General features: G+C 69.7%; 101 protein-coding genes, 2 tRNA genes and 1 other RNA gene (2 of these 104 only partly in view). 38 read left to right on the forward strand and 66 right to left on the reverse strand.

Annotation, left to right across the window (positions count from 1 at the left end; translation table 11 throughout):
* Both acs and BLT62_RS16145 read left to right on the forward strand, forming a co-directional pair.
* Positions 1-567: the final stretch of an acetate--CoA ligase gene (acs, locus tag BLT62_RS16140; RefSeq protein ID WP_083364978.1), read on the forward strand. 1,383 nt of this gene lie to the left of the window's left edge; 567 of the gene's 1,950 nt are visible here — the last part of the coding sequence; its start codon lies off the left edge, out of view; its stop codon occupies positions 565-567.
* Between the two features lie 135 nt (positions 568-702).
* On the forward strand, positions 703-3,483 hold the full coding sequence (locus tag BLT62_RS16145) for a cell wall-binding repeat-containing protein (RefSeq protein WP_156786399.1): 2,781 nt from the start codon (positions 703-705) through the stop codon (positions 3,481-3,483).
* 82 nt (positions 3,484-3,565) lie between these two features.
* Here BLT62_RS16145 and BLT62_RS16150 read toward each other — a convergent pair whose 3' ends face one another.
* Positions 3,566-4,036, reverse strand: a complete 471-nt coding sequence (locus BLT62_RS16150) for a RidA family protein (RefSeq protein WP_083364980.1) — start codon at positions 4,034-4,036, stop codon at positions 3,566-3,568.
* Positions 4,037-4,048: 12 nt separating this feature from the next.
* Entirely contained in the window at positions 4,049-4,276 is a 228-nt protein-coding gene (locus tag BLT62_RS16155) for a hypothetical protein (RefSeq protein WP_083364981.1), read from the reverse strand.
* A gap of 108 nt (positions 4,277-4,384) precedes the next feature.
* Between BLT62_RS16155 and BLT62_RS16160 the strand changes: the two genes are divergently transcribed.
* The 4 genes from BLT62_RS16160 (at position 4,385) to BLT62_RS16175 (ending at position 8,742) form a co-directional block, all read left to right on the forward strand.
* Entirely contained in the window at positions 4,385-7,003 is a 2,619-nt protein-coding gene (locus BLT62_RS16160; RefSeq protein WP_083364982.1) for a transglycosylase domain-containing protein, read from the forward strand.
* Entirely contained in the window at positions 7,003-7,983 is a 981-nt protein-coding gene (locus tag BLT62_RS16165; RefSeq protein WP_083364983.1) for a metallophosphoesterase, read from the forward strand. The genes BLT62_RS16160 and BLT62_RS16165 overlap by 1 nt, the downstream gene beginning before the upstream one ends.
* A 77-nt stretch (positions 7,984-8,060) precedes the next feature.
* A tRNA-Pro gene (locus BLT62_RS16170) sits at positions 8,061-8,134 on the forward strand.
* Between the two features lie 137 nt (positions 8,135-8,271).
* Positions 8,272-8,742 carry a VanZ family protein gene (locus BLT62_RS16175; protein WP_172829734.1) on the forward strand — a complete coding sequence of 157 codons (471 nt, stop codon included), beginning with the start codon at positions 8,272-8,274 and terminating at the stop codon, positions 8,740-8,742.
* Here BLT62_RS16175 and BLT62_RS16180 read toward each other — a convergent pair.
* The 8 genes from BLT62_RS16180 to BLT62_RS16215 form a co-directional block, all read right to left on the reverse strand.
* Complete coding sequence (locus BLT62_RS16180; protein ID WP_083364985.1) at positions 8,739-9,500, reverse strand: HAD-IIB family hydrolase; 762 nt, start codon at positions 9,498-9,500, stop codon at positions 8,739-8,741. The genes BLT62_RS16175 and BLT62_RS16180 overlap by 4 nt on opposite strands.
* 49 nt (positions 9,501-9,549) lie before the next feature.
* Entirely contained in the window at positions 9,550-10,623 is a 1,074-nt protein-coding gene (locus tag BLT62_RS16185) for a hypothetical protein (protein WP_156786400.1), read from the reverse strand.
* Positions 10,620-11,882, reverse strand: a complete 1,263-nt coding sequence (locus BLT62_RS16190; protein WP_156786401.1) for a sensor histidine kinase — start codon at positions 11,880-11,882, stop codon at positions 10,620-10,622. Before BLT62_RS16190 ends, BLT62_RS16185 begins: the two co-directional genes overlap by 4 nt.
* On the reverse strand, positions 11,875-12,567 hold the full coding sequence (locus BLT62_RS16195) for a response regulator transcription factor (protein ID WP_083364988.1): 693 nt from the start codon (positions 12,565-12,567) through the stop codon (positions 11,875-11,877). Before BLT62_RS16195 ends, BLT62_RS16190 begins: the two co-directional genes overlap by 8 nt.
* 65 nt (positions 12,568-12,632) lie before the next feature.
* Positions 12,633-13,277, reverse strand: a complete 645-nt coding sequence (locus BLT62_RS16200; RefSeq protein WP_083364989.1) for a thymidine kinase — start codon at positions 13,275-13,277, stop codon at positions 12,633-12,635.
* Positions 13,277-14,011, reverse strand: coding sequence for a helix-turn-helix transcriptional regulator (locus BLT62_RS16205; protein WP_083364990.1), 735 nt, complete (start codon positions 14,009-14,011; stop codon positions 13,277-13,279). The genes BLT62_RS16200 and BLT62_RS16205 overlap by 1 nt, the downstream gene beginning before the upstream one ends.
* Before the next feature lie 57 nt (positions 14,012-14,068).
* Positions 14,069-15,121, reverse strand: a complete 1,053-nt coding sequence (locus tag BLT62_RS16210) for an Rv2578c family radical SAM protein (RefSeq protein ID WP_083364991.1) — start codon at positions 15,119-15,121, stop codon at positions 14,069-14,071.
* An 86-nt stretch (positions 15,122-15,207) separates the two neighbouring features.
* On the reverse strand, positions 15,208-16,686 hold the full coding sequence (locus BLT62_RS16215; RefSeq protein ID WP_083364992.1) for a malate:quinone oxidoreductase: 1,479 nt from the start codon (positions 16,684-16,686) through the stop codon (positions 15,208-15,210).
* A 292-nt stretch (positions 16,687-16,978) separates the two neighbouring features.
* On the opposite strand from BLT62_RS16215, the gene BLT62_RS16220 reads away from it, so the two are divergent.
* The 5 genes from BLT62_RS16220 to BLT62_RS16240 all read left to right on the forward strand — a co-directional run bounded on the left by BLT62_RS16220 (position 16,979) and on the right by BLT62_RS16240 (position 20,240).
* Entirely contained in the window at positions 16,979-17,503 is a 525-nt protein-coding gene (locus BLT62_RS16220; RefSeq protein WP_083364993.1) for a hypothetical protein, read from the forward strand.
* A 93-nt stretch (positions 17,504-17,596) separates the two neighbouring features.
* Complete coding sequence (locus BLT62_RS16225; RefSeq protein WP_083364994.1) at positions 17,597-18,178, forward strand: signal peptidase I; 582 nt, start codon at positions 17,597-17,599, stop codon at positions 18,176-18,178.
* Positions 18,175-18,780: a hypothetical protein gene (locus BLT62_RS16230; protein WP_083364995.1), complete on the forward strand. Its 606-nt coding sequence runs from the start codon at positions 18,175-18,177 to the stop codon at positions 18,778-18,780. The genes BLT62_RS16225 and BLT62_RS16230 overlap by 4 nt, the downstream gene beginning before the upstream one ends.
* On the forward strand, positions 18,777-19,346 hold the full coding sequence (locus BLT62_RS16235) for a hypothetical protein (RefSeq protein ID WP_083364996.1): 570 nt from the start codon (positions 18,777-18,779) through the stop codon (positions 19,344-19,346). Before BLT62_RS16230 ends, BLT62_RS16235 begins: the two co-directional genes overlap by 4 nt.
* Before the next feature lie 87 nt (positions 19,347-19,433).
* Positions 19,434-20,240, forward strand: a complete 807-nt coding sequence (locus BLT62_RS16240) for a response regulator transcription factor (protein ID WP_083364997.1) — start codon at positions 19,434-19,436, stop codon at positions 20,238-20,240.
* Here BLT62_RS16240 and BLT62_RS16245 read toward each other — a convergent pair.
* Positions 20,237-22,522, reverse strand: coding sequence for a glycosyltransferase family 2 protein (locus tag BLT62_RS16245; RefSeq protein WP_083364998.1), 2,286 nt, complete (start codon positions 22,520-22,522; stop codon positions 20,237-20,239). The two genes, BLT62_RS16240 and BLT62_RS16245, sit on opposite strands and share 4 nt — an antisense overlap.
* 206 nt (positions 22,523-22,728) lie before the next feature.
* On the opposite strand from BLT62_RS16245, the gene BLT62_RS18375 reads away from it, so the two are divergent.
* Positions 22,729-24,261: a chitinase gene (locus BLT62_RS18375; protein ID WP_269457789.1), complete on the forward strand. Its 1,533-nt coding sequence runs from the start codon at positions 22,729-22,731 to the stop codon at positions 24,259-24,261.
* Between the two features lie 33 nt (positions 24,262-24,294).
* On the opposite strand, the gene BLT62_RS16255 is transcribed toward BLT62_RS18375, so the two are convergent.
* The 5 genes from BLT62_RS16255 to BLT62_RS16270 form a co-directional block, all read right to left on the reverse strand.
* The gene (locus BLT62_RS16255; protein WP_083365000.1) at positions 24,295-26,682 is read right to left on the reverse strand and encodes a putative bifunctional diguanylate cyclase/phosphodiesterase; all 2,388 of its coding nucleotides are present in this window, start codon (positions 26,680-26,682) and stop codon (positions 24,295-24,297) included.
* 326 nt (positions 26,683-27,008) lie between these two features.
* Positions 27,009-28,217, reverse strand: coding sequence for a diguanylate cyclase domain-containing protein (locus tag BLT62_RS16260; RefSeq protein WP_083365001.1), 1,209 nt, complete (start codon positions 28,215-28,217; stop codon positions 27,009-27,011).
* Positions 28,214-28,909, reverse strand: coding sequence for a sensor histidine kinase (locus tag BLT62_RS16265; RefSeq protein WP_231919453.1), 696 nt, complete (start codon positions 28,907-28,909; stop codon positions 28,214-28,216). The genes BLT62_RS16260 and BLT62_RS16265 overlap by 4 nt, the downstream gene beginning before the upstream one ends.
* Positions 28,909-29,883: a hypothetical protein gene (locus BLT62_RS18200; RefSeq protein WP_231919266.1), complete on the reverse strand. Its 975-nt coding sequence runs from the start codon at positions 29,881-29,883 to the stop codon at positions 28,909-28,911. The genes BLT62_RS16265 and BLT62_RS18200 overlap by 1 nt, the downstream gene beginning before the upstream one ends.
* A 44-nt stretch (positions 29,884-29,927) precedes the next feature.
* Entirely contained in the window at positions 29,928-30,686 is a 759-nt protein-coding gene (locus BLT62_RS16270) for an SDR family NAD(P)-dependent oxidoreductase (RefSeq protein WP_083365003.1), read from the reverse strand.
* Between the two features lie 104 nt (positions 30,687-30,790).
* Here BLT62_RS16270 and BLT62_RS16275 point away from each other — a divergent pair, with 104 nt between their 5' ends.
* Positions 30,791-31,447: a GntR family transcriptional regulator gene (locus BLT62_RS16275; protein WP_083365004.1), complete on the forward strand. Its 657-nt coding sequence runs from the start codon at positions 30,791-30,793 to the stop codon at positions 31,445-31,447.
* Between the two features lie 118 nt (positions 31,448-31,565).
* Here the strand turns inward: BLT62_RS16275 and BLT62_RS16280 are convergent, their stop codons facing one another.
* The 7 genes from BLT62_RS16280 to BLT62_RS16310 form a co-directional block, all read right to left on the reverse strand.
* Positions 31,566-32,615: an aspartate-semialdehyde dehydrogenase gene (locus BLT62_RS16280; protein ID WP_231919267.1), complete on the reverse strand. Its 1,050-nt coding sequence runs from the start codon at positions 32,613-32,615 to the stop codon at positions 31,566-31,568.
* A 73-nt stretch (positions 32,616-32,688) separates the two neighbouring features.
* The gene (locus tag BLT62_RS16285) at positions 32,689-33,969 is read right to left on the reverse strand and encodes an aspartate kinase (RefSeq protein ID WP_083365006.1); all 1,281 of its coding nucleotides are present in this window, start codon (positions 33,967-33,969) and stop codon (positions 32,689-32,691) included.
* A 117-nt stretch (positions 33,970-34,086) separates the two neighbouring features.
* A complete protein-coding gene (recR, locus tag BLT62_RS16290) occupies positions 34,087-34,683 on the reverse strand; it encodes a recombination mediator RecR (protein ID WP_083365007.1) in 597 nt (198 codons plus the stop codon).
* A 3-nt stretch (positions 34,684-34,686) separates the two neighbouring features.
* The gene (locus tag BLT62_RS16295) at positions 34,687-37,170 is read right to left on the reverse strand and encodes a DNA polymerase III subunit gamma and tau (protein WP_231919268.1); all 2,484 of its coding nucleotides are present in this window, start codon (positions 37,168-37,170) and stop codon (positions 34,687-34,689) included.
* Between the two features lie 57 nt (positions 37,171-37,227).
* On the reverse strand, positions 37,228-38,592 hold the full coding sequence (locus tag BLT62_RS16300; RefSeq protein ID WP_083365009.1) for a glycosyltransferase 87 family protein: 1,365 nt from the start codon (positions 38,590-38,592) through the stop codon (positions 37,228-37,230).
* 112 nt (positions 38,593-38,704) lie between these two features.
* Positions 38,705-40,009 carry an MFS transporter gene (locus BLT62_RS16305; protein WP_083365010.1) on the reverse strand — a complete coding sequence of 435 codons (1,305 nt, stop codon included), beginning with the start codon at positions 40,007-40,009 and terminating at the stop codon, positions 38,705-38,707.
* Positions 39,990-40,577, reverse strand: a complete 588-nt coding sequence (locus BLT62_RS16310) for an ArsR/SmtB family transcription factor (RefSeq protein WP_083365011.1) — start codon at positions 40,575-40,577, stop codon at positions 39,990-39,992. Before BLT62_RS16310 ends, BLT62_RS16305 begins: the two co-directional genes overlap by 20 nt.
* Before the next feature lie 150 nt (positions 40,578-40,727).
* On the opposite strand from BLT62_RS16310, the gene BLT62_RS16315 reads away from it, so the two are divergent.
* Positions 40,728-41,123: a MarR family winged helix-turn-helix transcriptional regulator gene (locus BLT62_RS16315; protein ID WP_197675147.1), complete on the forward strand. Its 396-nt coding sequence runs from the start codon at positions 40,728-40,730 to the stop codon at positions 41,121-41,123.
* A complete protein-coding gene (locus BLT62_RS16320; protein ID WP_197675148.1) occupies positions 41,120-41,560 on the forward strand; it encodes a hypothetical protein in 441 nt (146 codons plus the stop codon). The genes BLT62_RS16315 and BLT62_RS16320 overlap by 4 nt, the downstream gene beginning before the upstream one ends.
* Here the strand turns inward: BLT62_RS16320 and BLT62_RS16325 are convergent.
* Positions 41,557-42,360: a thioesterase family protein gene (locus tag BLT62_RS16325; protein WP_083365013.1), complete on the reverse strand. Its 804-nt coding sequence runs from the start codon at positions 42,358-42,360 to the stop codon at positions 41,557-41,559. The genes BLT62_RS16320 and BLT62_RS16325 overlap by 4 nt on opposite strands.
* A gap of 399 nt (positions 42,361-42,759) precedes the next feature.
* On the opposite strand from BLT62_RS16325, the gene BLT62_RS16330 reads away from it, so the two are divergent.
* From BLT62_RS16330 to BLT62_RS16340, 3 genes are all read left to right on the forward strand, one after another.
* Positions 42,760-44,205 carry an HNH endonuclease signature motif containing protein gene (locus BLT62_RS16330; RefSeq protein ID WP_083365014.1) on the forward strand — a complete coding sequence of 482 codons (1,446 nt, stop codon included), beginning with the start codon at positions 42,760-42,762 and terminating at the stop codon, positions 44,203-44,205.
* A 229-nt stretch (positions 44,206-44,434) separates the two neighbouring features.
* Entirely contained in the window at positions 44,435-44,842 is a 408-nt protein-coding gene (locus tag BLT62_RS16335) for a (R)-mandelonitrile lyase (protein WP_083365015.1), read from the forward strand.
* Entirely contained in the window at positions 44,842-45,828 is a 987-nt protein-coding gene (locus BLT62_RS16340; RefSeq protein WP_083365016.1) for an aldo/keto reductase, read from the forward strand. The genes BLT62_RS16335 and BLT62_RS16340 overlap by 1 nt, the downstream gene beginning before the upstream one ends.
* Positions 45,829-45,870: 42 nt before the next feature.
* On the opposite strand, the gene BLT62_RS16345 is transcribed toward BLT62_RS16340, so the two are convergent.
* From BLT62_RS16345 to BLT62_RS16355, 3 genes are read right to left on the reverse strand one after another with little or no spacing between them, the layout of a single operon-like run.
* A complete protein-coding gene (locus tag BLT62_RS16345) occupies positions 45,871-46,995 on the reverse strand; it encodes an acetate/propionate family kinase (protein WP_083365017.1) in 1,125 nt (374 codons plus the stop codon).
* Positions 46,992-49,097 carry a phosphate acetyltransferase gene (gene pta / locus BLT62_RS16350; protein ID WP_083365018.1) on the reverse strand — a complete coding sequence of 702 codons (2,106 nt, stop codon included), beginning with the start codon at positions 49,095-49,097 and terminating at the stop codon, positions 46,992-46,994. Before pta ends, BLT62_RS16345 begins: the two co-directional genes overlap by 4 nt.
* Before the next feature lie 4 nt (positions 49,098-49,101).
* Positions 49,102-49,602 carry an Lrp/AsnC family transcriptional regulator gene (locus tag BLT62_RS16355; RefSeq protein WP_083365019.1) on the reverse strand — a complete coding sequence of 167 codons (501 nt, stop codon included), beginning with the start codon at positions 49,600-49,602 and terminating at the stop codon, positions 49,102-49,104.
* 134 nt (positions 49,603-49,736) lie between these two features.
* On the opposite strand from BLT62_RS16355, the gene BLT62_RS16360 reads away from it, so the two are divergent.
* On the forward strand, positions 49,737-52,106 hold the full coding sequence (locus BLT62_RS16360) for a transketolase-like TK C-terminal-containing protein (RefSeq protein WP_083365020.1): 2,370 nt from the start codon (positions 49,737-49,739) through the stop codon (positions 52,104-52,106).
* Between the two features lie 66 nt (positions 52,107-52,172).
* On the opposite strand, the gene BLT62_RS16365 is transcribed toward BLT62_RS16360, so the two are convergent.
* The 4 genes from BLT62_RS16365 to BLT62_RS16380 form a co-directional block, all read right to left on the reverse strand.
* Complete coding sequence (locus BLT62_RS16365; protein WP_083365021.1) at positions 52,173-53,009, reverse strand: carbohydrate ABC transporter permease; 837 nt, start codon at positions 53,007-53,009, stop codon at positions 52,173-52,175.
* Positions 53,006-53,980 carry a carbohydrate ABC transporter permease gene (locus BLT62_RS16370; RefSeq protein WP_083365022.1) on the reverse strand — a complete coding sequence of 325 codons (975 nt, stop codon included), beginning with the start codon at positions 53,978-53,980 and terminating at the stop codon, positions 53,006-53,008. Before BLT62_RS16370 ends, BLT62_RS16365 begins: the two co-directional genes overlap by 4 nt.
* A gap of 8 nt (positions 53,981-53,988) precedes the next feature.
* Positions 53,989-55,284, reverse strand: a complete 1,296-nt coding sequence (locus BLT62_RS16375; RefSeq protein ID WP_083365023.1) for an ABC transporter substrate-binding protein — start codon at positions 55,282-55,284, stop codon at positions 53,989-53,991.
* A gap of 67 nt (positions 55,285-55,351) precedes the next feature.
* Positions 55,352-56,596 carry an aminotransferase class V-fold PLP-dependent enzyme gene (locus BLT62_RS16380; protein WP_083365024.1) on the reverse strand — a complete coding sequence of 415 codons (1,245 nt, stop codon included), beginning with the start codon at positions 56,594-56,596 and terminating at the stop codon, positions 55,352-55,354.
* A gap of 242 nt (positions 56,597-56,838) precedes the next feature.
* On the opposite strand from BLT62_RS16380, the gene BLT62_RS16385 reads away from it, so the two are divergent.
* Entirely contained in the window at positions 56,839-57,534 is a 696-nt protein-coding gene (locus tag BLT62_RS16385) for a FadR/GntR family transcriptional regulator (protein ID WP_269457807.1), read from the forward strand.
* Positions 57,535-57,545: 11 nt separating this feature from the next.
* Here BLT62_RS16385 and ffs read toward each other — a convergent pair.
* An RNA gene (gene ffs, locus BLT62_RS16390) (signal recognition particle sRNA small type) lies at positions 57,546-57,642 on the reverse strand.
* A 128-nt stretch (positions 57,643-57,770) separates the two neighbouring features.
* Here ffs and BLT62_RS16395 point away from each other — a divergent pair.
* The 3 genes from BLT62_RS16395 to BLT62_RS16405 all read left to right on the forward strand — a co-directional run bounded on the left by BLT62_RS16395 (position 57,771) and on the right by BLT62_RS16405 (position 59,658).
* Positions 57,771-57,858, forward strand: a tRNA-Ser gene (locus BLT62_RS16395).
* Between the two features lie 350 nt (positions 57,859-58,208).
* The gene (locus BLT62_RS16400) at positions 58,209-58,733 is read left to right on the forward strand and encodes a hypothetical protein (protein ID WP_156786402.1); all 525 of its coding nucleotides are present in this window, start codon (positions 58,209-58,211) and stop codon (positions 58,731-58,733) included.
* A 37-nt stretch (positions 58,734-58,770) separates the two neighbouring features.
* On the forward strand, positions 58,771-59,658 hold the full coding sequence (locus tag BLT62_RS16405) for an aminoglycoside phosphotransferase family protein (protein ID WP_083365027.1): 888 nt from the start codon (positions 58,771-58,773) through the stop codon (positions 59,656-59,658).
* 38 nt (positions 59,659-59,696) lie between these two features.
* On the opposite strand, the gene BLT62_RS16410 is transcribed toward BLT62_RS16405, so the two are convergent.
* The 6 genes from BLT62_RS16410 to BLT62_RS16435 form a co-directional block, all read right to left on the reverse strand.
* A complete protein-coding gene (locus BLT62_RS16410; RefSeq protein WP_083365028.1) occupies positions 59,697-60,296 on the reverse strand; it encodes a GNAT family N-acetyltransferase in 600 nt (199 codons plus the stop codon).
* 34 nt (positions 60,297-60,330) lie between these two features.
* A complete protein-coding gene (locus tag BLT62_RS16415) occupies positions 60,331-62,190 on the reverse strand; it encodes a helicase HerA-like domain-containing protein (protein ID WP_083365029.1) in 1,860 nt (619 codons plus the stop codon).
* A gap of 49 nt (positions 62,191-62,239) precedes the next feature.
* Positions 62,240-63,541: a saccharopine dehydrogenase family protein gene (locus tag BLT62_RS16420; protein ID WP_083365537.1), complete on the reverse strand. Its 1,302-nt coding sequence runs from the start codon at positions 63,539-63,541 to the stop codon at positions 62,240-62,242.
* A gap of 68 nt (positions 63,542-63,609) precedes the next feature.
* Positions 63,610-64,278, reverse strand: a complete 669-nt coding sequence (locus BLT62_RS16425; protein WP_083365030.1) for a phosphatase PAP2 family protein — start codon at positions 64,276-64,278, stop codon at positions 63,610-63,612.
* Positions 64,279-64,300: 22 nt separating this feature from the next.
* Positions 64,301-65,533: a multidrug effflux MFS transporter gene (locus tag BLT62_RS16430; protein ID WP_407937569.1), complete on the reverse strand. Its 1,233-nt coding sequence runs from the start codon at positions 65,531-65,533 to the stop codon at positions 64,301-64,303.
* Between the two features lie 241 nt (positions 65,534-65,774).
* Positions 65,775-67,007, reverse strand: coding sequence for an ROK family protein (locus tag BLT62_RS16435; RefSeq protein ID WP_083365031.1), 1,233 nt, complete (start codon positions 67,005-67,007; stop codon positions 65,775-65,777).
* Between the two features lie 206 nt (positions 67,008-67,213).
* Between BLT62_RS16435 and xylA the strand changes: the two genes are divergently transcribed.
* Positions 67,214-68,407 carry a xylose isomerase gene (gene xylA / locus BLT62_RS16440; RefSeq protein WP_083365032.1) on the forward strand — a complete coding sequence of 398 codons (1,194 nt, stop codon included), beginning with the start codon at positions 67,214-67,216 and terminating at the stop codon, positions 68,405-68,407.
* Between the two features lie 165 nt (positions 68,408-68,572).
* The gene (xylB, locus tag BLT62_RS16445; RefSeq protein ID WP_083365033.1) at positions 68,573-70,024 is read left to right on the forward strand and encodes a xylulokinase; all 1,452 of its coding nucleotides are present in this window, start codon (positions 68,573-68,575) and stop codon (positions 70,022-70,024) included.
* A gap of 134 nt (positions 70,025-70,158) precedes the next feature.
* Here xylB and BLT62_RS18205 read toward each other — a convergent pair whose 3' ends face one another.
* Positions 70,159-70,368, reverse strand: a complete 210-nt coding sequence (locus tag BLT62_RS18205) for a hypothetical protein (RefSeq protein WP_231919270.1) — start codon at positions 70,366-70,368, stop codon at positions 70,159-70,161.
* On the opposite strand from BLT62_RS18205, the gene BLT62_RS16450 reads away from it, so the two are divergent.
* The 3 genes from BLT62_RS16450 to BLT62_RS16460 all read left to right on the forward strand — a co-directional run bounded on the left by BLT62_RS16450 (position 70,367) and on the right by BLT62_RS16460 (position 73,403).
* Entirely contained in the window at positions 70,367-71,260 is an 894-nt protein-coding gene (locus BLT62_RS16450; RefSeq protein WP_231919271.1) for a sugar ABC transporter substrate-binding protein, read from the forward strand. The genes BLT62_RS18205 and BLT62_RS16450 overlap by 2 nt on opposite strands.
* 92 nt (positions 71,261-71,352) lie before the next feature.
* A complete protein-coding gene (locus BLT62_RS16455) occupies positions 71,353-72,108 on the forward strand; it encodes an ATP-binding cassette domain-containing protein (RefSeq protein ID WP_083365035.1) in 756 nt (251 codons plus the stop codon).
* Complete coding sequence (locus tag BLT62_RS16460; protein ID WP_197675149.1) at positions 72,105-73,403, forward strand: sugar ABC transporter permease; 1,299 nt, start codon at positions 72,105-72,107, stop codon at positions 73,401-73,403. The genes BLT62_RS16455 and BLT62_RS16460 overlap by 4 nt, the downstream gene beginning before the upstream one ends.
* Before the next feature lie 24 nt (positions 73,404-73,427).
* On the opposite strand, the gene BLT62_RS16465 is transcribed toward BLT62_RS16460, so the two are convergent.
* The 10 genes from BLT62_RS16465 to araB form a co-directional block, all read right to left on the reverse strand.
* Positions 73,428-74,579, reverse strand: coding sequence for an alcohol dehydrogenase catalytic domain-containing protein (locus tag BLT62_RS16465; protein ID WP_083365036.1), 1,152 nt, complete (start codon positions 74,577-74,579; stop codon positions 73,428-73,430).
* Positions 74,572-74,877, reverse strand: a complete 306-nt coding sequence (locus BLT62_RS16470; RefSeq protein ID WP_083365037.1) for a putative quinol monooxygenase — start codon at positions 74,875-74,877, stop codon at positions 74,572-74,574. The genes BLT62_RS16465 and BLT62_RS16470 overlap by 8 nt, the downstream gene beginning before the upstream one ends.
* A gap of 52 nt (positions 74,878-74,929) precedes the next feature.
* A complete protein-coding gene (locus BLT62_RS16475) occupies positions 74,930-75,511 on the reverse strand; it encodes a glycerol-3-phosphate responsive antiterminator (protein ID WP_083365038.1) in 582 nt (193 codons plus the stop codon).
* Positions 75,512-75,555: 44 nt separating this feature from the next.
* Complete coding sequence (locus BLT62_RS16480; protein ID WP_083365039.1) at positions 75,556-77,085, reverse strand: FAD-binding oxidoreductase; 1,530 nt, start codon at positions 77,083-77,085, stop codon at positions 75,556-75,558.
* A gap of 2 nt (positions 77,086-77,087) precedes the next feature.
* Complete coding sequence (locus tag BLT62_RS16485; RefSeq protein WP_083365040.1) at positions 77,088-78,755, reverse strand: glycerol-3-phosphate dehydrogenase/oxidase; 1,668 nt, start codon at positions 78,753-78,755, stop codon at positions 77,088-77,090.
* Between the two features lie 14 nt (positions 78,756-78,769).
* Complete coding sequence (locus BLT62_RS16490; protein WP_083365041.1) at positions 78,770-80,290, reverse strand: FGGY family carbohydrate kinase; 1,521 nt, start codon at positions 80,288-80,290, stop codon at positions 78,770-78,772.
* 20 nt (positions 80,291-80,310) lie between these two features.
* Positions 80,311-81,771 carry an MFS transporter gene (locus BLT62_RS16495; RefSeq protein WP_083365042.1) on the reverse strand — a complete coding sequence of 487 codons (1,461 nt, stop codon included), beginning with the start codon at positions 81,769-81,771 and terminating at the stop codon, positions 80,311-80,313.
* A 233-nt stretch (positions 81,772-82,004) separates the two neighbouring features.
* Positions 82,005-83,522 (reverse strand): L-arabinose isomerase, encoded by a 1,518-nt coding sequence (gene araA, locus BLT62_RS16500; protein ID WP_083365540.1) that lies wholly within the window; start codon positions 83,520-83,522, stop codon positions 82,005-82,007.
* Between the two features lie 14 nt (positions 83,523-83,536).
* A complete protein-coding gene (locus tag BLT62_RS16505; RefSeq protein ID WP_083365043.1) occupies positions 83,537-84,247 on the reverse strand; it encodes an L-ribulose-5-phosphate 4-epimerase in 711 nt (236 codons plus the stop codon).
* Positions 84,244-85,971 (reverse strand): ribulokinase, encoded by a 1,728-nt coding sequence (gene araB, locus BLT62_RS16510; RefSeq protein ID WP_083365044.1) that lies wholly within the window; start codon positions 85,969-85,971, stop codon positions 84,244-84,246. Before araB ends, BLT62_RS16505 begins: the two co-directional genes overlap by 4 nt.
* A gap of 128 nt (positions 85,972-86,099) precedes the next feature.
* Here araB and BLT62_RS16515 point away from each other — a divergent pair, with 128 nt between their 5' ends.
* Both BLT62_RS16515 and BLT62_RS16520 read left to right on the forward strand, forming a co-directional pair.
* Entirely contained in the window at positions 86,100-87,089 is a 990-nt protein-coding gene (locus tag BLT62_RS16515; protein WP_083365045.1) for a LacI family DNA-binding transcriptional regulator, read from the forward strand.
* Between the two features lie 258 nt (positions 87,090-87,347).
* The gene (locus BLT62_RS16520) at positions 87,348-88,385 is read left to right on the forward strand and encodes a serine hydrolase domain-containing protein (RefSeq protein ID WP_172829736.1); all 1,038 of its coding nucleotides are present in this window, start codon (positions 87,348-87,350) and stop codon (positions 88,383-88,385) included.
* Between the two features lie 29 nt (positions 88,386-88,414).
* Here BLT62_RS16520 and BLT62_RS16525 read toward each other — a convergent pair whose 3' ends face one another.
* Positions 88,415-89,161, reverse strand: a complete 747-nt coding sequence (locus BLT62_RS16525) for an NUDIX hydrolase (protein WP_083365047.1) — start codon at positions 89,159-89,161, stop codon at positions 88,415-88,417.
* Between the two features lie 105 nt (positions 89,162-89,266).
* On the opposite strand from BLT62_RS16525, the gene BLT62_RS16530 reads away from it, so the two are divergent.
* Complete coding sequence (locus BLT62_RS16530; RefSeq protein WP_083365048.1) at positions 89,267-90,127, forward strand: MBL fold metallo-hydrolase; 861 nt, start codon at positions 89,267-89,269, stop codon at positions 90,125-90,127.
* 8 nt (positions 90,128-90,135) lie between these two features.
* Here the strand turns inward: BLT62_RS16530 and BLT62_RS16535 are convergent, their stop codons facing one another.
* Both BLT62_RS16535 and BLT62_RS16540 read right to left on the reverse strand, forming a co-directional pair.
* Positions 90,136-90,672, reverse strand: coding sequence for a hypothetical protein (locus BLT62_RS16535; RefSeq protein ID WP_083365049.1), 537 nt, complete (start codon positions 90,670-90,672; stop codon positions 90,136-90,138).
* 118 nt (positions 90,673-90,790) lie between these two features.
* Entirely contained in the window at positions 90,791-91,366 is a 576-nt protein-coding gene (locus tag BLT62_RS16540; protein WP_083365050.1) for an NADPH-dependent F420 reductase, read from the reverse strand.
* Between the two features lie 112 nt (positions 91,367-91,478).
* Here BLT62_RS16540 and BLT62_RS16545 point away from each other — a divergent pair, with 112 nt between their 5' ends.
* Entirely contained in the window at positions 91,479-92,018 is a 540-nt protein-coding gene (locus BLT62_RS16545) for a MarR family winged helix-turn-helix transcriptional regulator (RefSeq protein ID WP_231919272.1), read from the forward strand.
* Between the two features lie 77 nt (positions 92,019-92,095).
* Here the strand turns inward: BLT62_RS16545 and mnhG are convergent, their stop codons facing one another.
* Genes mnhG through BLT62_RS16575 form a run of 6 tightly spaced genes read right to left on the reverse strand, consistent with a single transcriptional unit; the run spans position 92,096 to position 98,560 of the window.
* Positions 92,096-92,479, reverse strand: a complete 384-nt coding sequence (mnhG, locus tag BLT62_RS16550) for a monovalent cation/H(+) antiporter subunit G (RefSeq protein ID WP_156786403.1) — start codon at positions 92,477-92,479, stop codon at positions 92,096-92,098.
* Positions 92,476-92,748: a monovalent cation/H+ antiporter complex subunit F gene (locus tag BLT62_RS16555; protein WP_083365052.1), complete on the reverse strand. Its 273-nt coding sequence runs from the start codon at positions 92,746-92,748 to the stop codon at positions 92,476-92,478. Before BLT62_RS16555 ends, mnhG begins: the two co-directional genes overlap by 4 nt.
* A 1-nt stretch (position 92,749) precedes the next feature.
* A complete protein-coding gene (locus BLT62_RS16560; protein WP_156786404.1) occupies positions 92,750-93,442 on the reverse strand; it encodes a Na+/H+ antiporter subunit E in 693 nt (230 codons plus the stop codon).
* Positions 93,439-95,007, reverse strand: coding sequence for a Na+/H+ antiporter subunit D (locus BLT62_RS16565; protein WP_083365053.1), 1,569 nt, complete (start codon positions 95,005-95,007; stop codon positions 93,439-93,441). Before BLT62_RS16565 ends, BLT62_RS16560 begins: the two co-directional genes overlap by 4 nt.
* Complete coding sequence (locus tag BLT62_RS16570) at positions 95,007-95,630, reverse strand: sodium:proton antiporter (RefSeq protein WP_083365054.1); 624 nt, start codon at positions 95,628-95,630, stop codon at positions 95,007-95,009. The genes BLT62_RS16565 and BLT62_RS16570 overlap by 1 nt, the downstream gene beginning before the upstream one ends.
* Positions 95,627-98,560 (reverse strand): Na+/H+ antiporter subunit A, encoded by a 2,934-nt coding sequence (locus BLT62_RS16575; RefSeq protein WP_083365055.1) that lies wholly within the window; start codon positions 98,558-98,560, stop codon positions 95,627-95,629. Before BLT62_RS16575 ends, BLT62_RS16570 begins: the two co-directional genes overlap by 4 nt.
* A 174-nt stretch (positions 98,561-98,734) precedes the next feature.
* Between BLT62_RS16575 and BLT62_RS16580 the strand changes: the two genes are divergently transcribed.
* Positions 98,735-98,932, forward strand: coding sequence for a hypothetical protein (locus tag BLT62_RS16580; RefSeq protein ID WP_083365056.1), 198 nt, complete (start codon positions 98,735-98,737; stop codon positions 98,930-98,932).
* A gap of 92 nt (positions 98,933-99,024) precedes the next feature.
* Here the strand turns inward: BLT62_RS16580 and BLT62_RS16585 are convergent, their stop codons facing one another.
* From BLT62_RS16585 to BLT62_RS16595, 3 genes are all read right to left on the reverse strand, one after another.
* Positions 99,025-99,537: a Dps family protein gene (locus BLT62_RS16585; protein ID WP_083365057.1), complete on the reverse strand. Its 513-nt coding sequence runs from the start codon at positions 99,535-99,537 to the stop codon at positions 99,025-99,027.
* Between the two features lie 632 nt (positions 99,538-100,169).
* Complete coding sequence (gene argG / locus BLT62_RS16590; protein ID WP_083365058.1) at positions 100,170-101,600, reverse strand: argininosuccinate synthase; 1,431 nt, start codon at positions 101,598-101,600, stop codon at positions 100,170-100,172.
* An 81-nt stretch (positions 101,601-101,681) separates the two neighbouring features.
* On the reverse strand, positions 101,682-102,194 hold the full coding sequence (locus BLT62_RS16595; RefSeq protein WP_083365059.1) for a MarR family winged helix-turn-helix transcriptional regulator: 513 nt from the start codon (positions 102,192-102,194) through the stop codon (positions 101,682-101,684).
* A 39-nt stretch (positions 102,195-102,233) separates the two neighbouring features.
* Between BLT62_RS16595 and BLT62_RS16600 the strand changes: the two genes are divergently transcribed.
* Both BLT62_RS16600 and BLT62_RS16605 read left to right on the forward strand, forming a co-directional pair.
* Positions 102,234-103,139, forward strand: a complete 906-nt coding sequence (locus BLT62_RS16600; protein ID WP_083365060.1) for a DMT family transporter — start codon at positions 102,234-102,236, stop codon at positions 103,137-103,139.
* 101 nt (positions 103,140-103,240) lie between these two features.
* The gene (locus BLT62_RS16605; RefSeq protein WP_083365061.1) at positions 103,241-105,112 is read left to right on the forward strand and encodes an alkyl/aryl-sulfatase; all 1,872 of its coding nucleotides are present in this window, start codon (positions 103,241-103,243) and stop codon (positions 105,110-105,112) included.
* A gap of 46 nt (positions 105,113-105,158) precedes the next feature.
* Here the strand turns inward: BLT62_RS16605 and BLT62_RS16610 are convergent, their stop codons facing one another.
* Genes BLT62_RS16610 through BLT62_RS16620 form a run of 3 tightly spaced genes read right to left on the reverse strand, consistent with a single transcriptional unit; the run spans position 105,159 to position 108,513 of the window.
* Positions 105,159-106,256, reverse strand: coding sequence for a DUF998 domain-containing protein (locus BLT62_RS16610; protein WP_083365062.1), 1,098 nt, complete (start codon positions 106,254-106,256; stop codon positions 105,159-105,161).
* Positions 106,257-106,297: 41 nt separating this feature from the next.
* On the reverse strand, positions 106,298-106,858 hold the full coding sequence (locus BLT62_RS16615) for a hypothetical protein (protein WP_083365063.1): 561 nt from the start codon (positions 106,856-106,858) through the stop codon (positions 106,298-106,300).
* Entirely contained in the window at positions 106,855-108,513 is a 1,659-nt protein-coding gene (locus BLT62_RS16620; RefSeq protein ID WP_083365064.1) for an MFS transporter, read from the reverse strand. Before BLT62_RS16620 ends, BLT62_RS16615 begins: the two co-directional genes overlap by 4 nt.
* Positions 108,514-108,715: 202 nt before the next feature.
* On the opposite strand from BLT62_RS16620, the gene BLT62_RS16625 reads away from it, so the two are divergent.
* Both BLT62_RS16625 and BLT62_RS16630 read left to right on the forward strand, forming a co-directional pair.
* Positions 108,716-109,096: a PLDc N-terminal domain-containing protein gene (locus BLT62_RS16625; protein ID WP_083365065.1), complete on the forward strand. Its 381-nt coding sequence runs from the start codon at positions 108,716-108,718 to the stop codon at positions 109,094-109,096.
* Between the two features lie 19 nt (positions 109,097-109,115).
* Complete coding sequence (locus BLT62_RS16630; protein WP_083365066.1) at positions 109,116-110,540, forward strand: DUF2252 domain-containing protein; 1,425 nt, start codon at positions 109,116-109,118, stop codon at positions 110,538-110,540.
* Between the two features lie 33 nt (positions 110,541-110,573).
* Here the strand turns inward: BLT62_RS16630 and BLT62_RS16635 are convergent, their stop codons facing one another.
* The gene (locus tag BLT62_RS16635; protein ID WP_083365067.1) at positions 110,574-111,608 is read right to left on the reverse strand and encodes a GGDEF domain-containing protein; all 1,035 of its coding nucleotides are present in this window, start codon (positions 111,606-111,608) and stop codon (positions 110,574-110,576) included.
* A 47-nt stretch (positions 111,609-111,655) separates the two neighbouring features.
* Positions 111,656-112,063, reverse strand: coding sequence for a pyridoxamine 5'-phosphate oxidase family protein (locus BLT62_RS16640; protein ID WP_083365068.1), 408 nt, complete (start codon positions 112,061-112,063; stop codon positions 111,656-111,658).
* Between the two features lie 135 nt (positions 112,064-112,198).
* Here BLT62_RS16640 and BLT62_RS16645 point away from each other — a divergent pair, with 135 nt between their 5' ends.
* On the forward strand, positions 112,199-113,002 hold the start of the coding sequence (locus BLT62_RS16645; protein ID WP_083365069.1) for an MMPL family transporter. It continues 2,028 nt past the right edge of the window; only the first 804 of its 2,832 coding nucleotides appear in the window; the start codon lies at positions 112,199-112,201; its stop codon lies off the right edge, out of view.

The following is a 113,002-nucleotide window of genomic DNA, read 5'->3' on the forward strand; positions in this document are numbered from 1 at the left end:
GGCGGCCTGCTCGTCATCAACGAGCCGTGGCCGGCCATGCTGCGCGGCATCTGGGGCGACCCGGAGCGCTTCAAGGAGACCTACTGGGACAAGTTCCAGGGCAAGTACTTCGCCGGCGACGGCGCCCGCCTCGACGAGGACGGCGACATCTGGCTGCTCGGCCGGGTCGACGACGTGATGAACGTCTCGGGCCACCGACTCTCCACCGCCGAGATCGAGTCTTCGCTCGTCGCCCACCACCTCACCGCGGAGGCCGCCGTCGTCGGCGCCGCCGATGAGACCACCGGCCAGGCGGTCGTCGCCTTCGTCATCCTGAAGCAGAGCCACCAGGACGAGGTCACCGACCCCGACGAGATCTCGGCCATGCTGCGCGCGCACGTGGCCCAGCAGATCGGCGCGATCGCCCGCCCGCGCGAGGTGTTCATCGTCAACGAGCTGCCGAAGACGCGCTCCGGCAAGATCATGCGCCGCCTGCTGCGCGACGTCGCCGAGGGCCGAGAGATCGGCGACACAACCACGCTCGCTGACACCGCGGTGATGCAGATCATCACCTCCAAGGTGCGCTAGTTCTGTGACTGAAGAGGGGCGGATGCCGGCAGCTGCCGGCATCCGCCCCTTGCTTTCGCCGAATGGCGCGTGGTAATAACGACCCAGTGCGCAACGGCGCGCATGGTGGAATTCGAGTCCGTGAGAGGACCCCCAATGACCCAGACTCGTTTCCCCGCCGGGCCCCGGCGATGGCTCACCCTGGCCGTTGCCGTGGCGACCATCACCGTCGGCGCAACCGCACCGGCCGCGTTCGCCGAACCGGGCGGAGACGCGCCAACGCCGCCTGCGGCTGCCGGTGACGCGGGAACCGAGCTCGCCATCACGGGGTCGCTCGCCGTGGTCATCTCCGAGCAGCCGGATGTCGGCCCGGCCGTGCTGCTGCAGGCCCCAGACGGCGCGCTCGTCGAGCTGCAGGGCGTCGACCCCGCCGAGGTGCGCACCGGCGACCAGTTCACCGGGGTGATCGCGCTCGACGCCGCCCTCGACGATGTTCAGGCGGAGGAGTCGGAGGGGCTTCCGGCTCCGGCAGCCGACGAGCCGGTCGATGCCGAGTCCGTGCTCGGCCAGGAGCTGCTCGCCCAGAGCATGGCCGCCGAGCTGCCCGTTGCCGCCGTGACGGCGGAGATCACCCCGAGCGCCGACACCGACACGGGGCTTGACGTCGCTTCCCGCGAGCAGGTGGTGGCCGGAGCAGTCCCCGCTCGCGCGCACAGCGTCGACGTCGCCATCGTCGGCCCGAGCGTCGGCGCGACCGGGTACTTCACCGACGCCCAGGTGAATGCCCTCGTCGCCGAGCTGAGCGGCTACTGGGCCGGCCAGTCCCAGGGCGCCATCCCCCAGATCACGCGGTCGACGCCGATCAAGCGCATTGCCGTCGCCAACCCCTGCAACGCCGAGGGCGCCTGGGTCGCCGCGGCCCAGGCGTTCGGGCAGTCCGATCCGATCGGCTACTACGCGAGCGGTCAGGGACGGCACCTCGTCACGATCGCGACGCCCGGCACCGCGCCCGGCTGCGGGGCCGGCTTCGGCCTCGGCACCGTGGGCGGCGGCGTGCACACCGGCGGCTTCAGCTGGAACTCGGTCGCCGGCCCGGACGCCGCATCGATCGTCGGGCACGAGCTCGGCCACAACTTCGGCCTCGGCCACTCCAACAGCCACAGCTGCGCGGGCTCCACCATCGTCGAGGGCATCCCGGCCGGCAGCGGATACAGCAACGGCTGCGTCGACTATGAGTACAACGACTACTACGACATCATGGCCGGCGGGCTCGCCGTCTGCGGCGGCCAGTGCTACACGACCGACAAGATCACGGCCCTCAACGTCGCGCACAAGGCGAGCCTCGGGTTCCTCAACGCGGCGTCGCTGGCCAATCTGGTGCTGCCCTCGTCCGCCTGGTCGGAGAACCACAGCGTCACCCTGCAACCGGCCTCCGCCGGCTCGGGTGTGCGCGGCATCCGCCTGGTGAACCCGCGCGACGGCGGCGTCTACTACGTGGAGTTCCGCAACGGCACCGGCATCGACGCCGGCGGCTTCTACACGAGCCCCGCTGGCGACGGGCCCGGCGTGCGCATCTTGCGCCTGGGCACCGGGCTCGGGCCAGACAGCCGTGTGCTCGCGCCTCTTCCGACCGCGGGCGGGCAGCGCAACTACCTGCTGGACAGCGGCGAGAAGTTCGCGACGGCGAACAACGGGGTGTCCGTCTCGATCACGAGCGCCACGGCGGCCGCCGTGACCCTCAGCATCCAGCTGAACAAGGCAGACCCGTTCGGCAGCGTCGGCGACCCGCGGCTCTCCGCGGCGACCGCGCGCTTCGACACGGCCCTGACCGTGACGCCGGGTGCCGCGAGCCCGGCCGCGACGGGCACGAGCTACCAGTGGCGGCGCAATGGCACCGCCATCCCCGGGGCGACGGGCAACCGGTACACGCCGACACTGGGCGACGTCGGGGCGAAGCTCTCCGCGACGGTGACCCTCACCCGCGCCGGCTATGTGCCGACGGCACGCACCACCCCGGAGACCAGCGCCGTGACCGGCCCCGTCGTGCAGCGAGTCGCCGGCGCCGACCGCTACGCGACGGCCGTTGCGATCTCCAAGCAGGGCTATCCGGGCACTGCGGATGTCGTCTATGTCGCGACCGGCGAGAACTTCCCTGACGCGCTGGCTGCCGCACCCGCCGCCGCGACGTTCGGTGGGCCGCTGCTGCTCACCCCCGCCGGCGGCCTGACAGAACAGGTCAAGGCCGAGATCCAGCGGCTCAAGCCGGCCCGCATCGTCGTGGTCGGCGGCCCGAGTGTCCTGAGCGACGCCGTGGTCAAGCAGCTCAAGGCGCTGCAGAAGAACACGGTGCGGCTGGCCGGTGCCGACCGCTACGCGACGGCGCAGGCGATCATCGACGACGCGTTCCCCGGAACGGTGAGCGAGAGCTGGCTGGCGACCGGCGCGAACTTCCCCGACGCCCTCTCGGCGGCGGCCGTGGCGGGCAGCCGCGGCGTCCCAGTGGTTCTGCTGGACGGGGCGCGCCCCGGCGTTGACCGCGGAACCAGCGCGCTTCTGAACCGGCTGAAGCCGACGAAGCTCGCGATCGCGGGCGGCACCGCCGTGGTGAGCGTCGGAATCGAGGCGGCGCTCAAGCAGAGCAAGTTCGCGGTGACGCGTCACGCCGGGGCCGACCGGTACACGACCAGCCAAGCCGTGAACGCGTCGACGTTCAGCAACCCGAAGGTCGTCTACCTCGCGACCGGCGGCGGGTTCGCCGACGCCCTCGCCGGCGCCGCCATCGCCGGGGCGACCGCCGGACCGCTCTACGTGATCCCTGGCCACTGTGTGCCGGGCGAAGTCGTCGACAAGATCTCGGCCTGGGGAACCAGCCGCGTCGTCATCATCGGCGGGACGAGCGTGCTGACGCCCGCCGTGGAGAAGCTCACCCGCTGCTGAGCGCGGCCCCGACAGGCAGGCAGAGACAGCAGAGGGGCGGATGCCGGTTCACCCGGCATCCGCCCCTCGTGGCGTGTCTGGGTTACGCGAAGGCGACGATCAGCTCGACCTCGACGGGCGAGTCCAGCGGAAGCACCGCAACGCCGACGGCGGAGCGCGCGTGCACGCCGATGTCGCCGAACACCTCGCCGAGCAGCTCGCTGGCGCCGTTGATCACGCCGGGCTGGCCGGTGAACGACGGGTCGGATGCCACGAAGCCGACGACCTTGACGATGCGGGTCACCCGGTCGAGCGAGCCGATCTGCGCGCGCACGGCGGCGAGGGCGTTCAGCGCCGACAGCCGGGCGTACTCCTTGGCGTCGGCGGCGGGAACCAGCCCATGGCCGTCGCCGACCTTGCCGGTGGCCGGCAGCGCACCCGCGACGAACGGCAGCTGGCCGGAGGTGAAGACGAGGTCACCGTGCTCCACGGCGGGCACGTAGGCCGCGACGGGAGGGGCGACATCCGGAAGCACCAGGCCCAGCTCAGCCAGGCGGGACTCGATCTGTGACATGCGGTGCTCCTTTTAGTTGTTGTTCTCGAATGCCGCGGCAGCCGCGCTGGCGGCAGCGGCCCCTGCTGCCGCAGCGGCGGAGGCCTCGCCGCCGACGGGGCGCTTGAGGTAGGCAACGAGGCCGCCCTCTGGGCCGGTGACGACCTGCACCAACTCCCAGCCCTCCGAGCCCCAATTGTTGAGGATCGCGGCCGTATTGTGGATCATGAGCGGCGTCGTGATGTATTCCCAGCGAAGCATGGAGATGCCTTTCAGAACGGGGGTTTGCGGGGTCTCCGAGCGGCTCGAGCGTGTCACGCGCGGGCCCGCTACGGTGGTTTTTCAGCTTTTCGCCTTAGGCTCCACTATATGTCTGAGCAAAAACGTACGGCCGGTCGCGCCCTTGGTGGGTTCCTCGGCTTCATCGGTATGAGCGCCGTCGCCGGTGTCCTTGTTGCCGCAGCAGTGACCCCAGCCATCGCCCTCACCGGCGTCGCAGCAAACGGCACCATCGACATGTTCGAGAACCTGCCCGGCTACCTGGAGATCACCGACCTCGCCGAGAGTTCCAACATCTACGCCCTCAACGGAGAGGGTGAGCAGGTCCACCTTGCGACGTTCTACGACCAGAACCGCCAGTCCGTCGGCTGGGATCAAGTCTCCCAGTTCGCCAAGGACGCAGCCATATCCGGTGAGGACCCCCGGTTCTACGAGCACGGCGGCGTCGACCTGCAGGGAACCGTCGCAGCGACGATCGGCTACCTGGTTCCCGGCGGCAACGTGCGCGGTGGCTCATCGATCACGCAGCAGTACGTGAAGAACGTGCTCATCGAGACGAACATGAGCAAGGCCACGACCGAAGAGGACAAGCAGGCGGCCTACGAAGAGGCCACCAAGGAGTCCCCGGACCGCAAGCTCAAGGAGATGCGCTACGCGATCACCCTGGAGAAGACGTACTCCAAGGACGAGATCCTGCTCGGCTACCTGAACATCGCCCTCTTCGGAGGCCGTGTCTACGGCATCCAGGCCGCGGCGGAGTACTACTTCGGCGTGAGCGCCGCCGAGCTCAACATCGAGCAGTCGGCCGCTCTGCTCGCGATCGTCAACAACCCGGACAACCTGCGCCTCGACCGGCCCGACAGCGAGGAGAACGGCGCAGCCAACGGCTACGCGAAGACCCTCGAACGCCGCAACTACATCATCGACAAGATGCTCCAGCACGACAAGATCACTCAGGAGCAGTACGACGTCGCGTACAACACGCCCATCACGCCCAACATCGTCCAGCCGAGCACCGGATGCCAGACGGCCGGCGGCTCTGCCTACTTCTGTGACTACGTCACCAAGATCATCGAGAACGACCCGGCCTTCGGTGCGACAGAGGACGACCGCATGGCGCTGCTGCGCCAGGGTGGCATGGAGATCATCACGACGCTCGACCTCGACCTCCAGGTGGCATCCGAGAACGCCATCGCGAACTACGTGCCGTTCTCAGCCGACGGCATCGATGTCGGAGGCGTGATGGTGAGCGTTGAGCCCGGAACGGGCAAGGTCCTCGCCATGGCGCAGAACAAGATCTACAGCCAGGACAGTGAGGTTCTCGAGCAGAACCCCGACCACTCGGCCATCAACTACAACACCGACTTTGAGTACGGCGGATCCCTCGGATTCCAGCCGGGCTCGACCTACAAGGTCTTCACCGTCGGCGAATGGCTGAAGGAGGGCCACTCGCTCAACGAGAGCATCGACGGCCGCAAGCGCAGCGACTGGGGATCCTTCCGCGCCAGCTGCGCGCCCGGCGGCACCGAGAGCTACCCCGGATACGCCCCGGGTAACGACGAGGGCGGCAACGGCGGCACCTACACCGCGCTCAGCGCCACGACGAGCTCTGTCAACACCGGCTTCATCGCGATGGCCAAGCAGCTCGACCTCTGCGGCATCAAGTCCACCGCGGAATCGTTCGGCGTGCACCGCGCCAACGGCGACCCGCTCGGCTACAGCGCGAGCACCGTGCTGGGCACCGAGGAGATCGCCCCCCTGACGATGGCCAACGCCTTCGCGAGCATCGCCGCGAACGGCGTGGTCTGCAAGCCCAACGCGATCGCCAGCATCACGCACCGCGACGGCACCCCGGTCACGCTGAAGGACGGCTCCGAGCTGAAGATCCCCAACGGCGACTGCGCGCAGGCCGTCGCGCCGGAGGTCACCTCCGGCATGGCCTACGCCATGCAGAAGGTCATGAGCGGCGGAACCGGCTCGTCCTCGGCCAACCGCGTCGACACCTGGGTTCCGATGATCGGCAAGACGGGTACCACCGACGACAACGAGGCCACCTGGATGAGCGGCGCAAGCACCAAGGTTGCCACCGTCGCCGGCGTGTTCAACACCTCGGGCCACGTCAACCTGCGTCGCACCTACTTCAACGACACGCAGGCCGCCGTGCTCCGCCACTACATGTGGCCGGCCGTGATGTCCGTTGCCAACGCGAAGTACGGCGGAGACGCCTTCCCCGAGCCGCCGAGCTCGGCGCTGAAGACGGTCTATGCGGCGGTGCCCGATGTGCGCGGAAAGAGCTTGGACGAGGCACGGAAGCTCATCGAGGGCGCAGGCTTCGGCTTCGAGGATGGCGGCCCCGCCGACTCCGAGCTGCCCGCAGGCCAGGTCTCCGGCACCAACCCGGCCGGCGAGGCTCCCCGCGGCTCTGTCGTCACCGTGAACACCAGCAACGGCCAGATGGTGCTGCTGCCCAACGTCGTCGGAAAGAGCTTCGACGAAGCCCGCAACTCGCTCGGCGGATTCAGCGTCAGCAAGTCTGAGCAGACCGTGACCGACAAGAAGCAGGACGGCAAGGTCATCGCCAGCGACCCGGCGGCCGGCAGCCCGGTCAAGTCCGGCCAGAACGTGACCCTGACGGTCGGCAAGTTCGAGGACAAGGGCAACAACGGCAACAACGGCAACGGAAACGGCGCCGGAGAGGGCAACAACTAGTGCCCTCCGGCGCGCTCTCCCGGTCCGCTGCGGTGGCCACCTCGGTGGTCGCCGCAGCGGGACTCGCCGCCCTCGCATGGGGCTCGCTGGTGGAGCGCAAGCGGTACACCCTCCGTGAGGTCACCGTGCCCGTTCTGCCGGCCTGCTCGGAGCCGCTCAAGGTGTTGCACCTCTCCGACCTGCACATGGCGCCCTGGCAGCGCGACAAGCAGGATTGGGTGCGGGGCCTCGCCGATCTGGAGCCCGACCTCATCGTCGACACCGGCGACAACCTCGGCCACCCAGACGGCATCAGCGGCATCGCCCGCGCCTTCGAGCGGTTCCGCGGCATCCCCGGCGTGCACGTCAACGGCTCCAACGACTACTTCGGGCCCAGCCCGAAGAATCCGCTGCTCTACTTCGGCGGTCCCTCCGGCGTGCCCCGCAAGGTCGCGCACCTCGACATCGATGCCCTGCACCGCGTGTTCGACGAACTCGGCTGGGTCGATCTGAACAACAAGGCGGCTGCGCTCGACATCCGCGGGACTCACCTCGAGTTCTTCGGTGTCGACGACCCGCACCGCGGCTACGACAAGCTCGAGCTGATCACCGGGGCCATCGACGAGCTGCGCGCTGAAGACCCGCTGTTCGACGAGCAGTGGCCCGCTGGGCCGGATGCCGGGGCGTTCCGCCCGACCGTCACCATTGGCGTGATGCACGCGCCGTACCAGCGCGTGCTCAACTCCTTTGTGAACCACGGTGCCCAGCTAATCCTCGCTGGCCACACACACGGCGGTCAGGTCTGTGTTCCCGGCTTCGGCGCGCTGGTGACCAACTGCGATATTCCGCGCGACAAGGTCAAGGGCCTGAGCCTCTGGCAGCACGGTCTGCGCACCGCGTTCCTCAATGTTTCCGCGGGTCTTGGCACCTCCATCTACGCCCCGGTGCGCTTCGCCTGCCCGCCGGAGGCGACGTTGCTCACCCTCGTCGCCGCTCCCTGACCGGGCCAGTGGTCAGAGCACCCAGAAAAATCGGGTATTCTTATTGAGGTCGTTAGCGACTATGACTCTCGGGTCATCGGGGTATGGCGCAGCTTGGTAGCGCGCGTCGTTCGGGACGACGAGGTCGCAGGTTCAAATCCTGTTACCCCGACATACAAGAGGATCAGGGCTTCGGCCCTGGTCCTCTTTTTTGTGTGCCAGCCCTGTTTTTTGTGTGCCAGCCAGGCCGCCACCAGCGCTGAGCGCCCGGCCAGCGACCCTCCCGCCGGGATCGCGTATATTCGGATCGTGCGAGCAGCGGCGGTGAGATGGGGCGTGTTCGCCGTCTATCTGGCCGCGCTGGCCTGGATCGTCTTCGCCCCTGGCGACGACGCGGAACGGGCCACCGGCATCGTCGCGCTCGTCGCCCACACCATCGAGGCCTGGGGCGTGCCGTTCGAGCTCGGCTACGGCGTGCTCGAGTTCACGGCGAACATCGCCCTGTTCGTGCCGTTCGGGGTCTTGCTCAGCCTGAGCGCCCCGCACTGGCATCCGTGGCTCGTCATCGCAACCGGCTTGGCGTCCAGCTGCCTGATCGAACTCGTGCAGACCGGGCTGCCCACACGCGTGGCGAGCCCCACAGACCTCCTGGCGAACACGGTGGGCACCGCAGTCGGCGTGGGATTGTTCCTGGCCTGGGAGCGCCTCAGAAGGCGCCCCAGGGCCGCCTCCCGGCCGCGCAGCACGCGGCTCAGCGCAACCGGCGGCAGCAGCGGCTAGGCCGCGAAGCGCTGTTCGAGCAGGCCCGTGACGACGCCGACGGTGTCCTGCCAGCCGTGCACGGCAATGCAGCTCACTCCCATCGCCTTGACCGGGTAGTCGTTGCCGCCCTCGTCGAGGCGGTCGCCGATGAAGAGCATGTCCTCAAGCGGGATGCCGGTGGCCTCGACGAGCTTGTTCATGCCGTAGGCCTTGTCGACGCCGCGCTTGGTGATGTCGATGGAGGTGGAGCCGCCGGAGCGCACCTCGAGGTCGAGGAGCTCCAGGGCGACGGCGTCGCGCAGCGCGCCCTTCTTCACGCCGTCGGCGTCCCACGCGGCCTTGGCCTCGACGGGGGCCTGCTGGCCGAGGGCCGAGAAGGTGATCTGCGAGCCGCGGTCCTCCAGGATCGGGCCCCAGGTGTCGCTCTCCCAGTAGCCGAGCGCCTGCGCGTTGCGCTCCACCGATTCCAGCGCGCGCGCCTTCTGGTCATCGCTCAGGACCTCGGCGTAGCGCTGCGCCCAGGCACCCTGCTCGAAGCGCAGATACTGTGTGCCGCAGGTCGGCATCAGGTGCAGGCGCGCGAGGAGCTGCTCGTCGTCGATGTCGAGCACCTGGAGAACCTGGTTCTGGAACTGGGCATAGTTGCCGCCGGAGATGATGCACACCTCGGCCACCTCGAGCAGGCGCAGGAGCACGGCCGCCATCTCGGGTTCCAGCGGCGACTTCGATGCCGCCAGGGTGTCGTCAAGGTCAAAGGCTACGAGCTGAGTAGTCATGGTTCCCCCAGCTTAGCCGCGCCGGGCAGCGGCATCGCGCCCGCCCCACCTAGCGCACGCGCCCGTCGTGCTCGACGACGAGGATGCGCGCCGCGCCCTCGGCGGGGGCGATCACGATCGACGCCAACTCGCTGCGCCCCGGTGGCTGCAGACGCGCCGTCAGGCTGCCGGCCCGCAGCTCGCCCAGCTCCCGCGTGATCAGGGCCGCGACCGCCGTCGGGTCGCCCGTGCCGCCGGAATCGTCCAGCAGGGTCACCTCGACCCCGCGCGCCCGTGCCGCGTTGACCGCGGCGAGCACGTCGGGAACGGCCAGCGTGCGGCCACGTACCAGGTCGCGCAGGGATGCCTCGGTCAGCAGGCACTCGCGCTTCTCGGCTGCGCTCAGCGGGGCGCCGCTGGCCACCCGCTCCATGATGGGCCGCGCCAGCTGGTCCAGGCGGGCGACCTGCTCGAATCGTTCCTCCTCCGCGGCCTGGGCGGTGGCCACGGCGGCCGCCTCCAGCAGGCTGCGTCGGTTGAACTCCGCGATGCGCCGGGCGGTGCTGCGCAGCCCGAAGTAGATCGCCGTGCCGATGACGAGCGTCGCGGCATGGCGCACCAGCAGGTCGAGGCCGCCGCCGAGGCCGTGGCCGGTCGCGCTGGTCCACGCCAGCGTCGCGGCCGCCATGCCCAGGTATCCCACCCAGCCGACGAGCACCCTCCCGCGCAAGATCAGCATGAGGAGCACCGTGGTGACGGCCCCGAGGTGCCACGTCGCGTAGAGGGGCGCCCCTGGCGGCAGCGGCTGCACGCTCTGCACCACCACGGTTCCGATGCAGAGGGCGAGGATGCCGGCCCACCACGGCCTCGGAAACGGGTCGGCTGCCGGCTGCATCACCCAGATTGCGGCAACTGCGAGCGGCGCGAATGCGAGGGCGGACGCCCACGGCGCGTTCGACTCGCTGGCAAAAGCCAGCAGCGCCTGTGTGACGAGGAAGAGCACGAGGATGACGGACGCGTGCGCACCGTGCAGCATGAGCAGGCTGGAAACGTCTACGAAGCTGCGGGCAGCGGGTTCGCGCCGGGGATCGCCCGATGGTGCGGATGGTGTCGAGCCGGAGCGCAGACCCCGCAACGCCGTCATCGTCGGAGCCAACCGAGCGTGACCAGGGTGCCCCGCCCCGGTCGCGAGTCGACAACGGCATAGCCGCCCTGCACCTCGTTCATCCGCCCGACGATGCTGCGAGCGACGCCCATGCGCTCCGGGCGCACCCGCTCCGGGTCGAATCCGACGCCGTCATCACGGACGCCGAGGACCACGACATCCGCATGGAGCCAGAGCTCGGCGCGGCGTTCGACCCGGCGGGGCGGCTGCCGGAGTGCGGAGACGCCACTCTGGCGCCCCGCGGCGTGCGCGTTGGAGTTGCGCATCGCCTCACCACCGGCCGCGAGCAGCGCCTCGACGACCTCGGCCGGCAGCCGGAGGTCATCGATGGTGGTCTCCTCACCGACCTCGACGACGAAGTGCACAGAGTGCTGACTCGCAAGCCTGCGCATCTCGAAGATCACGCGCTCCGCCGACAGCACGCCGGTGGCGCTTGTGCCGCTCGCGATGCGTTCCATCTGCGCCAGCGTGTTCCTCGCCTGTCGCACGTGGTCACCGTGCAGCTGGTCTGCACGGCCGGCCATCAGCAGCGTCGACAGCACGCCGTCGTGGATGAGCCCGTCGAATCGTGCGCGCTCCCCCTCACGGGCCGCTCGGGCGGCGTTGCGGGCAGCGCCAACCCGTTCCCCCGCCTGCAGGAGGTCCAGCCGCTCGGCGCTCTGCAGCCCGACGAGCACGAGTCCGACGAAGATCGACGAGAAGGATGCCGCGTACAACCCGGTCTGGACGGCCAGCAGCAGCGCCTCCTCCGCCCCGTTGGAGACGAACATGACGTAGACCGTGAGCGCCCCGATCAGCCCGAGGTAGCCCCAGACGAACGCGCCCCGCGCGATCAGGGCCAGGCACACGATCGGCAGCGCAGAGATGCCAAGCGGCCACGGGATGCCGTCAGATTGGATGCTCGCGTCGCCGTGGGTGAGCGGCCAGGCGACAAGCACGAGGGGCAGCACAACGGATTCCAGCGCGGCCAGCGTCATGAGCACGGGCAGCGGCGCCCAGCTGCCCCACAGCCCGATAGCCACCGGAAGGCCGACGAGCACGGCGAAGCTCAGCACGGCCAGGGGCCGCATCTCGTGCTGGTGCTGTTCGACGAACGGCCCGATCGCGAGGATTCCGAAGACCAGGCCGGCCAGGCCGACCGCTCCGGCCGTCATCCGCATCAGGCGCAGGTGCGTCGGGCCCGGGTGCAGCCGCAGCCTGGACGGGCGGAACGCCCCCGGTGGACTGTACTCAGTCACCGTCTGCAACCGCGGGTCGCAGAGTGCTCCGACCACCGGGGACGGGCAGGATGCCGTCCTCCAGGGCACGCTTGTACAGGTCGACCTTGGTGCTCGCCGGCCGCCCGACACGCTCGTACTTGGAGCGAATGCGGCGGATGTAGTCGATCACCGTCGACTCGGTGACCCCCGCCGTCGCGGCGACGAGCGGGGCCTTCGCCCCGGCCGCGTAGAGCGAGAGCACCTGGCGCTCCCGCGCGCTCAGGCCGGCGTCGGAGAGCTCTGGATCACCGTCGAGGGCCGCCGCCCACTCGGTGGAGGCGACCGGCTCGCCCACCGTCGCCTGCCGCACGGCGTCGAGCAGCACCGTCGTCGGCTCAGACTTGCGGATGACGCCGAGCACGCCGCTGTGCGCGGCGGAGCGCACCAAGGAGGCGTCGTCGCCGCCCGTGAACGCCAGCACGGCGGAGCCGGCCTCGCGCAGGCGGCGCACGTTGAGTGCGGGGGTGGACCCGTCGGCCAGGCGCAGGTCGAGGATCACGAGGTCCGGGGCCGGCTGCGCAGTGCGCTGCAGCAGCTCGAGCAACTCATCGACGGTGCGCGCGAGGGCGATCACCGAGATTCCCGGGGTGCTGGCGAAGAGATCGGCAAAACCCCTGGCCACGATTTCGTGGTCGTCGACGAGTGCTACGCGGAAGGTGCTCATTTGTCCTCAGAGACAAGCTACCGCACGGGCGGAGGTTCCCCTCCCCCTCGTACGGGGCCACTCGCTCAGACGGCCGAGCTGATCGCCGCGCGCTGCGCGCGCCCGTTGAGCATGCCGTGGGACTCCTGGAGGTAGCACGAGCCGCAGAGCGATTCATAGCTGACGGCGTCCGTGGCGTCGATGGCCACCTGAGCGCCGTCGAAGACATAGCGGTCGCCGATCTTGCGGCCGTTGAAGACGGCCTTGCGCCCGCAGCGGCAGATCGTCTTGAGTTCCTCGAGGCTGTGCGCGACCTCGAGCAGGCGACGGCTCCCGGGGAAGGCGACGGTCTGGAAGTCGGTGCGGATGCCGTAGGCGAGCACCGGGATGCCCTCGAGCACGGCGATGCGCAGTAGGTCGTCGACCTGATCCTCGGTGAGGAACTGTGCCTCGTCGATGAGCAGGCAGCTCACATCGCGGTTCGTCGCCTCCAGCACCCGGCGGCGGTGTTCTTGCACGAGGCCGAGCGTGTCGGCGTCCGGGGCCAAGACGAAGTCGACGCTGCGGCTGAAGCCGAGCCGCGAGAGGATGCCGAGATCGCCTTTGGTGTCGACGGCCGGCTTGGCCAGCAGCACGGCGTGGCCGCGCTCCTCGTAGTTGTATGCGGCCTGCAAGAGCGCGGTGCTCTTGCCAGAATTCATGGCGCCGTAGCGAAAGTAGAGTTTGGCCATTACTGCAGATACCCGTCCTCAGCGGCTCGAATGATGAGTTCGGCGCGCCGACTCGCGGGCCGGTTTGCCCTGGCGTACTTCTCGCGCACGCGTCTCAAGTATGTCTTGGCCGTCTCGTATTTCACATTCATCAGCCGCGCAACGGCCGCCGTGGTGTTGCCGGCGGCGTAGAGGCGCAGCGATTCCAGCTCGCCCGGGCTGAGCTTGGGCCGGATGATCTCGGTTGCCTCCTCGGATGCCGCAGCACCCGCACCCGCTCCCGCAGCTGCCGCGACACGGCCGGTCGCCGGCGCGTCGGCCGGCACCGGCTCGCGCGGGTCGAGCCCCATGGCCTGCCGCGCGACGGCGTGGAACGTCTCCATCGAGTCGGCCTTGGAGAGGAAGGCGACCGCTCCGGCTGCCACGGCGCGCTCTGCGGCGCCCTCCGTGTCCTGGGCGCTCATCACGATCACCCGGGCCCCGGCTGCGCGGCAGGTGCGAATGCGCGCCTCCAACGACACCTGCTCCGTTGGCGCCTCCCCCATCAGCACCAGCGCTGTCGGGAAGTTCTCGTTCCGCACGAGATCGATCCACCTCTCGGCGCGCACGACGACGTCGAACTCCGGTGCTTTCTCGATGATCCACGCCGCGATGCTGTCCAACAGGAGCACGCGCTCGTCGCAGATGCCGATGCGGATCGGCCGAGTGGATGCGGCCGAGCGCCGCGTACCGCCCGGGGCGTCGATCCTGGTCATAACTGAATTTTAGTCGCAGTTTGGGGGCGTCCGGCACGACCGAGCAGCCCCGGGCGCTCAGAACAGCGTCGGCTCCGGCTCCGCCGGCGGTGCGGCGAAGGCGGGCTTCGCCCGGATGGCGCCGGGCAGGGCGACGCCGCCCGTCGCTGCCGAGGTCTCACCGCGCAGCAGGCCATGCGCGCGGATCAGCGGCTCGATGCGGTCGGCGAGCCACCGCCGGTACTCTTTCGGGGCGTAGGCGCCGCCCGCGTAGAGCTGCGTGTAGCGCGGAAGCAGCTCGGGGTGCTCCTCACCGAGCCAGTGCATGAACCACTCCCGCACGCCGGGCCGCAGGAACAGCGCGGTGTAGACGACGGAACTGGCTCCGGCCGCGTGCGCCCGGCGCAGCGCCTCGTCGAGGTGGGCCCTGGTGTCGGTGAGGAAGGGCAGAATCGGCATCAAGAACACCGAGCAGTTCAGGCCGGCCTCGCGCACCGCCGTCACCGTCGCCAGCCGCGCCGTCGTGCCAGGGGTGCCCGGCTCGATCGACTGCTGCAGGGCGTCATCATAGATGGCGATCGACATGGCGATGCTGACGGGCACGGTGCGCGCGGCATCCGCGATCTTCGCCAGGTCGCGGCGCAGCAGGGTTCCCTTGGTGAGGATGCTGAAGGGTGTGCCGCTGGCTGCCAGGGCGTCGATGATGCCCGGCATCAGGGCGTAGCGGCCCTCCGCCCGCTGGTACGGATCGGTGTTCGTGCCGAGGGCCACCGGGTGCCGCTGCCAGCTGGGCTTGCGGAGCTCGGCGCGCAGCACCTCGGCGATGTTCGTCTTGACGATCAGCTGGCGGTCGAAGTCTTCGCCGGTGTTCAGGTCGAGGTAGCTGTGCGTCGGCCGTGCGAAGCAGTACACGCAGGCGTGCGAGCAGCCGCGATAGGGGTTGATCGTCCACTCGAACGGCATCGCGCTCTGGCTCGGCACCTTGTTCAGCGCCGACTTGGCGAGCACCTCGTGGAAGGTCATGCCGGCGAACTCCGGCGTCTGCACGGAGCGCACCAGATTGCTCAGCCGGGCGAGCCCCGGCAGGGTCGAGGGCTGTTCAACGTCGAGTTCTTGCGCGCTCCACCTCATACGACAATTCGAACACACATTCGCATGAAATGCGAATATGTGTTCGAATCTGTCGAACGTGTTGAGCCGCGGCCGCGGCGCGAAGACTACGCCGGGATGTTCAAAACCTTCGCGGTTGCCGCGAGCGAGGCCGCCGCGGCCTCCGGGTTGTCGGAGAGCTTGGTGCCGTAGCTGGGGATCATCTCGCGGATCTTGGGCTCCCAGCCCTTCATCTGCGCGGGGAAGCAGCGGGCCAGGACGTCGAGCATGATCGGCGCGGCGGTCGAGGCGCCCGGCGAGGCACCGAGCAGGCCGGCGATGCTGCCGTCGGCGCCGGTGATGACCTCGGTGCCGAACTGCAGCACGCCGCCCTTCTTGGCATCCTTCTTCATCACCTGCACGCGCTGGCCGGCGGTGATGAGCTCCCAGTCCTCCATCTTGGCGGTGGGCATGAACTCCTGCAGCGCCTTGAGCTTCTTCTGGCGGCCGGCCGTCAGCTCGCCGGCGAGGTACTTGACGAGGTCGAAGTTGTGCCAGGCGACCGCGAGCATCGGGCCGATGTTGTGCCAGCGGATCGAGAACGGCAGGTCGAACCAGGTGCTCGTCTTGAGGAACTTGGGCGTGAAGCCGGCGTACGGGCCGAACAGCAGCGCCGACTCACCGTTGACGACCCGGGTGTCGAGGTGCGGAACCGACATCGGCGGGGCGCCGACGGCGGCCTTGCCGTACACCTTGGCCTGGTGCTGCGCGACGACCTTGGGGTTCGTGGTGCGCAGGAACTGGCCGGAAATCGGGAAGCCGCCGAAGCCGCGGATCTCGGGGATGCCGCTCTGCTGCAGCAGGGCGAGCGCGCCGCCGCCCGCGCCCACGAACACGAAGCGGGCCGTGACCTGGGAGGGAGTGTTGCCCACGAGGTGCTTGAGCTTGAGCTTCCAGAGGCCGTCCTTCTGGCGCTTGATGCCGGTCACCTGGTGGTTCACGTGCACCTCGCCGCCGCCCTTGACGACGTCGTCGAAGAGGTAGCGAGTCAGCGCGCCGAAGTCGACGTCGGTGCCCGCCTCGATGCGGGTGGCCGCGATCTTCTGCTTCGGATTGCGCTTCTTCGTGATGAGCGGGGTCCACTCGCCGATCTTCTCGGCGTCGGTGCTGAACTCCATGCCCTGGAACAGCGGCTGGTCTTTGAGTGCGTCAAAGCGCTTCTGCAGGTAGTCGATGTTCGACTGGCCGCGGACGAAGGTCATGTGCGGCGCGACGTTGATGAAGTTGTGCGGCTCCGGCAGCGCGCCGGTCTCCACGAGGTGCGCCCAGAGCTGACGGCTGATCTGGAACTGCTCATTGATGCTGACGGCCTTACTGGCGTCGACGCTGCCATCCGGCGCAGCCGGCATGTAGTTGAGCTCGCAGAGCGCGGCGTGGCCGGTTCCGGCGTTGTTCCACGGGTTGGAGCTCTCTTGGGCCACCTCGCCGAGTCGCTCATACGCCCGCACAGTCCAGTCGGGTTGCAGCTGCTTAATCAAGGCGCCGAGGGTGGCGCTCATAATGCCGCCACCGATGAGAACGACGTCGACAGGTGTCTCAGAATTCACGAATGTCAGTCTACCGGGGCAAAACTGTGCGATTGACCGGCGGTGCACCCGCCCCCAGTTCGCGGGTGAAACTTTGGGAAACGCCGCAGGAATCCGGCCTTCTGTCGATCCTCAAGTGCGCCGATTGCAGTCTTGAGGCGAACTTTGGGGCGCGCTGAGGAGGCTTCCCTAGCGTGGTGCCCACAGTCGGGGGGTGACGGTGGGAGGGCCCACCCCGCTCCTCGGCTCTAACCGACCTCTAGCGAGACACGGGCCCTCAGCCGCCCTCGCCGAACCCAGAAAGGCAAGCCGAATGACTGCCAGCACCTCCTCCAAGCGCACCAAGCGCAGCACCGCCATCCGCCTCTCCCTCGCCGGCCTCGCACTGGTGGGCATCGGCGCCGCGGCCACCACGGCCGCCTGGACCGACAACGTCTTCTTCTCCGCGTCTGCGTCCACGATGACGTTCAACCTGCAGGGCAAGTACGCCGGTGGCACATTCGTCGAGGGCGACACCTCCGGCACCGCCATCGCCATCCCCTCCACGGCATTCGCCAACCTGACCCCCGGCGACACCAAGACCGCGGTCATCACGGTCAAGAATGCCGGCACGCTCACGGCGTACCTGAGCCCGGCATCGCTGTCGGCAACGGGTGACCTCTTCGCCGGGGGCACCCCGGCAACGGCCTCGATCACGAGCATCACTGCTGCGACGCCGCTGGCACCGGGCGCTGAGCTCGACCTGACCGTCACGGTCACGGCGCCGTCGGTCTGGGCCAACAGCTACCAGGGCAAGAGCGGCGCCATCACCGTTCAGGTCACGGGCGCTTCGTCCTAGCCCACCGCTGGCTGAGCCTGCCGAGACTCCGCGAGTCTCCGCAGGCTCAGCCAGTCCCCCGATTTTGTCCACGCCGTTCGGAAGGAGCACTCCATGCGCGCATTGCGTTCACTCGGCAACATCGTGCTCTGGATCCTCGCGGCGCTCGGTGTCGCGGCCGGGGCCCTGTGGCTTGCCAACAGCGCCGGCCTCGTGCAACCCCTCATCGTCGTCTCCGGCTCGATGGAGCCGGGCATCATGACCGGCGACCTGTTGTTCTCGACGCAGAAGGATGCCGCTGAGCTCCGCGTCGGCGACGTCACGACGCTCCCGTCGACACTGACCGGCAAGATGGTCACCCACCGCGTCATCGAGGTCACACCATCCGGCACCGCCGGCGAGTATGTGGTGCGGATGCAGGGCGACAACAATGTGTTCCCCGACAGTCAGGACTATCTGGTGAGTGGGTCCGTCCTGGTGCCGTCTGCCCAGATCACCGGCGGCGGCTATGTCCTTGCCACCGTCTCCAAGCCCGGAGTCGTGATCCCCCTCACCGTCACCGTTCTCGCCCTCGTCGGGCTCAGTCTGCTTCCCCGCTCAGAAGGCGCCAGCTCCCTGGAGCAGCCGGCCTCCACGAACGAGGCGAGCGACGACCCACTCCCCCTTTCTGCCGAGAACTCGGAGGCACGAGCATGAAGCTGCACCCCCGCCGCACAGCCGTCCGTGGCGCGGCATCCGCACTCGCGATACTCGGCATTGCGACCGGCCTCGCCGTGGCTGGCGCCAGTGCCGGCCACGCCGCCGAGATCCCCATCCCGGTCGCCCTCGACTTCACCGAGCTGCAGCCGAACACCCCGGTCTCCAAGACGATCACTTTGGAGATCCCCCGCGCCGGCGAACTCGACTCCCTGACCTGGGTCGAGCGCACCGGCATCCTGAGCTCCGCCACGATCGAGTTCGAGGTCTGCGACAAGACCGGAGCGTGCGTTCCCACGGCGAGCCTGCCCAAGCCTGTCGCGGTGCCTGCAGGCCCCCAATCTGTGCGCGTGACCGTCACCGTCTCCGAACAGGGCAGCGGCACCGCCCTCGGCCGACTGACCTTGAACAGCACGGCCGATCCAGTGCTCGACGCCGGCGGCGGAAATGGCCTCGCCTCGACGGGCAGCATCGCATCGACGCTCGCCCCGTGGGCGGTCGCCGTTCTCGCGCTCGGAACGCTGGCGGTGATGTGGCCGCGCGCCGTCATCGCGGCGAAGCGCCGCCCCGTCGGTGAGCACGATCAGGAAGGCACCAAGTGAACAAGCGCACCCTCGCCGCCCTCGGCGCGATCTTCGGCTCCCTCATGCTTGTGCTCGGCCTGCAGCAGGCCGTCGTGTTGACGTCCGCAGCATGGACGGACTCCGTCAACTTCAGCGCGCCCGCTACCTCGGGCACCTGGGCGGTCGCGCAGGCTCAGCTGAGATTGGACGTGGGCACTGTGGCGTCTGATTCGGGCCCCGTCATGATTCTGCGCGTGCAAGTCGCCAACCAGAAGCCGAACACCAGTTCAGGCGCCCCTGTCAATACGTTGAGCCTGAAGGCCACTGTCCCAACAGCGGCTCTCGGCAACCAAGCACTCATGACCATTCCTTCCGGATGGTCCCTGTTCGGGACTCCCGTCACCAGCGGCGCGAACCAGATCTTTGAATTCCGGCGGACCACCACGATCGCCGTGTACGGCGACACGGGAACCGTCGAGTTCAAACTCCCACTTGCATGCAAGAAGGGCGACAAAGTGCCTGCATCCATTGAGATCACCTCCCCCGAAGCGGTGAACACCCTCAACTTCAGCGGTGACGCACACATTCTCGGCTGGCAGTGCTAGCAGGGGCGTCCTCCGCCATATTTCAGAAGGCCTCGGCTACGATGTTGACGCAACCGCGCATGCGGTCAGTCACGAGCGGGGGCGCAGGTGTATTCAACGGAGAGTCGCATTGCCGTTGTCATTGAGGACGATGCTGATATTCGGCAGCTCCTGGCCACGGTGCTGGAGCAGGCCGGGTTCGAGACTGTGCTCACCGGCAACGGAGCCGACGGGGTGAACGCAGTGCGCGAGCACAACCCCATCGTCACGACGCTCGACGTCAGCATGCCCGGCATCGACGGTTTCGAGACCGCCAAGCAGATCCGGGCGTTCAGCAGCACCTACCTCATCATGCTCACCGCACGCGCGGAGGAGATCGACACCCTGCAGGGCCTCGAGGCCGGCGCCGATGACTACGTGACGAAGCCGTTCCGCCCGCGCGAGCTGCGCGCCCGCATCGAAGCAATGCTGCGCCGACCCCGTGCCGGTGCTGAGTCGACCGGTGCTGAAGCAGCCGGTGCAGCGGACGCCGCCCGCCCAAGCGGCCCTGACGCCGGGCCCGCAACAGCGACGACCGAGGGATCTGGCGACTGGCGCGAGCACCGCGGGCTCCGCCTGAGCTCGGCCGAGCGCCGCGTGCGCCTGGACGACGCCGACATCGAGCTGACCCGCACCGAGTTCAATCTGCTCGAGGCGCTGCTGAGCTCTGGCCGGCGGGTGCGGAGCAAGACAGAGCTCGCCGGGCTGCTGCGCACAGAGGATTCCGCTTTCTACGTGAGCGAGGCCGACAAGCGCGCCATCGAGGTGCACCTGGCCAACCTCCGCCGCAAACTCGGGGACTTCCCCTCCACGCCGCGCTGGATCGAGACGGTCCGCGGGGTCGGGTACCGCCTCACCGCGCGCGAAGAGGGCTAGCGCACCCCGACCCGGCGCCGGCGGTCGCCCTTGCGACGCAGGTCGCGGTTGAGCCTGCGGTCGCCGTGGTAGAGGATCGACGACCAGTCGACGGGCTTGCTGGGGTCGACGAGCAGGGGCGCCGCGACCGGTGCCTTCTTCTTGTCCACGTACAGCCAGTTCAGGAGCGCGAGCCAGACGTCGACGATGGAGTTGCGGACGCCGATGTACATCCACGTCGCGTAGGCCGCCAGCGTCGCGTTGAATGCGGCGAACAGGGCGTTGCCCCAGTTGTGGGCCTGCAGATCGCGCGCGAAGGTCAACACGGAGAACGCGATGATCAGGTAGGGCACGATCACGTAAATCGCCGGCGCCGCGGTGCGGTCCTTCACCTTCGGCGTGCGCACGAAGGGGATCTTCTCCCCCGTGATCGCCTGCTGCAGCGACTTGACCACCCCGGCGAGATTGACCGGCAGCAGAACCAGGTTGAAGCCGTAGATCCGGAAGATGTCGCCAAAGCGGTGCCCACAGTCGCGCAGGTCGCTGCCCATCGCGAGGAAGTACGGCAGCGCGGCCAGGAACACGACGGGCGAGAGCAGCCGGCTGTCATACGGGTAGGCCAGGAGGAACAGCAGACCGAAGCTGGCCCACGCGATGGAGGCCATGTAGTTGACGCGCAGCCACAGCTCGCGCGCCAGCACGCGCTCACGGCGGAAGCGGCGCTCCGACACCTGGTTCCACAGCTTCGGAAGGATCAGCAGGCCGCCGTTGGCCCAGCGGCGCCGCTGCACGATGAGGGAGCCGAAGTCCGGTGGGGTGGCCGAGTAGCTCAGGCGCTCCGGGTAGTTCATCAGCGTCCAGCCGTGAGTGCCCAGGTCGATGCTGGACTCCGTGTCCTCGATCACGGTGCGGTCCTGCACGTAGGTGGTGATCTCGAAGCCGCCGACGCTCTCCACCTCGGCGATGTCCTCGATCGCCTGCTTGCGGATGACGGCATTGGCGCCGACCCAGAAGGTGGCGCCGTAATGGCTCATCCCCTGGTGCAGGATGTGCTGGAGGTCGGTGGTGGCACCGGCGATGCGCTCGATGCGCGTCGGCGCCCCCCGGAACGAGGAGTACGGGGTCTGGGTCACCGCGATGCGCTCGTTGCCCGGCTCCTCCAGGAAGTACACGAGACGCAGGCAGTAGTCGCGCAGCAGCAGGGAGTCGGCGTCCAGCGTGAGCAGGTAAGGGGTGTCCGGCACGATCAGGTCGGCGTCGGCCGCATCCTCGACCGGGCGCAGGATGACGCCGCCCGCCGTGTGCTCCTCACGCCAATCGCGCCCCATCAGCGAAATGTACGAGTTGAGGTTCATCGCCTTGTTCGCCTCGTGCGACAGCGACGCGTAGCTCTTGCGCTGGAAGCTGGTGAGCTTCGCCGTGAAGGTGCGCTCCAGTCGGAGCTGTAGCTCGAGCACTCGATCCGCGTCAGGGTAGGACGCCTGGTCGAGCGATGCGCGCAGCGCGAGCAGGCTGAGCCGCAACTCAGATGCCAGGCCCATCAACACCTGGTCGATGAAGAACTCATCGACGTGGTCCTCCATCGGCTCGTTCTCGGCCATGTCCTCGAGCCAGATCGCGGCGGCCTCATAGTCGCCGGCCAGGTTCTCGATGTGGCGCCGCTCGACGACGACGCCGGCCGCGCGCTCGGCGGCGAACGCCTCCCGCGCCCCGGCAAACCTGGACCGCGGCCCCTCCAGCGCCTCCTCGATCTGAGCGGGCAGGGCCAGCGTCGCATCCAGCCGGGCCCGGGCGGCCGGGTCCTTCTGGTTCGGGGAGTCATCGACCAGCAGCACGACCCGCACATTGGTGAATTCCTGCAGGGCCGCTGACCAGAGGGTTCCGCGCACGACGGCGGGCTCCTCCGCATAGGAGGGGACCAAAACGGTCACTGCGCTGTCGTAGTCGCGGAAGTGCCGGTCCAGCTCGGCGCGCGGCACCCGCACGTGGGCCCGGAAGCGGTAGAGCGCACCCTGCCTGGCCAGCAGGTACATCAGTGCAGAGAAGGTCAGGAAGGTGACGACGATCAGGTAGCCGACGGCCTCCATCGTGAAACGGAATCCGCCGCTGCTCTCGATGAACTGTCGGATGATCGTGGTCACCACGTAGATCGCCCAGAAGACCACGGTGGCGAGGATCGCGATGCGGCCCCACATGACCTTCCGCACGCTGGGCCGGGGGTGCATGATCGAGAGCGGCTCCGAGCGCCGTTCCGATCCCCACTGGCGCCTGCGCGTGCGTGATTGCTGCTCTTGAGTTGTCATTGCTCCGGTCAATTCCGCCTGATTCCGACTCCGCCGTCTTTTTGAAGGATAGAGCAGCCGGGCCGACAGCGGTGTCGACGCTATGGGAGCATAGGCGTTGTGGCATACAGCAGCCACCGCGCTTCATCATCATGGCGGGGCCCTCCCGCACCACCCACTTGCGAGGTCTTGTGTCCCGGCGTTTCCCTGATCGGCGTCTCTCCCTTGTGCGCCTCACCATCCTGATCGGCGTGCTCACCGGCCTTGTATTCGCCGGATTTCAGGGCTGGAAGTGGTTCGAGAACGAGACGACGCCGACGCGCGCGGCCTGGTTCGCCGGCTACGTCGATGTGACGGCAACCCCGCAATTCGGCTTCGAGCAGCCGCGCAGCGACGCCGACAAGAACGTCGTGCTCTCCTTCGTCGTCGCCTCGCCGGACGAGCCGTGTACCCCGACTTGGGGTGGCGCGTACACCTTGGACGAGGCGAAGGACCAGTTGGATCTCGACCGCAGGCTCGCCCGCCTGCGCCAGCAGGGCGGGGAGGCCATGGTCTCCTTCGGCGGCCAGCTCAACGACGAGCTTGCCGTGTCCTGCACGAACACGGCACAGCTGAAGAAGGCCTATGCGAGCGTGCTCGACCGGTACGAGCTCGACGCGATCGACCTCGACATCGAGGGCGAGGCGCTCGGCAACACGGAGGCCAATGCCCGCCGTGCCAGCGCGATCGCGGCGCTGCAGACCGAGCGCGCCGCCGCCGGTTCCCCGCTCGCCGTCTGGCTCACCCTGCCGGTCACGCCCGACGGTCTCTCGCCCGACGGCACCACGATCATCGCCGACGCCCTGGCGGCCGGTGTGGACCTCACCGGCGTGAACATCATGACGATGGACTACGGCCAGAGCAAGGCGAAGAACCAGTCGATGGGCGACGCCGCGGAGGCCGCGCTGACCTCCACCCAGCGGCAGCTGCGCGTGCTCTACGACCGCGCCTCGCTGCACCTCACCGATGCCACCCTGTGGGCGAAGCTCGGCGCGACGCCGATGATCGGGCAGAACGACATCCGCGGTGAGATCTTCACCCTCGAGGATGCCGCCCAGCTGAACGCCTTCGCGCTCGCCCAGCGGGTCGGGAGGCTCTCGATGTGGTCCTCCAACCGTGACGCCACCTGTGGCCCCAACTACGACGACGTGACGCGCGTCTCCGACGCGTGCAGCGGGGTGGACATCGGCGAATCGAGCTTCTCCGCCGTGCTGGGTGCGGGCCTCGTGGGAACCCCGGACTCCGGTTCGGGTGTCGTCACAGAGTCGGAGCCGCTGGCGGAGCAGGACCTCACCGACGACCCGAAGACCAGCCCGTACCCGATCTGGGACGCGGACGTCTCCTACCGGGAGGGCAGCAAGGTGGTCTGGCACCGCAAGGTGTACCAGGCCAAGTGGTGGACGAAGGGCGAGGTGCCGGACAACCCCGTGCTCCAGTCGTTCGAGACGCCGTGGACGCTGATCGGCCCGGTTCTGCCCGGAGAGACTCCGATCCCCGTGCCGACGCTGGAGCCGGGGACGCTGCCGGAGTGGTCGGGAAGCACCGTCTACGAGAAGGGCGCCAGAGTTCTTCTGGACGGGCTCCCCTACGAGGCGAAGTGGTGGACGCAGGGCGACAGCCCGCAGGCGGCGGAGACCGAGCCGGACAGCTCGCCGTGGCTGCCGTTGGACGCCGCGGCCGTGCTCGCCACACTCGCGACGGATCCGCCCGCCGCCGGCTAGGCCCGCGCGCCCGGCCGGTTCTCCGAGAACGGCCTAGGCGCCCGCGGCCTCGGCCTCGGCCTCGGCGAGGGCGTCGGCCGTGAAGCGCTCGTCCGGCACGACGGCGGCGTTGCCGTGCCGGTGCAGGCGCTCGGCCGTGGCCTCGGCCGAGGCCGGCACGCCGTAGTAGAAACCCTGGGCGCTGCGCACGCCGACACTCTGCAGGAGCGCACCGGTGTCCGGACTCTCCACACCCTCGACGACGAGCGCGTAGTCGAGGGTGTCGCCGAAGCCCTGCAGGGCGCGCAGCACCTCGAGCTGACGGATGTCTGCCAGGTCGTCGATGAGCGAGCGGTCGATCTTCAGGATGTCCATCGGCATGCGCACCAGAGCGCCGACGGAGGAGTTCTCCGAGCCGTAGTCGTCGAGCGCGATCATGATGCCGAGGTCACGCAGGTGGTCGGCCTGACAGCGCAGTTCGTTGCTCACCACGCTGAGCGACCGCTCGTTGAGCTCCAGGCAGAGGGTCAGTTCGGGGAAGAGCTCGGGAAGCGTCTCGAGGAATCCGCCCAGCCGGGCGGGCAGGATCTGCTTGGCCTCGACGTTGACGGTCACACAGTTGACCCGGGAGTCGATCTCCGCGAACCCGCGCGCCGCCGTCAAAGCCTTGAGGATGACCTGCTTCGTCAGCTCGTCCAGCAGCCCGAGCTTCTTGGCCTTCTCGATCAGCGAGGCCGGGGAGATCGGTCCGATCTCCGGATCGGTGTAGCGCACCAGGGCTTCGAAGGCCCAGATGGTGTCCTCGACGATGCTCACGATGGGCTGGAAGAACACCGTCAGCCCGTCACTCTCGATCGCACGCACCACGCTGTCGTTCACCTGCGAGGAGCGATGGGAAGAGATGCTGACGCTGCCGCCGCTGCCGGGGCCGCCCTGCTTGCGCGACTTCTTGGCGGCGAGCATGGTGCGGTCGGCATCCTCGATCAGCCGCTCCAAGTCGATCTCCCGGTGGGCGGAGAACGCGACCCCCACACTGATGCTCGGTTGGAACGCGACCTCACCGAAGACGACCCTGGCCCCGCAGTTCTCGACGATCCGCTCGGCGATCGACTTCGCCTGCCGCAGGCTGGTGAGCTCGGTCAGCACGATGATGAACTCGTCCCCGCCCACGCGGGCGACGACATCCGTCGGTCGCAGGGTGTTGACGAGGCGCTGCGCAACCTCCTTGAGGGCGAAGTCCCCCGTTGCGTGTCCGTGTCGGTCGTTGAGCTTCTTGAAGTTGTCGAGGTCGATGAAGAGCACCGCGATGGCCTCGGCATAGCCGCGGTTGTCGTTGATCGCGCGGAGCGACTCCTGGAAGGACCCGTAGTTGGGCAGGCCGGTGAGGCTGTCGGTGCTGGCGCGGAGCCGGAGCCCCTCCACGCTCTCCTTCACCCTGGAGACCTCGCTGCCGATGTGCGCAAGCGCGTCGACCACACGCTGGTCCCCCTCCGTGAAGGCGGATGCCGCGATCGCGCGGCGCACGACCAGGTACTGGTCCTGGCCGGTTCCCAGACTGATGCGGGCGCCGATCTCGGCACGGCCGGGCCGCTTGGAGCGGATCTCCGTTGACTCGGCGTTGGCGGCCTCCTGCGCGAACTCCTGTACCAGGGCGTCGACCCGCCCCTTCTCCTCCCAGGGCAGCGCGAGGGAGGCTTCGACCAGGCCCTCCAGCCGGCGGGTGACGCTCTTGAGGTTGTCGCGGACGGCGAGGAGGACGAGCACCATGGCGCTGCCGACGATCAGCAGCACGTTGATCACGGATTGCGGGTTGGTCAGGTGCGAGGAGACCAGCGTCATCTTGGCCAGGTGCAGGATGCCGGAGAGCGCGGTGATCAAGAGCCACACCCGTGCCAGCTTCACCCAGCTGATCGCCTTGATGCCGAAGCTGCGCTGCCCCTCCCCGTTCCACCGCCCCTTCTGGCGAGCGAACTCGATGAGCAGGACGACGAGCAGGTAGCTCGCGGCGGCAAGCGGGTAGACGAGGAACCCCGCCGGGCCGCCGTCGAAGGCGAGCAAGGTGAGCACGTAGCCGCCCGCGCCGAGAGCGGACACCCCGCCCGCGTACAGGGAGAAGAGCGGGACGCGAATGATGTAGAGGTAGGAGACGAAGATGCCGAAGGTGAACAGGCCGATGAGCAGGAGCGGGCGCTGAATCAGGTCGGATGCCGAGAGCACCGCGATGGCCAGGCCGGGCAGTGGCACGCCAGACTGGCGTGCGATGGGCACGCGGAAGATGCCCGCGGCGGCGAAACCGACCACCGCGAACAGGGAGAGGAGCCAGCCGCCGAACGTCAGGCTGGGCAGGCTCAGCAACGCGGCCATCATCATTGCGAGTGCGTACAGGATCACCGGCACCAGAAAGGCCATGTCCCACGGGGTCACAATGCGCGCGAACTTCACAGGTCAACATTAGCCAGTGCCGCCCGGTGGCCCGACTGCCCCGCGGGCCGCGCAGTCAGTGCGGGCACGAGAGGCCGGCCGATGGGCAGCGAAAAGCCGCATCCAGATCGTTCTCGTTGGGCGAGAACGCTTCGGGTTCGGGAGCGAGAAGCGGTATCGGCCAACGACTCACGCGACACGGGCAAGCCCGTGAGCGAGAAGCGAACGCCCGGATGCGGCGTTTTTCGTTGCTGAAATCAGTCTGTCCGGCCAACCACAAGATCAGCTTGGGTATTGGAGTCTCAACCTCAAGATTTGCTTAAGAAATGCTCGCGCGGGCGGTGCGCTCAGCGCTGGCCGGATCCGTCGACCGTTGCCGGCACGGCGCCGGCGTCGAACACCACGCGGTTGCCGCCGGCATCCGAGGCCCTCTTGCAGGCGCTCCGCGCGGCGCGGTCGAGGCGCTCGAAGTCGAAACCGGTGTAGTCGGTGAGCGCGATGCCGATGCTGATCGTCGGGCGCAGGCCGGCGAACTCGGCGAGCGAGTCCTCCAGCAGGCCCGATTGCAGGGTTTGGGCGATCGCACGCGCCCCTTCGCTGGAGGCCACGGGGGCAATCAACGACAAGCGCCCGGTTCCGGTGCTGCCGATCGCCGCGTGCGGCGGCCCGAACTGGCGCACGACCGCGGTGTACCTCGCGAGAATCGCGTTGCTGTGCGCCGGCCCGAATGCGGTGTTGATCTCGCGCAGGTCGTCCAGGTCGATGTGGAGCAGCGCCAGCTGCTCATCGTGGTACTCCGAGCGATCCAGCCAGTCGCCGACGATGCGCCCGAAAGCACCCGCCGTGAGGACGTCGTCGACGGTGTAGCAACTGTGCCCGTCGGTGCGGCGGCCCGCACGCGGCGCCGACTCGGCGACGGCGCCCTGGGCGAATCGGATCAGGGACATCGAGTTGAAGAGCACGACCGACATGAGCATTGTGACGAGTGCCAGCGCAGACGAGCCGAAGAACAGGCTGAAGACGTCTGAGTCCGGGCCGCCGACGGTGAAGAAGACGAGCCGCCCGGCGAAGAATGCTGCCTGCACGCTGAACACGACGAACATCGGCCGCGAACCGCGCGCCCGCCGCATCTCACCTCGCGAGCACTCGACCGCGGAGAGAACGGCGAACAGCACGATCGCCGCGAAGTAGACCTGCGCGCCGGCCCACTCATCGCTGTCCGGCCCGGGGATCAGCCCGGCGACGAGCACCACGAAGCTGCCGACGGTCGCCGCCCAGTTCGGCCCGCGCCGCCCGTTGTGACGGCGGCATCCCAGCCAGAAGAAGGCGGTGCCGGCGACGAATCCGGCATTGCCGACGGCCGAGGCCCACCAGAGCTCCGGGGAGAGCTGCCACGCCAGGTAGCTGGTCGTCGTGAGGATGCCCGCCAGATAGCCGGCGGCCCAGAGCCGGCCTGCCGAGCTGTCCTTGTGCACGATCGTTCCGCCCACGAAGAGCGTGGCCGTCACGACCACGATGAGTGCGCTGGCCAACGAGATGGTCCAACCGTCGATCATGCCCTGTCCCTGTCTTTCGGAAGGGTGACGAGCACGGTGGTGCCCTCCCCCTCGACGCTTTGCACGGTGAGATCGCCGCCATGCAGCCGGGCGATCTCCCTGCTGATCCCCAGTCCGAGCCCGCTGCCGTGCACGGTGGAATTGCGCACGGACTCGGAGCGGAAGAACCGCTCGAACAGCCGGGGCTGCTCCTCGTCGGCGATGCCGATTCCGGTGTCGCGCACGATCAGCCACACCATCTTCTCGTCGCTGGTGAGGCCGATCGAGACGGCGCCCCTGTCGACGTTGTACTTGATCGCGTTCGAGATCACGTTGTCGATCAGCTGGCGCAGGCGCGAGCCGTCCGCGATCAGCGATGTCGCCTCGGCCGCGGCGCAATCGATGCGGATCTCGCGTTCGCTGGCCCACGGCAGGAGCGACTCGATCGACTGCTCCACGACGTCGAGCAGCGCGCACGGGCCGGGTTGCAACACCATCGGCTGTTCCGCCCCGTTCGAGGCGGCCAGGATATCGGCGAGCAGGTCGAGGAGCCGGTTGGCGTTCTTGTGGGCGACCTGCAGCTGCGCCTCGGCCGCGGGCGGGAGGCCGCCCCCGTCGAGGGTGAGTTCGAGGTAGCCGAGCACCGAGGTCAGTGGCGTGCGCAGCTCATGCGACACCGAGGCGACGAGGTCGTCGCGGTCACGCAGGGCCATCACCTCGGCGGTGACGTCGCGGGAGACGACGATGCTGCCGTCGTACTCGCCGAGCTTGCTGTGCAGGTGGCGCGCGGTGACCGAGAGCGCGGCCTTCTCGCCGTTGGGCGCCTCAAGCCACACTGTCTCCGGCTCGAACTTCTCCCCCTGCATCGCGCGTTGCAGGGGCGTCGCTGCGGCAGAATCGCTCGTCCCCCGACCGGGAGCGCGGTGGCATCCGCCAGCCGCTCGTCGAGCTGCATGCGCATCTGAGCCTCGTTGACCAAGTTGATCTGGCCGGACTTGTCGATGCGGACCACGCCGAAGTCGACCGTGTTCAGCACCTCGGCGAGCAGTTCCTCCTGGCGCCGCGCCTGTGCGAGCGCGCCCTCGAGCAGGCCGGACTGCTTGCTGAGCAGCAGCCGCTGCGCCCGGTTGCGGCGGGTGTGCAGGCGCCCGGAGACGGCGACGAACACCAGGGTGATCGGCAGGAAGATGAGCGTCTGCATGGCGGACAGCGTGACCGGGAGCCCGCGCAGCGCGAACTCGGCCGCCACCAGCGCGCCGACGAGTATGACGCTCGCCGTGATGCCGACAGCACCGACGAGCGTCGAGATCCACAGCACGGGGAACACCCAGAGCAGACCGAGACCGAGCTCGGGCTGCGAGTGGCGCATACAGGCGATCGCGAAGATGTCGATGACCGGCAGGACCAGCACCAGGTGCGGGGCGTGGGCGGACCAGCGCATCAGGATCGCCGCGAGGCAGGCGGCAAAGGTGAGCAGCAGCCCCAGATAGAACGTGACGCTGCTTCCCTCGCCGGGCCCGAAGACCATGACCGTGGTGAAGACGGTGAGCGCGGCCGCGCCGAAGAGCAGCTGCGTCAGCACGATCGAGCGGTCCTGCGTGGCCGGGTCGGTGTCCAGCACCGCGTCGAGCCAGTCAGAACGGCGACTGCTGCGGCCTGCCAGGGGCCCGGTCGCGCGTTCTGTCATGGCTTGACTGTACCGCGACGGTGGGGCCGATTCCGGATGCCGGATCAGGCGATGCCGCCGCCGTCGACGACGAGCGCGGACCCGGTGACGTAGGAGGACTCGTCGCTGGCCAGCCAGACCACAGCGGCCGCGATCTCATTCGGCTCGCCCATCCGCCCGAGTGGCCGGTCGGCGGACTCGGCGAGGAACGCCTGTGCGTCCTGGTCGAGCTGCCGGGCCTCCTCAAGGAGCATGCCCGTGTTCACGTCGCCCGGGTTCACCGAGTTGACCCGGATGCCCTGCGGTCCGTGGTCGATGGCGAGTGCGCGCGTCATGTTGAGCACGGCCCCCTTCGATGCGCAGTAGGAGATCGCCTGGCCGCCGCCCTTCAGCCCCCAGCCGGAGCCGGTGTTGACAATGGAGCCGCCGCCGGCCGCCGCCATGACCGGCACGATGTGCTTGCACATCAGGAAGATCGACTTCACGTTGACGCCGAAGACCAGGTCCCACTCCTCTGCAGTGGTCTCGACCGCCGTCGTGCGCCGGATGATCCCGGCATTGTTGAAGACGACGTCGACTCCGCCGAACTCCGCGAGCGTGGTGGCGATGACGCGCTGGATGTCGGCCTCGCTCGACACATCTGCGGCGACGGCGATGGCGCTGCCGCCGTTCGCGCGGATCTCGGCGGCCACAGCGTCTGCGGCATCCGCCCGCAGGTCGACGACGGCGACCCGGGCGCCTTCCGCGGCGAAGGCCAGCGCCGTGGCACGGCCGATGCCGCCCGCCCCGCCGGTGACGATGGCATTCTTGTCGGCCAGACGCATGGGTGCTCCTCGGTTTGGGGGGTCAGTGCCTTAAGCATGCCGGATGCCGGCTCGGCGGCACGCCGTAAGCTGATCGGGTGGCCATTCGGCTCAGAGAGGGTCCCATGGCTATCGAACGTCGCTCACTCCGCTCCCAGGTGCGGGAGGAGCTGCTCGCGCGCATGCGCAATGGCGTCGTCCAGCCGGGCGAGCGCATCAACGAGGTGCAACTGGCCAGCGAGCTCGGCGTGAGCCGCACCCCGCTACGCGAGGCGCTGATCGCCCTCGAGAGCGAGGGGCAGATCGAGAGCGAGAGCGGCAAGGGCTTCCGCTTCGTTCCGCTCAGCGCGCGCGAGTTCGAGGAGCTCGCACCCATCATGGCCAACCTCGAGTCGCTGGCGCTCTCGCTGACGGATCCGGCCGAGCTGCCGGCCATCGGCGCCCGGCTCACCCAGCTGGCTGCCGACTTCGACCAGGAGGTCGCGGTGCACGCGCTCGTCGCCAGCAAGGACGACGAGTGGCACGCGGTCATGCTGAGCGGCTGCCCGAATGGGCGCCTGCTGCACCTCATCGCCGGCATGCGGCAGGCCTATCATCGCTACGAGTCGCTGCTGGTCGCCGACGAGGTCATGATCTCGCGGGTGGCGGCCGAGCACAGCCTCATCGCCAGCCACCTGGTCGATGGCGACGTCGCCGCGGCATCCGTCGCCCTGCACGCGAACTGGATGAATGGCATGCGCCGCCTGCTCGCGACCGCGAGCAGCCAGTACCTCACCGCCTAGCGCGGCGCCCGCGACGCGGGGGCGGCACAGAAACACAGGAGGAGAGCGCCGCCGGGCTGTGTACAGCCTCGGCGGTGCTCTCCTCCTGTTTTTACGTGCTCCGAATGCGGGCGGGCGCCTACAGCGAGGCGGCGACGAGCTCCGCGATCTGCACGGCGTTCAGGGCCGCGCCCTTGCGCAGGTTGTCGTTCGAGATGAACAGCGCGAGCCCGCGGCCATCGGGAGCGCCCTCGTCCTGGCGGATCCGGCCGACGTAGCTGGGGTCGGTGCCGGCTGCCTCGAGCGGGGTCGGCACGTCGCTGAGCTGCACGCCGGGGGCGTTGGAGAGCAGCGCGGTGGCCTGCTCGACGGTGATCGGGTTGGCGAACTCGGCGTTGACCGAGAGCGAGTGGCCGGTGAAGACGGGCACGCGCACGCAGGTGCCGCTCACCAGCAGGCCGGGCAGGTCGAGAATCTTGCGGCTCTCGTTGCGCAGCTTCTTCTCCTCGTCGGTCTCGAACGACCCGTCATCGACGATCGAGCCGGCCAGCGGGATCACGTTGAAAGCGATGTTCTTGGCGTAGACGGTGGGCTCGGGCATGGTGACGGCGCCACCGTCGTGCACGAGGCCCTGCACGTCGCCATCGATCGCCGCGCGGACCTGGGTCTCGAGCTCGGTGGCGCCGACGAGGCCGCTGCCGGAGACCGCCTGGTAGGTGTTCACGACGAGACGCTCGAGGCCTGCTGCCTCGTGCAGCACCTTGAGCACGGGCATGGCCGCCATGGTGGTGCAGTTGGGGTTGGCGATGATGCCCTTCTTGGCCTGCTTGATGGCGTCCGGGTTCACCTCGCTGACCACGAGCGGCACGTCCGGGTCCATGCGGAACCCGCTGGAGTTGTCGATGACGATGACGCCGGCCGCCGCGAAGCGGGGCGCCTGTGCCTTGGAGAGGGTCGCGCCGGCCGAGAAGATGGCGACGTCCAGGCCGGTGGGGTCTGCCGTGGCGGCATCCTCGATGACGACGTCCTCGCCGCGCCAGGGCAGGGTGCTGCCGGCCGAGCGGGCCGAGGCGAAGTAGCGAATCTGCGCGACGGGGAAGTCGCGCTCCTCGAGGAGGCGGCGCACGACGGTGCCGACCTGCCCGGTCGCTCCGACGACGCCGATGTTGATGCCCTGGCTGCTGCTCACGAGTACCCCTTGTGTTGTGGTGCTGCGGATGCCGCGACGGGCGGCATCCCGGTGGAAATCAGGTGGAGGCCGTCTAGCGGCCGGTGCCGCCGTGCACGACGGCAGCCTGCTCTGCATCGAGGTCGAACGCGGTGTGCACGGCGCGCAGGGCCTCGTTGACCGAGTCGGCGCGGGTGACGACCGAGATGCGGATCTCGCTGGTGGAGATCATCTCGATGTTGATGCCCGCCTTGTTCAGGGCGTCGAACAGCTTGGCGGAGACGCCGGCGTTCGTGCGCATGCCGGCGCCGACGAGGGCCAGCTTGCCGATCTGGTCGTCGTACTGCAGGCTCTCGAAGCCGACCTCGGCCTGGGCGTTGCTGAGCGCGGTGAGCGCCGCCTGGCCCTGGCTCTTGGGCACGGTGAAGCTGATGTCGGTGAGGCCGGTGGCCGCGCTCGAGACGTTCTGCACGATCATGTCGACGTTGGCGTCGGTGCGCGCGACGATCGTGAAGATCTCGGCCGCCTTGCCGGGGACGTCGGGCACGCCGACGACGGTGATCTTGGCTTCGCTCAGGTCGCTGGCAACACCAGCGATGATCGGGTCTTCCACGTTGCTCTCTTCTCCCTCGGGGCTGGGCGCCGGGTTGTAGACGATGGTGCCCTCGTTGTTGTTGAACGAGGAGCGCACGTGCAGCGTGACGCCGTGGCGGCGCGCATATTCCACTGCACGAATATGAAGGACTTTGGCCCCGGATGCCGCGAGCTCCAGCATCTCCTCGCTGGTGATGCGGTCGATCTTGCGGGCCAGCGGCACCACGCGCGGGTCGGAGGTGAAGACGCCGTCGACGTCGGTGTAGATCTCGCAGATGTCGGCGTCCAGCGCGGCGGCGAGGGCGACGGCGGTGGTGTCGGAGCCGCCGCGGCCGAGGGTGGTGATGTCCTTGGTGTCGCGGTTGAAGCCCTGGAAGCCGGCGACGATGACGATCGCGCCCTCGTCGAGGGCCTCGCGCAGGCGCACCGGGGTCACGTCGACGATGCGGGCGGAGCCGTGGTGGGCGTCGGTGATCATGCCGGCCTGGCTGCCCGTGAAGGAGCGCGCGTCGTGGCCGAGGCTCTTGATCGCCATGGCGAGCAGCGCCATCGAGATGCGTTCGCCGGCGGTGAGCAGCATGTCCAGCTCGCGCGGCGCGGGAATCGGGGTGACCTCGTGGGCGAGGTCGAGCAGCTCGTCGGTGGAGTCGCCCATAGCGCTCACAGCCACGACGACGTCGTTGCCGGCCTTGCGCGTCTCGACGATGCGCTTGGCAACTCGCTTGATGCCTTCGGCATCCGAGACGGAAGACCCGCCGAACTTCTGCACGATCAAAGTCACGTATAACTCCTGAGGATTGCGGCAGACACTGCCAGATTCTCCATCATAAGACCTGCCAGATTCTGCTTCGGCTATGTGACGGAGGCCCGCCAGCGCCGTGCGGGGCGCGGACCAGGGCTAGCCGACGACGCGGCGCCCCTCGAAGGCCCGACCGAGGGTGACCTCGTCGGCGTACTCGAGGTCGCCGCCGACGGGCAGGCCGGAGGCGAGGCGGGTGACCCGGATCTCGAGGGTGGTGAGCAGCCGCGACAGGTACGTCGCGGTCGCCTCCCCCTCCAGGTTGGGGTCGGTGGCGAGGATCACCTCGGTGACGGTGCCGTCGGCGAGGCGCTGCATCAGCTCGCGGATGCGGAGCTGGTCAGGACCGATGCCGTCGATGGGGCTGATCGCTCCGCCGAGCACGTGGTAGAGCCCGCGGAACTCGCGCGTGCGCTCGATCGCGACGACGTCCTTGGCCTCCTCGACCACGCAGATCAGCGCCGGGTCGCGGCGCGGGTCGCGGCAGATCGCGCACGTCTCCTGCTCGGAGATGTTGCCGCAGATGCTGCAGAACTTCACCTTCTCGCGCACGGTGGTGAGGATCTCGGCCAGGTGCGAGACGTCGAAGTTCTCGGTCTGCAGAATGTGGAACGCGATGCGCTGGGCAGACTTCGGCCCGATTCCGGGCAGCCGGCCGAGCTCGTCAATGAGGTCCTGAACGATTCCTTCGTACACGTCTTAGCCTTGGCCGTCTCTCATCGTCGCGCGCGGCGATGGGTTGTGTTGTTGTTCCTCGATGAAGGTCGCGCCGAGAATCTCGCGGACCACCGACTCGCCGTAGCGCTGCACGCCGTCACCGCGGCTGGGCGCCTGCGCCGGCCGTTGCGGCGCCGGGCGCTGCGGGGCCTTCGCGGCCGCGGCGGGGGCGGATGCCGCTGCCGGAGGCGTTGCCGCTGCCGGCGCGGCCGGCGCTCCCGCTGGTCGAGGAGGGCCGCCTGCGGCGGGTGTCGAGACCGAGGGCCCGGAGCGGAGGCCCTGGTCCGGCGGGGCGGCGTCAAAGTTCGGGTCGAACGGCGGCTCGTCGTCGTAGGGGGGCTCGTCGGCGAACGGCGGCTCCTCGGCGGGCGCCCAGCCATCCGCGGCCGGCGCGGCAGCGGGAGCGGGAGCGGCCGGCGGTGTCGCCCGCTCGGCGGGTGCGGCGGGCGCGGCTGCTGGCTCTGCGACCGGTTCCGGGTCGGACTGTGGAATCTGCACGACCGACCAGCCGCCGGCGTTCACGACCGGAGCCGGTCGCGCCGGCGCCGGAGCCTGCTGCGCGGGGGCAGCCTGCGCGGGCGCGGACCGAACGGGTGCCGACTGAACGGGCGCTGTCGCCGCGGCTGGACGTGCTCGGTCGGGCTCCGCGTCTGCGGCATCCGGCGCCGAAGGGGGCGTCGGTGCAGCGGCCTGGGCCGGCTTGGAGCCGCGCTGTTCGCCGCTCTCCGCGCGCGCCAGCAGCTTCGGCGTTACTCCGAGGACCGTGCTGACGGCCTTCTTCAGGTGGTCGCCGACGCCCTGGCCGGGGGCCGCGGGCTTCTTCAGTGCGGCGACGTCGTTCTCGCTCGGGAAGGCCAGCAGCAGCGTGCCGTCCTCGCGGTACTCGCGCACCACGGCGGTGAGCAGCACCACCCAGGCGTTCATGTTCGCGGTCTTGACGACCTCGAGCACCTGTGGCCAGGCGTCGCGCATCTGCTGCAGCGAGATCGGGCCAACCGGCACCGGCATCGCGGAGGCCGGGATCGTGGCCCCGCCGGGCAGCGAGGAGCTGGCGGGTGCGGCGGGCGCAGCGGCGGCCGGTGCAGCAGCGGGGGCCGGTGCAGCAGCGGGGGCCGGTGCCGGAGCAGGCGGGGCCCCGGTCACACCGGGCGTCGCCCACGTGACGGGCCCAACCGGGCCGGATGCCACCGGGGTCTGGGCACGGTCGTTCTTCGCCCGGTCGATGAATTCGGCGGCGGCAGCGACAGCAGCGGGCACCTCGGCAGGCGCGGCGGCAGGCACCGCGGCGGGCGGGGCAACGGCCGCCGCGGGCGCTGCGGGCGCTGCGGGGCGGTCGCCCGCGGCGTCCGTCACCCCGACCCGGCGCTCAAGCCGCTCGACGCGGGCCAGGGCACCGCGCTCCGTGTCGTCGCTGGAGGGCACCAGGGCGCGCGCGATCATGAGCTCGAGGTGCAGCCGCGGCGAGGTGGCCCCGGTCATCTCGGTCAGTGCGGCGTTCACGATGTCGGCGGTGCGCGAGAGCTCCGCCTGACCGTAGCGGGTGGCCTGGGCGCCCATGGCGTCCAGCTCCTCCTGCGGCACGCCGCGCAGCACGGATGCCGCAGCGGCCGGCGTGCTCGCGGCGACGACGATCAGGTCGCGCAGCCGCTCGAGCAGGTCCTCGACGAAGCGGCGCGGGTCCTGGCCGGTCTGGATGACGCGGTCGACGGCCTCGAAGGCGGCGCCGGCCTCGCGGGCACCGATCGCGTCGATGACCTCGTCGAGCAGGGCGCCGTGGGTGTAGCCGAGCAGCGCGACGGCGCGCTCGTAGTCGACGGTGGACGCCTCGGAGCCGGCCATCAGCTGGTCGAGCAGGGAGAGCGTGTCGCGCGGCGAGCCGCCGCCGGCGCGCACGACGAGCGGCAGAACGCCGGGGGCGACGGTGACGCCCTCCGCCTCGCAGAGGGTCTGCACGTATTCGAGCATCGGGCCGGGCGGCACCAACCGGAACGGGTAGTGGTGGGTGCGCGAGCGGATCGTGCCGATGACCTTCTCCGGCTCGGTCGTCGCGAAGATGAACTTGACGTGCTCCGGCGGCTCTTCGACGATCTTCAGCAGCGCGTTGAATCCGCTCGAGGTCACCATGTGCGCCTCGTCCATGATGAAGATCTTGTAGCGGTCGCGGGCCGGGGCGAAGATCGCGCGCTCGCGCAGATCGCGGGCGTCGTCGACGCCGCCGTGGCTGGCCGCGTCGATCTCGACGACGTCGAGCGAGCCGCCGCCGTCGCGGGAGAGCTCGACACAGCTCGGGCAGACGCCGCACGGGGTGTCCGTCGGGCCCTCCGCGCAGTTCAGGCAGCGCGCCAAGATGCGGGCAGACGTCGTCTTGCCGCAGCCGCGCGGGCCGCTGAAGAGGTAGGCGTGATTAACACGGTTGGTGCGCAGGGCCGTCATCAACGGATCGGTCACCTGCGACTGACCGATCATCTCGGCAAAGTTTTCGGGCCGGTATCGGCGATAGAGAGCGGTGACCACCCTGCCATGCTACTTGCCCGGGCTGACATGAGGGCCGGATGCCGGCGGCACCGGCACACCGGGCCGGCTCAGCCGCCCCCAGCTGCGCGCGGAGGCGACTCCGTCCGGAGCGGAGTCCGGCGGGGTGGCCAGTCGCCAGAGCCGCCAGACCGACCAGGCGAACAGCACGACGAGCAGCACATTGCGCACCGTCAGCAGCAGCACCGCGGCGATGTTGCCCGCGGCGAGCGGCATGTAGAAGACGGGGAAGATGAACGTCGTGAGCACGGAGATCACCAGCACCAGGTACGAGGGTGTGCGCCAGCGCTGCGCGTCGTGGAACAGCCCGACGACGACGACCGGCGCGATCCAGAGCATGTACTGCGGAGAGCCGACCTTGTTGAACACCACGAGCGCGCAGGTCAGCGCCAGCGCCCCGTGCACGAGGAGGTTCTCGGCATCCGTCTCCCGCCGGCGGGCGCGCAGGAGCAGGGCGAAGATCAGCGCCATCGCGAGGAGCATCAGCGGGGTCGTCGCAGCCGCCGCCGAGGCGGCCCCCTCTCCCGCCACCTCCCGCGTGGCCAGCGCGGAGTTCTGGAAGATGTAGCTGCCGGGGCGCTCCAGCGCCGCCATCCAGACCCAGGGGGTCGAGATCGGCGCCTCGAGCTGGAGCCCGCGGTCCGACTGGTCAGAGACGAAGCTCAGGAGGGTCTCGGGTGAGCCGCCCAAGCCGATCGCCGCCCCGACGACTCCGAGCGTGATGAGAGCGCCGCCGGCGGCCACGGCCAGCCACTGCCGCCCCACCCCGAGCACCGCGAGGAACACGGCGACGGGCCACACCTTGATCCAGGTCGCGACGGCGAGCAGCACCCCGGCCAGCGCCGGGCGGCGGGCCAGCAGCACCAGGGCGATGATGACGATCGGGGCGACGATGCCCTCCAACCGGAACAGCCCGACCGGGCTGAGGATGAAGATCACGAGCAGCCACCACCAGGCGGCGGTGAAGCCGCTCGCCTTGCGGCCGAAGTCGGTGAGCACGGCGATCGACAGGCCGTTCAGCACCGTCGTGAGGAGGAACCAGAGGAAGGGGAAGAGCATCGGGCCGAGGGAGTCCGCCAGTCCCATCGGGGCCACCGCCCCGATGGGGTACACCCACGGAATCTGGATCCCGCGCCAGAGGCCCGTGGTCAGCGAGGTCTCGACCCAGGCCCGGTACAGCGAGAGATCGCCGATTGCGATGCCGCCGAGGAAGGAGGGCAGGAGGGCGAGCAGGAAGACAGCGTGCAACAGCGCGAAGCCGACGATGAGCGTGCGCGGCCGCTGCGAGAAGTCGCGCTCGAGCGGCGTGGCAACGCTGGCGACGCCGTCACCCGGCTTGCGGAACAGTCGTGACATGGCAGCTGCTTTTCTGCACGGTCGGGGCCCGCGGCCGCGGGCACGTCGCGCAGCCTAAGCTCCGATCCTGAGCAACAGGCCAGTGGATTCCCTGACATTTCTGAACGATTTATCAGGCCCGCTCCGCCGGTGCAGCCTGCGGGAGCGCGGCGAGCCCGCGCCAGTGCTGTCCGAACAGCGGGCTCAGGGCCGCGAGCGCGTAGACGCCGGCCGCGATGAGGAGTGTCGGCTGGAGCCCCAGCGCGGTGACGCCCACGCCGCCGAGGAACGCGCCGAGCGGCATCGCCGCGGCGACCCCGGCGGTCATCGACCCGAAGACCCTGGCCCGCATCGGCGCGGGGATGAGGCCGAACAGCGCCGTGGACACCATCGGGTTGATGCCGCCGGCCGCCAGCCCCGAGAAGGCGAGCACGCCGAGCAGCACCGGGAACGGCACCTCGAACGCCATGGCGAGATAGGGCGGCAGGCCGGCGAGCACGAAGAACAGCACGAAGAGCCCCCGCCCGGCGACGCGGTGGCCGACGGCGGCGAAGACGACGGCGCCGAGCAGCGCCCCGCCCATGAAGCTGGCGACGAGGAAGCCCAGCGCGGAGGCCGAGCCGAGGCGCTCCGTGGCATAGACCGGGAAGATCACCGTCAATCCGGCCGTGTCGATGGCGTTGGTGAGCATGACCAGCAGCACGATCCCGCGCAGCAGCGCGTTCGACCAGAGGAAGCGCAGCCCAGCTGCGAAGCCGCGCCAGTAGCCGTCTGGCTCGCCGTCCGGCATGCCGTCTGCGGCGACGGGGGCGGCGGCGGATGCCTCGGCCCGCCGCATCCGCGGGATCAGCGCGGCCACGAGCACGGCCGACACGGCGAAGGTGGCCGCGTTCACGTAGAGCGCGCCGGGGGCACCGACCACCCCGATCAGCATGCCGGCCAGAGCGGCCCCCACCATGGAGGCGCTGCGCTGCACGGCCGCCTGCGCGCCGGCGGCCCGGGCCAGCGGCACCGCCGCCCGCTCGGCGAGCTCGGGCAGCATGACGGTCTTCGCCGTGTCACCGGGGGCGTCGAGCAGCCCGCTGAGGAAGACGAGCAGGAGCAGCAGCCAGAACGGCAGGCCGGTGGTCGCCGCCAGGATCGGCAGCGCCAGCACAGTCAGGCCGCTGGCCAGGTCGGCGGCGATGCTGGAGAGGCGGTAGCCGAGCCGGTCGATCAGCGCGCCGCCGAGGGAGCCGCCGATGACCACGGGCAGCGTCGCGAAGACCCCGGCGGTGCCGGTGGCGAGCGCCGAGCCGGTGTCGGCGAAGACGTAGAGCGGCACAGCGATCGCGGTGATCGCATTGCCGGCACGGGAGACGAACGCGGCGACCAGCACGGCCAGCAGAGGCAGGGCGCCCGCCCGGGTGCGCGGGCGCTCAGGGGCGCGCGAAGGCATGGAGGATCCAGCGGATGGGCTTGACCCCTGGCCGCTTCGGGTCGCTCGCCGCCTCCCACTTGCGGGAGAGGGCTGCGAGCTCGGCGGAGAATTCCGCCAGCTGCGGGGCGGTGAGGTAGCCGAAGGAGTCGGAGTGGGTGCTGGCGGCGACCCAGTCCCGGCCGAGTGCCGGCTCGGCGTCGAGGGCGTCGAGCAGCTCGCCGAGGTAGGACTGCAGGATCGCCTGCTGCAGCACCCGCACGGCTCCGTGCTGCTCCGGATCGTCGAGCAGCTCGGCCGGCTCGAAGACTGTGTGGCTGTGCGCGGCCTGCCACCAGCGCTCCCGGCCGTCGCGGGCCCGCTCCGGTGCAGGCACGACGAAGCCGAACTCGGCCAGCGTGCCCAGGTGGTAGCTCACGGTGCCGGGCGCCTCGTCAACCAGGCCGGCCAGCTGGCCGACCGAGTGGGCGCCGTCGGTGCGCAGGATGCCCAGCAGCTTCAGGCGCAGCGGGTGGGCGAGGGCGCGGAGGGAGCGCGGGTCGCGTACGCCCTGCATGGGCCGCTTCGGAGCTGGCGTCTCGTTGTCCATGGCTCGAGCGTAGTTGCACAAGACTTCTTGTGCAATAGTTCTTGATAAATGTGCACCCCGCCCCGCGAGCGACTTGCGCGGTGATACTACGATTTCGTATCATCCAATCTCATGAAGTCCGAAAATGAAACGTCAGCCTGGTCTGCCCTCTTGGCCCTCCAGCGAGCCACCCACGCCACCCTCCGAGTGCTCTCCGCAGAACTCTCCGAGATGGAATTGACCGCCTCCGAGATCAACGCGCTCGCCAACCTCTCCGACGGGGCCCCGCGCACCGTGTCCGAGCTGGGTGCCGCGGCCGGCACTCGCCCCACGACGCTGACCAGCATCTTGGACCGGCTGGAGCGCCGCGAGCTCGTCACCCGCGGTACCCGCCCCGGCGACCGCCGGGCCGTGCTCGTCGAGCTCACGTCTGCGGGGCATGCGGCGGCCGGCACCATCCGCGAGGCGTTCGATCGCCTGGAGCGGCTCGCGCTGAGTGGCCTCTCCCCCGAGGTGATCGCCGGGTTGCGCGCCGGGCTGCACGCCATGACGGAGGTGGCATCGTGACGATGCGCGCGGAGGAGCCGCAGCGAGAAGACCTCCCGACGTTCTCGTCCCTCGTGGGCGAGGTGATGGCGACCGCCGAGCGATTCGGTCACCGCGAGCACGTGCACCTCACCTGGTTGGCCGTCAGCCGCTGCGGCGTCGACACGGCCATCGAGCTCGTCAGCGCGGGCATCCAGAACACCGCACGCTCTGCGGGCATGCCCCAGAAGTACCACGAGACAATGACCCGCGCGTGGGTGGTGCTGGTGGGGCACGCCAGCACCGAATCGAGCACGGACGACTTCACGGAGTTCGTCGCACGCCACCCCGAACTGCTCGACACGCGACTGCTGATGCGCCACTACCACCCCTCAACGCTGGCCTCGGCCGAGGCGAGACTGGGCTGGGTTGAGCCCGACCTCGCGCCACTGGAACCCGCGGTCTCGGCGTCCAGCTAATCCCGCGCGAGCGGCCGGACGGTCAGCAGTTGCTCGGCATGACCGACGGCGCCGGCTGTGTCATGGAGCTCCGTGCTGGTCAGGCCGTGGCCATCCGGCCCGAAGGTGACGGTCGTGTCGAAGCCGACCCAGTCGCCGGCGGGTTGCCGAAAGAAGTGGATGGTCAGGTCGACGTTGGGAAACATCCACTCCGTCGGCGGCTGCCGCACGGCGATCCCGTTCGCGGTGTCGACGAGCGCGGTGTACGCGGCGTGAGCGCTGGCCCGCTCCCCCGCGACGAGGGCCGTCTGGGTGCGAAGCCATGCGCGCGCCCGGCCGGGCTGAGGTGGGGCGACGGCGCGCATCTCGAGGGAGTTCACGAAGCCGCCCGGCCAGGAATGGGCCAACGGCCAGTGCGACAGCGAGCCCGGCTCCGGTAGCGGCGCCGGTTCGCCTCCAGCCACCGCGGCCGTGTCGCTCGCGGCGATGAACCACGCGCGCGCCAGCGCCGCGGTTCGGTCACCGATGCGCGCCCGCGCCTCGACGAGCTCGATGGTGCGGCCCGGCCGGATGGTCTCGACCTGAATCTCGATCTCCTCGGCGGCGAGGAACCCCAGGATGTCGAAACTGACGCGGCCGAGCTGCAGCGCGTCGGCCGGCCCGCCCTGCGCCGCCCGGTGCTTGTCGATCGCGTGGACGATGAGTCCGCCGAGCGGGCCGAAGTGGATCTCGCCCGGGTTCCACGCACCTTGGGCATGAATCGTGGGGTGGTAGCGACCCTGACCGCTGGACTCGAAGTAGGCCGGAACGGGCTTGTCCATGCTGCCTCCCTGCGTCTGCGCGGTCGCTGAGACGCCGCGCCCTCAACACTAGGGCGAGCTCCCGGATGCGGAGCGGCACTTCTCACCGTGCGCCTCTTCCCCGCCTCGACCGAACGCCCCTCCCACGTCGCCGAACGCCCCTCCCCACGCCGACTGAACGCCCCTCCCCACGTCGACCAAACATTCCTCCCCACGTCGGCCGAGCATCCCTCCCCACGTCGCCGAACGCCCCTCCCCACGTCGGCTGAGCGAGGAACGAGCGAAGCCCCGGAGTCAACCCGAAACACTCTCCCCGCGAAAGGTCACAATCAGGTAACGACAGCGGAAGTTGTCCACAATTGCCCCGATTCGGGCCTGTTTTCGCCGTCCAGTGTCAGTGGTCGGTGAGACGCTTCAAGCATGGAAACGCAGCCGATGCAGGCCCCCGCAGCCGGGCTCGACCCGCTGCTGGATGCGTGCCTGGCCGGGCTGTCCTCGGGCGCAGCGCTGGAGTGCTCCCTCCAAGCAGAGCGCTACCGCCAGATCGACGAGGCCGTGCGCCGCGCCGTCGCGACCGCCGACCCGCTCGGCGGCCGGCCGTCCCTGGACGAGCAGTTCGCGAGGCGCAGCATCACCGCCGAACTGGCCCTCATCCTCCGGGTGCACGAGCGCACCATGGTCGGCCTCATCTACGAGGCCGGGCAACTCTGCGGCCCCTTCGCCAACACGCTGGCCGAGCTCTCTGCCGGGAGCATCACCGTGCGGCACGCGCGGGAGATCCTCGCCGGCGCCGTCGTCCTGCCTCCCACCCTGCACGCCCGCTTCGAGCGGGAGGCGCTGGGCAAGGCCCGCACCATGAACGTCTCCGCTTTCCACCGGGCCGTGGCCCGCCTCCGCGACCGGCTGCACCCGGACGCCCTCGCCGAGCGGGCCGCTCGGTCCCGGGCGGACCGCCGTCTGGTGTTCGAGCCCGACGCCGACGGGATGGCGTGGCTGCACCTGTACCTGGAGGCGGAGAAGGCCCTCGCCATCAGCACCCGAGTGGGAGACCTCGCCACGGAGGCGCAGAAAGAGGCCGCCGAGGCCGGCGAGCTGGTGGCAGACGTGGTGGCAGCGGGCGAGGCCACAGGCGAACTGACCGACGACATCCTGAGCGCGGGCACCCACGCCCAGCTCGAGGCCGACATCGCCGCCGAGCTCCTGCTCGGCCTGCCCGCCCAGAGCGCCGAGGACGGCGAGACCCACATCCCGACGCTCGCGTTCGCCCGCCCCGAGGTCTTCGTCGCCGTCCCGAAACTCACCATCGGCATCGACACCCTCATCGGCACCTCGGAGGAGCCGGCCGAACTCCACGGATACGGCCCGATCGACGCCGACACCGCCAGACGGCTCGTCGCGCAGGCGCCGACGCTGCACCGGATCCTCACCGACCCGGTGGACGGCACCCCGCTGCAGCTGGACCCGACCCAGTACCGGCTGTCCGCGTCTATGCGGCGCTGGATCCTCTACCGGGACGAGACCTGCCGGTTCCCCGGCTGCACCCGGAAGGCGGAGCGCTCCGAGACGGACCACACCCGGGCTTGGGAGGCCGGCGGGCTGACCGTCGAGGAGAACCTGGCGGTGCTCTGCAAGAAGCACCACCGGCTCAAGCACAACTCCCGCTGGCGGGTGCGGCAGACCGGCGGCGGGAACCTCAGCTGGACCTCCCCGCGCGGCCGGGAGTACACGACCACCCCGTCCCGGATGCAACACGCACCACCGCAACCACCGACCGGTCCACCGGAGCCACCCGGGTCACGGGTTTCGACGGGCTCACCCAGCGGAACAGAGTCGGCACTCCTCATCGACGACGGCCCACCATTCTGAGGCGCTCGGAACGCCTGTCCCGATCAGTGTCCCTCTGCAGCGAACACCCGCTGACCGCCGCTCCATCCAGCCTTCCTTCCGCCGGCGCCGCGGCATCCGATTGGACGAGGTGCGGGCCGCCCTGCCAAGAGGTGTACTGGCAGGGCCTCCCTGGCGGGGCGCACGAGGCGTACGGTCGGTGACACGGCCGAACAACGGCCGGCAGCCACACCTCGAAGGAGACCTCCTGATGCACATCGAACCGGAGCATCCCACCGCACAGGGCCCAGCCGAGTGGTTCACCGGCGACGTGTACGTCGACCCGATCGCGACGCGGAAGCCCGATCCGAGCCGCATGGTCGTCAGCCGGGTGCGCTTCACCCCGGGCGCCCGCACCGCCTGGCACTCGCACGTGCTCGGCCAAACCCTGCACATCACGGCGGGCACCGCACTTGTCGGAACCCGCGACGGCGGCGTGATCCGCGCCACCCCGGGGCAGACCGTCTACACGGCGCCCGGCGAGGAGCACTGGCACGGCGCCACCCCCACCGGGTTCATGGAGCACCTCGCCATGCTCGAAGACGGCGACGACCCCGCAACCACCACGAACTGGCTCGAACACCTCAGCGACACAGACTACGAAAGGGCGGCATCCTGATGCACACTCGCACTCTCGGACAAGGCCTCCAGGTCTCGGCCATCGGCCTCGGCGCCATGGGCATGTCGCAGAGCTACGGCCCCAACCCGGGCAGCCGGGCCGACATGATCGACGTGCTCCGCTCCGCCGTCGACCACGGCGTCACGTTCTTCGACACGGCGGAGGTCTACGGCCCCTACGTGAACGAGGAACTCGTCGGTGAGGCCCTGGCGCCGCTGCGCGAGCAGGTGGTCATCGCGACGAAGTTCGGCTGGCGCATCGAGGGCAACACGAGCGTGGGCCTCGACAGCAGGCCCGAGCAGATCCGCCGTGTGGCGGACGCCTCGCTCCGCCGTCTGCGCACCGACGTGATCGACCTGTTCTACCAGCACCGCGTCGACCCCGACGTGCCGATCGAGGATGTCGCCGGCACCGTCGCCGACCTCGTGCGCGAGGGCAAGGTGCGCCACTTCGGGCTCTCCGAGGCGTCCGCCGCCACCATTCGGCGCGCGCACGCGGTCTTCCCCGTGACGGCGCTGCAGAGCGAGTACTCGCTGTGGACGCGCGACCCGGAGGCGGAGGTGCTGCCGACGCTGGCCGAGCTCGGCATCGGCCTCGTGCCGTTCAGCCCCCTCGGCAAGGGCTTCCTCACCGGCACCGTCGACCAGAGCACGGCCTTCGCCGCCGGCGACATCCGGGCGAGCATCCCGCGGTTCTCCGAGCAGAACCGGGCGGCGAATCAGGCGCTCGTCGCCCACGTCGCCGTGCTCGCCGCGGCGAAGGGCGCGACGCCGGGTCAGATCGCCCTGGCCTGGCTGCTGGCGCAGCAGCCGTGGATCGTGCCGATCCCTGGCACCCGGCGCACCGCGCGCATCGCCGAGAACGCGGGCGCCAGCGCCGTGCCGCTCTCCGCCGACGAGCGGGCAGACCTCGACGCGCTCGCGCAGCGGGTCGGCGTCAGCGGGGACCGCTACAACGAGACGCACATGGCGTACGTGAACCGCTAGGGCGCGCTGCGGATGCCGCGGGCCGCGGCATCCGCAAACCAGCTAGGCGAGCAGCGACTCCACCTGGCGGGCGATCTCGAGCTCCTCGTTGGTGGGGATGACCATCACGGTCACCTGCGCGCCGGCCGGGGAGATCACGCGCGCCGCGCGCGAGGCCAGCTCGTTGCGGTCGTTGTCGATCTGGATGCCGAGGTGCTCGAGCCCGGCCAGGGCCCGCCGGCGCAGCAAGGCGTTGTTCTCGCCGATGCCGGCCGTGAAGACGACGGCGTCCAGGCCGCCGAGCTGGGCGTAATAGGCACCGATGTAGTGCCGGATGCGGTGCCGCCAGACCTGCAGCGCGAGCTCCGCCTCCTCGTTGCCGTTGATGGCGGCATCCTGCACATCGCGCATGTCTCCCATGCCGGTGAGCCCGAGCAGGCCGCTCTGCTTGTTCAGCAGCACGTCGAGCTCGGCGATGCTCATGCCGGCTGCGCGGTTGAGGTGGATCAGCACGGCCGGGTCGAGGTCGCCGGAGCGGGTGCCCATGACCAGGCCCTGCAGCGGGGTGAGCCCCATCGACGTGTCGACGGACCTGCCGCCGTCGATCGCGGCGACGGATGCCCCGTTGCCGAGGTGCAGCACGATGGTGCGCACGGCGCCGAGTGGCTTGCCCAGCAGCACGGCCGCCTGCTCGGAGACGTACTTGTGCGAGGTGCCGTGGAAGCCGTAGCGGCGCACCTTGTACTCGCGGGCGATGTCCTTGTCGATGGCATAGGTGTAGGCCGCGGGCGACATGGTCTGGTGGAACGCGGTATCGAAGACGACCACGTGCGGCACGTGCGGCAGCGCCTTCTTCGCGGCCCGGATGCCGAGCAGGTTGGCCGGGTTGTGCAGCGGGGCCAGCCGCGAGAGCGCCTCGATCTCGCGCTCCACCTCGGCGGTGACCAGGGTGGGGCCGTCGAACTCGCTGCCGCCGTGTACGACCCGGTGGCCGACGGCGATCAGGTCGTCGACGACGCCGAGCTTGGCCAGCACGACGTTCATCGCCTCGGAGTGGTCGCTGATGAACGAGTCCGGCTCGCCGATGCGCTCGATCAGGCCGCTCAGGCGGGAGGCCCCTGTCCGCAGGTCGATCAGCTGGTACTTGAGCGAGGAGGAGCCGGAGTTGACGACGAAGACGGAGCTCATGAGGTGGCCGCCTGAATCGCGGTGATGGCGATGGTGTTCACGATGTCCTGCACCAGGGCTCCTCTGGAGAGATCGTTGATCGGCTTGTTCAGGCCCTGCAGCACGGGGCCCATCGCCACCGCGCCGGCGCTGCGCTGCACCGCCTTGTAGGTGTTGTTGCCGGTGTTCAGGTCGGGGAAGATGAACACCGTCGCCTTGCCCGCCACCTCTGAGCCGGGCATCTTGGATGCCGCGACGGCGGCGTCCGCGGCGGCGTCGTACTGGATCGGGCCCTCGACCGGCAGCGACGGGCGGCGCTCGCGCACGAGGGCGGTGGCCTCGCGCACCTTGTCGACGTCGACGCCGGAACCGGACTCCCCTGTCGAGTAGGAGAGCATGGCGACCCGCGGCTCGATGCCGAACTGCGCGGCGGTCTCGGCCGAGGAGAGCGCGATGTCGGCCAGCTGGGTGGCGGTCGGGTCGGGGATGACGGCGCAGTCGCCGTAGACGAGCACGCGGTCGGCCAGCGACATCAGGAAGACGCTGGAGACGACGGAGACGTCCGGCCGGGTCTTGATGATCTCGAACGCCGGACGGATGGTGTGCGCCGTGGTGTGGGCGGCGCCGGAGACCATGCCGTCAGCCAGGCCCATGTGCACCATCATGGTGCCGAAGTACGAGAGGTCGGTGACGGTGTCGCGCGCCTGCTCGAGCGAGATGCCCTTGTGCGAGCGCAGCTTCGCGTACTCCCCGGCGAACTTGAACCGCAGCACGTCGTCGTAGGGGCTGATTACCTCGGCGGCGGAGATGTCCACGCCGAGCTCGATGGCGCGCGAGTGCACCTCGATCGGCTCGCCCAGAATCGTCAGCCGGGCGATGCCGCGGGCCAGGACCGTGGCGGCGGCGCGCAGCACGCGGTCATCGCCGCCCTCCGGCAGCACGATGTGGCGCTTGGCCGCGCGCGCCTGCTCGATCAGTCCGTACTCGAACATGAGCGGGGTGACGACGGTGGAGCGGCTGAGATTCAGCAGCCCGAGCAGCTCCGCGGCGTCCACGTGCTGCTCGAACAGGGCCAGGGCGGCGTCGTACTTGCGCTGCGAGTCGGCGGCCAGGCGGCCGCGGGTGCGGGTGATCGCGACGATCGTGTCGTACGTGCCGAGCTCGGTGCGGATGATCGGCAAGGTCTGCGGCAGCCCGTCGAGCAGGCGCTCGATCGGCTCCGGCAGTTCGAAACCGCCGTTCAGCACGACGCCGGCGATCGACGGGAAGGTGCCGGAGGTCTGGGCCATCATCGCCGCGAGCAGCACCTCGGTGCGGTCGCCGGCGACGACGAGCACGGCGCCCTGGGTGAGCCGGGGCAGCACGTTGACCATGCCCATGCCGGCCACGACGACGCCGAGCGCCTCGCGGGCGAGCAGCTCGGGGTTGCCCTTGATCAGGGTGCCGCCGGTCGCCTGCATGATCGATTCCATGCTCGGGGCGATCAGGTACGGGTCCTCGGGGATCACCCAGACGGGCACGTTCGGCTGCGCGGAGACGATCGCCGCGCGCACGGCCTCCATCTGGCTGGCATCCGCTCGGTTGGCGATGACGGCCAGCAGGGTGGCGTGGGCCGAGTGCAGCTCGTGCAGGGCCAGCTCGGTGATGTCGTGCATGTGCGCCGGGGTGCGCGGGTCGGCCTGGCCGAGCCGCTCGCCGGAGACCTGGCTGGAGCGCCCGCCGAGCACCAGCAGCACCGGGGCGCCCAGGTTGGCGGCGATGCGCGCGTTGTAGCTCAGCTCGGTCGGGCTGCCGACGTCGGTGTAGTCGGAGCCGAGGATGACGACGGCGTCGCACTTGGCCTCGACGGCCTTGTAGCGCTCGACGATGCGGGAGAGGGCGGCATCCGCGTTCTCATGCACCTCGTCGTAGCTGACGCCGATGCATTCCTCGTAGTCGAGGGAGACGCTGTCGTGGCCGAGCAGCAGCTCGACGACGTAGTCGCGTTCCGCGGTCGAGCGGGCGATGGGGCGGAAGACGCCGACCCGCCGCACCTGGTGGGAGAGGGTGTCGACCGTGCCGAGCGCAATGGTCGACTTCCCGGAGTGCCCCTCGACGGACGTGATGTAAATGCTTCCAGCCACCCTTCTAGAGTAGTCGCGCCTCCGCGCCGCGGCTGCCCGCCCGCACCCGCTCGATCAGCGGCTGGGTGCGGTAGGGCACCATGTGCTTCATTGCCAGCACCGTGGAGGTGCGCTCGATGCCCGGGGTGCTGAGCACCAGGTCGGCGACCCGGTAGAGGTCGTCGGCGTCGGCGGCGGCCACCCGGATCAGCAGGTCCCAGTCGCCGGAGACCCCGAACACCTCGATCACCTCGGGGATCAGGGCCAGGCTCTCCGGAAGCTGCGAGAGCTTCTGCTGGGTGACGTGGGCGAAGATGAAGGCGCTGAGCGGCAGGCCGACGGATGCCGGGTCCACCCGGCGCAGCGCGTCGGAGAGCACCTCGGACTCCAGCCGGTTCAGCCTGCTGTGCACGGTGCTCCTGGCCAGCCCCGTCGCCTCGGCGAGGGCCACGGCGGTGGCCCGCGGGTAGTCGGCGAGCGCCAGCAGCAGCGCGGCATCCGTCGAATCGATCACGCGATCAGTCATATTGTCTGGCCTCACTCCATTAGGTGGCACACAAGTGCGTCATTCTGACTGAAATCTAGCCGATCTGTTGTCCATTGTGTGCATTCATCCGACGATTGTGCCAGCGCAACCGCAACGCCGACGAAGGAGTCACCGTGTCCGTCACACTCAGCCCCACTGCACCGCCGACCGAGGCGGCCGCCATCGCGCGCGACGCCCTCCTCGGGGCCATCGAGCAGCGCGTGCTCTGGCTCTCGACGGCGAGCATCCACCACGCCAACCACGTGCGGCCGAACCCGCTCGGGCTGAAGGTCGGCGGCCACCAGGCCTCGTGCGCGTCGATGACGACGATCATGACCCAGCTCTGGTTCGAGCAGCTCCGCTCCGGCGACCGCGTTTCGGTGAAGCCGCACGCCTCCCCCGTGCTGCACGCCATCAACGCCCTGCTCGGCGAGCTCGACCCGGCCGCGCTGGCCGGCCTGCGCGAGTTCGGCGGGCTGCAGAGCTACCCGAGCCGCACCAAGGACCCCGACCCCGTCGACTACTCGACCGGCTCCGTCGGGCTCGGCGCCACTGCCCCGCTCTGGGGCGCGATCGCCCGCCGCTACGTGGAGAACCACGGCGGCCGCGCGGGCACCGGCCGGCAGTACGCCCTGATCGGCGACGCCGAGCTCGACGAGGGCGCGATCTGGGAGGCCATGGGCGACCCGGCCGTCGAGCACCTCGGCGAGCTGGTCTGGGTGGTCGACTTCAACCGGCAGTCGCTCGACCGGGTCGTTCCGGCCGTGAGCGTGACCAAGCTCTCGGCCATGTTCGAGGCCGCCGGCTGGCAGGTGCTCGTGGCCAAGTACGGCCGCCTGCTCGAGGGCCTGTTCGCCCGGCCGGGCGGCGAGCGGCTGCGCGCGCGCATCGACACCATGACCAACCCGGAGTACCAGCGGCTGCTGCGCAGCTCCGACGAGCAGCTGCTCGACCGGCTCTGCGGCGAGCGCTGGCCCGAGCTGCGGGCGCTGCTTGCGGATGTCGGCCCGGCCGAGCTGCGGGCGGCGGTCGGCAACCTCGGCGGGCACGACCACGACACCCTGCGGCAGTCGTTCGCCGCCATCGACGACACCCGGCCGACCGTGGTCTTCGCCTACACGGTCAAGGGCAGGAACCTGCCGATGGAGGGGCACCCGCAGAACCACTCCGCGCAGCTGACCCCGGCCCAGTTCGAGCAGTACGCCTCCTCCGTCGGCCGGGACCCGGCCGACCCGTTCCAGGTCTTCGAGCCGGGCTCGGCCGAGGGCGCCCTCTGCGCGGAGCGCGCGGCGCTGCTGCGCCGGGAGCCGGTGCCGGCCGCCGGCGCCTTCACGCCGCCCACCGACCTCGGCTGGGTTCCGCGCGGCACGAGCACGACCCAGGCGGCGCTCGGCCGCACCCTGCTCGACCTCACCCGGCGTGCCCCCGCCATCGCGGAGCGCGTGGTGACGGTGAGCCCGGATGTCAGCTCCAGCACCAACCTCGGCGGCTGGGTGAACAAGGCCAAGGTCTGGTCGGCCGCGCCCTCCCGGGACTGGTTCGACGACGACCCGGAGACGATCCTGCACTGGGAGGAGAGCACCGAGGGGCGCCACATCGAGCTCGGCATCGCCGAGACCAACCTGGTCGGCCTGATCGGTGAGCTCGGCGCGACGTGGAGCCGCTGGGGCTTCCCCCTCATCCCGATCGGCGTCGTCTACGACCCGTTCATCGCCCGCGCGCTGGAGCCGTGGACGTTCGGCATGTACGCGGGCGGCCAGTCGATCCTGGTCGGCACCCCCTCCGGCGTGACCCTGGCCGCCGAGGGCGGCGCCCACCAGTCGCTGCTCACCCCGGCGATCGGGCTGCAGCAGCCCGGCCTGCTCAGCTACGAGCCGGCGTTCGCGCTCGAGGTGGAGTGGATGCTGCTGGAGTGCATCCGCCGCATCGGCATCCCGGGTGGCAGCTCGAGCTACCTCCGGCTGTCGACCCGGCCGGTGCAGCAAGACCTCGCCGAGGTGCCGGCGCTGCCGGAGGCCCGCGAGCTCCGACGCCGCCAGGTGCTGGCCGGCGGCTACCTGCTGCGCTCGCCCCAGGCCGGCGGGGCGCCGCACGCGACCATCGCGGCGATGGGCGCGCTGGTGCCGGAGGCCATCGCCGCCCGCGACACCCTGGCCGAGGCCGGCGTGCACGTTGACGTCGTCTGCGTCACCAACGCCGGGCTGCTCTTCGACGCCCTGCAGGCCAGGACCGGCCAGGCGAGCGGTGAGGCGGGCAGCGCGGATGCCGGCGAGTGGATCCTGCGCGACATCCTGCCCGCCCACCGGGCGGCCCCGCTGGTGACCGTGCTCGACGGCCACCCACACACCCTGTCGTTCCTGGCCGGCGTGAACGGGGTGCAGGCCGCGCACCTCGGCGTCTCCCAGCTCGGCCAGTCGGGGGATCAGGAGAGCGTCTACCGCTCCCACGGCATCGACGCGGCCTCCATCGTGCGGGCGGTGCTGCGCGGCATCGCGCAGGGCTAGCCGCCCACACCGCCAGACGACAGTGGCCGCCACCCCGAGGGGTGGCGGCCACTGTCGTCTGCGCGACTAACCCTTGACGGCGCCGGCCGTCAGGCCCTGCACGATGTACCGGCTGGCGAAGGCGAACAGGATCATCGTCGGCACGATCGTGAGCACGGCCGCGGCCGACATCGAGCCCCAGTCGATCGTGAAGCTCGAGATGAAGCCGTTCAGCGCGGTCGGGATCGTCTTGTTCTCGTCCTTGTTCATCAACGTCACAGACAGGAACAGCTCGTTCCAGCAGTTGACGAAGTTGAAGATGAACGCGGCGATGATGCCGGGCTTCATCACGGGGATGATGACCCGGAACAGCGCGCCGAACCGCGAGCAGCCGTCGATCATGGCCGCCTCCTCGAGCGCGTCGGGGATGTTCGCGAAGAATCCGCGCAGCATGATCGTGCTGAACGGGATGCACACCGCGATGTAGATGAGCATCAGGCCGAAGCGGTTGTCCACCAGTTTCAGCTGCACCATCATCAGGTAGAGCGGCCCGAGCGCGATGAACGCCGGGATCATCTGGGTGACGAGGAACGCCATCAGCACGGCGCCCTTGCTGCGGAACTCGAAGCGGGCCAGCACGTAGGCGGAGAGCATCGAGATGAACGTCGCCACCGTTGCGGCCGCCGTGGCCACGAGCAGGCTGTTGAAGACGTAGGTGCCGAAGCTCGACTTCTGGAACAGCGAGATGTAGTTCTCGAGCGAGAACACCTCCGGCCAGTACGTCAGCGGGTAGCTGAAGATCGCGCCGGGGGTCTTGAACGAGGTGATCAGGATCCAGTACAGCGGGAACAGCGAGATGACCAGCCACAGCCCGAGGAAGACGATTCTGACGACCTTCGCCGCCGGCATTTCCCGGTTGATCATGAGCGTGCCCCCTTCTTCTCGCGGATGGCCATCAGGTAGAAGGCGGAGAACACCAGCAGGATCGCGACGACGATGAGGCCGAGGGCGGAGGCCTGCCCGTAGTCGCCGCGCTGCGTGATCGCGATCATCCAGGTGGTGATGATGTGCGTCTGGTTGGCGGGTCCGCCGCCGGTCATCGCCCAGATGATGTCGGGGAAGTTGAAGATCCAGATCACGCGCAGCAGCACCGTGAGCGCCAGCGTCGTGCTGATGTACGGGATCGTGATGCTGAACAGGGTGCGGATCTTGCCGGAGCCGTCCAGCGCTGCCGCCTCGTAGACGTCGTCGGGCACGGACTGCAGCGCCGCGAGGATCATGATCGCGAAGAAGGTGACGCCGTACCAGGTGTTGGCGATGATCACCGCCGTCATGGCCGTGCCCGGCTCCGCCAGCCACGGGATGGGGGCGTCGATGAGACCGGCCTTGCTCAGCAGGTCGTTGATCACGCCGAATTCGCCGTTGAACATCCAGCGGAACAGGATGCCGATCAGGAAGCCGGAGATCGCCCACGGGAAGAAGATGAGCGCCTGGTAGAGGCCGCGGAAGACGAACTTGCGGCGCAGCCAGAGGGCGAGCGCGAATCCGATGATGAACTGCGGGATGATCGAGGCCACGACCCAGACCACCGAGTTGCCGAGGATCACGTAGAAGTTGGGGTCGGCGAAGATCTTCTGGAAGTTGCCGAGGCCGACCCAGTCCGTGTTCGTCAGATTGTTCAGGTTCCAGTTGCGGAACGCCATCTGCGAGCCGGCGAGCATCGGGTAGTAGGTGAACACGGCAACGAACACCGCCGCCGGCAGCATGAACGCGGCGATGACCAGGCCGCGCCGCGTGCTGAAGGAGCGGCGGCGGGTGGTCTTCTGTGGGGACACGCTGGGGGCGCCCGCCCGTGTGAACGGGCGCCCTGTCGCGGTCGTCGTGTGACGAGACATGGTGGTTTCTACTCAGCCGCCCACTTCTCGGCCCAGTAGGAGTCCCAACTGGCGAGAAGTTCCTTGTTCGTCATCTGACCGATCAGCACCTGCTGCAGCTCGGTGTCTGCCTTGTCGGCCCACTCGGTGAACCAGGCGACGCCGCGCGGCTGCTCGGCGGTGATGTAGACGTCCGGGTTCTCGTTCATGTAGAGGTAGCTGGCCCACGCGCCGGTCTTGTAGAACGGGTCGTCGGATGCGCCGGTCAGGATCGGGACCAGGCTGTTCTTCTGCGTGAACTCGATCGAGGCATCGCCGGAGTTCAGGAACTGGATCAGGCGGGCCGACTCGGCCTTGTGCTCGCTGGCCTCTGCCGTGCCCCAGCCGGCCGTCGCCAGCGGCTGGGTGGCCTTGCCGCCCGGGCCCACGAGCATCGGAGCGGTGTTCCACTGCTCGGCGGTGATCGCCTTCGACTCGGTGACGGCGGCGATGACCTCCGGGTCCTGCAGCAGGAATCCGGTGGAGCCGTTGGTGAAGCCCTCGACCATTTCGGGGTAGCCCCAGGCGACGGACGACGGCGGAGAGGCCTGCTTGAACAGCGTGAGGTAGGTGTCCATCGCGTCGAGCGCCTCCGGTGCGGAGAAGATCGAGTCGCCGTTCTTCAGGCGGTACGCGTTGGTGACGTCGATGTCACCGGCGACGTAGGCCGAGATGGCGAGCACCGCGTTGGTGTAGCCGTTCTTGCCGCCGCGGAAGGCGTAGCCGTACTGGTTGGCGCCCGGGTCCTGGATCGCCGTGGCCTGCTCGACGATGTCGTCCCAGCTCACCGGGGCGCCGTCGAAGCCGGCGTCCTTCACCATGTCGGTGCGGTAGAAGAGGCTGATGCCGTAGAAGCCGTAGGGCACGAAGTACATCTTGCCGCCGGCGGTCGCGACGCTCTGGGCGTTGCTGGTGAGCGAGTCCCAGCCGTCCCAGCCGTCGAACTCGCCGGTCATGTCGCTGAGCCAGCCGTTGGCCGAGAAGGGCCCGACGGTGAGGTCGCGCACCTCGAGCACGTCGACGCCGGAGCCGGACTGCAGCATCTGCTGGATCTTCTGGTCTGCCTGGTCGGTGGGCGGCGAGATCAGGTCGACGTTGATGTCGGGGTTCTGCGCCTCAAACTCGCCGATGAGCTTGGTGAGCAGTTCGGTGCGGGCGGGACTGGTCAGGCTCTCGACCATCTGGAGCGTCACCTTCCCGTCACCGGCGGGAGCGGAGCAGCCGCTGAGCGCGAGAGCAGTCACCAGGCCAAGCCCGAGACCGGCAAGAAGTTTCCGTTTCGTCATGTCTCCTCGTTTCGTTGTGCGTGCTGTTGTGGTCCGAGATGGGTGCACAGGGTGCTGGCGCGCGAGCTCAACGCTCGGCATCGCGCGCCCAGTCGCAGAGCGTTGGGACCATGCGCTCCACGAATTCTTCGAAGTCTGCTGCGGTGTTGTAGACGTGGGCGGAGAGCCGGAAGTAGCCGACACCGCCGAAGCTGGTGAACGCGCCCTCGATGCCGAACTCGCTGACCACCCGGTTGCGCAGGGCGTCGGCGGTCGGGTGCGAGCCGGCCAGGCCCTCAGGCAGCCGCACCAGGCGCAGCGCGTTGACCGGGGAGCCGACGTCGACGCGGTGGTCCTGGCCGGTGCGCTCGGCGAACGCCGTCGCCACGATCTCCTCGGCGTAGTCAGCGAGCTCGCTGATGTAGCTGCGGGCCTGACCCCAGCCCCAGGTGTCGGCGATGAAGCCGGTCGCGGTCGGCGCGGCCAGGTAGCTCGTGAGGTCGAGTGTGCCCTGGGTGTCGAAGCGCTCCGGGAACTCGAGGGGCGAGCCCCAGGAGTCCACCAGCGGGTAGAGCACGCTGTTGAGCTCGGTGGGGGCCAGCAACACCGCCGTCCCGCGCGGCGCGCAGGCGAACTTGTGCAGGTTGCCGATCCAGAAGTCACACTCGACGCCCTCGAGCGGGCTGTCGTAGAGGCCGGGCACGTGGGCGCCGTCGACCAGGGTGACGATGCCGCGGGCGCGGGCGGATGCCGCGATCTCTGCGACGGGCATGAAGCGCGCGGTCGCCGAGGTGATGTGGTCGATCACGATGAGCCGGGTCTTGTCCGAGCAGACCGCCATGACTGCGTCGTGCGCCTCGGCCGGCGTCGCGTGCAGCGGAACGTGCGCGGTGACCACGGTGCCGCCGTGGCGGCGGGCCATGCGCTCGGCGCCCATCGTGACGGCGCCGTAGCCGTGGTCGGTGACCACGATCTCGGCCCCGCGCTCCATGGGCAGGCTCGAGTAGACGACGGTGGCGCCAGCACTGGCATTCGGCACGATGGCCGTGTGCTCGGCTGGCGCGCCGACGAAGTCGGCGATCTCGCGGCGCACGGCACCGATGCGCTCGGGCAGGAAGCTGAACCACGCAACGGGGTCGGCATCCATCTCGGCGCGCAGCTCGTTCTGGTGCAGCTGGGCCACGCGCGGCACGGCGCCGAACGAGCCGTGGTTGATGTGCAGCGCACTCTCCGAGAGCGTCCACGCCGCTGCGGCTGGCGCGCCGCCCGGCAGCGTCAGCGGGCTCGGGGCGAGTGCGGCTGAGGGCCGGATTGGCGCATTCGTCGAAGTCATCGAGGTGTCACATCCTTGTGCAGTGCGAGAGCGTGGTTCGGCGATGCGCCGCTGCCTCGCAAAAAAGTTATTGGATGACTTATCGCGAAACGGCGAATCAATGCCGACTCCAAGGAGCATATACATGAAGTCGTCAGATAACTACCCAGTCATTAGATGACTTTCGGGCCGTATGCTGTTCGGTACGTAGCACGACACAGGCCGAGAAAACCAATCGCACAAGGAGGCGCACCATCAGCGCGATCGACGATGCATTCCACGGCCTGCGCCAGATGATCGCCTCCGGCGAGTTGCAGCCCGGCCAGCAGTTCCCCTCGGAGGCGCAGCTTTGCGACAGGCTCCAGGTCTCCCGCGGCTCGCTCCGCGAGGGCGTGCGCATGCTCGGCGCGCTCGGAGTGATCGAGTCCAGGCACGGCTCCGGCACCTACGTCTCCGCGCTCGAGCCGGCCAACATCATCGGGGCGCTCGGACTGACCGTCGGCCTGATGCCGCTCGAGGGGCTGATCGACATGTTCGAGTCGCGGCGCGTGCTCGAGTCGCACGCGACGTCGCAGGCCGCGGCCAACATGACGGATGCCGTGGCGGCCGAACTCGGCGGCATCCTCGATGCCCTCGAACTGGCCACCGAGCAGGAGGAGGCGTCGGACCTGGACGCCCAATTCCACGAGAAGATCACCGCGCTCGCCCAGAACGCGACGATCGCCGAGCTGCTGCGCGTCTTCCGCTCGCGCTCGCGCTCGTACCAGCTCTTCGACCTGCCGGCCGGGCCGGACATCAAGGCGCAGAGCGACCTCTCCCACCGCGAGATCCTCAACGCGCTGATCGCCCGCGACCCGGCGACGGCCGCGACGGCCGCCGCGTCGCACGTGCTGCAGACGGAGCGCTGGGCCCGGGAGCACCGGCCGGCCGCAACGCCGGGCCCGCTCCCGGTCGACTGACCGCGTTAAAGAAGAAGGACCCCTCGCGCACCCGCCAGAGCCCGGTTACCCTTGCTACGTTTCCGTCCTGGGGGAATTGGCCTGGATGACGCCACGCGAGGAGTCGTTCCCTACTTTACCGTGTTCGGAGAGCACTCGGTGACACCCCCGATTCCGGCTCGCGGCGGCCTCGTGTCAAAAAGCACTCGATCCATCAGATAAGATTCTCTGAGTCGCTTTCTTTCGAGCAAGCTTCTGGAGAATTCGCCTAGTGGCCTATGGCGCACGCTTGGAAAGCGTGTTGGGTGCAAGCCCTCGGGGGTTCGAATCCCCCATTCTCCGCCACCTCAGAAACACAGATCGCGAGATCCAGGGAATGTCCAACTTCGGTTGGACATTTCTGTTTTAAACAGACGAAAAACTCGGGGCGCCGGGCGAACCCCAACTTCCCTCAAGTTCCTTTTCGCCCGCCGCAACGGCGGGGCGCGCTGCTCGTGCGGCAGAAATTCCCAGACCGCATGGCCTTTCCCGCGCTCGGCCCGACAGCCGGTGTTCGCAGATTCTTCGCCCAAAGCTCATATGCATGTGTCATCCCGCATACCTGAGTGATGCACTTGTCTCGATTGCGCCGTACGCTCGGGTGTATGCACCGGGGGAATGCAGACGATAACGCGAGCGCTGTGGGGGCGAACGCGGTGATTGTGCGACCCCGCGAGCAGGTGTTCACGCAGTCCGGGCTGGCTGTGACCGCACTGCTCCTGCCCGTGTTCGCGGTGCTGTACTGGCTCACGATTCCCACCGGGACCTGGCACATCGTCGCACTGGCCAAGCTGATCGCGGTCGTCGTCATCGCTCGCTTCGTCGTGATCTACCACCGGGCAAACATCGCCATCTCACCGACCGGCGTGCGCGAGAGCGGATACACCGGGCTCCGCCGGGAGATCCGCATGGAGGAGATCGAGTCCGTGCTGCTCATCTCGCTCTACCGTGGCGCCACGGTCGACACGGAGGAGCAGCTCTTCGTGATCGGGAAGGACGGCAGCACACTGCTGCGGATGCGGGCACGCTACTGGGCGCACGAAGACATCCTCCGCGTGGTGGACGCGATCGAGGCCCCTGCCACGATCATCAGCACCCCGCAGACCCTCGACGAGTTCCGGCGCGAGCACTCTCGGCTGCTGTTCTGGTTCGAGCGTCGCCCGCAGCGCAGTCGCGCCTAGGCCGCACTTCCCCGCGCTCGCCAACCCGAAGACGCCCATGACAGCAGATCGCACCCCGCAGCCGACCCCGGACGCCGTCGGCCGCGCACTCCTGCAGAGCTACGCAGAGCGCTGGCGCGCCCAGCCGGACGGGGACGCCTTCGCCACGGCATCCAGCATTCTGCAGCCGGTGCTCTGGACCCCCGTCGCCGGCGCCCCGCGGAAGGCCATGCTCAAGCTGGCGCGGCCCGGCGCGGCCGGCGACGAGGAGCGCGCGGGTTTCGCCCTGCAGCAGTGGTGGGGCGGCGACGGCGCGGCGATGGTGTTTGAGCGCGGTGACGATGCCGTGCTGCTGGAGCGGGCGCTCGGCCGGCGCTCGCTGGCCGCCATGGCCTCCCGGCCATCGCCGGCGGATGACGATCACGCGCTGCGCCTGCTCTGCCAGAGCGTTGCGCGCCTGCACGAGCCGCGCCCGGCCCCGCCGGCGCTGGTCTCGCTTGAGCGGTGGTTTGCGGAGTTGTTCGAGCACGCGGATGCCGGCGGTGCCGGCTACCTGCGCGGCGCCGACCTCGCCGCCGAGCTGCTGGACGAGCCCGGAGACATCGTGGTGCTGCACGGCGACGTGCATCACGGCAATGTGCTCGATTTCGGCGAGCGGGGCTGGCTCGCGATCGACCCGAAGGGGCTCTCCGGCGCGCCGGCGTTCGACTACGCGAACATGCTCTGCAACCCCTCGCCGGAGCGGGCCGCCCGCCCGGAGGTGCTCGCCCGCCGGGCGGCGACGGTGGCGCTGGCATCCGGGATCGCCACGGGCACCCTGCTGCGCTGGGCCGTGGCCTGGACGGCCCTCTCGGCGACCTGGCATCGGCTCGGTGACGACCCTGCCGCGGCCGCCCGAAAGCTCGCCATCGGCGACACAGCCACCCGCTTGCTGCTCGACGCCTGAGCCGGCTCGGCTAGGCCGCGGCGGCTATGGAGCGGTGGCTATGGAGCGGTGGCTATGCCGACGAGCGGGGCCTCGGCGCTGCTGGAGGGCAGCGAGTGAAAGCCGAGCCGGCCGTAGAAGGCGGCCGCTCCGGCGTTCTGCGGGGCGAAACCGAGGTGCAGCCCGGCCACGCCGCGCTCGTGCAGCGCGGCGCGCAGGCCGTCGATCAGCACGCGGCCGAGTCCCTGCCCCTGCGCCTCCGGGAGCAGGTCGATGTGCAGGTGCGCCGGGTAGGCGTCGAGCTCGGCGATGAGCATCCTCTCCGGGTGCAGCCCGGACTCGACGACGCCGGCCTCCGCGGCATCCGCCGGCTCGCCCGCATGACGCTGGGCGAAGCCCGGCAGCCAGTTCTCTCGGTGCCAACGCACGAAGTCGGCGGTGTCGGCCACCGCGAGCAGGTAGCCGACGGCCTGGTCGCCGGCGGCGACGATGCTCACCAGCTCTGGCGCGTACTCCAGGTACGGCCCGGCGTACACGTCGGGCATCAGATCGTCGGAGCTGTACTGGCCGCGCGCGTCGCCGCCGGCGTCGGCGGTGCGCACACAGATGTGATAGACCGCGGCGCGGTCACTCGGGCGGTAGGGGCGGATCTCCAGCATGGGACCATTCTGTCGTGCGGGAGGGGGCGCCCGGTTACCGGCGCTTTCGGGTGCCGAAGATGCCGCCAATCACCGCGGTGAGCACCGACTTGGTCGCGCTCGAGCCCAGCACCTCCTCGAGCACGGTCTTCTGCTGCTTCGTGGAGCGGGCCGTGCCCGAGGTCTTCTTCAGCAGCCGGTCGTACTCGGCCTGCGCCTTCTTCTCGGCCTTCGCCTGCTCGGCTGCGATCGCCGCCTGCGCCGTGGCGTACTCGGCGTCGGCCGCGGCCTTGTCCTCGGCCTGCTGGGCGGCGTCGGCCTTCGCCGCGGCATCCGCCAGCTTGCGGGTGAGGATCTCCCGCGCGGAGTCGCGGTCCAGGGCTGTGCCATATTTGGCGAGCAGGGGGGATGCCGCGATCACGGCGTCGATGGCGGCATCCGGTGACGGCGACATCGAGCCCTGCGGCGCGCGCAGCCGGGTCCAGGCGACGGGGCTCGGCGCGCCCTTCTCGTTCATGACGGTGACGATGGCCTCGCCGGTGCCGAGCGTGGTGAGCACCTCGGCGAGGTCGTAGCCGGAGTTCGGGTACGTCGAGACGGTGGCGCGGAGTGCCTTCGCGTCATCCGGGGTGAAGGCGCGCAGCTGGTGCTGCACGCGGGAGCCGAGCTGGGCGAGCACATCGCCCGGCACGTCTTTCGGGGTCTGCGTGACGAAGAAGATGCCGACGCCCTTGGAACGGATCAGCCGCACCGTCTGGGTGATCTGGGCGAGGAAGTCCTTGGAGGCCCCGGTGAAGAGCAGGTGTGCCTCGTCGAAGAAGAACACCAGCTTGGGCTTGTCGAGGTCGCCGACCTCTGGCAGGTCGTTGAACAGGTCGGCCAGCAGCCACATCAGGAAGGTGGAGTACAGCGCCGGCTTGTCCTGCACGCCGGGCACCTCAAGCAGGCTGATGACGCCAGAGCCGTCGGCCGCCTGGCGCAGGAACTCGGCGGTGTCGATCTCGGGCTCGCCGAAGAAGACGTCGGCGCCCTGGTCGGCGAAGGTGATGAGCTCGCGCAGGATGACGCCGACCGTCGCGCTGGAGAGGCCGCCCAGTTCCTTGAGCTCGGCCTTGCCGTCGTCGCTGATCAGGTAGGAGAGCACGGCGCGCAGGTCGGTCAGGTCGAGCAGCGGCAGGCCGGACTTCTCGGCGTAGTGGAAGACGAGGCCGAGGCTGGACTCCTGCGTGTTGTTCAGGCCGAGCACCTTGCTGAGCAGCACGGGGCCGAAGCCGGTGACCGTGGCGCGGATCGGCACGCCCCGGCCGACGCCGCCGAGCGAGAAGTACTCGACAGGGAAGCTGTCCGGGGTCCAGTCCTGGCCGATGCCTGCGGTGCGCGCGAGCAGTTTGGGGTTGGCCTCGCCGGCCGTGCCGATGCCGGAGAGGTCGCCCTTGATGTCGGCAGCGAACACGGAGACGCCGTGGCTGGAGAGTTGCTCGGCGAGCAGCTGCAGGGTGCGGGTCTTGCCCGTTCCGGTGGCGCCGGCGACGAGCCCGTGCCGGTTGGTCATGGCCAGCGGGATACGCACCTGCACCTCGGGCAGCGCCTCGCCGTTGACCAGGGCGCCCATCTCCAGCGCCGGGCCCTCGAAGCCGTAACCGGCCCGGATGGTTTCGACGTGCGCGGCATCCAGCGGGCCCGCCGGCGAACCCCCACCGGCTAGGTCTGGGTCCCCGCTGGGTGAGCCTGTCGAAACCGCCGGCGCGGCCGCCTGTGCGGCCTCGGCCGCGGCGAGCGCTGCGGCCGCGGCCTCCTGTGCCTTCCTGATCGCCTCTTCCGCCTGCGCCTGCAGCACCCGGGCTGCCTCGGCGGCGGCCGCCGCGGCGTTCTGCGCTGCCTTGAGCTGATCGGCCGTGGCCGCGTCATCCGTCATGGACACATCCCCTTTGCTCCCCGGTGGTTCCGCGCATGCCGGACTCGGCTCAGCCAGCCCGGGTGGGCGTGCGCTCGTCGAGGCCCCAGGGCTGGTCGTATCCGCCCTCGTCGAGCGGCCGTGCCATCAGCTCGAGGAAGGGGGCGGCGTCGAAGGCCTCCGGGCCGAGCACCCCGCTGCCCTTCCACACGCCGGTGGCGAGCAGCTCGAGTGCGATCACCGGGTTCATGGCCGTCTGCCAGACCACGCACTGGGCGTCGTACTCGCGCATCGTCCACTCGTTGTCGCTCACGTGGTACAGGTAGACCTCGCGCGGCTCGCCGTCGAGGCCGGTTCCCGTTACCCAGACTCCGGCGCAGGTCTTGCCGGACATGCGCGGGCCGATGCTGGCCGGGTCGGGCAGGGCGGCCGCGACGACGTCGCGTGGGGCGACCTCGACGGGGCCCGCGACGCCTGCGGCATCCGCACCGCGCACGCGCAGCGGAAGGGTCGAGTCCAGGCCCAGCAGGTGCAGCGTCTTCAGTACCCCGATGAACTCGGCGCCCAGACCGTATTTAAAGGTGACGCGCTTGGCGTCCAGCCAGCGCGGCATCAGCAGCACCTCCTCGTGCTCCACGTTGACGCACTCGACGGGCCCGATGCCCTCCGGGAACACGAAGACCTCCGGCTCGGAGAAGGGCGGCGTGGTGAACCAGCCCTCGTCCTTCTGCCAGATCACGGGCGGGTTCAGGCACTCCTCGATGGTGGTCCAGATCGAGAACGAGGGCGCGAACATCTCGTTGCCCTCGTCGTCGCGCACGACCAGGTTGGCGCCGTCCCGGGTGCCCAGCTCGTCGATCTCGCTGAACAGGTGGTCGCTGGCGTACCGGGCGAAGACGTCGCTGAGGCCCGGCTCGACGCCCATGCCGACGAGGGCGAGCTGGCCCAGCTTCTGCCAGTCCGGCGCCTGCGCGAACTGGTCGTCGCCGAGTTTGACGCCCGTCTGGCGGTGCGGGTCGGTCGGATGCGGCTCGCTGAGGCTCATGGCCATGTCGAGGTAGTTCGCCCCGGCGGCGAGGGCGCCGGCGAAGATCGTCGGCACGAACTTGGGCTCGACGGCGTTCATCACGTGGCTGATGCGGTGTTCGCGCACGAGGGACTCGACCGCATAGGGGTCGGAGGCGTCGATCTGCTCGGCGCGGAAGCGCTGCGCGGACTCCTCGCCGTGCCGGGCCGCGATCGCGGCGATGGTGCGCTCCGCACGGGACTCGTCGAAGTCGCTCACCACGATCAGCTCGTAGAAACTGCGGCGGGCCGCGATCTTGGCGATCGCGTCACCCACTCCCCCCGCGCCGACCAAGAGGATGCGCATGCCGCCCGAGACCACCCTGTCATCGTTCATGCTCCGACGTTAGCGCGTGGGGCGGCCCCGTTCTAGGGTCAGTCTGCCGGGCGTGCCCGCGCCCGCGCCAGCCGCTCCGCCTCCAGCCAGCGGGCACTGAACGCCCAGAGCAGCAGCACGACGCCGGCGCCGATGAGCGCCCCGCCGACGGTGTCGCTCAGCCAGTGCGCCCCGAGCAGCGTGCGGCTCCACGCCATCAGCAGCACGTAGGCCACCCCGGCGATGCGCACCCACACCACGGGGAAGAGCAGGGAGAGCGTCACCGCGATCACGGCGGCGTTGGCGGTGTGCCCGGAGGGGAAGGAGCCGAAGTCGGAGTGCACCAGGATGTCCTCCGGTCGCGGCCGGGCGAAGAGGTTCTTGAGCAGCTGCACGCCGAGCGTGCCGGCGAGCGCCGTCGCGACCGAGAACAGCGCGGCCCACGGTCGCCTGAGCAGCAACAGCATCGCGACGATCGAGAGCGGCACGACGAGCACCGCCACGATGCCGCCGCCGAAAGAGTTGAGGAAGAGCGCGAGCCCCTCGGTAAACGGCGAGCGCATCGACACCATGAAGCTCTGCCACGCCGCGTCGATCGCGAGCGGCGCGCCGCCGTTCAGCAGCATGATGCCCGCGCCGAGCAGCACCGCGAGCAGAACCGCGGCGGCACCGACGATCAGCGGGCGACGCCGGGGACTGTGTGTGCGGATGCCGCTCGCTGCCGTCATGGGCCTACGCTATCGCGGCCGCCTAGGCCGAGAGCGCAGGCACCGTGCGCGGGCGCACGATCCACCAGAGCGCAATGATCGCGATCAGCGCGGTGACGGCCATGACGCCGCCCATCGGCAGCGCGGTGCTGACGCCGAGCATCCCGACGAGGGGAGAGACGATCCCGGCGAGGCCGAAGTTCACCGCGCCGAGCAGCGAGGCGGCGGTCCCGGCCTCCTGGCCGTGGCCGTTCAGCGCGATCACCTGCACGCAGGGGAAGCTAAAGCCGCACATGGTGATGAAGAACCAGAGCGGGACGATCGTGCCCCAGAGGCCGGCGCCCGTGACATCCAGGACCATGATCGCAATGCCGAGCAGGAGCATCATCGAGGTGGTGATGGCGAGGATCCACTGCGGGGCGAGCACGGTGCGGATGAGGCGCGAGCTCGTCTGCACGCCGAGGATCACGCCGATCGAGTTCGCCCCGAACAGCAGGCCGTACTGCTGCGGGGTGAAGCCGTGCACCTGTTGGAAGAGGAACGCCGAGGAGGAGAGGTAGGAGAACAGGCCGGTGAAGACCATGCCGCCGACGATCGCGGTGCCGACGAACACCCGGTCGGAGAGCACCGCCTTGAACCGCGCGCCGACGGTGGCGTGCGCGCTCTGCACCGGGCCGCCCTTCGGCCGGGTCTCCACGATCCACAGCCAGACGGCGAGCACGACGACGGCGCCGTAGGCGGCGAGCACCCAGAAGATGCCGCGCCAGTCCATCACGAGCAGCAGCTGTGAGCCGATGACGGGGGCGAGCACCGGCGCGAGGCCATTGACCAGGGCCAGCCGGGAGAGCATCTTGACCAGGGGCTTGCCGCCGAACAGGTCGCGCACCATGGCCATGGCGACCACACCGCCGGCCGCCGCGCCGAAGCCCTGCAGCACGCGGAAGCCGCCGAGCACGAAGATGTCGGATGCCATGGCGGCACCGACGCAGGCGAGGATGTGCACCAGCGTCGCCAGGATCAGCGGCAGCTTGCGGCCGACCTTGTCACTCCACGGCCCGACGATCAGCTGGCCGAGGCCGAAGCCGATCATGGTGCCGGTGAGGGTGAGCTGCACGGCGGCCGCCGAGACGCCGAGCTCGCTCTCCAACACGGGGAAGGCCGGCAGATAGAGGTCGATCGTGAACGGACCGAGCGCGGTCAGGGCGCCGAGAACCAGGATGTAGACGAGCCGCTGCCGGGCGCTGAGCGCATCGCCCGGGTGGGCGTGCCGGGGCAGGCGGATCGAGGCGGTGTCGTCGGGGCGGATGATCGGGATGCTGGCGGTGCTGGTCACAGGCGTGTCCTCGGAGGTGGCGGGGTGTCGGCGGGCGGCAGGGCTGCGCGCCTGCCCGATCGGCGACCCCTGGAGTCCGGGCCGTGCGCAGCCGTCGAATCGATTCGACACGGGCGACTGTGCAATGTTACCGGATGCCGGGGCGGGGGTTTCGACCCGTCGACAGGCTCGGGGCAGGCCGGGCTCAGCCGGCGGGGGCGGCGACGCCGGCTGGGTCCTCGAGCACGGGCTTGAAGGCCAGCAGTGCGGCCCCGACCGCGAGCAGCTCGTTGCCGAGCTCGGCCCGGCCGAACCGCACTCCGTCGCCGGCCCCCGGCAGGGCGCTGCGCGAGACAGCCCCGCTCAAGCGCTCGGGCGCGACCGCGTACAGCGTGCCGAGGAACCCGCCGAGCAGCACCAGTTCGGGGTTCAGGGCGTTCACGATGTTGCGCAGCGCGATGGCCAGGAAGCCGCCCTGCCGCTCGAGGAGAGCGGCGACGGCGGCATCCGGGCCCTCTGGCCGGGCGAGGTGGGCGAGCAGCGCCTCCTCCAGCTCCTCGCTGCGGGTGTTGTCGAGCCCGAGCAGCGCCAACAGCGGCGCGCGCCGCACCTCGGTCTCGAGGCAGCCGCTCGCGCCGCAGTGGCACGGCGACCCGGCCGAGTTCACGAAGGTGTGCCCGAACTCGCCGGCGTAGCCGGCCGCGCCCTCGAACAGCTGGCCGTCGAGCGCGATGCCGCCGCCGATGCCGCTGGCCCCGCCGTTCAGGTAGACCAGGCCACGGGCTCCCCGACCGGCACCGTACTGGCTCTCGGCGACGACTCCGGCTGAGGCGTCGTTCGCCGCGGTGACCGGCAGCTGCAGCTCCGCGGCCAGCATCTCGGCGATCGGGACGTCGCGCCAGCCGAGGTGCGGCGCGAGAATGACGACGCCGTCCGACGCGCGCACCAGTCCGGGCACCGCCACGCCGACGCCCACGAAGCGCGCGGAGGCGCCCAGCTCGCCGCGCATGCCGGCGACGGCGGCCGCCACGATCGCGACCACCTCGTCTGGGCTCGGCGCCGTGGCGGTGTCGTGGCGGATGCGCGAGAGCACCCGGCCGCCCAGGCCGACCAGCGCGATCGTCACGGCGTCGATCTCGGGATTGACCGCGATCGCCACGACATCCTCGCGCGGCACGATCACCGGGCTGGGCCGCCCGGCCAACTTGGTGGCGCTGGGCTCCGCCTCGTCGACGAGCCCGAGCTCGACCAGCTCGGCGACGAGGGCGCCGATGGTCGAGCGGTTGAGGCCGGTCGCCCGCGTGAGCTCGGCCCGGGAGACCCGGCCGCGCGCGTGACTGATGCCGAGCACGACGGCCAGGTTGTTGCGGCGCACGTCGTCGAGGTTGTTGCCGCGCCGCGCCGGCCGCGAGGAGTCAGCCGCTGGGGTCTGCGCCACGAATTGCTCTTCTCTCGTTCGACGGCGAACCGCATCCGACGTCGATTTGATGTTTTCAGCAACATAATAGGCGCGCCCGGCCCCGCGCGGCGGCCGCCGCGCCCCGCGCACCCCGGGTTGGGCTGCACACACGGCTGGCGTTTTCCCGGCAGATCTGTAATATGTGGTTTATCCAAACAAATCATCAATGAAGCTGAGGACACGCCATGACCCCCACCCCCACCCGTGCCGACAAGTTCTCCTTTGGCCTCTGGACGATCGGATACAACGGCACGGACCCCTTCGGCGGCCCGACGCGCCCCCACCTGGATGTCGTCGAGGCCGTGACCCGGCTGAGCGAGCTGGGCGCATACGGGCTCACCTTCCACGACGACGACCTCTTCGCCTTCGGCTCGAGCGACGCCGAGCGCCAGAAGCAGATCGACCGGCTGAAGCAGGCCATGGCCGACACCGGCCTCATCGTGCCGATGGTCACGACCAACCTGTTCAGCGCGCCCGTCTTCAAGGACGGCGGCTTCACCTCCAACGATCGCGCCGTGCGCCGCTTCGCGCTTCGCAAGGTGATGCGCAACCTCGACCTGGCTGCCGAGTTGGGCGCCAAGACCTTCGTCATGTGGGGCGGGCGGGAGGGAGCGGAGTACGACGCCGCCAAGGACATCGGGGCCGCGCTGGAGCGCTACCGCGAGGCCGTCAACCTGCTCGGCGACTACGTCACCGACAAGGGCTACGACATCCGCTTCGCCATCGAGCCCAAGCCGAATGAGCCGCGCGGCGACATCCTGCTGCCGACGCTCGGCCACGCCATCGCGTTCATCAACACCCTGGAGCGCCCCGAGCTGGTCGGCGTGAACCCCGAGGTCGGCCACGAGCAGATGGCCGGGCTCAACTTCACCGCCGGCATCGCGCAGGCCCTCGATGCGGGCAAGCTCTTCCACATCGACCTCAACGGCCAGCGTGGCATCAAGTACGACCAGGACCTGGTGTTCGGCCACGGCGACCTGCAGAACGCGTTCTCGCTGGTCGACCTGCTGGAGCACGGCGGACCGGACGGCGGCGCGGCCTACGACGGCCCCCGCCACTTCGACTACAAGCCGTCCCGCACCGAGGACATCGACGGCGTCTGGAGTTCGGCGGCCGCGAACATGCGCATGTACCTGCTGCTCAAGGAGCGCGCCGTGGCCTTCCGCGCCGATCCCGAGGTGCAGGAGGCGCTGGCCGCCGCGAAGGTGGCCGAGCTGTCGGCGCCGACGCTCGGCGCCGGCGAGGGCTACGACGACCTGCTGGCCGACCGCGCCAGCTACGAGGACTTCGACGCCGACGCCTACTTCGGCGGCAAGGGCTTCGGCTTCGTGCGCCTGCAGCAGCTCGCGATGGAGCACCTGTTGGGCGCGCGCGGATAAAAAGGCGCTGCGCGCCTTTTTATCCGCGCGCGCAAGGCGGCAGCCCCACCTCCAGGAAATCTCAGGAACAGAAATTCCGGCCCCAGCCACAGGGAGGGGATGCCGCACGCCCCCATCCGCTGCGGCACCCCGGCCCGCACCCGTTGCCCCACCGAAAGGACCGCCATGAACCTCGTCGCCGGCGTCGACTCCTCCACCCAGAGCTGCAAGGTCCTCATCGTCGACGCCGCCACCGGGCACATCGTGCGCAGTGGCCGGGCGGCGCACCCGGACGGCACAGAGGTCGATCCAGAGGCGTGGTGGCTGGCGCTGCTCGAGGCCGTGGCGGATGCCGGCGGCCTCGCCGACGTGAGCGCGATCTCGGTCGGTGGGCAGCAGCACGGCCTGGTCGCGCTGGATGTGGGCGGGCGCGTCATCCGCCCCGCCCTGCTCTGGAACGACACCCGCTCGGCCGCCGCCGCCGAGGCGCTCACCGCCCAGTTCGGCGCCGCGGAGTACGCGGAGCGCATCGGGGTGGTGCCGGTGGCCTCGTTCACGGCGAGCAAGCTGCGCTGGCTGCGCGACGTGGAGCCCGGCAACGCCGCCCGGGTGGCCGCCGTCGCCCTGCCACACGACTGGTTGAGCTGGCGCCTGCGCGGCTACGGGCCCGAGGGCTCCGCGCCGCTGGGGCCGATGCTCGACGAGCTCTGCACCGACCGCTCGGATGCCAGCGGCACCGCGTACTGGTCGGCGATCACGAACGACTACGACCGCGAGCTGCTCCTCGCCGCGCTCGGCCACGACGCCCTGCTGCCGCGGGTGCTCGCCCCCGACGAGGGCGGCGGAGAGGTGCACGCCTCCGTGCTGGGCGCGAGTTCCCCCGCCGCGCCGATCGTGCTCGGCCCCGGCGCCGGCGACAACGCCGCGGCCGCGTTCGGGCTGGGCGCGCGCAGCGGCGACGTGATCGTCTCGATCGGCACCAGCGGCACCGTCTTCGCGGTCACCGACAGGCCGAGCCGCGACGCCACCGGCACCGTGGCGGGCTTCGCCGATGCGAGCGGCGCCTTCCTGCCTCTCGTCGCCACGCTGAACGCCGCCCGCGTCCTCGACGCCGTCGCCGGGCTGCTCGGCGTCGACCACGACGAGCTCGGCCGGCTGGCCCTCGAGGCGGAGCCCGGTGCCGGCGGCGCTGTCCTGGTGCCGTGGTTCGAGGGCGAGCGCACCCCGAACCTGCCGGGCGCCACCGCGGGCCTCTCCGGGCTGACCTTGGCCAACACGACCCGCAGCTCCGTGGCCCGCGCCGCGATCGAGGGGCTGCTCTGCGGCCTCGCCGACGGACTGGAGGCCGTGCTCGGCCAAGGCGTCCAGGCCCGCCGGCTGCTGCTGATCGGCGGCGCCGCCCAGAACCCCGCCGTGCAGGCGATCGCCGCCCAGGTCTTCGCACTGCCCGTCGTCGTGCCCACGCCGGGCGAGTATGTCGCGATCGGTGCCGCGCGGCAGGCCGCCTGGGTGCTGGCCGGCGGCGCGGCGCCGGAGTGGCCGCTCGCGACCGTCGCCGCCCCCGCGCTCGATCACCGCCCCGTGATCCGCACGCAGTACGCAGCGGCGCGCGACGAGCGCGCCGCAGCCCTGCTGTAGAGCGGCAAAAGGGAGCGCTCTCCGAACGTTATGAAATCGATACTGAGAATTGCTCGGGAATACTGCGCCCGGCGTTTTTTCGGAGCAACATTTCTATTTGCCACCATTCGACGTGGAAGGTGACCCCGCAAGGGCTACAACAGCACCGCATAGAAGGGCAGAGAGATGAAGAAATCTTCATTGATCTCGTTAGCCGCCGTTGCGAGCGTCTCAGCATTGATGCTCGCCGGCTGTTCGAGTTCAGGGGGTGGCGGCGGGAGCAGCGACACGGCTTCGCCCGCAGCCGACTCACGGGCCTGCGTGATCCTGCCGGATGCCGCGTCCTCACCGCGTTGGGAAGGCATGGACCGCCCCGCCCTCGAGAAGGCCTTCACCGACGCCGGCTTCGAGGCCGATATCCAGAATGCCCAGGGCGACACCAGCAAGTACGCGACCATCGCCGACCAGCAGCTCAGCAAGGGATGCGGCGTGATGGTGCTCGTTGACTACAACGGCGCCGCCGTCTCCGTGGCCGCGAAGGCGAAGGGCGAGGGCATCCCCGTCATCGCCTACGACCGCCCGATCGAGGGCGCCGACTACTACGTCTCCTTCGACAACGAGAAGGTGGGCGAGCTCGAGGGCCAGTCGATCGTCGACGGCCTGACGGCCGAGGGCAAGGACCCGGCGACCGCAGTGGTCGTCTACATGGGTGGAGACCCGGCCGACGGCAACGCCAAGATGTTCCACGACGGCGCAGACTCGGTGATGTCGGCTGCGGGCATCAAGCCGGCCCAGGAGCCCCCGGGAGTCTGGGACGGCGACAAGAGCGCGACGAACTTCGAGCAGGCCCTGACCGCCCTCGGCGGCAAGGTCGACGCAGTCTGGGTCGCCAACGACACCAACGCGGCCGGCGTCATCACGATCCTCGACAAGAACGGACTGAAGGTCCCGGTCTCGGGTCAGGACGCCTCGGTCGCCGGCCTGCAGAACGTGCTGCTCGGCAAGCAGACCGCCACGGTCTGGAAGCACGTGCCCGATGAGGCCGACGCCGCGTCGACCCTCGCCGTGGCGCTGCTGAACGGCGAGACGCCCACCGTCGACAAGACGCTCGACGACGGCACGCCGTACATCGCGGTCACCCCGGTTCTCGTTGGCCCGGACATGGTGAAGGACGTCGTCGCCGCCGGCGACGCGACCGCCGCCGAGCTCTGCACCGGCGAGGTCGCCGCGGCCTGCGCCACCTACGGCGTGGAGTAGCCGGCAACAACCAGAAGGATCGGAGGGGCCGCGCCAAGCCGGCCCCTCCTTTCCCTCTCCCTGTCAACGTCGACATGCCGGGAGGACGAGCCATGGCTGACGCACCAATCATCGAACTGACGAACATCGTCAAGAGTTTCGGCCCCGTCAGCGTGCTGAAGGGCGTGAACCTCCGGGCTTACCCCGGCAAGGTGACCGCCCTGGTCGGCGACAACGGCGCGGGCAAGTCCACCTTGATCAAGGGTCTGGCCGGGGTGCAGCCCTACGATTCCGGTGAGGTGCGCTTCGCCGGGGAGCCGGTGCACCTGCACTCCCCCCGGGAGGCCGCCCGGCTCGGCATCGAGGTGGTGTACCAAGACCTGGCCCTCTGCGACAACCTCGACATCGTGCAGAACATGTTCCTGGGCCGCGAGGAGCTCGGCTTCGGCACCTTCGACGAGGGCCTGATGGAGCGCGAGGCGGCCGAGACGCTGCGTCAGCTCTCGGTCAGGACGGTGAGTTCGGTTCGACAGAAGGTGTCCTCCCTCTCCGGCGGGCAGCGCCAGACGGTGGCGATCGCGCGCTCCGTGCTGAAGAAGGCCAAGGTGGTCGTGCTCGACGAGCCGACGGCCGCCCTCGGCGTCGCGCAGACGGAGCAGGTGCTCGAGCTCGTCGGCCGGCTCGCTGAGCAGGGAGTCGCCGTGATCCTGATCAGCCACAACCTCGCGGATGTGTTTGCCGTCGCCGACTACATCAGCGTGCTCTATCTCGGCCAGATGGTGGCATCCGTCAAGGCGGAGGACACCAACCGCGACGACATTGTGGGCTACATCACCGGCAGCAAGACGTACAACGGGGTGCAGGCATGACCATCGGGGCGCCCAGCCAGGCGCCGGACCCGACCCCCACCGACGTGCTCGCCACCCGCAGCACCGCCGAGCTGATCGGAAGCGGGCAGGAGGGCTCTGTGATGGATCAGGCCCGTGCCTACCTGCAGCGGGTGCGGCACGGCGAGATGGGGGCGCTGCCCGCGATCGGCGGCTTCGTCGTGCTGAGCATCATGTTCGCGATCCTCAGCCCGTTCTTCCTGACGGAGCGCAACTTCGCCAACCTGCTCACCCAGGCTGCGACGCTCGTGATGCTCGGCATGGCGCTCGTCTTCGTGATCCTGCTCGGCGAGATCGACCTCTCCGCCGGCGTCACCTCGGGCCTGACGATGTGCATCTTCGTCGTGCTGGTGAACGTGAACGGCTTCAACTGGATGCTCGCCCTGCTGATCGCGCTGCTGACCGGTGTGGCCATCGGAACGTTCATCGGCTTCTTCGTCGCCCGGGTCGGCATCCCGTCATTCGTCGTGACGCTCGGCCTGTTCCTCGGATTCCAGGGGCTCGAGCTGATCATCATCGGCAGCGGCGGCCTGTACCGCGTGCAGACACCGGAGATCCTCTCGATCATGAACGCCAACATGCCGGTCTGGGCGGGCTGGGCGATGCTCGCGGTGATCCTCGCCGTCTCGCTCGGCACCTCCCTCTGGGACCGAGCGCGGCGCACTCGCGCGGGAGTGCCGAACCGCACCATCGCGCTGGTCTGGATCAAGCTGGGCGTGATCCTCGTGATCGGCGGCATCGTCGTCGCCCTCCTCAGCACCGACCGGGGCACCGGCTTCAAGCCGGTGTCCGGTGTGCCGATCGTGGTGCCGATCACGCTGGCGATCCTCTGGGCCGGAACCTTCGTGCTCGACCGCACCAAGTTCGGCCGCTACATCTACGCTGTCGGCGGCAATGCAGAGGCGGCCAGGCGAGCCGGCGTGAAGGTGGTGCTCATCCGCTGGACGGCGTTCATCGTGTGTTCGACGCTCGCCGTGATCTCCGGCCTGTTCAGCATCTCCAAGGTCGGCTCGGTGGATGCCGCGGCGGGCCGCGACATCGTGCTGAGCGGTGTCGCGGCGGCCGTCGTCGGCGGGGTGAGCCTGTTCGGCGGGCGCGGCCGCCTGCTGCACGCCGCGATCGGCGCCCTCGTGATCGCCGTGATCACGAACGGGCTCGGCCTGCTGAACCTGCCGGCCGGCGTCAACTACGTCGTGACCGGCGCGGTGCTGATTCTCGCGGCCACGGTCGACGCCGTGTCGCGGGTGCGCGCCGGTGGCTCGCTCACAAGACGCTGACGGGCCGGGGAGCCCGGCCTCGGATCATGCCGCGCTGCTGGTGGCGGCGTCGTCGATCTTGTCCATTGCGATCACGCGCCGCACCACCCGGCCCTCTTCGAGGGCGTCCAGCGCCTCGTTGATCGCGTCGAGCGTCACGGTGTCGCTGTGCAACAGTTCCATCGGCAGCGCTCCCGCACGCCACAGCTCGATATAGGCCGGGATGTCGCGCGCAGGCACGGCATCACCCATGTACGAGCCGAGCAGGCGCTTGCCCATGCCCGCGAACTGCAGCGCCTGCACACCGAGCTGCTGCTCCGGATGTGGCAGGCCGACGGAGACGAGGGCCCCGCCACGGGTGAGCAGGCCGAGACAGGCCTCCATCACCCGGGCGCTGCCGACGGCTTCGACCGCGATGTCAACCCCGTCGCCGGCATGCTCGGCCACGAGGCCGGCCGCCTGCTCCGGCGTTCCGACGGCGGTCGCTCCGACGGATCGAGCCAGGGAGTGCTTGTCGAGGTTGGGGTCGATCGCGATGACCGTGGTGCCCTCGATCTGCGCAGCGGCCATGACTGCCGTCAGGCCCACGGCACCGAGGCCGAACACGATCAAGGATTGCCCGGCTTGCATGTCGGCGGTGTTGAGCACCGCCCCCATCCCGGTGAGCGCGGCGCAGCCGAACATGGCGGCGACGTCGAATGGCACGTCCTTGTCGATGACGACGAGCGATTCAGCGGCGACAACGGCGTAGTCGGCGAACCCGGAGACCCCGAGGTGGTGATTGACGCGCTGGCCGCCGGAATCACGCAACACGGCCTCGCCGTGCAGGAGGTCGCCGCTCGCGTTCGCCGCCGCCGCACGCGAACAGAGTGCGGGGCGCCCGGCCACGCAGGCCCGGCAGTCCCCGCAGCTCGGCACGAACACCAGGACGACGTGATCGCCGGGGGTGATGCCCTGCACGCCGTCGCCGACGACGTCGACAATGCCGGCCGCTTCGTGGCCGATGGCCATCGGCAGCGGGCGCGGTCGCGACCCGTTGACCACCGAGAGGTCGGAGTGGCAGAGGCTCGCGCGGACAATGCGCACACCGACCTCGCCAGCACGCGGTGTCGGGTTCGCCAACTGCTCGATGCCGAGCGGCCGCGATTGCGCGTAGGGGCGCGGCAGGCCGGCCGCGCGCAGGATGGCGCTACGCATCGAGGCTGGCGTTCATCTTCACGACGACGCGGTTCTCCAGCAGAGGGATGATCTGGCCGAGGCCGATCCGCTCGAAGTGCTCGGCCTCACGGTGTGCGGCGAATCCGGCCGCGTCCGTGTAACTCTCGATGATCACGATCTCGTCGGCGTTCTCGACACCGCGGAAGAAGTCGTAGGCGATATTGGCCGGCTCGGTGCGGCTGGCGGCCGCGAGGTCGACGAGCAGCGCGAGGACCGTCTCGGTCTGGCCGGCGAGCGGGTAGTAACGGGCGATGACCTGGTAGAAATCGGTCGACATGGAGACGCTCCTTATGACAAGCGAATGGAGGGGGATTGGGGAGGCGGCCGCGTTAGCGCCGCGTGGTGTTCCAGAGGGCAACGTCGCTCGTCGAGACGGCTGTGGCGCCACTCTTGATTGCGGCGACAACGTCATCCGTGCTCGTGACGAAGCCCGCGGCGACATACGGCGAGAGCTGGACGAGCTCGTTCGCGGGGATCGAGGAGATCACGGGCCACGGCATCAGCTGGGTGAGGTGCGGCTTGCTCTGCTGCACGGCGTTCACGCTGCGGGGCAGCGTCGAGCGGTCGGTCACGAACACCTTCTGCATCGTGACCATGCCGAGCGCGTTGGCACGTTGGATCAGTGCCGTGCGGGTCGTGATGAGCCCGGGCGTCCCGATCTTTCTCAGGTACTCGACGCCGCCGCGGTCCTGGGCGAGGCCGTCGCAGTTGTCGATGTTGACGAAGATGAATTTGCCTGCGGCCGCGCACCTGGAGACGACATTCTCCATGTCGGGCAGCGCGACGTTTGCGACGATCCCGACGGGGCAGGGCCCCGCCAGAAACCGGGCGATCTCGTCGACACCGTAGAGCGACGCCATCACCGGGTGGCGAAACAGCGTCTCCTCGAGGAAGCGTGGAAGCGCTGGCATTGGGACGTCACCTCGACTCGCGACCGCAGACAAACTCATTGTGACTAAGCCTCGAGGCCGAGCTTACCGGGGTTCAAGAGGTTCTTCGGGTCGAGCGCTGCCTTGACCGCCTTCAGCACCGCGAAGCCGCCGCCGAGGGATTCCTCCATGTACGGCGCGCGCAGCAGCCCGACGCCATGGTGGTGGCTGAGGGTCGCGTTGTGCTTGATGATCACGGCGTTGGCCGCGTCCCAGGCGGCGCGGTACCAGTCGGCGCGCTTGTCGACCTCAACCTCGCCGCGCAGCGAGAAGTAGAGGCACGCGCCGTCGACGTAGGCGTGCGACTGGTGCGCGGAGCCGGCCAGGGTGCCGGGCACCGCGTTGATCGCGGCCACGACATCGTCGTAGATGGCGGGCAGGTCGCGCCAGCGACCCGTCATCTCGAGCGTGTCTGCGACGAATCCGGGGCTGCGCTTGAAGCCCTCCGCGCTCTTCCCGGTGAGGTAGCGGGTGTCGAGCCACCGCTCGAAGATCACCTCGTCGTCGAGCTTGACGCCGGTCTCCGCGCACACGCGCTCGCTGATCGCGAGAACCGCGTCAACGATCTCCGGTGCGCCCTCGTCGGCGATGAGCAGGACGTTCTGCTCTGCCAGCTCGAACTGCAGGCCGCTCTCGAGATTGTCGTAGAGCCGCAATGCTGCCGGGTTCGCACCCTGCTGCATGATCTGACGGCAGGCCTCGAGGCCGGCGGCGAAGGTCGGGAAGCCGTAGGCGATGGCGCGACCGTAGTCGGGCAGGCGGTGCAGCTTGAGGCGCACGGTCGTGATCACGCCGAGCGTGCCCTCCGAGCCGATGATGAGCTGCAGCAGGTCAGGTCCAACGGCGGCCGCCGAATTCTCGCCGACGGTGATGATCGAGCCGTCGACCAGCACGACGTCCATGCCGTAGACCATGTCCTCGATCTTGCCGTAGCGGGTCGAGAGCTGGCCGGCGCCGCGGCAGGCAACCCAGCCGCCGACGGTGCTGATCGCATAGGACGACGGCCAGTGGCCCATCGTCATGCCGAACTCCTTCTGGATCAGCTCCTCGAAGATGTCGCCGAACATTCCGGCCTCCACCTCCACGATCTGGCTCTGCTCGTCGAAGCTGACGAACTTGTTCAGCTCGCAGACGTCGAGCACGATGCCGCCGCGCACCGGCAGGGCGGCACCGGTCACGTTGCTGCGGCCGGCCGATACCGTCACCGGGATCTCCGCGGCGTATGCAATGCGCATGACGGCCTGCACCTGCTCGGTCGTGGACACCTTGGCGATCACGGCAGTCGGGGTTGCCGGCTTGCCGGCGGTCTCGCCGATCATGCTGCCAGCCCACCAGTCGCGGGTTCCGTAGACGACCTCTGCCGTGTCGGTGATGAGTTCGTCCGTGGCGGCGGCGAGCTGCTCGAGCACCTCCGCAGGAACGACGACGGCGTCCCGCTGGAAGTAGGCCTCTTCACCGATCTTCTCGATGCCGGCCGCGTAGCCGGGCTGGGTCGGGGCGCCGACAACGTAGTTGCCGCGGTTGTATCCCCGCTTGACGGCTTCCTTGCTGATCATTGTTATTCTCCCATCAGGATTGCGCGTTCGTGCGCTGTTGCGGTCTTGTACGCCGACACTTGGGTGTCGACTTCGGCCTGGCTGAGGCCGAGCTCGGCCTGGAGCAGGGCACCGACGCGGTCGGCCGCGGCGGCCGAGGCGTCGCGCCCCATGAGCCGGGCCCGGGTGCGGCGCGAGAGGATGTCGTCGACGTTGCGCGCCATCTCGTGCCTGGCCGAGTAGACGACCTCGGCCTCGAGGTAGGGCATGCCGGCGACGACGGGGGCGGCCAGCTCCGGGTTGTTGCCGATGATGTCGGTCACGAACTGCGCCTCGTTGCCGTACCGCTCACCGAGGTGGGCGGCGAGCCCGCCGGATGCCACGACGGCCTCGCCGTCGTAGCCGGCGGCGCCGAGGAGGTAGGCGTCCTTCGTCCGGCAGCGCCGACGCTGGCCGAGCACTCGCTGGGCGGCGTCGATGGTCTGCTCGGCCATGTGCCGGGAGGTGGTGAGCTTGCCGCCGACGACGGTCACGAGGCCGTCATGGTCGGTGCGGATCTCGTGCTTGCGCTTGACGTCCATGGTCTTGCCGCCCGGCGGGGCGATCAGCGGGCGGGTGCCGCCGATGCTGCCGAGCACGTCCTCGGCGGACAGGTCGGTGTTGAGCGCCGTGTGCGCGCCCTCGATCAGGAAATCCATCTCCTGGCGGGTGCAATTGACGTCGTCGAGGTCGCCCGTGTAGTCCTCGTCAGTGGTGCCGAGGTAGGCGGTGTCGCCCCAGCGGGTGATCGTGGCGCGGCGGTTGCGGCCGGGGATCGGGATGGTCACGGTGCAGTCGTTGCGGATCTTCATCCACGGCACGGCGATGTGCACGCCCTTGGCCGGGCGGATATTGGGGGCATCCGCGTCCGTGGCTGCGCCGTTCCAGTCGCGCAGCCAGGCGCCGGTGGCGATCACCACGACGCGGGCGGATGCGGTGATCTCGCGCCCGTCGACTTCGGCGACGATGCCGCTGACCTTGCCGCCGGCGCGGGTGACCTCTGTCACCTTGGCGCCGTTCAGGATCGCTGCACCGTGGTGGGCGGCCGTGCGGGCCAGGCCGAGGGTGAGGCGGGCGTCGTCGGCGCGGGCGTCGTAGTACATGAAGCCGCCGTCGAGCTTCTCGCCCTTGAAGGTGGAGCAGTGCGCGAGCACCTCGTTCTTGGAGAGCTTCTGGTGCAGCACGCCCTCGCGCCAACCGCCGGCCAGGTCGTAGGTCCAGAGCAGGCTCTCGAACCCGGCGGCGAGGCGGCGGTCGAAGACGCCGTTGTCGGAGAGCACGGGGAAGAGGAAGGGCAGGCGCTGCACGAGGTGTCTGGCGTTCTTGCGCAGGCGCTGTCGTTCCAACAGGGAGTGGCGGACAAGCGGCAGGTTGCCCTGCTCGATGTAGCGCAGGCCGCCGTGGATCATCTTCGACGACTTCGACGAGGTGCCGGAGGCGAAGTCGTCCTTCTCGAGCAGTGCGACGCTGTAGCCGCGCAGCGCGGCGTCCATCGCGGCGTAGGCGCCGGTGACGCCGCCGCCCACGATGATCATGTCAAAGCGGCCACCGTCGATGCGTGCGACGTTGTCGCGTCGGCTGAGCGGAAGCGCCTCGACCCGCGTCATCAGATCGCGGCTCTTATCTGTCTTGCGTGCGGGCAATCCAACCATTGTGTGGTTCTCTCCTACTTGCTGTGTGCTGAGCTCTGAATGAGCGAAAGTTCTGCGTCGATGCGCGCGTTCCACGCACGGCGTCGTTCCTGGCGTTCCTCGGCGCTGATGCGCGGCTCGAAGACGTCGCCCTCCCCCATGGACGCCACCGCCTCCTCGAGCGAGTCCCAGAGCAGCCCGTCGCTGCCGGCCAGGAACGCCGCGCCGCGCAGGCTGGCGCCCTCGGAGGCCGGGAGCCGGCGCATCGGGACGCCGATGAGGTCGGCCTGCATCTGGATGAGGGGGTCGCTCGCAGACATGCCGCCGCCGACCACGATCTCGGTGATCGAGGTGCCGGCGACCTGCTCGTCCGCCTCGGCGCTGGAGGCGACGGAGTGCGCGATGCCCTCGAGCACGGCGTAGGCGATCTCTGGCAGTGTCGTCGACATCGAGAAGCCGCTCAGCGATGCCTTCATGTGCGGTTCCATGACCGGCATCCGGATGCCGGTGAGGGCGGGGATGAACATGACGCCGTTGGCGCTCGGCACGGTCGCGGCCAGCTCGCTGATCTGCTTGGACGACTCGAACCAGCCGAGTGTGCCGCAGACCCAGTCGAGGGCGGAGCCGGTGGTGGCCGTGAAGGTCTCGATGGTGAAGACGGAGGTGTTGTGGCGGCGCCAGCCGACCAATGTGAGGGCGCCGTCGTAGAGGCCGGGGTTGGCCGGGGTGTCCGGGCCGATCACGAGGTCGACGAAGCTGCCCGTGCCGTGCACGCACATGGCCTGGCCCTTGCGCAGGCAGCCGAGGCCAACGGTGCCGGCGTGCTGGTCGCCCGCGGCGGCGAGGATCGGGATCTCGATGCCGAGCAGCGCGGCGCTGGTCACCCCGAAGTCGTCGGCGTCCTGGTGCAGCGCCGGAAGGAGGTCGAGCGGGAAGCCGAGTGCGGCGATCCACTCGTACTCGTAGTCGTGCGCGTCGAGGACGTAGGCGCCGGCCGAGGTGGCGTTGGTGGAGGTGGCGGCGTAGATGTGGTCCCGCGAGAGGCTCCACAGCAGCCACGTCTCGACCGTGCCGAAGCCGAGCCGGCCGTCGCGGTGGGCCTCGGCCACCTCTGTGCTCTCGCGGAGGTGGTGCGCGGCCCACAGGTAGGGGGAACGCACCCCGGTCGGCCGCCCAACGGTCGCGATGAGGCGATCGTTCCACTCCGGGCCCATCGCGGCGAGCTCGTCGGAGTAGCGGCTGTCCTGCCAGACCATGGCGGGCACCAGGGCCCGGCCGGTGGTGGTGTCCCAGAGGACGGTGGTGGCGCGCTGCGTGGCGATGGCCATTGCGCGCAGGCTCACCCCCTCGCCTGCCGCACGGGCGATGACCGTGCGGCAGGCGTCGAGGGTCTTCTCGAGAATTGCGTTGGCATCCTGCTCGACTACTCCGGCAACCGGAGTGTGCACCCGGAGGGGTCGGTACTCGAGCGCATGGACGAGGCCGTCGGCCGTCACCCAGGCGGCACGCGTGCCGGTTGTTCCTGCGTCAATGCTCAGAATTGCGGAGATCGTCATGGTGGCTGCCTCTGCCTGTATTACCGGGAAACGAGGGATGCCGCGGCGGCCTCGGCCGCGCGGGCCTGGGCTGCTGCATCGCTCTTGAACTGCGGTGCGTTCGTCTCTTCATCGGGGCTGACGGTGGCGCGCGTGGGGTCCCACTTGATCACCGAGCAGATGATGAACGCGGCCAGGGGCACCGCGGAGAGGATGAGGAACGTCGGACCGAGGCCGATTCCCTCCTTGAGCAGCGGGAAGATGAGCAGGCCGAGGGCCGCTCCCATGCTGCCGATGGCGCCGATGATGCCGTTGGCGCCCGCACGCAGCTCGCTGCGGAAGGACAGCGTCGACAGGCTCTTGCCGTTGGCGCCCGGACCGGCCGAGTGGAACAGGATGAACAGCGACGGCACGATGAAGGCGAGCCAGATCGGCATGCTCTCGTAGAAGAAGCCCAGGATGACGAGCATCACGAAGACCGCACCGAAGCCGACGGCGGATGCGCGGCGCAGGCCGAGCTTCTTGCCGACTACCGGCGACATGAAACCACCGAACACGCCGAACAGGTTGAACACCAGCGCACCGAGGGTGGCCACGACGAAGTCGGCGCCGAACAGCGTGAGGCTGATGATCGGCAGGTACCAGCCGACGGCGAAGTACTGGATGGACTGCGCCATCTGCACGGTCGCGGCCAGGATCGTGCGCTGGCGGTAGGTGCCGCGGAAGATCAGTGCGACATTGGCGATGCCCCTGGTGGCCTGGTTGAGCACCGGGATGCGGTCGGCCACTGCGGCCACGGTGAACTTCTCGCCGTAGATCTTGGTCATCGACCGGGCGGCCCGCTCCAGCTTCTCCTTGCGGGCGAGCCAGGTGGGGCTCTCCACCATGAAAACGGCCTGCAGCACGAGCAGAACGAGCGCGACCACGCCGGCGGAGCCGACGGCGAAGCGCCAGATCGAGTCACCGACGCCGAGGTTGTAGAAACCGATGGCGAGGATGAGGTTGGTCGAGACTGCGACGTACCAGATCCCCTGCCAGGTGTTCAGGCGCGCCTTGAAGCGGGCCGGGGTGAACTCGGCCAGCAGCGCCATCGCGATGGCGAAGTCAATGCCGTATGCGGCGCCGACGAAGAAGCGGCCGGCGAGCACCATCTCGAACGTCGGGGCGAAAGCGGCGAGCGCGGCACCGATGAGTGCGAGCAGCTTGGCGAAGAGCAGCGGGGGAATGCGCCCCCACCGGTCGGCGAGCCATCCGCCGATCGGGTTGAACACGATGGCCACCCAGGATGCCAGCGAGGTCAAGATGGCGACCTGCGTCGCGCTCAACTCCATGTCGCGCGTCATCGGGCCGAGGCCCGCGCTCAGCGCCGAGTTGGAGAACGCGTCCAGGAACAGCCCGCTGAGCGCGAGCCACCAGATGACTGCTGCACGGCCGCTGATCCGCGGACGAGCATCGATGAATGAGACGACGTCGCTGACGCCTCGGATGACAAGTGATTGCACTGGCCGACCTCTCTGTCGGGAAACCCTGCCAGAGAAAAACGCCACACAAAAAAAGGGCAAGACGAAGACTCCAACAGGAAGTCTCCAATTCTTAACCCTATTGAGCACGACAGTAACCGGTGCCGTGCGCGGATGTCAATTTCTGCTCGGTACGGCGAAACGGCGCCACCTGAGGTGGCGCCGTTTCGACGGAGGTGTCGCGAGCCGGGGCAGGATGCCGCCGGGCCGCGCGGCTACAGGCCCTGCGCCAGGCGGTAGTACGCCTGGTTCCAGCGCAGCTGCCGGCCGAACTCGCGCAGCTCGGTCGACTCGTCGATGACGAGCAGCTCGGTGCCGGCCATCTCGGCGAAGTCCTGGAACACCTCGATGCCCACCGCCGTCGACATCACGGTGTGGTGGGCGGCGCCGGCGGTCAGCCAGGCGGCCGCGCTCGTGGCGAAGTCCGGCGCCGGCTTCCAGACGGCTCGGCCGACAGGGAGGTTCGGCAGCGGGGCGGTCGGCTGCACCACCTCGACGACGTTGGCGACCAGGCGGAAGCGGTCGCGCATGTCGCTCAGGGCGACGACGACGGCGGGGCCGGAGTCGGCGGTGAAGACCAGGCGCACCGGGTCCTCCTTGCCGCCGATGCCGAGCGGGTGCACCTCGAGCGTCGGCTTCTGGGCGGTCAGCGACGGCGAGACCTCGAGCATGTGGGCGCCGAGGATCAGCTCATTGCCCGGGGTCATGTCGTAGGTGTAGTCCTCCATCAGCGAGGCACCGCCGGGCAGGCCGGCACCCATCACGTTCGCGACGCGCACCAGGATGGCTGTCTTCCAGTCGCCCTCCGCGCCGAAGCCGTAACCGTCGGCCATCAGCCGCTGCACGGCCAGGCCGGGCAGCTGGCGCAGCGCGCCCAGGTCTTCGAAGGAGGTGGTGAAGGCGCTGAAGCCGCCCTCCTCGAGGAAGGCGCGCAGGCCGATCTCGATCGCGGCGCCGTAGCGCAGCGACTCGTGCCGCTCCCCGCCCCGACGCAGCTCGGGGGCGACGGCGTAGAGCTCCTCGTACTCGGCGACGAGGGCGTCGATCGCCGCGTCGGACGCCGCGTGCACGGCATCCGCGAGCTCGTTCACGCCCCAGGTGTTCACCTGCACGCCGAAGCGCAGCTCCGCCTCGGTCTTGTCGCCCTCTGTGACGGCGACATAGCGCATGTTGTCGCCAAAGCGGGCGAGCTTCATGCTGCGGGATGCCGCCCAGCCGGCGGCCGCGCGCTGCCAGACACCGACCTGCGCGGTGACGGCCGGGTTGCTGACGTGGCCGACGACGGTCTTGCGCACGACGCCCAGCCGGGTCTGGATGTAGCCGAACTCCCGGTCGCCGTGGGCGGCCTGGTTGAGGTTCATGAAGTCGAAGTCGATCTCGCCCCACGGCAGCTCGACGTTGGCCTGCGTGTGCAGGTGCAGCAGCGGCTTGGCCAGCGCGTCCAGGCCGTGGATCCACATCTTGGCCGGCGAGAAGGTGTGCATCCAGGCGATGACGCCGATGACGTTGTCGGCGGCGTTCGCCTCGAGGGCGAGCCGGCGGATCGAGTCGGAGTCCTTGAGCACGGGCTTCCAGACGACCTTCACGGGCACGTCGCCCGCGGCGTCCAGCGCGCCGGCGATCTGCTGGGACTGGCTGGCGACCTGGCGCAGCGTCTCCTCGCCGTAGAGGTTCTGGCTGCCGGTGAGGAACCAGACTTCGTAGTGGTCGAGCGAGGTGGTGAGTTTCGGCATGCGGTGCTCTGACATCAGGCAATGGCTCCTTGGGGTGCTTGTCCGTAGACGTTCTGGTAGCGGGTGAAGAGAGAGTCGATCGCCTCCTGGGCGAGCGGGATGAGCGGGCCGCCCTGCCGGGCGATGTGCACGGTGCGGGCGACGTCCTCGACCATGACGGCGGCCTTCACCGCGTCGCGGGCGTCGCGGCCGATCGTGAACGGGCCGTGGTTCGCCATCAGCACGGCGCGCGAGCGGTGGCCGCTCAGCGTCTCGACGATGCCGCGGCCGATCGAGTCGTCGCCGATGATCGCGAACGGGCCGACCGGGATCGGGCCGCCGAACTCGTCGGCCATCGCGGTGATGACGCACGGGATCTCCTCGCCGCGCGCCGCCCAGGCGGTGGCGTAGTCGGAGTGGGTGTGCACGACACCGCCGACCTCCGGCATGTTGCGGTAGACGTAGGCGTGCGCTGCGGTGTCGCTGGAGGGCGAGCGCTCGCTGCCCGGGGTGCCGGCGATCACGGCGCCGTCCAGGTCGCAGAGGATCATGTTCTCCGGCGCCAGGTCGTCGTAGGCGACGCCGGACGGCTTGATCACGAAGAGGTCGGCGCCGGGGACCCGGCCGGAGACGTTGCCGCCGGTCCAGATGACGAGGCCATTGCGCACGAGCTCGCCATGCAGCGCGGAGACGTCCTCGCGCACGGCCTGGATCGCGTCCTCCAGGCCCGAGTCGAAGACGGTCATGCCGCGGCCTCCTGCGCGTCGGCGTCGGCTGCCACGGCGTCCCGCTTCAGCGCACGCAACCGGTGCATCACCTCGTTGCCACCGCGCCCGAAGTAGTCGTGCAGCAGGGTGTACTCGGCGAACAGCGCGTCGTAGGCGTCGGCGGATGCCGCGTCGGGCCGGTACACGTCCTTGTTCAGCTTGCCCATCGCCTGCCCGGCCGCGAGCACGTTCTCGTAGGCTCCGGCGGCGACGGCGGCGTGGATGGCCGAGCCGAGCGCGGGGCCCTGCTCGCTGGCGATGGTGGAGATCGGCATCCGCAGCACGTCGCTGTAGGTCTGCATCAGCTGCGGGTTCTTCAGCAGCCCGCCGGCCACGATGAACTCGGTGACGGGAACGCCGCTGGCGTTGAAGGTCTCCACGATGGTGCGGGTGCCGAACGCGGTCGCCTCCAGCAGCGCCCGGTAGACCTCCTCCGGCCGGGTGGTGAGCGTGGTGCCGAGCACGACGCCGGAGAGCTCGTGGTCGACCAGCACCGAGCGGTTGCCGCTCTGCCAGTCCAGGGCGATCAGGCCGTGGGCGCCGACCGGCTCCCGGTAGGCGAGGTCGGTGAGGTACTGGTGGATGCTGGTGCCCGCGGCATCCGCCGCAGCGACGTAGCCGGCCGGCACCTGGTTCTTGACGTACCAGGCGAAGATGTCGCCGACGCCGGACTGGCCGGCCTCGTAGCCGTAGAGCCCGGAGACGATGCCGCCGTCGACGACGCCGCACATGCCGGGCACCTCCGCGAGGGTGTCGGAATTCATCACGTGGCAGGTGCTGGTGCCCATGATGGCGACCATCTGGCCGGGCTGCACGGCCTGCGCGGCCGGGGCGGTGACGTGCGCGTCGACGTTGCCGACGGCCACGGCGATGCCCTCCGGCAGGCCCGTCCAGGCCGCCGCCTCGGCGCTCAGCGTGCCGGCGGCGTCGCCGAGCTGGCCGATCCGGTGCTCGAGCTTGTCGCTGACGAAGCCGGCGAAGTCGGGGTTCAGCGCGGCGAGGAAGTCGCGCGACGGGTATTCGCCGTCCTGCCAGATGCCCTTGTAGCCGGCGGTGCAGGCGTTGCGCACGTACTGGCCGGTGAGCTGCCAGACGATCCAGTCGGCCGCCTCGACCCAGTGCTCCATCGCCGCGTAGACCGCGGGCGCCTCCTCGAGCAGCTGCAGGCCCTTGGCGAACTCCCACTCGCTCGAGATGAGCCCGCCGTAGCGCGGCAGCCAGGACTCGCCGCGCGCCGCCGCGAGCTCGTTGATGCGGTCGGCGTGCGGCTGCGCCGCGTGGTGCTTCCACAGCTTCACGTAGGCGTGCGGCTGGTCGGCGTAGGCGGGCAGCTCGCTGAGCGGCGTGCCGTCGGCGAGCGTCGGCACCATGGTGCAGGCGGTGAAGTCGGTGCCGATGCCGATCACCTGCGTCGGGTCGATCCCGGCGGCGGCGACGGCCGCGGGAACGGCGCTGCGCAGCACGGCGACGTAGTCGGCCGGCACCTGCAGCGCCCAGTCGGGCGCGAGGGCGAGCGGGGCGCCGGCTGCCGCGGCCGGGCCGGCGGTCAGCGCGGTGTCCATCACGGCGTGCGGGTAGTCGAGGGTGGCGGAGCCGAGCTCTGCGCCATCGGAGACGCGCACGACGACGGCGCGGCCGGAGAGGGTTCCGTAGTCGACGCCGATGACGTACTGCTCGGCGGTGGAAGTGCTGCTCGTGCTCACGCGGGTGCTCCTTTGCTGGCCGCTCACGGCCTCGTTTACAACGTTGTAAACGTAGCAGCCAGAACGCCGAGCGTCTAGGCGAACCCTGATAGCTTGGTGACTCCCACCCACGCCGACGGAGGAGCACCTTGGCCGCAACGCTCTCCGACGTCGCCCGGCTCGCCGGCGTCTCGATCAAGACGGTCTCCAACGTCATCCACGACCACCCGAACATCCGGCCGGCCACCAGGCAACGCGTGCTCGACGCGATCGCGGCCGTCGGCTACCGGCCGAACCTGACCGCGCGCAACCTCCGCTCCGGCCGCACCGGCGTCATCAGCCTGGTGCTGCCGACGCTGCGGAACCCCTACTTCGCCGAACTGGCCGAGGCCGTCATCGAGGCGGCCGAGCGCGAGGGGCTGTCGGTGCTGATCGAGCAGTCCCGGGGCGCGGATGCCGGGGCGCGCGCCAACACGGCGCAGCTCGTCGACGGCATGCTGTTCAGCACGCTCGGCAGCGAGGCAGAGGACACCGGCCTCTACGCCCAGCTCCCGGCCGGCCCCCACTCCCCCGTCGACCACGTGACGATGCGCAACACCGAGGCCATCCGTGCCGCGACCGAGCACCTGCTCGCGCTCGGCCGGCGCCGGATCGTCGCGCTCGGCGCCCGGCCCGGCGACACATCAGGGGCGGGGAGTCTGCGCCTGCTCGGCTACCGGCAGGCACTGGCGGCCGCCGGTCTGGATGCCCGGCCCGAGCTCGAGCGCGCCGTGGAATCCTGGACCCGCTTCGACGGCGCCGCCGCGACCGAGGCGCTTCTGAACTCCGGCACCCCGTTCGACGGCATCGTCGCGTTCAACGATGCGCTCGCGCTCGGCGCCCTGCGCACCCTCGGGCAGCGCGCCATCCGCGTGCCGGAGCAGGTGTCGGTGATCGGTTTCGACGACCTCGACGACGCCCGCTACTCGCTGCCGGCGCTGACGACCATCAGCCCCGGCCGCGAGCAGATCGCCACGCTGGCCGTGCAGATGCTGGCCGAGCGCATCGCCGAGCGGGGAGAGCCGCTGCCGGCCCGCACCATCACGGTGCCGTTCGCGCTGGTCGAGCGCGAGTCGACCGCCCAGAAAGCAGCCGACTGAGCCAGACACGCCCCGTGGACCCTGAACGGGGTGCTGCCGGACAAGCCGCAGGCATGGCAGGCTGTGTCGGATACTGAAGGCCGACGAGGACGTCGATGTGCTCCTCGGGGGATCGAGGAGCGCGCTGGGCCGGATGCAGGGGCAGAGCGCACGCGATCGATGCCCGCATCCACGGCGTGGCCGCCCTCGACCTCTCCGAACTCGACCGAATGTCGGCGCAAGCCGGCGCATCCTGGGGGATCTGACACCGTGCCAACCATGACCGACGCACTCACCACCAAGCTCGACGCCGCCGCCACGCGGGCCGCCGCCCACCGCCTCACCGGCGCGGTGCTCTGGCGGGTGGAGCGCACCGACTCCGACTGGTCCTGGACGTTCGGCGAGCAGGACCAGCCGATCTTCATCGCCAGCATCACCAAGCTGTACACGACGGTGCTGGTGCTGCGCCTCGTCGACGCCGGCCTGGTCGATCTGGACAAGCCCGCCGCCGACTACCTCCCGGCCGGCACCATGCAGGGCCTGAACACCCACGGCGGCGTCGACCACGGCGGCTCGATCACCGTGCGCCAACTGCTCAGCCAGACCAGCGGCATCGCCGACTACTTCGAGGGGCCGGGCGGGTTCCTCGCCGAGTCGCTCGCCGGCGATCTCGCCTGGACCCCGGACGAGGCCATCGAGCGCACTCGACGGATGCCGGCGCGCTTCGCCCCCGGCACCAGCCGCGCGCACTACTCCGACACGAACTTCACCCTGCTCGGCCTCGTGATCGAGCAGGCCGGCGGGCAGAGCTATCGCGACGCGCTGGACACGCAGATCTTCCGCCCGCTCGGACTCGGCAACAGCTACCTCTTCGACCAGGACACGATGCAGCGCTACGACGAGGTCGCGCCGTTCTTCTCGAAGGGCCGGCCGCTGCGCCTGCCGCTGACGCTCGCCTCCTGCGGCTCGCAGGGGGCGATCGTCTCCACGCTGCCCGAGTGCACCCGCTTCCTACGCGCGTTCCTCGGCGGGGAGCTGTTCGACCCGCACTGGCTGCCCCAGCTGACCGCGCAGACGAACTCCGTCTTCGGCCCGCTGCGCTACGGGCTCGGGGTGATGCAGTACGCCCTGCCGCGGGTGTTCTCGCCGCTCGACCCGATGCCACGGCTCGTCGGGCACTCGGGGTCGATCGGATCGGTGCTCTACTACGCCCCCGAGAAGCACCTCGTGATCGCCGGCACCGTGAACCAGATGGACAAGCGCCAACTCTCGCACCAGGTGCTCGCCCGCATCGCCTCACTGGCCGCGCGCGACTGAGGCTGCCGGCGCGCGTCGCGAAGCTCCGCTCAGTCCGCGCGCAGGTAGCGCCAGGGCAGCTCGCGCATGTCCAGCCGGTTGCGCGGGCCGGGCGCATCAATCCGCGCGGGGTCGGCCGCGTCCTGGCCGTATGCGACATCCGGGGGCCACACGGTCATGCCGCCGCCCGGCAGCATGCGTGTGGCGAACTCCGCCCGCTCGCTCCCCCGGGCGCGCTGCAGCAGTGCGGCGACGGATGTCGCACCGAGCAGCCCGTGCAGCGTGAGCCAGGTCGGCGGGAAGAGCCGCAGATCACCGCGCGCGTGCAGCGCGAGCGCGGCATCCGGGCTCAGCCAGCGGTGGCCAATGACCTCGTCCGCCCCCACGGTGACGGGGCCCGCTGGGGCCGCGGCGAGCCAGAACCAGGTGCGCAGGCGCTTCGGCGCCTCCCGGGGCGGGTGCCAGCGCGAGAGCGGCGCGAGCTGCGCCGCCTGCAGCACCAGGCCTGTTTCCTCACGGGTCTCGCGAACGGCCGCGCGCCGGCTCGCCGCCTCCTCCTCGGCCAGTGTGAGGCCCAGAGGCCCGCGCCCAGCCGGGCCGTGCCCGGCGGGAAGATCCTCGGGGTCGACGGCGCCGCCGGGGAAGACCCACGCTCCGGCGAAACTGCCCCGGTCGTGCGGACGCTCGAGCAGCAGCACCTCGACGCCGGGCGCGCGCTGCGCTCCCGCGCGCAGCAGCACGACGGTGGCGGCCAGCCCGGTGACACCCGCCGGCGCCGTGCGATCGTTGGCCTTCATGGCTGTCTCCCTCGACCGCCCCACCCTACGACAAGCGCGCGGGGCACACAGCCCGGTGGCGCATCTCGGCCATAGGATGCGACGAGACAGTCGAAGGATTCATGCATGGACTCCACCACAACGAGCCGCCTCACCCGGTGGCTGCGCGCGCCGAACCCCGGCCCGATGACACTGGACGGCACGAACAGCTACCTGATTCGGGGCACGGATGCCGCGGCGTCCGTGCTCGTCGACCCGGGCCCGCTGGACGAGTCCCACGTGGCCGCACTGGTGGCATCCGGCCCGATCGAGCTGATCCTCGTGACCCACGGGCACGCCGACCACACCGAGGCCAGCGCGCGAGTGGCCGCGCTCACCGGGGCGCCCGTCCGGGCGTTCGACGCCGCCTACTGCATCGGCGCCGCCCCGCTGTGGGATGGCGAGCGCATCGCGGCGGCCGGCACCGAGATTGTCGTGCTGCACACCCCGGGCCACACGGCCGACTCGTTGTGCTTCCAGCTCCCGGAGGACGCGCCCAGCGACGCGGACTCCGCCGACGCCGGCTCCGGCTCCGGCTCCGGCTCCGGCTCCGGCTCCGGCTCCGGCTCCGTGCTGACCGGCGACACGATCCTCGGTCGCGGCAGCACGGTGATCGCCCACCCGGACGGCACCCTGGGCGAGTACCTGGCGTCGCTGGAGCGGCTGGCCGCCCTCGGCCCGGCGCTCGCGCTGCCCGCTCACGGGCCGACACGGCCCAGCCTCGCCGAGGTCGCGGCCCAGTACCTGGAGCACAGGCGGCGGCGCCTGGACGAGGTGCGCGCCGCGCTGGCGACCTTGGGCGTCGACCCGGCGGGTCCGCAGCCCGCGGCGCTCACGGAGCGCGTCACCGCCCTCGTCTACCCAGACGTCGACCCGGCCATCCTGCCGGCGGCCCAGGCTGCCGTGCGCGCCCAGCTCGCCCATCTGGCCGCCGCGTCGGCGCGCTGACGCCGCTCTCAGTGGATGAAGGCCTTGAGCAGCATGATCCCGACCCCGAGCGCGGCGGTCAGCAGCGCGCCCACCAGCCGCGGGGCCTGCCGCCGCGTCCGGCGGGCGACGGCCAGATAGCCGAGCACGCCGAGCAGCACGACGTCCACCCAGAGCGCCGCCCAGACGGCGGCATCGTCGCTGAGCACACCGACCGTGCCGAGCAGGATCACGCCGAGCGGGATCAGCGCGGCGGCGAGCAGGCCCCAGGAGCGCTGCACGCCGTGCGCGATCAGCTTGCGCACCGACACCGCGTCCTCGTCCCCGGTCGCGCCGAAGCCGCCGACGACCTCGGCGAAGATATGCGCGATCCAGAATACGATCACGGTGCCAAGCACTTTGAGGAATACATCGATTGACGCGTCGGACTTCTGCCCCGTGACGATCACCATCGCCGACACCAGGATCACGCCGTAGACGGCCGATTCGGTCACCACCGAGCGGGCGAAGCCGCGCACCCCCGTCGCGTCCGCGCGCTCGCGCACCTCGAGCTCGTTGCCGCCCATCCGACACCCCTCTTCCTTGCAGCGATCCTAGGGGGTCCTCGGCCGGGAACAACAAAGGGCCCGCTCCATCCGGAGCGGGCCCCTCATCCGACGGCCCCGGCGAGGCGGGGCCAGTGCACTACTTGATCAGCGCGAAGCCGGCGTTCCAGCCGATCTTCTCCTGCACGGCGAGCGTGAGCTGCAGGAAGCCGATGGCCTCGAGCTCGCGGGCGCGGGCGAGCGCGCCGGCGTCGACGGAGGCGACGCCGCCAGCCTGCAGCACCGAGCCGAGCAGCGCCTTGGCGTCTGCGCTGTCACCGGCGATGTGCACGGTGGTGGCGGCGTTGTCGCCGACGGTGTTGCCGGCCAGGGTGGCGGCGAAGTTCGTGTTGAAGGCCTTGAGCACGCTGGAGGCGGGCAGCGCCTCGGCGATGACCGCAGCGGCCGAGCCGTCGGCGGGCACGACGAGCGAGTCGAAGGTCTCGAAGTTGAGCGGGTTGGTGATGTCGACGACGACCTTGCCGGCGAGCTTGTCGCCGTGCGCGGCGATGACCTCGGCGACGGCCGGGTAACCGACGGCGAGCACGACGATGTCGCCGTTGATCGCGGCATCCGCGTCACGCCCGATGAACTCGACATTGTTGCCGCCGGCCGTCACGATGCCGCCGATTGCGGTGCCCATGTTGCCGTTTCCGATGATGCTGACCGTGGTCATGTCTCTCCTGCAATCTGCGCCGGGGCGCTTTTGGTTGTTCCAACAAGTAAAACCATAACCCCTTTTACTTGTTGCGTCAACTATTGCAGCGACAAGCGGTAGACTGGGGGGCATGACCGAGCCAGCACGCAGCACCAGCACGGCCGGCCCGCGCCCGATGAACGACGACGAGGCCGCAGCCTGGCAGCGCCTGATCGCGGTCGTCGAGCTGCTGCCGCCGGTGTTGGACGCCCAGCTGCTGCGCGACGCCAAGCTCACCCACTTCGAGTACATGACGCTGATGGCTTTGGCGTCCGCGCCGGGCGAGGCCACGCGGATGACGGCGCTGGCCGCCAGCACGAACGCCACGCTCCCCCGCCTCTCGCACGTCGTGCGCCGGCTCGAGGAGCGCGGCCTCGTCGAGCGCTTCCCGTGCCCGGAGGACCGCCGGGCCACGAACGCGCGCATCACGCCGGAGGGCCTCGCCCTGCTCGACGCCGCGGCTCCCGGCCACCACGACACCGTGCGCAGCACCGTGCTCGACGCGCTCAGTGCCGAGCAGCTCGACCAGCTCTACGCGATCGCCGGCTCACTGCTGGAGCGGCTCGACCCGGACGGCCGGCTCACCGCAACGGCCTGTCATCCGGCGAAGGCGCTCGACCCCGCGCAGTAGCTGGGCCGCTCGAGCCCAGGCAAACCGGGGGTTTCGACACGCTCAACCAGCGCGGGCCGCTCAACCAGCGCGGGCCGCTACTCGGAGGGGCGCGACTCCCCGGCCTCTGAGGCCTCCGCCTCGGCCGCGGACGCCGCATCGACGGCATCCGCGATCTCATCGGCGATGAGCAGGTCGGATCGCACGTGCTCGGTGCGGTAGGCCGCCCGGCCGATCATGTGCGCCGTCATCGGCTGGGTCATCATCTGGAAGCCGAGCACCAGGATCAGCGTCGAGGCGACGCCCCAGCTCGGGTTCAGCAGCCAGATGGCGACGACGATCGCCGCCACACCGAGGATCTGCGGCTTCGTCGACGCGTGCAGGCGCGAGAGCACGTCGGGGAAGCGCAGGATGCCGATGCCGGCAGCCATCGACAGGAAGGCGCTGAGCAGGATGAGCACACCGGCGACGATCTCGTTCATGATGCGTCCTGCTTCGACATGAAGCGGGCGATGCTGATCGAGCCGACGATGGCGAACATGGCCAACACCAGCAGCACGGGCAGCGTGTCGGTGTGGCGGTTGATGGCCATCTCGGCGCCGAGCGCGCAGATGGCGATGGCGAGCATGACGTCGGCGGCCAGGGCCCGATCCAGGATCGACGGCCCGCGAATGATCCGGTAGACCGCGCAGAGCGCGCCGACCCCGAACATCACTCCGGCCAGCACGGCGACAACCATGAGGAACGACATGTCAGTCTCCCTTCCGTCTCGCGCCGACGGTTCCGACGCCGCCCTCGCGCTCTCGGCGGTCCGCACGGATGCCGTCGGCCTCGTCCTTCGCGCCGATCGCCAGCACGATGCGCTCCTCCGTGCCGAGCACGTCACGCCGGATCCTGTCGATGTCCTCCGGGGTGCGCGTGCCGAGGGCGTGGATGTAGAGGATCGCATTCTCCCGGTCGGCGTCGATCACCACGGTGCCGGGAACGAGCGAGATCGAGACCGCGGTCAGGGTGATGACGAGGTCGCTGCGCGTGTGCAGCTTGATCGCGAGGATCGAGTTGATCGGGTGGTACCGCGGGTTGATCGCCAGCCAGGCCACGTGCAGCGAGGCGAAGGTGATGTCGGAGATCATCCGCCCGACGAAGATCAGCAGCCGCCACGGGTTCAGCCGCCCGCTCAGCGCGATCGGCGGCAGGTAGAACACGCGGGTGACGAACAGCGCCAGCAGCACGCCGGTCACGACGCTCATCACCGTGATCTCCTCCCAGAGCAGCAGCCAGAGCGCGACCAGGATGACGAGCAGGGGGAACTGGCGCCAGAGGTTCTGCCGGTGTGTCTGCTCCGTCTCCGGGAAGGCCGGCCCGCTGGGCACACGGCTGGTCGGGATGACGCCGCCGCGCATGGGGGCCGGGTTCGACGGGTTCTCGTTCTGCGCCTCGGTCACTGCACACCCCCCGGGAAGACGGTGTCGATGTAGAAGGCCGGGGTCTTCAGGTCTTCTGCGGCCCGCTCGGCAATGCCGAACAGCGGTCCGGCGAACACCGTGAGCGCCACGGTCAGCGCGACCATGCCGGTTGTCACGGCGAGCATCGTGGCCGGCACCGTGCGGGTCTTGACAGCCACCGAGGCATCCGGGGCCTCCGGGGCCTCCTGCAACGACTCGATCAGCACCGACTCGTAGCCCTTGAGCTCGCCCTTGCCGCGCCAGAAGGCCATGTTCCAGAACCGGGTGAGCGCGTACAGGGTGAGCAGGGAGGTGATCGCACCGGCAGCGATCCCGATCCAGACGAGCGGGCTGGGCGCCGCGGCGCCGGCCATGAACAGGCCGACCTTGCCGATGAAACCAGAGAAGGGCGGGATGCCGCCGAGGTTCAGCGCCGGGATGAAGAAGAGGATCGCGACGAGCGGCGAGGCCTTGAGCAGGCCGGCCAGCCGGTTGATGGAGGTGGCGCCGCCGGTGCGCTCGATGAGTCCGGTGGTGAGGAACAGCGTCGTCTGCACGGTGATGTGGTGCACGACGTAGTAGATGGTCGCGGCCAGGCCCAGCGTGGTGGCCAGCCCGATGCCGAACAGCATGTAGCCGATGTGGCTGACCAGGGTGAACGAGAGCAGTCGTTTGATGTCGGCCTGGGCGAGCGCGCCGAGGATGCCGACGATCATCGTCAGGCTGCCGATCACCAGGAACAGCGCGCTTAGATCGTGCCCCGCGAAGAGCACCGTCTCGGTGCGGATCAGGGCGTAGACGCCCACCTTGGTGAGCAGGCCGGCGAACACGGCGGTCACCGGCGCAGGCGCCGTCGGGTAGGAGTCCGGCAGCCAGAAGGAGAGCGGGAACACCGCGGCCTTGATGCCGAAGCCGATCAGCAGCAGCACGTGCAGCACCAGTTGCACGTCGGCCGGGAGCTCGCCGAGCCGCACGGAGAGCTGGGCCATGTTGACCGTTCCCGTCGCGCCGTAGATCAGCGCGATCGAGGCCAGGAAGAACAGCGAGCTCACCAGGCTGACGATGATGTAGGTGACGCCGGCGCGGATCCGCTCACCGGTGCCGCCGAGGGTGAGCAGCACGTAGCTCGACGCGAGCAGCACCTCGAAGCCGACGTAGAGGTTGAACAGGTCGCCGGCGATGAAGGTGGTGAAGACGCCGGCAGAGAGGATGAGGTAGCTGGGGTGGAAGATCGACACCGGCGTCTCGCGGTGGCGGTCGGCGACCCCCTGGCCGATGGAGTAGATGAGCACGCCGAGCAGCATGATCGCCGAGATCAGCAGCATGATGGCCGAGAGCCTGTCCACCACGAGGGCGATGCCCCAGGGCGCCGCCCAGCCGCCGACGGCGACGACCGCCGGGCCGTTCTGGTCGATGAGGGCGATCTGCACGGCGCTGATCGCGACGGTGGCGGTGAGCGCGGTGCTGCTGATGGCCACCTGCAGGCGCGGCTGGCGCCCGAAGATGACGGTGAGTGCGGCCGCGATCAGGGGGATCAGGACCATGAGCGGAATGAGCTCTGGCATCAGCTGCTCCCGTCTCGCGGTGAAGTGTCGTCTGTCCCGTCGCGCCCGGCCTGCTCGCTGCGCTGCACCTCGATCGGGGAGGTGTCCGTCGGGGCATCGAGCGCGGTGAGCTCGGCGAGCAGCTCTGCGGCATCCGTGTCGGCGTCCCGTGCGGTGTCGTCGACGTCGCCCGTCGCGTCGAGGTGCTCGTCACTGGCGTCGAGGATGGCGTGGATGGCAGTGTCGTCGTCCTCGGAGCGGCGCAGCTCCGCGGCGGAGGCCAGCGCGTCCTCGAGGTCTTGCTCTTCGTCGTCGATGAGGTCGCCCTTGGCGCCCAGCTGGGCGAGCCACCAGGAGCGGTAGATGAGGGCGAGCATGAAGGCGGTGATGCCGAGGTTGATCACGATGGCGGTGAGGATCAGGGCCTGCGGCAGCGGATCGGAGATGTCGGCGGCATCCACGCCGTCGTTCATGATCGGGCCGAGGCCCGGCCGCCCGCTCATCAGGAACAACAGGATGTTGGTGGCGTTGCCGACCAGCAGGAAGCCGATCAGCACGCGGGTGAGGCTGCGCTCGAGCATGACGTAGACACCGGAGGCGTACATCACGGCCATCAACAGGATGAGGGTCATCGAGGCGTTCATCGGGAGCCCCCCTCTGCCGGATTCGGCTTGGCCGGGTTGGTGTCTGAGGTGCTCGGCCGCGCGTACTCCGCGTCTTCCTCGTCGTCCTCCTGGTCTTCCTGCTGCCGGTCAACCTCGCTGCCGAGGCTGCGCAGGATGTCGAGCACGAGTCCGAAGACCACCAGGTAGACGCCGATGTCGAAGAGTGTCGAGGTGCCGATCGAGATCTCGCCGAGCACCGGGATACTCGCCTCGAACCACGAGGACTCCAGCACCTGCAGCCCGAAGAACATCGAGCTGAGCGCGGTTCCGACGGCCAGCAGCAGACCCGTTCCGAGCAGCTTGCCTGCGTCGATGGGCACGGCCTCTGCCAGCTCGTAGCGGCCGCCGGCGAGGTAGCGTGCCACCAGCGCGAGACCGGCCAGCAGCCCACCCGCGAAGCCGCCGCCCGGCTGGTTGTGCCCGACGAAGAGCAGGTAGATCGAGACGATGATGGCCGGGTGGAAGAGCAACCGAACGAGCACCTCGATGATGATCGAGCGGTTCTGCGGCGAGAGCGTGCGGCCGGCCAGGAGCCAGGTCTGGCGGGAGACGGCGCTGCTGTTGAGCACGGGGCGGTTGCGTCGCTCGCCGCCGCCCTCCATACGCTCGACGGGCGCGGCCCGACCCGAGATGAAGACGAGGCTGGCGACGCCGGTCGCGACGGCGACGAGCACCGCGATCTCGCCCATGGTGTCCCAGGCGCGGATGTCGACGAGCATGACGTTGACGATGTTCTTGCCGTGCGCCTCCGCGGCCAGCGCGGGCAGCTCGGCCGAGATGGATGCCGCCTCGCGGGCGCCGAGGGCAATCACCGCGATAACGGCCATGACGGTGCCGGCGAGGATGCCGAGAACCGCGCGGAGGCCCTTCCGCACGGCCTTGTTGCGGGCCGCGATCTGCTGCGGGAGGCGGCGAAGCACGAGCACGAAGACGACGACGGTGAGCGTCTCGACGAGCGCCTGGGTGAGAGCGAGGTCGGGGGCGCCGCCCATCGCGAAGAGCAGCACGAGGCCGTAGCCGGTGACCCCGACCAGCAGCACTGCGGTCATCCGGTGGCCGGCGATGGCGGCGCCGATCGCGGCCATGCCCATGACGAGGGCGATGAACGGCTGGACGGCGTAGTCCCAGGGCACGACGCCCTCCGGCCACGAGCGGTTGAGGGCGGCGGAGAGACCCAGGCCGAGCACGAACACGCCGATGATCACGGCCAGGTAGGCCGGCAGGCCGCCGCGCTGGATGCGCGTGGTCAGCGCGGCCGCGAAGCGGTCCAAGGCGCGCATGAACTGCACGTACTCCCGCCCGGCGTCCAGGGCCTGCGGCAGCTTGGCCTGCAACCGGCCGACCTGGCGGCGACGCAGCATCAAGACGAAGCCGAGCAGCAGCACGCCGGCGGAGATGGCCAGCGCGGGCTCGAAGCCGTGCCAGAGGGCGAGATGCTGCTCGTGCGGGCCGGGCAGGGTGTCTGCGTACGGCGCCACCAGGGCGTCGACCGTGCCGGCGGCGACACCGCCGCCGATCGTGGCGATCGAGAGCACGAGCGGGGCCGTCAGGATGCCGAACCCGGTGTTGTGCAGCTGGATGGCGCCGACGTCCGCCTTGGTCGAGAACGCGCCCCAGATGAAGCGCAGGCTGTACGCGACGGTGAGGACGGAGCCCAGCACGACGCCGATGAGGGCGAACCAGGCCCAGAACTCGCTCTGTCCGGCTCCGCCCGAGGTGGCCTCGAGGAGGGACGCGAAGACGCTCTCCTTGGCGACGAAGCCGAGCAGTGGTGGAAGGCCGGCCATCGACGCGACGGCGATCGACGCGATCACGGCCAGCACGGGCATCCGCCGGCCCAGGCCGGAGAGCTTGCGCCAGTCCCGGGTGCCGGTCGCGTGGTCGATGATGCCGACGACGAGGAAGAGCGTCGCCTTGTAGAGGGCGTGCGCGAGCAGCAGCGCGGCGCCGGCCAGGGCGGCGTCCCTCGTGCCGAAGCCGAGCATGATGGTGAGGAAGCCGAGCTGGCTGACTGTGCCGTAGGCGAGGATCAGCTTGAGGTCGTACTGGCGCATGGCACGCCAGCCGCCGACGAGCATCGTGAGCACGCCGATCGTGACAAGGAGCGGTTGCCAGAGCGGCTGATCCGCGTAGCCGGGGGCGAAGCGGGCGATGATGTAGATGCCCGCCTTCACCATTGCGGCGGCGTGCAGATAGGCGCTGACCGGGGTCGGTGCGGCCATGGCGGCCGGCAGCCAGAAGTGGAACGGCACGAGTGCGCTCTTGCTGAGCGCGCCGAGGAGCACCAGCACGATCGCCACCTGGCCGAGAGTGCCGCCGACCGGGTTGGCGACGATCTCGGTGATCGACGTCGTGCCGCTGGCCATGACGAGCATCACAATGCCCACGAGCATGGCCAGGCCACCGAAGGTGGTGACGGTCAGCGCCTGGAGCGCCGCACCACGGCTGGACTTGCGGCCGGTGTTGTGCCCGATGAGCAGGTATGACAGAACGCTCGTGGCCTCCCAGAACACGAACATGACGATTACGTCGTCGCTCGTGACCAGGCCGTACATCACGCCGGCGAAGGCCAGCAGGAGGGCGGCAAAGCGCCCGAGGCCGGGCTCGTCGTCGCTGAAGTACCGGGCGCAGTAGGCGAGCACGAGCGCACCGACGCCGGTGACGATCAGGGCGAGCAGCAGCGCGAGCGGATCCATCCGGAAGCTGAGCTCAATGCCAAGCTGGGGAATCCATGGGAATGTCTCGGTGACCGGTGTGCCGTCCAGGACACCGGGTGCCTGGGCAAGGGTGACCCCGAACAGCGCCGCGGGGGCGAGGGCGATCAGCCAGAACACGCGCGCCTTCAGCCACCGCGTCAGCAGGGGGGTGGCGATGGCCAGGATTCCGACCGCCACAAGAGAGAAGATCATCAATCTCCCCTGCCTGGTCGCGGTTTCGTCAAGAATACCAAGCCTCGGCAGTGCTGTTTTGCAGAGGCTTCGCAGCATCCTTCCTGCGGCGACTCAGGGTGCGATCCGGGACATCCCCCATTTGCGGGGCACCCCGGCGCGGCTAAGCTCGCTGGACCGATGAGAGGGGGCCTCATGACCGCGATCGACAGCAACGAAATCGTCTCGACAATTGATCCCGCCGGATGCAACTGCGACGACTGCCTGCGCGGCGTCAGCGTGCCGTTGCACCGGGCGGATGCCAGCCAGCTGAACGCCCTGCTGGACGGCCACCTCGCGAACGCGACCGGCCTCGACTTCAGCGACATCGAGGCCGTGCTCGACACCCTCTGAGACACAGCCGGTACTGCACATATGGTCATTTCCGGGGCTGTTTCGCGCCCCGAAAATGACCATATGTGCAGTACCGGTGACGGGGTCGCGGGCTAGGGGGTGCGGTTCTCGGCGCCGACCATCCAGGCGTACTGCTCGATCTTCTCGATGATGGCGTGCAGGATGTCGGCGCTCGTCGGGTCGGCGGCATCCACCACGTCGTGCACGGCACGGGCCGTGCCGGCCACCGTGTGCAGCCGCGCCGTGATCAGGTCGACGGTCTCGGCGGTGTCGGTCTCCCCCGCCGGGTAGGCCGGCATCGTCGTCGTCGCCGCGATCGTGTCGCTGCGCCCGTCCGGCACGGCGTGCAGGGCGCGCATCCGCTCGGCCACGACATCGGAGAAGCCGCGGGCCGCCTTGATGATCTCGTCGAGTTGCAGGTGCAGGTCGCGGAAGTTGTGCCCGATGACGTTCCAGTGGGCTTGCTTGCCTTGCAGCTGCAGCTCGAGCAGTTCGACGAGCACCTGCTGCAGGGCATCGCTGAGCTTCTTCGACGCGGTGAAAACCTCGGTTTCCGTCTGCGTGCGCGAGCTCTTCCGCGTCCCGCGCTCCAAAGTGTCGGTCATGGCGTGCTTCCTCTCGGTTGCCGCCCGGCCGGAGAGTGCGCTGCTCGTGGGGGCAGTACCCGACCGGTGCGCTTCTTCGAGGCTAACCCCGCACGCCTCGCCTGCACAGGGCCGTCGGAGATACTCGGACCGCGCGCCCAGCCGCGGGGTCGTGGGCGGGGGTCTCAGGCGCAGTGGTTCGACGGTCAGAACGGCGGAGCTTCGGGGAAAGCGCTTGGCGGATCCGGCGGCGCTTTCCCGCTGGTTGAGCCTGCCGGCGCCATCGGAGGCCGGCGCGGGGTGATCGTCGCGGGTTGGCTCCGGGGCTTCGCTCGTTCCTGCTCAGCCGACGTGGGGAAGGGCGCTCAGCCGACGTGGGGACGGGCGGAGGAGAGCGAGGGCCGGTTGGCACTGTCGGGTCGCCGGGTCTCGATACGGCGCTGGCGCGCCTACTCGACCAACGGTGGTGGCGGCCCCCTCCGCACGTCGGCTGGAGGGGGCCGCGCCGCGACGAAGGAGCAGCGCAGCCCCCGAAGCCCTGAGCGGATCCGCCGAAACGGCCTCCCGACGGGGTGGAAGAGTCCCGCCCGGAAACGCAGGAGGGGCCGGCTCCCAACGGAGCCGGCCCCTCACAGGCGGTGTCTCTGAAGCGACTAGTCGGTGCCGGAGTCGAAGGCAGCACCCTCGGAGGCGCGGTCGACGGCGTCGCTCTCGGCATCCGAGTCGCTGGAACCCTCGAGGATCTCGTTCGCCGCACCGGACTCGAGCTGGCCGACCAGCTCTGCGGTCGCGCCGCCGATGATGCCGGCTGCCGCGTACTGCTCGAGGCGCGAACGGGAGTCGGCGATGTCGAGGTTGCGCATGGTCAGCTGGCCGATGCGGTCGTCCGGGCCGAAGGCCGAGTCGCCGACGCGCTCCATGGAGAGCTTGTCCGGGTGGTAGCTGAGGTGCGGTCCGGTGGTGTCGAGGATCGTCCAGTCGTCGCCGCGGCGCAGCTTGACGGTGACCTCGCCGGTGACGGCCGAGCCGACCCACTTCTGGATGGACTCGCGCACCATGAGCGACTGCGGGTCGAGCCAGCGGCCCTCGTACATCAGGCGGCCGAGACGGCGGCCCTCGTTGTGGTAGTTGGCGACCGTGTCCTCGTTGTGGATGGCGTTCAGCAGGCGCTCGTAGGTGATGTGCAGCAGCGCCATGCCCGGGGCCTCGTAGATGCCGCGGCTCTTCGCCTCGATGATGCGGTTCTCGATCTGGTCGGACATGCCGAGGCCGTGGCGGCCACCGATCTTGTTCGCCTCGAGCACGAGGGCGACGGGGTCGGCGAACTCGACGCCGTTGATGGCGACGGGGCGGCCGGCCTCGAAGCGCACGGAGACGACCTCGGTGGCGACCTCGACGTCATCGCGCCAGGCGGCGACGCCCATGATCGGGGTGACCAGCTCGATGCCGCTGGAGAGCTCCTCGAGCAGCTTGGCCTCGTGGGTGGCGCCCCAGATGTTGGCGTCGGTGGAGTAGGCCTTCTCGGCCGAGTCGCGGTACGGGTAGCCGCGCGCGACGAGCCACTCGCTCATCTCGGTGCGGCCGCCGAGCTCCTGCACGAAGGAGCTGTCGAGCCAGGGCTTGTAGATGCGCAGGCGCGGGTTGGCGAGCAGGCCGTAGCGGTAGAAGCGCTCGATGTCGTTGCCCTTGTAGGTGGAGCCGTCGCCCCAGATGTCGACGCCGTCCTCCTTCATGGCGCGCACCAGCATGGTGCCGGTGACGGCGCGGCCGAGCGGCGTGGTGTTGAAGTAGGTCTTGCCGCCGGAGCGAATGTGGAACGCGCCGCAGGCCAGGGCGACGAGGCCCTCCTCGACGAGGGCCGACTTGGCGTCGACGATGCGGGCGATCTCGGCGCCGTACTCGAGGGCACGACCGGGAACGGCCTCGATGTCGGGCTCGTCCGGCTGGCCGATGTCGGCGGTGTAGGTGCAGGGCACCGCGCCCTTCTCACGCATCCAGGCGACGGCGACGGAGGTATCGAGGCCGCCGGAGAAGGCGATGCCGACGCGTTCGCCGACAGGAAGAGAGCTGAGCACCTTAGACATGCCCTCAAGCTTATTCCAGACCGGCCGCGAGAAAGACCCGGGCCAGCTGCGGGCGGGGCGCTGCCCGGCGGATGCCGCCGCTCAGCCGTTCTCGACGGCGAGCGCCCAGCGCGTGAGCACCGCGTCGAGCGCCGCCACGTCCTCCGGGCTCAGCACATCCAGCAGCCGCCGCTCGTTCGCCAGGTGCTCGGTGACCGCGCGGTCGAGGAGCTCGCGCCCGGCCTCGGTGAGGGCAATGACCCGCGCCCGACCGTCGACCGCGCTCACCCGGCGGCTGACGAGCCCACGCTCCTCGAGCCGGTCGATCCGTTTGCTCATCGCCCCGGTGGTGACCATGGTGTGCTGTGCCAGCTCCCCCGGCGCCCGTTCGAAGGGGGCACCGGCCCGGCGCAGCGCCGCGAGCACGTCGAACTCCCCCTCGCCGAGGCCGTGCCGCTTGTACACAGCAACGATCTCTTCACTCAGGTACGCGCCCAGCCGATGGATACGGCCGATCACCCCCATCGGCGAGGGGTCCAGCTCCGGCCGCTCCCGGCGCCACTCCTGCTGAATCTGCGCGACGCGGTCGAGCCTCTCCGGGGAATCTGCTTCCATACCGCCATATTATCTTCCCTGGCAGCTATTATAGCTTCCATGGAAGCTAAATGGCGCTTCGTGCTCCTCACCGCAATCGCACCGATCGCGTGGGGCACGACGTACTACGTCACCCACCAGTTCTTGCCCGCCGACTCCCCGCTCTGGGGCGCGGCGATCCGGGCACTCCCCGCCGGGCTGGTGTTGCTCGCACTCCGCCGCCGCCTGCCCCGCGGCTCCTGGTGGTGGAAGTCGCTCGTGCTCGGCACCCTCAACATGGGCGCCTTCTTCGCTCTCGTCTACGTCGCCGCACAGCTGCTGCCCACGAGCATCGCCGCGACGATCATGGCCACCGGTCCGCTCATGATGATGCTGCTCGCCTGGCCGTTGATCGCCGAACGGCCGCAGCGGATGCCGCTGATCGGTGCCGGGCTCGGCATCATCGGTGTCTGCACCATGCTCTTCACCGGCGCGACGACGATCAACCTGGCCGGCGTTCTTGCCTCGCTGAGCGCCATGGCGCTCTCCTCCCTCGGCTTCGTCCTCACCAAGCGCTGGGGCGCCGGCGTCGACGTGCTCTCGCTCACCTCCTGGCAGCTCCTCGCCGGCGGGCTCACCCTCGTTCCGCTCGCGCTGCTCGTGGAGGGGGCGCCGCCCGTGCTCGACGGCACGGCCCTGCTCGGATTCGGCTACGTGTCGCTGATCGCGACCGCGCTCGCCTACGTGGTCTGGTTCACCGGGCTGGCGCACCTCGGCGCGGGCACGGTCGGGCTCATCGGGCTGCTCAACCCGGTCACCGGCGTGCTGCTGGGTGTGGCGCTGGCCGGCGAGGTGTTCAGCCCGCAGCAGGTGCTCGGCATCCTGATCACCCTCACCGGAATCGTGCTCGGCCAGCGCGCCGGGGCGACCAGGCAGCACGCTGCCCCGCCCCGCGCACCCTTGTTCGGCGAACGCGCGCGCCCCTAGACTGCGAGGGATTTGCGGAGCTCCAGCCGCACCTTCGCTCGAGTTCCCGCGACGCCCCTCGTTCTGTGGCGGGCGCCGCTTACTTCGAGGGAGGGCACACCATGGAACATCGGGCAGTCACCGCAACGATCGAACAGGCGAACGCGCAGCTCAGGGAAAGCCTGCCGTTCTCGGACACCCGCGACTTCGACGCCGCCGACCGGGGATTCATCGCAGCCCTGGACCCGGGGGTCGTGCACGACGCAGACGGCCGGGTGGTCTGGGATGGCGACAGCTACTCCTTCCTGACCGGCGAGGCGCCGGCCACGGCGAACCCGAGCCTGTGGCGGCAGTCGCGGTTGACGTCCAAGCAGGGCCTGTTCGAGGTGGTGCCCGGCATCTACCAGGTGCGCGGCCTCGACCTCTCCAACATGACCATCGTCGAGGGCGAGCGCGGCGTGATCGTGATCGACCCGCTGATCTCGACGGAGACGGCAGCCGCCGCCCTCGCCCTCTATCGGGCCAACCGCGGCGAGCGCCCGGTCAGCGCCGTCATTTACACGCACAGCCACGTCGACCACTTCGGCGGGGTCTTCGGCGTGACCACCCAGGCCGATGTCGACGCCGGCCGCGTGCAGGTGATCGCCCCGGAGGGACTGGTCGAGCACGCCGTCGCGGAGAACGTCTACGCCGGCACGGCCATGGCCAGGCGCGCCGGGTACATGTACGGGGCCGTGCTGGAGCGCGGGCCGGCCGGCGCCATCGGCGCGGGGCTCGGCCAGACGACCTCCAGCGGCGAGGTGGGGCTGATCGTGCCGACCCTCGAGGTGCGGGCCACCGGCGAGACGCACACCGTTGACGGCTTGCAGATCGAGTTCCAGATGGCGCCGGGCACCGAGGCGCCCACCGAGATGCACTTCTACTTCCCGGCCTTCCGAGCGCTGTGCATGGCGGAGAACGCCACCCACACCCTGCACAACCTGCTCACCCTGCGCGGGGCGCTGGTGCGCGATCCCAATGTCTGGTCGCACTACCTCACCGAGGCCATCGACACCTTCGGCTCGCGCAGCGACGTCGCCTTCAGCTCTCACCACTGGCCGACGTGGGGCACCGACAACGTGGTCGAGTTCCTCTCCACCCAGCGCGACCTCTACGCCTACCTGCACGACCAGACCCTGCGCCTGCTGAACCGGGGCCTGACGGGCGCGGAGATCGCAGAGGAGTTCCCCCTGCCGCCCGCACTGGAGACGGCCTGGAGCGCCCGCGGCTACTACGGCTCGATCAACCACAACGTCAAGGCCATCTACCAGCGCTACATGGGCTGGTTCGACGGCAACCCGGCGCGGCTCTGGCCGCACCCGCCCGAGGCCGAGGCGGTGCGCTATGTGGCCGCGCTGGGCGGCATCGACCGCGTCGTCGAACTCGCGCAGACGGCGTTCGACGAGGGCGACTTCCGGTGGGCGGCCACCCTGCTCGACCATGCCGTGTTCACGGATGCCGGCCACGCCGCCGCCCGCGCACTGTACGCAGACACCCTCGAGCAGCTGGGCTACGGCGCGGAGAACGGCACCTGGCGCAACTTCTTCCTCTCCGGCGCGACCGAGCTGCGGGAGGGCAACTTCGGCACCCCGACAGTCACCTCGGCTCCCGCACTCATCGCCCAGCTCAGCCCGGAGCAGATCTTCGACGCCCTGGCGATCTCGGTGGACGGGCCGAAGGCGTGGCACCTCGACCTGCGCCTCGACGTGACGTTCACCGACCTGGACGCCACCTACGCGCTCACCCTGCGCAACGGCGTGCTGATCAACCGGAAGATCGAGCCGGATCAGGCGGCGCCGGCCGCGCTCGCCCTGAGCAAGCAGCGGATGATCGCGGTGCTGGCCGGCGACCTCGACTCCCCCGGCCTGGAGCTGAGCGGCGACGCCTCGGTGCTCCCTGCGCTGCTGGGCGTGCTGGATTCTGGCGACCCGGCGTTCAACATCGTCGTGCCCTAGCCCGGCCGCGACCCCTGCGCCGCACCGCCCACGACGACGGACGCCGTCAGACGACGCCCGTCGTCGAGGGTGCCGCGCTGGCCGCGCCGGCCGGGGGCGGCTGCTGCGGGGTCAGCCCCTGGTTGCGCATGAACACGATGAGCCAGCTGAACACGAGCACCGCCAGCACCAGCTCAACGGCGGTGAGGTTGTAGTAGCCCGTGATGAAGAGCACGGCGAGCAGCACGATCACGCCGACGAAGACGTAGCCGACGAGCAGGAACACCCGAGGCGTGCCCGGGATCAGCGTGCGCAGCCGCAGCACGAGAGTGACGTAGACGATGGCCATCCCGGTCGCCGAGAGGTTGTGCAGCTGCAGGGACTCATCCACGGGGAAGATGCCGACGCAGGCCAGCAGGACCCCAATCAGCATGAGGGCCACGCGCACGAAACGGCGGTGGCGGCGCTCCTCGTCCGTGCCGGCGGGCAGCGACGCGGTCGCGAAGTTCGCGATCGTCGTCACGAGGGCACCGGCGATGATCAGGGTGAGGTTGAACGCGCGCGCCGAGAGGTCGTCCGTCATGCCGAGCGAGCTCAAGTTCTTCTGCCACCAGTGCGGGTCGGCGGCGCTCAGCATGCTGGTCAGCATCCCCACCACGAGGAACAGCGCCAGAACGAGTGAGAGATGGATGGGGGTGAGGTGCACCGCCGAGAGGAAGACCACGTAGGCGGTCAGGGCCACCCCGACACCGGCCAGCAGCGCGGCGGAGAAGGGGAAGACGACGGCATCGACGAAGCTCTCGGCCAGAACCGCGGCAACGCCGACCCAGCCGAGCAGCGCGATCATGGCGTAGGTCAGCGCGATCGCGGCGGTGTCGAACCAGCGCAAGCGCGGTTCGGACTCCGCCACGGCGCGGCGCGGGCGCACCAGCATCCGCGCCCACACCACCACGGCGAGCGCGACGATCGCGGAACAGACCGCCACCAGCTGGCCGAGTGAGCCGGGGCCGGCGATCGGCACGGCGCCGCCCCAGAAGAACAGGGTCGCGATGAGCGCGCCGAGCACGAAGCCGGCTCCGCCCACCATGAGCGCGACGGATTCCACCGACTCCCTGCTCTCCGCCGGATGCCGGAACACGCGCACGATCGATGTCGACTGGGTCATGTCGTCCTCCTCGATGAAATGCCGTCGGCACGCCGGCGGGGCTAGTGGATGATGGCCTTGAGCGCGATCATGGCGAACCCGAACGCCGCGGTGCCGAGCGCCCCGGCGATGCGGACGGGCCAGGAGCTGCCGCGCACGGTGAACGCGCTGAACCCGAGCACGCCGAGCACGACGACGCCGAGCCAGAGTGCTGTCCACATCGCGACCGAGTCGTCGATCGCCTTGAGCGCGCCGAGCAGCAGCACAAAGCAGGGCAGCAGCGCCGCCAGCAGGAATCCGAGCGAGCGGCCGACGGCGCGGTGGAATGCCCCGGCCAGGGTTGTCTCATCCCCCTCGAGCACCCCGTGGCCCGCGACCGTCCCGGCGTAGACGTGCGCGGCCCAGAAGACGACCACCGTGCCGATCACGCCGAGGAACGTCTCCCACGACGTCGCCCCGTAGCCGCCGGCGACGACGATCATGCCACTGACGAGCACGATTCCGTAGACCGACTCCTCGGTGATGAGCCCGGAGCGCACGCGCACCAGCACCGTGCCCGCGGCCTCCCGCGCCGCGGCGTCGCTCTCTGGGCCGTTGGCCGGGCCGGGCGGTTCGGCGCTCATGCGCCGCCGCCCCGTGCGCGTCGCGGGGGCCGCGCGGGCCGGGCCGGCTTCTCCCGCCCGCCCCGGGGCTCCCCGGCCACCTCATTCGGGATGCCGCGGGCAAACAGCAGCGAGAAGGCGGCAATGGCGATGAGGGCGAAGAAGGAGGTGCGCAGCGAGCCGATCTGCGACTCGCTGTAGATCGAGGTCAGGGTGTCGGCGTCGGCCGGGCTGAGCCCGGCATTCTCGGCGATGCCCGCGACGCTCGAGGCGGGGACGATGGCGACGCCGCCCTCGGTGAGCTCGGTGACCGTGGTGCGCACATCGGCCGGCAGCGTGCTGTCGGCGACGCCGGAGGCGAACGAGGTGGCGAGCGCCCCGATCAGCACCGAGCCGATCAGGGCGGTGCCGAGCGAGGAGCCGAGGTTCTGGAACACGCCCTGCAGCCCGCCGACCTCACTGGACTCGCTGCCGCTGACGGCCGACATGTTCACGTTTCCGAGCTGGGAGGCGAGCAGTCCAAGGCCGGCGCCGGCCGAGAACATGCCGATCGCGAACACCCAGCTCTTCAGGTCGATGTCGAGCGAGCCCAGCAGAACGAAAGCGCTCACAACCAGGATCGCCTGCCCCCAGCGCACGATCCGCCGCGGCGACCAGCGGGCAGAGAGCCGGGTGCCGATGATCGAGAACAAGATCAGCGCGATCGACAGCGGGAAGATCTTGATGCCGGTCTGCAACGCATCCAGCCCCAGCGTCATCTGCAGGTAGACGGGAACCATGAAGAAGAGCCCGGCGGTGATCGCGTACTGCGCGCCGAGCACGCTCAGGCCGCTCCGCAGCCGGACGATGCTGAACATGTCCACGTGCACGAGCGGGGGCAGCCCCTGCGCGACGAGCATCTTCTGCCTGCGCACGAAGTAGTAGAGAAGCACGGCGCCGGCGAGGATGAACCACGCGGTGAGCGAGATGCCGAGCGGCGCGATCTCCACGCCGCCGATCACCGGCGAGTGCAGCGGCGTCACCCAGCCCCAGGTCTTGCTCTGCAGCATGCCGAACACGACGCCGATCAGGCCGAATGCCGAGAGCAGAACGCTCAGCGCGTCGATGTGCACCTTCCGCGGCGGCGTCGAATCGGTGACCCGTCGGGAGAACAGCACGACGATGGCCATGATCACGACCTCGGCGACGAACACGTAGCGCCAGCTGAAGTAGGTCGTCACAAACCCGCCGATGAGCGGGCCGGCGGCCACGGCGGCGCCCGAGACGGCGCCGATCGTCGCATAGGCGGTGATCCGGTCTGAGCCGGTGTAGTTGTCGGCGATGAGCGCGGCGATGGCCGGGATCACGAGCACCGCGCCGAGGCCCTCGATGATCGACCAGCCGATGAAGAGCGTCGCGATGTTGGGGCTGAGCGCGGTCGTCAGCGAGCCGATCGCGTAGACGATCGAGCCGATCACGAAGGCACGCCGGCGCCCCCAGACGTCGCCGAGCTTCGCGCCCAGCAGCATGACGGCGGCCATCGTCAGCGTGTAGAAGGTGATCGCCGCCTGCATGGCCGTGACGGTGGTGTCCAGGTCGGCGACGACCGTGGAGATCGACACGTTCATCACCGTGCCGTCCAGCACCATCACGAACTGTGCGCTGCCGAGGATGAGAACGACGGTCCATTTCTTCATGCGCGTGCGGCTCCCTCACGCGGCGCGGGCAGGTCCGGATGCCGCAAGCTCAGTATCGACCTCGGTGCGAGGCAGCGCAATACTCCCGACCCGGGCCTGATTTCTCATGGAGTTTGAGGGAGGCGCGGCACAATCGCACGGGCCTATAGTGTCTGGCACCGGCGCGGCCGAGCGGGTGTGCCTCGAGAGAAAGGCCACGGATATGGACTTCTGGGGAATCGTCGGATTCTTCTTCTGGACCTGGGTTTTCGTCTGCTACCTGGTGCTGCTGTTCTGGGTCCTCGCCGACCTGTTCCGCGACCACGAGTTGAACGGGTGGTGGAAGGCACTCTGGATCATCTGCCTGATCTTCGTGCCGTTCGTCACCGCCCTCATCTACCTGATCACCCGGGGTGCGTCGATGAACGAGCGCTCCGCCCGCGCCCGCTACGCCGACGCGCCCGTGGCAGAGGACTACTCCAAGCCGGAGCCCTCTCGCACCCCAGCGGCCGACATCGCCCAGGCGAAGGAACTGATGGATGCCGGCACGATCACGCCGGGTGAGTTCGACGCGCTCAAGGCGAAGGCCATGGGCGGGTACTGAGCGCGGGCGAGGTCTGACGATGACAGAGAACGGCGGCACACTCTCCCCGGCCTTCCAGCGCCGGCAGGAGGCCGGTCGGGAGGCCCGGCGCCGCACGCCGCGCTCCGCGCACGCCGACTGGGCACCCGGCGCCGGCCGGCCAGACCCAGTCGCGCTGCTCGAGGAGCAGGCGCTCAACAGGGCGCCGGAGCTGGTGCCCATCCGCTACGGGCGCATGGCGGTCTCGCCGTTCACCTTCTACCGCGGGGCGGCGCTGATCATGGCCTCCGACCTGGCCGGCTCGCCGGATTCCGGCATCATCGTGCAGCTCTGCGGCGACGCGCATCTGTCGAATTTCGGTGTCTTCGGCACCCCGGAGCGCACCCTGATCTTCGACATGAACGACTTCGACGAGACACTGCCCGGCCCGTGGGAGTGGGACGTCAAGCGCCTCGCGGCGAGCTTCGAGGTCGCCGGCCGGCACCGCGGCTTCAGTGGCGCCGAGAGGCGGGACACCGTGCTGGCCCTGGTGCGGGCGTACCGCGAGCGGATGCGGAAGGCCGCAGCCTCGCCGGTGTTGCGGTCCTGGTATGACCGGCTGAGCGCCGACGACGCGCTGCGCTGGCTGAAGCACGAGCAGGAGGAGGACCGGGCGGGCAGCAGGCAGGTGAAACGGACCACGGCGGTGCTCACCAAGGCGCTGACTCGCGACAGCCTGAGCGTGTTCGCGAAGCTCGTCGGGGTCGTCGACGGCGAGCTGCGCATCCTGCCGGCTCCCCCACTGATCGTGCCGGTCGATGACCTCGCCCCGGCGGGGCGGAGCCACGCGGACGAGGTGGAGCAGATGCAGGCGGTGCTCGCCGAGTACCAGGGCACGCTCGCCCACCAGAACCACCCGCTGCGCGAGTTCGAGTACCTGCACATGGCCCGCAAGGTCGTCGGCGTCGGCAGTGTCGGCACGCGGGCCTGGATTCTGCTGTTGCGTGGGCGCGACGACGGCGACCCTCTGCTGTTGCAGGCGAAGGAGGCGCAGGCCTCGGTGCTGGAGCGTTTCCTGCCCGCCAGCGAGTACTCCCACCACGGCGAGCGGGTCGTGCGCGGCCAGCGCATCATGCAGAGCGCCAGCGACATCTTCCTCGGCTGGCAGCGGGTGCCCGGATTCGACGGCACTGAGCGCGACTTCTACGTGCGCCAGCTGCACGACTGGAAAGGCTCGGCGGATGTCGAGAACATGGATGCGACGGGCGCCCTGCTCTACGCCCGCCTCTGCGGGGAGACGCTGGCCCGGGCGCACGCCCGCGCCGGCGACCGGGTCGCCATCGCCGCGTATCTGGGCTCTGCCGATGTGTTCGACAAGGCGATCGCCGACTTCGCCGCTCGCTACGCCGAGCAGAACGAGCGCGACTTCGCCGCGTTCGAGGAGGCGGTGGCATCCGGGCGGCTGCACGCCGTCTCCGGCGTCTAGCTGGTCACGGGCTGGGTCTGCTCGCTGGCTGGGCTAGGGCTCTGGCAGGGTAAGGCGCTGAGCCCGGCGCGAGCGCTTGAGGGCGTACATCGCCTCGTCCGCCTGCCGCAGGGCGGCCTCGGCGGTTGTGCTGAGCGGGTCGACGACGACAACGCCGACGCTGGCCCCCGCAAAATCGACGGGGCCGATGCCCAGCTCGATGCGCGCCGTCGTGCAGTCGGCCAGGCGCGTGCGGAGCGCCTCAGCGGCATCCGCTGCGGCCTGCGCATCGCCGGACGCCGGTCCGGCCCCGATCACGACGAACTCGTCGCCGCCGAGCCGGGCCAGCAGGTCGCCCTCCCGCAGGGCAGAGCCGAGCTGGCGTGCGACGTTGGAGAGGAACTCGTCGCCGACATCGTGGCCGTAGGCGTCGTTGACGGCCTTGAACCCGTCGAGGTCGATGAAGGCGACGATCACGTCCCGCTCATCGCGGGAGCCGCGGGCGAGCATGCGGCGCAGCTCGTCGAGCAGCTGCCGCCGATTGGGCAGGCCGGTGAGCGCGTCCGTCGACGCGTGCGAGGCCAGCTCGCTGTTGGCCTGCTGCAGTCGCTGGAACAGCAGCTCCCGCTCGACCTGCTGGGCGAGCATCTTCGCGAACAGCTCCAACATCGTCTGCGAGTGCGCCTGTAGCGGCTGCGAGATCGCGCTCGCGGCGCAGAGCGTTCCATAGAGACCGCCGCTCTCCGTCACGATCGGCGTGCTCACATAGGTGTGGATGTTGAGCGCCGCGGCGGCCTCGGAGTCGCCCCACCGCGTGGGCACGTCCGAGGTGTAGAAGCTGTCCTCGTCCAGCGCCCGCTTGCAGAGTGTGTCTGCCCACGGGACGCTGAGCCCCTCCGGGATCTGCATCTCGCGGACGTTGCGGGCGAACAGGATGCTCTGCACCCCCGCCTCCAGATCGACCGTGGTCAGGTAGGTCGACTCGAGACCGGTGGCCACCTCGAGCATCTCGAGCATCGGCCGGGCCAGGTCCTCGAGCGTCTTCGCAGCGGTGACCGTCCGGGAGAGTTGGTCAAGAACAGTGTCCATCGCTCCATTCTGGCCATGTTCGAGCGGCCTCGTGGGGCAGCGCGCCGTCAGGCCGCGGAATGCTCGCGGGTCTCGAACAGGTCGGCTGAACCCAGGACGCGCGCGGCGGCGATTTCGATGACGACGCGGATCGGGTTCACCCGCGGCTGGCGGTAGCGGCCGGCGTAGAGCTCGACCGCGTGGGCGACGGCATCCGCATCGCGATTGATGGTGGCCGGGCCGGCGAACGAGATCCATCGCCCCTCGTGCACCTGCGCGACGGTGGCCGTCTCGCCGCGCTCGATGTTGCGCACCTTCTGCGTGGCATCCGAGGTGATGATGCGCACAACGCCGCCCTCCAGCGTGAAGCCGACGGGCACCGAGTGGATGCCGCCGCGCCGGTCGAGCGTCGAGAGGATCCCCATGTGGCGCTCGCCCACGAAGTGCAGTGCGGTGTCATTCAGCTGAGTCGTCATGCATCCATTGTTGCCCAGCGGAGGAGGGTGCCCGGCCGCCGGCCGCATCCCTTGCCGGAGGCCCGGAGCAGTTGTAGCCTGTCCGACACCAGCCCGCCGGAGAATCCCCCGAGACTGCTACCCGAAACGGTCGCCATGTCTGCTGCCCTCTACGCCCTTGGCCGTTGGGCGTTCCGCATGCGCCGGAGGGTGCTCGTGCTCTGGCTGGTGGCGCTGGCGGTGCTGTTCGCCGGGGCCGGGCTGCTCGGCCAGGGCACCGACAACACCTACAGCATCCCGGGCACCGAATCGCAGGAAGCCCTCGACGCGCTCGCCCGCACCTTCCCCCAGGTGAGCGGCAGCTCCGCCCAGCTCATCGCGGTCGCACCGGACGGCGGCAGCGTCACCGATGCCGGGTTCGAGGCGGCCGTCACAGACGCCGCGGCCGCGATCGCCGCGCTCCCGCAGGTGTCCTCGGCCACCGTGCCCTACGGCTCGTCGTCGACGGCGAACATCAGCGCCGACTCCTCGGCGGTGATCGTGCCGATCCAGCTCTCCGTGGCGACGACCGCCGTGCTGCCGACGACGGCCGACGCGCTGCAGGCGGCGGGCGTCGCCCTGCAGGCGGCGCTGCCGCCCGGCTCCGAGGTCGCCGTCGGCGGCCAGCTGTTCGCGCAGAGCCCGGCCGGCATCAGCATCACCGAGCTGCTCGGCATCGCCGTCGCCTTCGTGGTGCTGTTCCTGACCTTCGGATCGCTCGTGGCGGCCGGCCTGCCGCTCATCACCGCGCTGCTCGGGGTCGGTGCGTCCCTGGCCATCGTGCTCGCCGCGACGAGCGTGCTCACGATCACGTCGACGACGCCGCTGCTCGCCCTCATGCTGGGCCTGGCCGTCGGCATCGACTACGCCCTGTTCATCATCTCCCGGCACCAGGACCAGCTGCGCCATGGCCTCGAGCCG

It is taken from the genome of Microterricola viridarii, from assembly GCF_900104895.1.
GTDB lineage: Bacteria > Actinomycetota > Actinomycetes > Actinomycetales > Microbacteriaceae > Microterricola > Microterricola viridarii.

What these genes read in the sequence shown, in the direction of transcription:
- BLT62_RS16635 (WP_083365067.1), bottom strand. Translation starts at nt 111,608, where the DNA reads ATGGACACTGTTCTTGACCAACTCTCCCGGACGGTCACCGCTGCGAAG.
- BLT62_RS16475 (WP_083365038.1), bottom strand. Translation starts at nt 75,511, where the DNA reads ATGCCAGCGCTTCCACGCTTCCTCGAGGAGACGCTGTTTCGCCACCCG.
- BLT62_RS16465 (WP_083365036.1), bottom strand. Translation starts at nt 74,579, where the DNA reads ATGCGTAGCGCCATCCTGCGCGCGGCCGGCCTGCCGCGCCCCTACGCG.
- BLT62_RS16380 (WP_083365024.1), bottom strand. Translation starts at nt 56,596, where the DNA reads ATGACTTCGACGAATGCGCCAATCCGGCCCTCAGCCGCACTCGCCCCG.
- BLT62_RS16180 (WP_083364985.1), bottom strand. Translation starts at nt 9,500, where the DNA reads ATGACTACTCAGCTCGTAGCCTTTGACCTTGACGACACCCTGGCGGCA.
- BLT62_RS16340 (WP_083365016.1), top strand. Translation starts at nt 44,842, where the DNA reads ATGCACACTCGCACTCTCGGACAAGGCCTCCAGGTCTCGGCCATCGGC.
- BLT62_RS16185 (WP_156786400.1), bottom strand. Translation starts at nt 10,623, where the DNA reads ATGACGGCGTTGCGGGGTCTGCGCTCCGGCTCGACACCATCCGCACCA.
- BLT62_RS16155 (WP_083364981.1), bottom strand. Translation starts at nt 4,276, where the DNA reads ATGCTTCGCTGGGAATACATCACGACGCCGCTCATGATCCACAATACG.
- BLT62_RS16205 (WP_083364990.1), bottom strand. Translation starts at nt 14,011, where the DNA reads ATGACCAGGATCGACGCCCCGGGCGGTACGCGGCGCTCGGCCGCATCC.
- BLT62_RS16200 (WP_083364989.1), bottom strand. Translation starts at nt 13,277, where the DNA reads ATGGCCAAACTCTACTTTCGCTACGGCGCCATGAATTCTGGCAAGAGC.
- xylA (WP_083365032.1), top strand. Translation starts at nt 67,214, where the DNA reads ATGACCCCCACCCCCACCCGTGCCGACAAGTTCTCCTTTGGCCTCTGG.
- BLT62_RS18205 (WP_231919270.1), bottom strand. Translation starts at nt 70,368, where the DNA reads ATGCCTTCCCAACGCGGTGAGGACGCGGCATCCGGCAGGATCACGCAG.
- mnhG (WP_156786403.1), bottom strand. Translation starts at nt 92,479, where the DNA reads ATGAACGAGATCGTCGCCGGTGTGCTCATCCTGCTCAGCGCCTTCCTG.
- BLT62_RS18200 (WP_231919266.1), bottom strand. Translation starts at nt 29,883, where the DNA reads ATGACAGAACGCGCGACCGGGCCCCTGGCAGGCCGCAGCAGTCGCCGT.
- BLT62_RS16490 (WP_083365041.1), bottom strand. Translation starts at nt 80,290, where the DNA reads ATGACGATCTCCGCAATTCTGAGCATTGACGCAGGAACAACCGGCACG.
- BLT62_RS16355 (WP_083365019.1), bottom strand. Translation starts at nt 49,602, where the DNA reads ATGACTGATCGCGTGATCGATTCGACGGATGCCGCGCTGCTGCTGGCG.
- BLT62_RS16585 (WP_083365057.1), bottom strand. Translation starts at nt 99,537, where the DNA reads ATGACCGACACTTTGGAGCGCGGGACGCGGAAGAGCTCGCGCACGCAG.
- BLT62_RS16375 (WP_083365023.1), bottom strand. Translation starts at nt 55,284, where the DNA reads ATGACGAAACGGAAACTTCTTGCCGGTCTCGGGCTTGGCCTGGTGACT.
- BLT62_RS16605 (WP_083365061.1), top strand. Translation starts at nt 103,241, where the DNA reads ATGGAACATCGGGCAGTCACCGCAACGATCGAACAGGCGAACGCGCAG.
- BLT62_RS16570 (WP_083365054.1), bottom strand. Translation starts at nt 95,630, where the DNA reads ATGAACGCCTCGATGACCCTCATCCTGTTGATGGCCGTGATGTACGCC.
- BLT62_RS16640 (WP_083365068.1), bottom strand. Translation starts at nt 112,063, where the DNA reads ATGACGACTCAGCTGAATGACACCGCACTGCACTTCGTGGGCGAGCGC.
- BLT62_RS16595 (WP_083365059.1), bottom strand. Translation starts at nt 102,194, where the DNA reads ATGGAAGCAGATTCCCCGGAGAGGCTCGACCGCGTCGCGCAGATTCAG.
- BLT62_RS16275 (WP_083365004.1), top strand. Translation starts at nt 30,791, where the DNA reads ATGGCTATCGAACGTCGCTCACTCCGCTCCCAGGTGCGGGAGGAGCTG.
- BLT62_RS16230 (WP_083364995.1), top strand. Translation starts at nt 18,175, where the DNA reads ATGAAGCTGCACCCCCGCCGCACAGCCGTCCGTGGCGCGGCATCCGCA.
- BLT62_RS16220 (WP_083364993.1), top strand. Translation starts at nt 16,979, where the DNA reads ATGACTGCCAGCACCTCCTCCAAGCGCACCAAGCGCAGCACCGCCATC.
- BLT62_RS16460 (WP_197675149.1), top strand. Translation starts at nt 72,105, where the DNA reads ATGACCATCGGGGCGCCCAGCCAGGCGCCGGACCCGACCCCCACCGAC.
- BLT62_RS16625 (WP_083365065.1), top strand. Translation starts at nt 108,716, where the DNA reads ATGGACTTCTGGGGAATCGTCGGATTCTTCTTCTGGACCTGGGTTTTC.
- BLT62_RS16330 (WP_083365014.1), top strand. Translation starts at nt 42,760, where the DNA reads ATGGAAACGCAGCCGATGCAGGCCCCCGCAGCCGGGCTCGACCCGCTG.
- BLT62_RS16520 (WP_172829736.1), top strand. Translation starts at nt 87,348, where the DNA reads ATGACCGACGCACTCACCACCAAGCTCGACGCCGCCGCCACGCGGGCC.
- BLT62_RS16555 (WP_083365052.1), bottom strand. Translation starts at nt 92,748, where the DNA reads ATGTCGTTCCTCATGGTTGTCGCCGTGCTGGCCGGAGTGATGTTCGGG.
- BLT62_RS16470 (WP_083365037.1), bottom strand. Translation starts at nt 74,877, where the DNA reads ATGTCGACCGATTTCTACCAGGTCATCGCCCGTTACTACCCGCTCGCC.
- BLT62_RS16615 (WP_083365063.1), bottom strand. Translation starts at nt 106,858, where the DNA reads ATGAGCGCCGAACCGCCCGGCCCGGCCAACGGCCCAGAGAGCGACGCC.
- BLT62_RS16415 (WP_083365029.1), bottom strand. Translation starts at nt 62,190, where the DNA reads ATGACGGATGACGCGGCCACGGCCGATCAGCTCAAGGCAGCGCAGAAC.
- BLT62_RS16310 (WP_083365011.1), bottom strand. Translation starts at nt 40,577, where the DNA reads ATGGACAACGAGACGCCAGCTCCGAAGCGGCCCATGCAGGGCGTACGC.
- BLT62_RS16260 (WP_083365001.1), bottom strand. Translation starts at nt 28,217, where the DNA reads ATGATCGACGGTTGGACCATCTCGTTGGCCAGCGCACTCATCGTGGTC.
- BLT62_RS16535 (WP_083365049.1), bottom strand. Translation starts at nt 90,672, where the DNA reads ATGGGCGGCAACGAGCTCGAGGTGCGCGAGCGCGCGGACGCGACGGGG.
- BLT62_RS16150 (WP_083364980.1), bottom strand. Translation starts at nt 4,036, where the DNA reads ATGTCACAGATCGAGTCCCGCCTGGCTGAGCTGGGCCTGGTGCTTCCG.
- BLT62_RS16160 (WP_083364982.1), top strand. Translation starts at nt 4,385, where the DNA reads ATGTCTGAGCAAAAACGTACGGCCGGTCGCGCCCTTGGTGGGTTCCTC.
- araA (WP_083365540.1), bottom strand. Translation starts at nt 83,522, where the DNA reads ATGCCGAAACTCACCACCTCGCTCGACCACTACGAAGTCTGGTTCCTC.
- BLT62_RS16335 (WP_083365015.1), top strand. Translation starts at nt 44,435, where the DNA reads ATGCACATCGAACCGGAGCATCCCACCGCACAGGGCCCAGCCGAGTGG.
- BLT62_RS16145 (WP_156786399.1), top strand. Translation starts at nt 703, where the DNA reads ATGACCCAGACTCGTTTCCCCGCCGGGCCCCGGCGATGGCTCACCCTG.
- BLT62_RS16405 (WP_083365027.1), top strand. Translation starts at nt 58,771, where the DNA reads ATGACAGCAGATCGCACCCCGCAGCCGACCCCGGACGCCGTCGGCCGC.
- BLT62_RS16480 (WP_083365039.1), bottom strand. Translation starts at nt 77,085, where the DNA reads ATGATCAGCAAGGAAGCCGTCAAGCGGGGATACAACCGCGGCAACTAC.
- BLT62_RS16265 (WP_231919453.1), bottom strand. Translation starts at nt 28,909, where the DNA reads ATGGCCCTGCGTGACCGCGACGACCTCGTCGCCTCGGTGTCGCATGAG.
- BLT62_RS16300 (WP_083365009.1), bottom strand. Translation starts at nt 38,592, where the DNA reads ATGTCACGACTGTTCCGCAAGCCGGGTGACGGCGTCGCCAGCGTTGCC.
- BLT62_RS16410 (WP_083365028.1), bottom strand. Translation starts at nt 60,296, where the DNA reads ATGCTGGAGATCCGCCCCTACCGCCCGAGTGACCGCGCCGCGGTCTAT.
- BLT62_RS16305 (WP_083365010.1), bottom strand. Translation starts at nt 40,009, where the DNA reads ATGCCTTCGCGCGCCCCTGAGCGCCCGCGCACCCGGGCGGGCGCCCTG.
- BLT62_RS16450 (WP_231919271.1), top strand. Translation starts at nt 70,367, where the DNA reads ATGGACCGCCCCGCCCTCGAGAAGGCCTTCACCGACGCCGGCTTCGAG.
- BLT62_RS16600 (WP_083365060.1), top strand. Translation starts at nt 102,234, where the DNA reads ATGGAAGCTAAATGGCGCTTCGTGCTCCTCACCGCAATCGCACCGATC.
- BLT62_RS16620 (WP_083365064.1), bottom strand. Translation starts at nt 108,513, where the DNA reads ATGAAGAAATGGACCGTCGTTCTCATCCTCGGCAGCGCACAGTTCGTG.
- BLT62_RS16610 (WP_083365062.1), bottom strand. Translation starts at nt 106,256, where the DNA reads ATGACCCAGTCGACATCGATCGTGCGCGTGTTCCGGCATCCGGCGGAG.
- BLT62_RS16525 (WP_083365047.1), bottom strand. Translation starts at nt 89,161, where the DNA reads ATGAAGGCCAACGATCGCACGGCGCCGGCGGGTGTCACCGGGCTGGCC.
- BLT62_RS16575 (WP_083365055.1), bottom strand. Translation starts at nt 98,560, where the DNA reads ATGATCTTCTCTCTTGTGGCGGTCGGAATCCTGGCCATCGCCACCCCC.
- BLT62_RS16580 (WP_083365056.1), top strand. Translation starts at nt 98,735, where the DNA reads ATGACCGCGATCGACAGCAACGAAATCGTCTCGACAATTGATCCCGCC.
- BLT62_RS16565 (WP_083365053.1), bottom strand. Translation starts at nt 95,007, where the DNA reads ATGCCAGAGCTCATTCCGCTCATGGTCCTGATCCCCCTGATCGCGGCC.
- BLT62_RS16245 (WP_083364998.1), bottom strand. Translation starts at nt 22,522, where the DNA reads ATGACAACTCAAGAGCAGCAATCACGCACGCGCAGGCGCCAGTGGGGA.
- BLT62_RS16425 (WP_083365030.1), bottom strand. Translation starts at nt 64,278, where the DNA reads ATGACGGCAGCGAGCGGCATCCGCACACACAGTCCCCGGCGTCGCCCG.
- BLT62_RS16325 (WP_083365013.1), bottom strand. Translation starts at nt 42,360, where the DNA reads ATGGACAAGCCCGTTCCGGCCTACTTCGAGTCCAGCGGTCAGGGTCGC.
- BLT62_RS16485 (WP_083365040.1), bottom strand. Translation starts at nt 78,755, where the DNA reads ATGGTTGGATTGCCCGCACGCAAGACAGATAAGAGCCGCGATCTGATG.
- BLT62_RS16270 (WP_083365003.1), bottom strand. Translation starts at nt 30,686, where the DNA reads ATGCGTCTGGCCGACAAGAATGCCATCGTCACCGGCGGGGCGGGCGGC.
- BLT62_RS16540 (WP_083365050.1), bottom strand. Translation starts at nt 91,366, where the DNA reads ATGACCACGGTCAGCATCATCGGAAACGGCAACATGGGCACCGCAATC.
- BLT62_RS16630 (WP_083365066.1), top strand. Translation starts at nt 109,116, where the DNA reads ATGACAGAGAACGGCGGCACACTCTCCCCGGCCTTCCAGCGCCGGCAG.
- BLT62_RS16195 (WP_083364988.1), bottom strand. Translation starts at nt 12,567, where the DNA reads ATGAGCACCTTCCGCGTAGCACTCGTCGACGACCACGAAATCGTGGCC.
- BLT62_RS16370 (WP_083365022.1), bottom strand. Translation starts at nt 53,980, where the DNA reads ATGTCTCGTCACACGACGACCGCGACAGGGCGCCCGTTCACACGGGCG.
- BLT62_RS16295 (WP_231919268.1), bottom strand. Translation starts at nt 37,170, where the DNA reads ATGATCGGTCAGTCGCAGGTGACCGATCCGTTGATGACGGCCCTGCGC.
- BLT62_RS16365 (WP_083365021.1), bottom strand. Translation starts at nt 53,009, where the DNA reads ATGATCAACCGGGAAATGCCGGCGGCGAAGGTCGTCAGAATCGTCTTC.
- BLT62_RS16345 (WP_083365017.1), bottom strand. Translation starts at nt 46,995, where the DNA reads ATGAGCTCCGTCTTCGTCGTCAACTCCGGCTCCTCCTCGCTCAAGTAC.
- xylB (WP_083365033.1), top strand. Translation starts at nt 68,573, where the DNA reads ATGAACCTCGTCGCCGGCGTCGACTCCTCCACCCAGAGCTGCAAGGTC.
- BLT62_RS16225 (WP_083364994.1), top strand. Translation starts at nt 17,597, where the DNA reads ATGCGCGCATTGCGTTCACTCGGCAACATCGTGCTCTGGATCCTCGCG.
- BLT62_RS16505 (WP_083365043.1), bottom strand. Translation starts at nt 84,247, where the DNA reads ATGACCGTCTTCGACTCGGGCCTGGAGGACGCGATCCAGGCCGTGCGC.
- BLT62_RS16420 (WP_083365537.1), bottom strand. Translation starts at nt 63,541, where the DNA reads ATGCGCATCCTCTTGGTCGGCGCGGGGGGAGTGGGTGACGCGATCGCC.
- BLT62_RS16455 (WP_083365035.1), top strand. Translation starts at nt 71,353, where the DNA reads ATGGCTGACGCACCAATCATCGAACTGACGAACATCGTCAAGAGTTTC.
- argG (WP_083365058.1), bottom strand. Translation starts at nt 101,600, where the DNA reads ATGTCTAAGGTGCTCAGCTCTCTTCCTGTCGGCGAACGCGTCGGCATC.
- BLT62_RS16545 (WP_231919272.1), top strand. Translation starts at nt 91,479, where the DNA reads ATGACCGAGCCAGCACGCAGCACCAGCACGGCCGGCCCGCGCCCGATG.
- BLT62_RS16210 (WP_083364991.1), bottom strand. Translation starts at nt 15,121, where the DNA reads ATGAGGTGGAGCGCGCAAGAACTCGACGTTGAACAGCCCTCGACCCTG.
- BLT62_RS16530 (WP_083365048.1), top strand. Translation starts at nt 89,267, where the DNA reads ATGGACTCCACCACAACGAGCCGCCTCACCCGGTGGCTGCGCGCGCCG.